The 113,294-nt window shown below is 59.6% G+C and carries 90 protein-coding genes and 1 pseudogene (1 of these 91 cut by a window edge); 37 read left to right on the forward strand and 54 right to left on the reverse strand.

Features of this window, described 5'->3' with window-relative positions:
• The 4 genes from ACSQ36_RS30570 to ACSQ36_RS30585 all read right to left on the reverse strand — a co-directional run.
• Positions 1-1,616, reverse strand: the 5' portion of a protein-coding gene (locus tag ACSQ36_RS30570; RefSeq protein WP_436184837.1) for an ATP-binding protein. Its footprint begins 574 nt before the window's first position; the window shows 1,616 of its 2,190 coding nt (coding positions 1-1,616); the start codon lies at positions 1,614-1,616; its stop codon lies off the left edge, out of view.
• A 138-nt stretch (positions 1,617-1,754) separates the two neighbouring features.
• Positions 1,755-2,141, reverse strand: coding sequence for a hypothetical protein (locus ACSQ36_RS30575; protein WP_436184838.1), 387 nt, complete (start codon positions 2,139-2,141; stop codon positions 1,755-1,757).
• Positions 2,142-2,417: 276 nt separating this feature from the next.
• Entirely contained in the window at positions 2,418-2,762 is a 345-nt protein-coding gene (locus ACSQ36_RS30580; RefSeq protein ID WP_213764249.1) for a hypothetical protein, read from the reverse strand.
• Positions 2,763-2,907: 145 nt separating this feature from the next.
• The gene (locus tag ACSQ36_RS30585; protein ID WP_213764250.1) at positions 2,908-3,657 is read right to left on the reverse strand and encodes a response regulator; all 750 of its coding nucleotides are present in this window, start codon (positions 3,655-3,657) and stop codon (positions 2,908-2,910) included.
• Positions 3,658-3,903: 246 nt separating this feature from the next.
• Here ACSQ36_RS30585 and ACSQ36_RS30590 point away from each other — a divergent pair, with 246 nt between their 5' ends.
• Together ACSQ36_RS30590 and ACSQ36_RS30595 are read left to right on the forward strand one after the other, a co-directional pair.
• Positions 3,904-4,662 (forward strand): response regulator, encoded by a 759-nt coding sequence (locus ACSQ36_RS30590; RefSeq protein WP_436184839.1) that lies wholly within the window; start codon positions 3,904-3,906, stop codon positions 4,660-4,662.
• A 125-nt stretch (positions 4,663-4,787) separates the two neighbouring features.
• Positions 4,788-6,089, forward strand: a complete 1,302-nt coding sequence (locus ACSQ36_RS30595; RefSeq protein WP_436184980.1) for an ATP-binding protein — start codon at positions 4,788-4,790, stop codon at positions 6,087-6,089.
• On the opposite strand, the gene ACSQ36_RS30600 is transcribed toward ACSQ36_RS30595, so the two are convergent.
• The gene (locus ACSQ36_RS30600) at positions 6,076-8,343 is read right to left on the reverse strand and encodes a response regulator (RefSeq protein WP_436184840.1); all 2,268 of its coding nucleotides are present in this window, start codon (positions 8,341-8,343) and stop codon (positions 6,076-6,078) included. The genes ACSQ36_RS30595 and ACSQ36_RS30600 overlap by 14 nt on opposite strands.
• 608 nt (positions 8,344-8,951) lie before the next feature.
• Between ACSQ36_RS30600 and egtD the strand changes: the two genes are divergently transcribed.
• Together egtD and ACSQ36_RS30610 are read left to right on the forward strand one after the other, a co-directional pair.
• Positions 8,952-9,932: an L-histidine N(alpha)-methyltransferase gene (egtD, locus tag ACSQ36_RS30605; protein ID WP_436184841.1), complete on the forward strand. Its 981-nt coding sequence runs from the start codon at positions 8,952-8,954 to the stop codon at positions 9,930-9,932.
• 475 nt (positions 9,933-10,407) lie between these two features.
• Positions 10,408-11,400 (forward strand): hypothetical protein, encoded by a 993-nt coding sequence (locus ACSQ36_RS30610; protein WP_436184842.1) that lies wholly within the window; start codon positions 10,408-10,410, stop codon positions 11,398-11,400.
• A 124-nt stretch (positions 11,401-11,524) separates the two neighbouring features.
• Here the strand turns inward: ACSQ36_RS30610 and ACSQ36_RS30615 are convergent, their stop codons facing one another.
• The 5 genes from ACSQ36_RS30615 to ACSQ36_RS30635 all read right to left on the reverse strand — a co-directional run bounded on the left by ACSQ36_RS30615 (position 11,525) and on the right by ACSQ36_RS30635 (position 17,899).
• Positions 11,525-11,821, reverse strand: coding sequence for an acylphosphatase (locus ACSQ36_RS30615; protein ID WP_213764256.1), 297 nt, complete (start codon positions 11,819-11,821; stop codon positions 11,525-11,527).
• Between the two features lie 187 nt (positions 11,822-12,008).
• The gene (locus tag ACSQ36_RS30620; RefSeq protein ID WP_436184843.1) at positions 12,009-13,190 is read right to left on the reverse strand and encodes a hybrid sensor histidine kinase/response regulator; all 1,182 of its coding nucleotides are present in this window, start codon (positions 13,188-13,190) and stop codon (positions 12,009-12,011) included.
• Positions 13,191-13,222: 32 nt separating this feature from the next.
• Complete coding sequence (locus ACSQ36_RS30625; protein ID WP_436184844.1) at positions 13,223-13,831, reverse strand: chemotaxis protein CheB; 609 nt, start codon at positions 13,829-13,831, stop codon at positions 13,223-13,225.
• 2 nt (positions 13,832-13,833) lie between these two features.
• Positions 13,834-14,676 carry a CheR family methyltransferase gene (locus tag ACSQ36_RS30630; protein ID WP_213764259.1) on the reverse strand — a complete coding sequence of 281 codons (843 nt, stop codon included), beginning with the start codon at positions 14,674-14,676 and terminating at the stop codon, positions 13,834-13,836.
• Positions 14,677-14,689: 13 nt separating this feature from the next.
• A complete protein-coding gene (locus ACSQ36_RS30635; protein ID WP_436184845.1) occupies positions 14,690-17,899 on the reverse strand; it encodes a response regulator in 3,210 nt (1,069 codons plus the stop codon).
• 158 nt (positions 17,900-18,057) lie between these two features.
• Between ACSQ36_RS30635 and hpnA the strand changes: the two genes are divergently transcribed.
• Together hpnA and ACSQ36_RS30645 are read left to right on the forward strand one after the other, a co-directional pair.
• A complete protein-coding gene (gene hpnA / locus ACSQ36_RS30640) occupies positions 18,058-19,080 on the forward strand; it encodes a hopanoid-associated sugar epimerase (RefSeq protein WP_436184846.1) in 1,023 nt (340 codons plus the stop codon).
• A gap of 147 nt (positions 19,081-19,227) precedes the next feature.
• A complete protein-coding gene (locus ACSQ36_RS30645) occupies positions 19,228-19,740 on the forward strand; it encodes a hypothetical protein (RefSeq protein WP_213764262.1) in 513 nt (170 codons plus the stop codon).
• Positions 19,741-19,808: 68 nt separating this feature from the next.
• On the opposite strand, the gene ACSQ36_RS30650 is transcribed toward ACSQ36_RS30645, so the two are convergent.
• Together ACSQ36_RS30650 and hpnC are read right to left on the reverse strand one after the other, a co-directional pair.
• On the reverse strand, positions 19,809-20,996 hold the full coding sequence (locus tag ACSQ36_RS30650) for a glycosyltransferase (protein WP_436184847.1): 1,188 nt from the start codon (positions 20,994-20,996) through the stop codon (positions 19,809-19,811).
• 80 nt (positions 20,997-21,076) lie between these two features.
• Positions 21,077-21,937, reverse strand: coding sequence for a squalene synthase HpnC (hpnC, locus tag ACSQ36_RS30655; protein ID WP_436184981.1), 861 nt, complete (start codon positions 21,935-21,937; stop codon positions 21,077-21,079).
• Positions 21,938-22,757: 820 nt separating this feature from the next.
• On the opposite strand from hpnC, the gene ispH reads away from it, so the two are divergent.
• The 3 genes from ispH to ACSQ36_RS30670 all read left to right on the forward strand — a co-directional run bounded on the left by ispH (position 22,758) and on the right by ACSQ36_RS30670 (position 25,321).
• Positions 22,758-23,726 (forward strand): 4-hydroxy-3-methylbut-2-enyl diphosphate reductase, encoded by a 969-nt coding sequence (gene ispH / locus ACSQ36_RS30660; RefSeq protein WP_213764264.1) that lies wholly within the window; start codon positions 22,758-22,760, stop codon positions 23,724-23,726.
• A 13-nt stretch (positions 23,727-23,739) separates the two neighbouring features.
• Complete coding sequence (hpnH, locus tag ACSQ36_RS30665; protein ID WP_213764265.1) at positions 23,740-24,894, forward strand: adenosyl-hopene transferase HpnH; 1,155 nt, start codon at positions 23,740-23,742, stop codon at positions 24,892-24,894.
• Positions 24,895-25,069: 175 nt separating this feature from the next.
• Entirely contained in the window at positions 25,070-25,321 is a 252-nt protein-coding gene (locus tag ACSQ36_RS30670; protein ID WP_213764266.1) for a hypothetical protein, read from the forward strand.
• A gap of 107 nt (positions 25,322-25,428) precedes the next feature.
• On the opposite strand, the gene ACSQ36_RS30675 is transcribed toward ACSQ36_RS30670, so the two are convergent.
• From ACSQ36_RS30675 to ACSQ36_RS30695, 5 genes are all read right to left on the reverse strand, one after another.
• A complete protein-coding gene (locus ACSQ36_RS30675; protein ID WP_436184848.1) occupies positions 25,429-25,662 on the reverse strand; it encodes a type II toxin-antitoxin system Phd/YefM family antitoxin in 234 nt (77 codons plus the stop codon).
• A gap of 199 nt (positions 25,663-25,861) precedes the next feature.
• Positions 25,862-26,488 (reverse strand): MlaC/ttg2D family ABC transporter substrate-binding protein, encoded by a 627-nt coding sequence (locus ACSQ36_RS30680; RefSeq protein WP_213764267.1) that lies wholly within the window; start codon positions 26,486-26,488, stop codon positions 25,862-25,864.
• A gap of 364 nt (positions 26,489-26,852) precedes the next feature.
• Complete coding sequence (locus ACSQ36_RS30685) at positions 26,853-27,341, reverse strand: Lrp/AsnC family transcriptional regulator (RefSeq protein ID WP_436184849.1); 489 nt, start codon at positions 27,339-27,341, stop codon at positions 26,853-26,855.
• Between the two features lie 10 nt (positions 27,342-27,351).
• Positions 27,352-28,992: an acyl-CoA synthetase gene (locus ACSQ36_RS30690; RefSeq protein ID WP_436184982.1), complete on the reverse strand. Its 1,641-nt coding sequence runs from the start codon at positions 28,990-28,992 to the stop codon at positions 27,352-27,354.
• A 26-nt stretch (positions 28,993-29,018) separates the two neighbouring features.
• A complete protein-coding gene (locus ACSQ36_RS30695) occupies positions 29,019-29,969 on the reverse strand; it encodes an SDR family oxidoreductase (RefSeq protein WP_436184850.1) in 951 nt (316 codons plus the stop codon).
• 176 nt (positions 29,970-30,145) lie between these two features.
• On the opposite strand from ACSQ36_RS30695, the gene ACSQ36_RS30700 reads away from it, so the two are divergent.
• The 3 genes from ACSQ36_RS30700 to ACSQ36_RS30710 all read left to right on the forward strand — a co-directional run bounded on the left by ACSQ36_RS30700 (position 30,146) and on the right by ACSQ36_RS30710 (position 34,282).
• Positions 30,146-30,859: a TetR/AcrR family transcriptional regulator gene (locus ACSQ36_RS30700; protein ID WP_436184851.1), complete on the forward strand. Its 714-nt coding sequence runs from the start codon at positions 30,146-30,148 to the stop codon at positions 30,857-30,859.
• Positions 30,860-31,279: 420 nt separating this feature from the next.
• Positions 31,280-33,523: a TonB-dependent receptor gene (locus tag ACSQ36_RS30705; RefSeq protein ID WP_436184852.1), complete on the forward strand. Its 2,244-nt coding sequence runs from the start codon at positions 31,280-31,282 to the stop codon at positions 33,521-33,523.
• Between the two features lie 75 nt (positions 33,524-33,598).
• The gene (locus ACSQ36_RS30710) at positions 33,599-34,282 is read left to right on the forward strand and encodes a Fe2+-dependent dioxygenase (RefSeq protein WP_436184853.1); all 684 of its coding nucleotides are present in this window, start codon (positions 33,599-33,601) and stop codon (positions 34,280-34,282) included.
• Between the two features lie 13 nt (positions 34,283-34,295).
• On the opposite strand, the gene ACSQ36_RS30715 is transcribed toward ACSQ36_RS30710, so the two are convergent.
• Positions 34,296-34,625, reverse strand: a complete 330-nt coding sequence (locus ACSQ36_RS30715) for a type II toxin-antitoxin system PemK/MazF family toxin (protein ID WP_436184854.1) — start codon at positions 34,623-34,625, stop codon at positions 34,296-34,298.
• Positions 34,619-34,867 carry an AbrB/MazE/SpoVT family DNA-binding domain-containing protein gene (locus ACSQ36_RS30720; RefSeq protein WP_436184855.1) on the reverse strand — a complete coding sequence of 83 codons (249 nt, stop codon included), beginning with the start codon at positions 34,865-34,867 and terminating at the stop codon, positions 34,619-34,621. The genes ACSQ36_RS30715 and ACSQ36_RS30720 overlap by 7 nt, the downstream gene beginning before the upstream one ends.
• Positions 34,868-35,156: 289 nt before the next feature.
• Here ACSQ36_RS30720 and ACSQ36_RS30725 point away from each other — a divergent pair, with 289 nt between their 5' ends.
• Both ACSQ36_RS30725 and ACSQ36_RS30730 read left to right on the forward strand, forming a co-directional pair.
• Positions 35,157-37,769, forward strand: coding sequence for an MMPL family transporter (locus ACSQ36_RS30725; protein WP_436184856.1), 2,613 nt, complete (start codon positions 35,157-35,159; stop codon positions 37,767-37,769).
• A 67-nt stretch (positions 37,770-37,836) separates the two neighbouring features.
• Positions 37,837-38,715, forward strand: a complete 879-nt coding sequence (locus ACSQ36_RS30730; protein ID WP_436184857.1) for an MlaA family lipoprotein — start codon at positions 37,837-37,839, stop codon at positions 38,713-38,715.
• A gap of 243 nt (positions 38,716-38,958) precedes the next feature.
• Here the strand turns inward: ACSQ36_RS30730 and ACSQ36_RS30735 are convergent, their stop codons facing one another.
• The gene (locus tag ACSQ36_RS30735) at positions 38,959-39,837 is read right to left on the reverse strand and encodes an alpha/beta fold hydrolase (protein ID WP_436184858.1); all 879 of its coding nucleotides are present in this window, start codon (positions 39,835-39,837) and stop codon (positions 38,959-38,961) included.
• A 94-nt stretch (positions 39,838-39,931) separates the two neighbouring features.
• On the opposite strand from ACSQ36_RS30735, the gene ACSQ36_RS30740 reads away from it, so the two are divergent.
• Entirely contained in the window at positions 39,932-40,852 is a 921-nt protein-coding gene (locus tag ACSQ36_RS30740; protein ID WP_436184859.1) for a LysR family transcriptional regulator, read from the forward strand.
• A 317-nt stretch (positions 40,853-41,169) separates the two neighbouring features.
• On the opposite strand, the gene ACSQ36_RS30745 is transcribed toward ACSQ36_RS30740, so the two are convergent.
• Complete coding sequence (locus ACSQ36_RS30745) at positions 41,170-41,424, reverse strand: hypothetical protein (protein ID WP_436184860.1); 255 nt, start codon at positions 41,422-41,424, stop codon at positions 41,170-41,172.
• Positions 41,425-41,997: 573 nt separating this feature from the next.
• Between ACSQ36_RS30745 and ACSQ36_RS30750 the strand changes: the two genes are divergently transcribed.
• The gene (locus ACSQ36_RS30750; RefSeq protein ID WP_436184861.1) at positions 41,998-42,309 is read left to right on the forward strand and encodes a hypothetical protein; all 312 of its coding nucleotides are present in this window, start codon (positions 41,998-42,000) and stop codon (positions 42,307-42,309) included.
• A 337-nt stretch (positions 42,310-42,646) separates the two neighbouring features.
• On the opposite strand, the gene ACSQ36_RS30755 is transcribed toward ACSQ36_RS30750, so the two are convergent.
• The 6 genes and pseudogenes from ACSQ36_RS30755 to ACSQ36_RS30780 all read right to left on the reverse strand — a co-directional run.
• Positions 42,647-43,594: a hypothetical protein gene (locus tag ACSQ36_RS30755; RefSeq protein ID WP_436184862.1), complete on the reverse strand. Its 948-nt coding sequence runs from the start codon at positions 43,592-43,594 to the stop codon at positions 42,647-42,649.
• A gap of 6 nt (positions 43,595-43,600) precedes the next feature.
• On the reverse strand, positions 43,601-45,370 hold the full coding sequence (locus ACSQ36_RS30760; RefSeq protein WP_436184863.1) for a ShlB/FhaC/HecB family hemolysin secretion/activation protein: 1,770 nt from the start codon (positions 45,368-45,370) through the stop codon (positions 43,601-43,603).
• 23 nt (positions 45,371-45,393) lie between these two features.
• Positions 45,394-45,564, reverse strand: a complete 171-nt coding sequence (locus ACSQ36_RS30765) for a hypothetical protein (protein ID WP_346730496.1) — start codon at positions 45,562-45,564, stop codon at positions 45,394-45,396.
• A gap of 581 nt (positions 45,565-46,145) precedes the next feature.
• Positions 46,146-46,640, reverse strand: a complete 495-nt coding sequence (locus tag ACSQ36_RS30770) for a hypothetical protein (protein WP_436184864.1) — start codon at positions 46,638-46,640, stop codon at positions 46,146-46,148.
• A gap of 972 nt (positions 46,641-47,612) precedes the next feature.
• Positions 47,613-59,156, reverse strand: a complete 11,544-nt coding sequence (locus ACSQ36_RS30775; RefSeq protein WP_436184983.1) for a two-partner secretion domain-containing protein — start codon at positions 59,154-59,156, stop codon at positions 47,613-47,615.
• Positions 59,157-59,183: 27 nt separating this feature from the next.
• Positions 59,184-59,303 (reverse strand): annotated as a pseudogene (locus ACSQ36_RS30780) (ESPR-type extended signal peptide-containing protein); the annotation flags it as partial.
• 388 nt (positions 59,304-59,691) lie between these two features.
• Here ACSQ36_RS30780 and ACSQ36_RS30785 point away from each other — a divergent pair.
• Positions 59,692-60,045 (forward strand): hypothetical protein, encoded by a 354-nt coding sequence (locus ACSQ36_RS30785; RefSeq protein ID WP_231937376.1) that lies wholly within the window; start codon positions 59,692-59,694, stop codon positions 60,043-60,045.
• Between the two features lie 120 nt (positions 60,046-60,165).
• Here the strand turns inward: ACSQ36_RS30785 and ACSQ36_RS30790 are convergent, their stop codons facing one another.
• Both ACSQ36_RS30790 and ACSQ36_RS30795 read right to left on the reverse strand, forming a co-directional pair.
• Positions 60,166-62,808: an AAA family ATPase gene (locus ACSQ36_RS30790; RefSeq protein WP_436184865.1), complete on the reverse strand. Its 2,643-nt coding sequence runs from the start codon at positions 62,806-62,808 to the stop codon at positions 60,166-60,168.
• A 197-nt stretch (positions 62,809-63,005) separates the two neighbouring features.
• Entirely contained in the window at positions 63,006-64,100 is a 1,095-nt protein-coding gene (locus ACSQ36_RS30795) for a Shedu immune nuclease family protein (protein WP_436184866.1), read from the reverse strand.
• Positions 64,101-64,874: 774 nt separating this feature from the next.
• Between ACSQ36_RS30795 and ACSQ36_RS30800 the strand changes: the two genes are divergently transcribed.
• On the forward strand, positions 64,875-65,285 hold the full coding sequence (locus tag ACSQ36_RS30800) for a DUF2000 family protein (protein ID WP_436184867.1): 411 nt from the start codon (positions 64,875-64,877) through the stop codon (positions 65,283-65,285).
• Positions 65,286-65,375: 90 nt separating this feature from the next.
• Here the strand turns inward: ACSQ36_RS30800 and ACSQ36_RS30805 are convergent, their stop codons facing one another.
• From ACSQ36_RS30805 to ACSQ36_RS30825, 5 genes are all read right to left on the reverse strand, one after another.
• On the reverse strand, positions 65,376-66,029 hold the full coding sequence (locus tag ACSQ36_RS30805) for a phosphorylase (protein ID WP_436184868.1): 654 nt from the start codon (positions 66,027-66,029) through the stop codon (positions 65,376-65,378).
• A 98-nt stretch (positions 66,030-66,127) separates the two neighbouring features.
• Positions 66,128-68,107 (reverse strand): squalene--hopene cyclase, encoded by a 1,980-nt coding sequence (shc, locus tag ACSQ36_RS30810; RefSeq protein WP_436184869.1) that lies wholly within the window; start codon positions 68,105-68,107, stop codon positions 66,128-66,130.
• Positions 68,107-69,390 (reverse strand): hydroxysqualene dehydroxylase HpnE, encoded by a 1,284-nt coding sequence (gene hpnE, locus ACSQ36_RS30815; protein ID WP_436184870.1) that lies wholly within the window; start codon positions 69,388-69,390, stop codon positions 68,107-68,109. Before hpnE ends, shc begins: the two co-directional genes overlap by 1 nt.
• Entirely contained in the window at positions 69,390-70,235 is an 846-nt protein-coding gene (gene hpnD, locus ACSQ36_RS30820; protein WP_436184871.1) for a presqualene diphosphate synthase HpnD, read from the reverse strand. The genes hpnE and hpnD overlap by 1 nt, the downstream gene beginning before the upstream one ends.
• A 237-nt stretch (positions 70,236-70,472) precedes the next feature.
• Positions 70,473-71,186 carry a response regulator gene (locus ACSQ36_RS30825; RefSeq protein ID WP_213764296.1) on the reverse strand — a complete coding sequence of 238 codons (714 nt, stop codon included), beginning with the start codon at positions 71,184-71,186 and terminating at the stop codon, positions 70,473-70,475.
• 70 nt (positions 71,187-71,256) lie between these two features.
• Between ACSQ36_RS30825 and ACSQ36_RS30830 the strand changes: the two genes are divergently transcribed.
• The 3 genes from ACSQ36_RS30830 to ACSQ36_RS30840 all read left to right on the forward strand — a co-directional run bounded on the left by ACSQ36_RS30830 (position 71,257) and on the right by ACSQ36_RS30840 (position 75,478).
• Positions 71,257-71,463, forward strand: a complete 207-nt coding sequence (locus ACSQ36_RS30830) for a hypothetical protein (RefSeq protein WP_436184872.1) — start codon at positions 71,257-71,259, stop codon at positions 71,461-71,463.
• Between the two features lie 323 nt (positions 71,464-71,786).
• Positions 71,787-74,048 carry an ATP-binding protein gene (locus tag ACSQ36_RS30835; protein WP_436184873.1) on the forward strand — a complete coding sequence of 754 codons (2,262 nt, stop codon included), beginning with the start codon at positions 71,787-71,789 and terminating at the stop codon, positions 74,046-74,048.
• Positions 74,049-74,242: 194 nt separating this feature from the next.
• Positions 74,243-75,478: a hypothetical protein gene (locus ACSQ36_RS30840; RefSeq protein ID WP_436184874.1), complete on the forward strand. Its 1,236-nt coding sequence runs from the start codon at positions 74,243-74,245 to the stop codon at positions 75,476-75,478.
• Between the two features lie 83 nt (positions 75,479-75,561).
• Here the strand turns inward: ACSQ36_RS30840 and ACSQ36_RS30845 are convergent, their stop codons facing one another.
• On the reverse strand, positions 75,562-76,116 hold the full coding sequence (locus tag ACSQ36_RS30845) for an NADPH-dependent FMN reductase (RefSeq protein ID WP_436184875.1): 555 nt from the start codon (positions 76,114-76,116) through the stop codon (positions 75,562-75,564).
• A 597-nt stretch (positions 76,117-76,713) separates the two neighbouring features.
• Between ACSQ36_RS30845 and ACSQ36_RS30850 the strand changes: the two genes are divergently transcribed.
• Positions 76,714-77,001 carry a DUF4148 domain-containing protein gene (locus ACSQ36_RS30850; RefSeq protein ID WP_213764301.1) on the forward strand — a complete coding sequence of 96 codons (288 nt, stop codon included), beginning with the start codon at positions 76,714-76,716 and terminating at the stop codon, positions 76,999-77,001.
• 130 nt (positions 77,002-77,131) lie between these two features.
• On the opposite strand, the gene ACSQ36_RS30855 is transcribed toward ACSQ36_RS30850, so the two are convergent.
• The 3 genes from ACSQ36_RS30855 to ACSQ36_RS30865 all read right to left on the reverse strand — a co-directional run bounded on the left by ACSQ36_RS30855 (position 77,132) and on the right by ACSQ36_RS30865 (position 80,184).
• On the reverse strand, positions 77,132-78,457 hold the full coding sequence (locus ACSQ36_RS30855) for a type II toxin-antitoxin system HipA family toxin (RefSeq protein ID WP_436184876.1): 1,326 nt from the start codon (positions 78,455-78,457) through the stop codon (positions 77,132-77,134).
• A complete protein-coding gene (locus tag ACSQ36_RS30860) occupies positions 78,454-78,786 on the reverse strand; it encodes a helix-turn-helix transcriptional regulator (RefSeq protein ID WP_436184877.1) in 333 nt (110 codons plus the stop codon). Before ACSQ36_RS30860 ends, ACSQ36_RS30855 begins: the two co-directional genes overlap by 4 nt.
• Before the next feature lie 444 nt (positions 78,787-79,230).
• Positions 79,231-80,184, reverse strand: coding sequence for an AEC family transporter (locus tag ACSQ36_RS30865; RefSeq protein WP_213764302.1), 954 nt, complete (start codon positions 80,182-80,184; stop codon positions 79,231-79,233).
• A gap of 640 nt (positions 80,185-80,824) precedes the next feature.
• Here ACSQ36_RS30865 and ACSQ36_RS30870 point away from each other — a divergent pair.
• Positions 80,825-81,391 carry a lipocalin family protein gene (locus ACSQ36_RS30870; protein WP_436184878.1) on the forward strand — a complete coding sequence of 189 codons (567 nt, stop codon included), beginning with the start codon at positions 80,825-80,827 and terminating at the stop codon, positions 81,389-81,391.
• Positions 81,392-81,446: 55 nt separating this feature from the next.
• On the opposite strand, the gene ACSQ36_RS30875 is transcribed toward ACSQ36_RS30870, so the two are convergent.
• The 3 genes from ACSQ36_RS30875 to ACSQ36_RS30885 form a co-directional block, all read right to left on the reverse strand.
• Entirely contained in the window at positions 81,447-81,740 is a 294-nt protein-coding gene (locus ACSQ36_RS30875; RefSeq protein ID WP_213764386.1) for an H-NS histone family protein, read from the reverse strand.
• A gap of 80 nt (positions 81,741-81,820) precedes the next feature.
• The gene (locus ACSQ36_RS30880) at positions 81,821-83,044 is read right to left on the reverse strand and encodes a serine hydrolase domain-containing protein (protein WP_436184879.1); all 1,224 of its coding nucleotides are present in this window, start codon (positions 83,042-83,044) and stop codon (positions 81,821-81,823) included.
• A gap of 140 nt (positions 83,045-83,184) precedes the next feature.
• Positions 83,185-83,403 carry a hypothetical protein gene (locus ACSQ36_RS30885; protein ID WP_436184880.1) on the reverse strand — a complete coding sequence of 73 codons (219 nt, stop codon included), beginning with the start codon at positions 83,401-83,403 and terminating at the stop codon, positions 83,185-83,187.
• Between the two features lie 278 nt (positions 83,404-83,681).
• Between ACSQ36_RS30885 and ACSQ36_RS30890 the strand changes: the two genes are divergently transcribed.
• Positions 83,682-84,755: a helix-turn-helix transcriptional regulator gene (locus ACSQ36_RS30890; RefSeq protein WP_436184881.1), complete on the forward strand. Its 1,074-nt coding sequence runs from the start codon at positions 83,682-83,684 to the stop codon at positions 84,753-84,755.
• 31 nt (positions 84,756-84,786) lie between these two features.
• Here the strand turns inward: ACSQ36_RS30890 and ACSQ36_RS30895 are convergent, their stop codons facing one another.
• The 3 genes from ACSQ36_RS30895 to ACSQ36_RS30905 all read right to left on the reverse strand — a co-directional run bounded on the left by ACSQ36_RS30895 (position 84,787) and on the right by ACSQ36_RS30905 (position 86,875).
• On the reverse strand, positions 84,787-85,053 hold the full coding sequence (locus ACSQ36_RS30895) for a hypothetical protein (RefSeq protein WP_255631336.1): 267 nt from the start codon (positions 85,051-85,053) through the stop codon (positions 84,787-84,789).
• A gap of 120 nt (positions 85,054-85,173) precedes the next feature.
• Positions 85,174-85,422, reverse strand: coding sequence for a DUF2164 domain-containing protein (locus ACSQ36_RS30900; protein ID WP_213764307.1), 249 nt, complete (start codon positions 85,420-85,422; stop codon positions 85,174-85,176).
• Positions 85,423-85,438: 16 nt separating this feature from the next.
• Positions 85,439-86,875, reverse strand: a complete 1,437-nt coding sequence (locus ACSQ36_RS30905) for a sigma-54 interaction domain-containing protein (protein WP_436184882.1) — start codon at positions 86,873-86,875, stop codon at positions 85,439-85,441.
• A gap of 277 nt (positions 86,876-87,152) precedes the next feature.
• Here ACSQ36_RS30905 and ACSQ36_RS30910 point away from each other — a divergent pair, with 277 nt between their 5' ends.
• The 3 genes from ACSQ36_RS30910 (at position 87,153) to ACSQ36_RS30920 (ending at position 89,792) form a co-directional block, all read left to right on the forward strand.
• The gene (locus ACSQ36_RS30910; RefSeq protein WP_213764309.1) at positions 87,153-88,553 is read left to right on the forward strand and encodes a GntP family permease; all 1,401 of its coding nucleotides are present in this window, start codon (positions 87,153-87,155) and stop codon (positions 88,551-88,553) included.
• Positions 88,554-88,682: 129 nt separating this feature from the next.
• Entirely contained in the window at positions 88,683-89,483 is an 801-nt protein-coding gene (locus tag ACSQ36_RS30915; RefSeq protein ID WP_436184883.1) for a 3-hydroxybutyrate dehydrogenase, read from the forward strand.
• Positions 89,484-89,558: 75 nt separating this feature from the next.
• Positions 89,559-89,792, forward strand: coding sequence for a hypothetical protein (locus ACSQ36_RS30920; protein WP_158939805.1), 234 nt, complete (start codon positions 89,559-89,561; stop codon positions 89,790-89,792).
• Positions 89,793-89,860: 68 nt separating this feature from the next.
• Here the strand turns inward: ACSQ36_RS30920 and ACSQ36_RS30925 are convergent, their stop codons facing one another.
• Together ACSQ36_RS30925 and ACSQ36_RS30930 are read right to left on the reverse strand one after the other, a co-directional pair.
• Positions 89,861-91,879, reverse strand: a complete 2,019-nt coding sequence (locus ACSQ36_RS30925; RefSeq protein ID WP_436184884.1) for an AI-2E family transporter — start codon at positions 91,877-91,879, stop codon at positions 89,861-89,863.
• 286 nt (positions 91,880-92,165) lie between these two features.
• The gene (locus ACSQ36_RS30930) at positions 92,166-94,673 is read right to left on the reverse strand and encodes a PAS domain-containing protein (protein ID WP_436184885.1); all 2,508 of its coding nucleotides are present in this window, start codon (positions 94,671-94,673) and stop codon (positions 92,166-92,168) included.
• A 211-nt stretch (positions 94,674-94,884) separates the two neighbouring features.
• Between ACSQ36_RS30930 and ACSQ36_RS30935 the strand changes: the two genes are divergently transcribed.
• Positions 94,885-95,067, forward strand: a complete 183-nt coding sequence (locus ACSQ36_RS30935; protein WP_213764313.1) for a DUF1289 domain-containing protein — start codon at positions 94,885-94,887, stop codon at positions 95,065-95,067.
• Positions 95,068-95,136: 69 nt separating this feature from the next.
• Entirely contained in the window at positions 95,137-95,472 is a 336-nt protein-coding gene (locus ACSQ36_RS30940; protein ID WP_436184886.1) for a hypothetical protein, read from the forward strand.
• A gap of 57 nt (positions 95,473-95,529) precedes the next feature.
• Here the strand turns inward: ACSQ36_RS30940 and ACSQ36_RS30945 are convergent, their stop codons facing one another.
• Both ACSQ36_RS30945 and ACSQ36_RS30950 read right to left on the reverse strand, forming a co-directional pair.
• Positions 95,530-95,880 carry a VOC family protein gene (locus ACSQ36_RS30945; RefSeq protein ID WP_436184887.1) on the reverse strand — a complete coding sequence of 117 codons (351 nt, stop codon included), beginning with the start codon at positions 95,878-95,880 and terminating at the stop codon, positions 95,530-95,532.
• A 26-nt stretch (positions 95,881-95,906) separates the two neighbouring features.
• Positions 95,907-96,419, reverse strand: a complete 513-nt coding sequence (locus tag ACSQ36_RS30950) for a hypothetical protein (protein ID WP_436184888.1) — start codon at positions 96,417-96,419, stop codon at positions 95,907-95,909.
• A 380-nt stretch (positions 96,420-96,799) separates the two neighbouring features.
• Here ACSQ36_RS30950 and ACSQ36_RS30955 point away from each other — a divergent pair, with 380 nt between their 5' ends.
• The 3 genes from ACSQ36_RS30955 (at position 96,800) to ACSQ36_RS30965 (ending at position 100,142) form a co-directional block, all read left to right on the forward strand.
• Positions 96,800-97,597 (forward strand): SDR family oxidoreductase, encoded by a 798-nt coding sequence (locus ACSQ36_RS30955; RefSeq protein WP_436184889.1) that lies wholly within the window; start codon positions 96,800-96,802, stop codon positions 97,595-97,597.
• A 38-nt stretch (positions 97,598-97,635) separates the two neighbouring features.
• Positions 97,636-98,568: a 3-keto-5-aminohexanoate cleavage protein gene (locus ACSQ36_RS30960; protein ID WP_213764318.1), complete on the forward strand. Its 933-nt coding sequence runs from the start codon at positions 97,636-97,638 to the stop codon at positions 98,566-98,568.
• 221 nt (positions 98,569-98,789) lie between these two features.
• Complete coding sequence (locus ACSQ36_RS30965) at positions 98,790-100,142, forward strand: MFS transporter (RefSeq protein ID WP_436184890.1); 1,353 nt, start codon at positions 98,790-98,792, stop codon at positions 100,140-100,142.
• Positions 100,143-100,561: 419 nt separating this feature from the next.
• Here the strand turns inward: ACSQ36_RS30965 and serA are convergent, their stop codons facing one another.
• Positions 100,562-101,782 carry a phosphoglycerate dehydrogenase gene (gene serA, locus ACSQ36_RS30970; RefSeq protein WP_436184984.1) on the reverse strand — a complete coding sequence of 407 codons (1,221 nt, stop codon included), beginning with the start codon at positions 101,780-101,782 and terminating at the stop codon, positions 100,562-100,564.
• A gap of 517 nt (positions 101,783-102,299) precedes the next feature.
• On the opposite strand from serA, the gene ACSQ36_RS30975 reads away from it, so the two are divergent.
• The 3 genes from ACSQ36_RS30975 to ACSQ36_RS30985 all read left to right on the forward strand — a co-directional run bounded on the left by ACSQ36_RS30975 (position 102,300) and on the right by ACSQ36_RS30985 (position 104,978).
• A complete protein-coding gene (locus ACSQ36_RS30975) occupies positions 102,300-103,217 on the forward strand; it encodes an AraC family transcriptional regulator (RefSeq protein ID WP_436184891.1) in 918 nt (305 codons plus the stop codon).
• Between the two features lie 157 nt (positions 103,218-103,374).
• Complete coding sequence (locus ACSQ36_RS30980; protein ID WP_436184892.1) at positions 103,375-104,076, forward strand: fumarylacetoacetate hydrolase family protein; 702 nt, start codon at positions 103,375-103,377, stop codon at positions 104,074-104,076.
• Positions 104,077-104,525: 449 nt separating this feature from the next.
• On the forward strand, positions 104,526-104,978 hold the full coding sequence (locus ACSQ36_RS30985; RefSeq protein ID WP_436184893.1) for a DUF1003 domain-containing protein: 453 nt from the start codon (positions 104,526-104,528) through the stop codon (positions 104,976-104,978).
• Between the two features lie 251 nt (positions 104,979-105,229).
• On the opposite strand, the gene ACSQ36_RS30990 is transcribed toward ACSQ36_RS30985, so the two are convergent.
• From ACSQ36_RS30990 to ACSQ36_RS31005, 4 genes are all read right to left on the reverse strand, one after another.
• Positions 105,230-105,769, reverse strand: coding sequence for a GNAT family N-acetyltransferase (locus ACSQ36_RS30990; RefSeq protein WP_218627254.1), 540 nt, complete (start codon positions 105,767-105,769; stop codon positions 105,230-105,232).
• 5 nt (positions 105,770-105,774) lie between these two features.
• Positions 105,775-106,341: a helix-turn-helix domain-containing protein gene (locus ACSQ36_RS30995; protein WP_436184894.1), complete on the reverse strand. Its 567-nt coding sequence runs from the start codon at positions 106,339-106,341 to the stop codon at positions 105,775-105,777.
• A gap of 608 nt (positions 106,342-106,949) precedes the next feature.
• A complete protein-coding gene (locus ACSQ36_RS31000) occupies positions 106,950-107,411 on the reverse strand; it encodes a hypothetical protein (RefSeq protein WP_255631349.1) in 462 nt (153 codons plus the stop codon).
• Positions 107,412-108,144: 733 nt separating this feature from the next.
• Entirely contained in the window at positions 108,145-108,330 is a 186-nt protein-coding gene (locus ACSQ36_RS31005; RefSeq protein WP_213764324.1) for a CsbD family protein, read from the reverse strand.
• Positions 108,331-108,590: 260 nt separating this feature from the next.
• Here ACSQ36_RS31005 and ACSQ36_RS31010 point away from each other — a divergent pair, with 260 nt between their 5' ends.
• On the forward strand, positions 108,591-108,950 hold the full coding sequence (locus ACSQ36_RS31010) for a DUF2471 family protein (protein ID WP_436184895.1): 360 nt from the start codon (positions 108,591-108,593) through the stop codon (positions 108,948-108,950).
• A gap of 338 nt (positions 108,951-109,288) precedes the next feature.
• Positions 109,289-110,308 carry a tyrosine-type recombinase/integrase gene (locus ACSQ36_RS31015; protein ID WP_436184896.1) on the forward strand — a complete coding sequence of 340 codons (1,020 nt, stop codon included), beginning with the start codon at positions 109,289-109,291 and terminating at the stop codon, positions 110,306-110,308.
• A gap of 20 nt (positions 110,309-110,328) precedes the next feature.
• Here the strand turns inward: ACSQ36_RS31015 and ACSQ36_RS31020 are convergent, their stop codons facing one another.
• On the reverse strand, positions 110,329-111,543 hold the full coding sequence (locus ACSQ36_RS31020) for a DNA-binding protein (RefSeq protein ID WP_213764326.1): 1,215 nt from the start codon (positions 111,541-111,543) through the stop codon (positions 110,329-110,331).
• Between the last annotated feature and the right edge of the window lie 1,751 nt (positions 111,544-113,294).

A 113,294-nucleotide genomic window follows, 5' to 3' on the forward strand; every position in this document is an offset into this window, starting at 1 on the left:
CCGCTGAGCTTGGTCGTGAACAGCGGCTCGAATGCACGCCGTGCGGTCGTTTCGGGCATGCCCTCGCCGCTGTCGGTGAAGGCGAGCAGCGCATATTCGCCGTCGGGCAAAACGTTGTCGGCGGTCACGCGAACATTCTGGCTGCGGATGACAAAACGGCCGCCGTGGGGCATCGCATCGCGGGCATTCACAACAATGTTGATGATCGCGAACTCGAGTTCGGTAGCGTCCGCGCGAACCTGCCACATGTCCGGCGGCACGTGCACTTTCACCTGGACCTTCTCCCCCGCCGCCGTTTCGATCAGCCCGGCCGCCGCGGGCAGCCAGACAGCGAGGTCGATCGGCGCCTGCTTGAGCGGTTGCTTGCGTGCGACGCTGAGCAAGCGTCGTGCGAGCGCTTCGGCACCGGCGGTCGCGCGCTCCACTGCCAGGACTTCCCTTTCAAGCCCATTGAAATTCTTGCGCCGTGCAAGCTCCATATTCGCCGCCACCACCATCAGCAGGTTATTGAAGTCGTGCGCCACGTTGGCCACCAGATTGCCGAGCGCACCCATGCGCCGCAATTGCCGGCTGGATGCCTCGGCCGAAAGCCGCATGGCGACTTCCGCCTGCCAGCGCTCCCATGCAACCTGCTGGGCCCGCAACTGGCGCAGCGAAAACAGCACGAGCAGCCAGACCGCGATGCACGGCGCCGCCGTGATCACCGCGATCAACGTGTAGTACTGCCGCCATTGCGCGAGGATTGCGGAGGCTGGAATGGCGCTTGTCACGTAAAGCGGGTAGTCCCCCACACGACGAAACGCCACCACGCGCTCCACGCCGTCAATACTTGAGCGTATCCGCAAGCGCCCGAACAGTTCGTTGTTGCGCATGGCGCTGGTGAAAGCCGTGTCGTGAGCGTGGGTAATGCCGGCGCGGTTGGGCGGCTCGCGCACGAGAATGCCGCCGTCGCGGCGAAACAGGCCGACGCTCATGCCGGACTCACCATTCGACAAATCGCGATAGAAGCCCGCGAAATAATCGCGTTTGAGCGCGATCGACACGACGCCGCCAAAACGGCCGTCGTTCAGGCTGCGCCCGACGCTGGTCGTGAATACGTCGGCTTGCTGGACGCTGCCGAGGAGCGGCAGGGAAAAATACGGGTCCGGGCGGATGGAGCGAGCAGAGGTAAAGTCCTCGCGATCGGCAATCGACACGGCCGGCACCGGAAAATAGCGGTTGCTGGCGAGCATCTCACCCGTCACGCCGAAAATGGTGATGCCCGCTACTTGGGCGAACGATTCGCCGATCGCGCTCAGGCGGTCGTGGATGGCTTTCTGATTTGCGTGGATCTGGGCGTCGTCGCTATCGGCGAGCATTTCGACAATACGCGTCGAGATTTCGCGGTTGAGGTCGAGCACCTTGACGGCTTGTTCATCGGCGACACGGGCCACGCGATCGGCAATGTCATTGGATTCGATCATGCGGCGCTGGTAATCGTAATAACCGTAGCCAAGCAGGAACACGATCGGAAAAAGGATCGATGCCGCCAGCACGACCAGCAGCATTCGCCGGGTCGCGGCGAAATTGCGTAACGGCAATGGCAAGTCGAGTGCGGCGGAATCCGAAGAGTGCAAAGCGTCAGGGCTCCAAGGTTGGTTCGCTCGCGCCAGGGTTGGTCAGCAACGCGCTCGGGGCGGATCTGCCGGCGCTCAGCGGCCGGCAGAATCCGTCAGCCCGATTCCCCAAGGACCCAGGCGAAACACCCAACCCTGTTACTGCGGCTTTGACATTGTCCCACTACCATTTGGTGATGCAGCGGTCGAGTTGTTATTTGTGCTCGAACTATTCCCCATGTTAGGCGTGGAGCCTGTCCCGGTTCCCATCCCGCCGCCCACTGCGGTGCCTCCCGGCGCACCACTCATTCCCGCGCCGTTGGTGCCGCCGGCATTGGCTCCGCCCACCCCTCCTCCGCCGCCGCCCACGCCTGCACCACCGGCCGACCCGCCACCTGATGAACCACCGCCCGCACCGCCACCGCCACCGCCTGCGCCACCGCCTGCGCCGCCTCCGCCACCCGCCTGCGCATAAACACTGCCCGCACCACCCGACAGGCCCAGTACCAGCGCAGACACCAAAATCTTCTTCGTTACGTGTTTCATTGCAGCCTCCTTGAAATACCGTTGAGTGCGTTGCGCAGGACTGACGTCGCAACGCTCGCTCTCATTCCAGTGCAAGGGGCATGCCGCGCAAGCGGCTGTTCCACGGACGGTAACGCTTGCCTGGCGGGCATTCCGGGGATCGTGGGCCAGCAGTATTTGTGACCTTGGATTGGTTTTTTGACCAGCTTTTGCCCCACACGTCGATTCGCGCGGGGACTCGGCAAAATAAAAAACCGGGCTTGGCGGCCCGGTTTTATCATCTCGAGTGGTTCGGTTTTACCAGCCTTGTTGCTGGTAATAACCCTGCTGCGGCGGCGGTCCGCACGGTACATAAGCACGGCGGTAATTATCGAAGCAGTATCCCGGCGGCGGGCCAGGTTGCGCGTAGGCCGGCTGTGCATAGACGGGTTGCGCATAGACCGGCTGATACACCGGCTGTGCATAGACAGGTTGTGCGTACGTCGGCTGAGCCACAGCGGCCCCCACCACCGCGCCAATCACCGCGCCGCCCAGCAGCGCGCCGACGACCGCACCACCGTCTCCGCCACCCCCGTGTGCGGACGCCTGACCTGACATGGCAAGACTTCCGGCCAACACCAACACTGCTGCTACGCGTTTCATTTGAGTTCTCCAGATCCCGCGGTCGGGACTATGGAACTGATCTTATGCGGGTACAGAAGAAATAACTGATGCAGTTGGTAACGGATCATTTCAGCGGATACATATTCACAAGTCGCTATTCACGCACAAGGCCCCCGTGCGTCCTTCACGCCTCGGTCGATGCCCGCCGGATAGCACGCTCCACCGCGCCGGTCTCGCCGTGCGGCACGAAGATGTAGCCCTGTCCCCAGACCGTCTGGACATAGCGCGGATCGGATGGATCGGCTTCCAGCAAGCGTCTCAGCCGCCATATGGATACGTCGAGGCTGCGGTCCCGGTACGTTCCCGCCTGACCGCGCAGCTTCTCGTTCAATTGCGCACGCGTGAGCACGACCATCTCGTTTTTCACGAAGATCTTCAGCGTGGCGAATTCACCGGAACGCAATGGCACACGTTCGCCGTTGTGACGCAGTTCACGCGCGGCAAAATCGACTTCGTAAGGACCGAAGCGATAAGGCGGCCGGTCCTCCGGCGCACCCGGCGACGCCGCGTCGCGACGTCTCAGGACCGTGCGGATGCGGGCGAGCAGTTCGCGCGGATCGAAGGGTTTGGCCAGGTAATCGTCCGCGCCCAGTTCGAGACCGATCACGCGGTCGATTACATCCGAGCGCGCCGTGAGGAAGATCACGGGGATGTCGTCGCCCGCCGCCCGCAATTCGCGCAACGCACTGATGCCATCCAGCTCCGGCATCATCACGTCGAGCACGACGATGGATGGCCGCTCGACGTCAAGACGTCGTTTAAGCCCCGTACCGTCGTGCAGCACCGACACTGCAAGGCCATTGCCTTGCAGGTATTCGCGAACGAGGTCGCGCACTACGGGGTCGTCGTCGACGAGAAGAACATGATGGGTCATGCGATTCATTCTAAGACGCCGACACGCCTTTTCGCGACGCTGATTCCTTTCCGCTTCTTTCATCGAATTGCACGGAAAACGAGGGCTCGATACGTAGGATCAAAGCGCCGAGCCGCCCGGGTCAATGCATACGGGCTTTTCAAGCCACCCCGTCAGGTCATTTTGCGGGAGCTTCGAGTAAGAATCGGTAACCATCTTTGAGTGGATGAAAAACCGTACTTTTACGATGCCAGCTAAAATTTCACCATGACTACATCTGTATTGATCGTCGATGACGACCCGGCGGTATGCGACCTGCTCAGCCGCTTCCTGAAAGCGCGCGGACTGGACGTTTCCGTCCTTCACGATGGCGCCGGCCTGCGCCGGGAGCTGGAATATGTACGCCCGTCCATCGTGGTGCTCGACGTCATGATGCCGGGCATGGATGGCCTCGCTGCGCTGCGCCAGGTGCGCGCCGCCGGTGACGACATCCCCGTGATCTTCGTCACCGCGCGCGACAGCGTGACGGACAAGGTGGAAGGTCTGGAACTCGGCGCGGACGATTACCTGCCGAAACCCTTCGACCCGCGCGAACTGCTCGCCCGTATAGACACCGTGCTGCGGCGGCGCGCGCCCGCATCAACAGGACGGCCGGAAGCCTGCGCGAGCGAACGCTTCGGCCGCTTCGAGCTCGACTTCGTCACGCGTGCGCTGGTGAGCGGCAACGAGCGCGTTTCGCTGCGCGACAGCGAATTCGCGTTGCTCAAGGTGCTCGTACGGCATCCGTACAAAGTCCTGTCCCGCGTGCTGATCCACGATCTTGTACATCGCGACGACAGCACCTTCAGCGACCGCAGCCTCGACGTGCCAATCTGGCGGTTGCGCAGGATCATCGAGGAGGATCCGGCCAGCCCGCGCCATGTGCAGACGGTGCGCGGCCAGGGTTACGTGTTCATTCCCGATCCCGACGGTGCGCGCAACACGCAGCCGGCGCCCGCCACGCCCGATCACGCGTCTACGGTATGAGACTCTTCGGCACGGCGCGGGGTCACGATTCACGCGGCAGCAAACTCGCCCGCGCCGGGTCAGCTCGCGTCTGGAATCGCAACGGATCGGGTCGCGGCAATCCGTTCAACACGCTGTTCGGCCGCATGGCGCTTATTTCGCTGGTCGTGCTGTTTGCCGTGCAGGCCTGCTGGTTTGCGGTGCTCACCGTGCAGCGGCCGCATCACGACGCAGAAGGTTACGCGCGTGGATTGATGCTTGTACTCGCCGCAGCCAACGACGACGCGCGTCAAGGCGTGCGGCTCGCGCCCGCGTTAAGCGTGCAGTTGGTGTTGTCATCGAACCTGCCCGAAGGCATCACGCTGCGCGAGCCCGACAACGGTCCGGTCGTGCATTTGTTGCGTGAGTTGAGGAACGTGCTGCCGCCGGGCACGCGCCTCGCCGTCGATGGCCCCCGGCACGCGCAGCGTCTCTGGGTGCGTTATCCGAACAGTCCGAACTGGATCGTGACGCCGGTCGACCTGCCGCCCGCGCCGCCTATCCTGATTGAATCGGTGGGTATGTTGCTGGCGGCCGTCATCCTGTCGCTGGTCGCGGCGTGGCAATTGCAGCGGCCGTTATCGCGCGTGGCGCAAGGCGCGCGTCAGTTCGGCGCGGGCGAGCGGCCGGTCCCGGTAGACGAGCGTGGACCGCGTGAGCTACGCGACCTGATCCGCGCGTTCAACCAGATGATGCGGCGGATCAACGACGCCGACGACGAGAAAGCCGTCATGCTCGCCGGCATCGCGCATGATCTGAAAGCGCCGCTCACCCGGCTAAAGCTGCGGGCGAGCGTCCTGGTGCAGGACGACGCCGAGCGCTCGCATTTCATTCGCGACATCGACTCCCTGACGCGCATCGTGCAGCAGTTCCTGGAATTCGCGGCCAACGCGCCGACGAGCGGACCGGCGATCAACGTGGACGGTTTTCTCGCGGAGCAGTTTGCGCAGGACGAAGCAGGAGACACCCCCCTGTTCCGCCTCGACCTGGGCGCCGGCGATGCATTTCACTTGCCGCGCACCTTGCTGGACCGGCTGGTGACCAATCTGGTCGATAACGCGCTGGAACACGGCGCCCCGCCCGTCGACATCAGCACGGGCAAGCGCAACGGCGAGTGGTTCATCACGGTGCGCGATTACGGCGACGGGATTCCGCCCGAGCGTCTGGACGATGCCCGCAAGCCGTTTGTCCGCCTGGACCCGGCGCGCGCGGGCGATGGTCATTGCGGACTGGGACTCGCCATCGTCGGACGCCTCGCGCACGAACTTGGCGGCCGCTGCGATATCGGCAACGCGGCCGACGGTGGCCTCAGCGTGAGGATCGTCATTCCGATGGCCGAACCCGCCCGCGTGGGCTGCGCCGCGGCTTTACACACCGGCGGCGTGCCCGAGGCCGTCATGGCTTCCTGAACACCGCCTGTTCGAGTTCATCGAAGTTGAATGGCTTCGGCAGCAGGGTCGCGCCGCTCAGCTCGTCGCCAAGCTCAGCCGCAATGCCCGTCCCATAACCCGATGCCAGCACCACATGCACGCGCGGCTGCAAACGCTTCATCGCGCGTGCCAGGTCGAGGCCCGACATGCCGGGCATGCGGACATCGGTGAGCAGGACATCGAATAATTGCTGCGCGATCAGGTCGAACGCGGCCTGCGCACTGTCCACCGCCAGCACTTTCGCGTCGAGCAATTCCAGCAGCTCGCGCGTCGCTTCGCGGGTGTTGGCGTCGTCCTCCACAATCAGGACCCGTAGTGGCTGAGGCTCAAGCGGCTCAGGCGCGGCGGGCGCGTGAGGCATCTCCGGCGAGGCCGGCATATCGGGCGCGTCATAAACCCGCGTGCGGAACATCCAGCGCACCTTGCGGGCCAGTGCATCCCGTCGATACGGCTTGCTGATCAACGCCACCCCCGGATCGAGCCGGCCACCGTGCACGATCGCGTTTTCGGTGTAGCCCGACGTGAACAGCACTTCCAGCGCCGGCAGCATTTCCTTCGCGCGCCGAGCCAGTTCGACGCTGCGCATCGGCCCCGGCATCACGACGTCGCTGAACAGCAAATCGACGTGCACGCCGCTTTCGAGCACACTCAGCGCGCTCTGGGCATCCACGGCTTTGAGCACCCGGTAACCCAGCTGGGTCAGCATGTCCACGGCGGTCGCGCGCACGTTCGGATCGTCCTCCACCACCAGGATCGTTTCCCTGCCGCCCGTCACCGGATCATTCGCGGCTTCGACGCGCACAGCCTCGTCTTCCATCGAGCGCGGCAGATAAAGCTTGACCGTCGTACCCTGACCCGGCTCGCTATAGAGCTTGATATGGCCACCGGTCTGCTTCATGAAGCCATACACCATGCTCAAGCCCAGGCCGGTGCCTCGGCCTTCGGCCTTGGTCGTATAGAAGGGCTCGAAGGCGCGCGCGAGGATCTCGGGCGTCATGCCGCAACCGGTGTCGGAGACGGCAACCATCACGTACTGGCCGCTCGCCAGGTCGTCGTGATGGCGGGTGTACTCGTCGTCGAGCATCGCGTTGCCCGCCTCGACGGTCAGGCGGCCCGCGCCGTCCATCGCGTCACGCGCGTTGATCGCCAGGTTCACGATCACGTTCTGCAAATGATTCGGATCAGCAAGCGTGTTCCACAAGCCGCCCGACACCACCGTTTCCAGTTCGATAGTTTCGCCGAGCACGCGGCGCAGCATGTCGTCGGAACTGCGCAGCAGCCGCGAGATATCCAGTGGCACCGGTTCAAGCGGTTGCCGGCGCGCGAACGCCAGCAATTGCGACGCGAGCTTCGCGCCGCGCTCCACCGCTTCATGCGCGCTCGCGAGGCGCCGTGTCAGGGTTTCGTTGCCGTTCGATTCCTGCACGGCGAGCTGCAGGTTTCCGCCAATGACCTGCAGCACGTTGTTGAAATCGTGGGCCACGCCGCCGGTCAGCTTGCCGATAGCGTCCATTTTCTGCGACTGCGCCAGCGCAGCCGCCGTTTCACGCTGCTCTGCTTCGAGCGCCCGAAATGCCTTCGACACCTCATCAATGCGCTCCTCCAGCGTCTCGCGATGCCGTTCCAGCGCCTCGCTCAAGCGCTTTTGCTCCTGCAACGCGGCATCGAGCGAACGCAGGCCGAGCACCCGCTCGGTGATATCGCGGGAAATCGATACGAACCATTCCACGCCATCCGGCCCGTTCACCGGCGACACCGACACATCCCAGTATTTCAGCGTGCCTTTCGCGGTCGGCCGGAGCGCTTCGAAGCACGAGTGACGGCCTTGGGCGGCGTTATCGAGCGCTTCTACCACCAGATGCCGCGATTCCTGCGGCCACAGCGACGCCCACGACTCGCCCTTGAGGGGCGCGAAGTCATCGATTTCCATCAGGCAGATGCCGTTGGCGTTCATGAATTCGAGCGTACCGTCGAGCCGCAGGATCTTGATGCAGTCCGTGCTGCCGTTCAGCACGCTTAGGAAAAACCCGCCGGAATCGCCCGAAAAGGCAGCGTTGTTATCGGACAGGTGATCAGTAGCGGGCTCGGGAGCGGCCGGTATCGCGCCGTGAAAACCGAACGGCTTGTCGGCAGGTGCCTCAGGCTCGGGCTGCTGGACCGGCGCCGGAATGCTGTACGCACCCGTGTCGTCGAGACGTGCGATCGCGGGATCGGGACTAGCTGAGTCGGTCATGAATCGGGCACTGAAGAGAGAACGGCGAGGACAGCGCGAAGCATTTTTTAAGTCGATGCGCTGCAACGTGATCGGGAATGGAAAGCAAGCATTGCGCCAGTGGAGAAAGCGGTGCCGCACGCGTCGCTGAGGCTTTCGCAGCGCCCGCTTCGTGCGGGGATCGCCCGACGGCGTTTACACGGCGCGTGTAAAAACTGACGGGGGCAGGTAGTTATTGCGTGATTGCCCAATTTCGGGATCGCTTCAGCGTGATATTGGAGACACCGGTACAGTCGGTTACGTCGGGAAATTTGTTGGCCTGACCTCGACCTCTTTTCGTAAATGTAAATGTCCTGGCGGCTTTTGCCGGGCGGTGCATGAAAGGGCGTGTTTCGGATCGTTTAGCCACGTCACCGCGGTACGATGCGGGTCCTTGAATCAGGAGACGGAGGCGCCGTGCGCGCTTCTTGCTCACCTAAATGCTTCGCTCCCCGATCGCGCGGCGCCTGTCGCGGCCGTCAGGGCCGGAACGCCGATCGCCCCTTTCTCGTCAGGTGTTTTTCGACGCGTAATTCTCATCATGAATAACCCGCCGCGCGCGCTGCACCGCGGCAACATGGAGACGCCTCATGCCTCAAGCTACGACGCAGGCCGTTCAGTCGCCGCGCTTTTCCTCACCGTTTGCCGCAGCCGTTCATGAAGGCCTCACGCACGCGCCGCAAAAAGAATTGCCATCGATGTATTTGTACGACGAGGTGGGCTCCGCCTTGTTCGAAGTCATCACCGCGTTGCCGGAATACGGCGTGACGCGTGCTGAAGAGCGTGTATTGAACGCGCATGCCGCCGATATCGTCGCCGCGTTGCCGCGAAACGTGACCGTTGCCGAACTGGGCAGCGGCAGCGGCCGGAAGACGCGGCGAATCCTGGAGGCGCTGTGCAAGAAGCGGCCGACCGAATACTGTCCGATCGAAATTTCGCCTACCGCGTTGCAATTGTGCCGGCGGGAGTTGGGCGACATCGAACGGATTTCGATCGTGGGCTACGAGCGCGATTATCTGGCCGGGCTGGCAGAGGTCAGTGCCAACCGGAAAGAGGGCGAAGTATTGCTCGTGCTGTTTCTTGGCAGCACGATCGGAAATTTTGCGCGGCTGGCAGCCACGCGGTTTTTGAAGTCGATTCGCGCCATGCTCAAGCCGGGCGATTCGTTGTTGCTCGGAATGGATTTGCTCAAGCCGCTGGATGTGCTGATTGCGGCTTACGACGATCCTATTGGCGTAACGGCTGCGTTTAACCTGAATCTGCTTGCGCGGGTCAATCGCGAACTGGACGCGGACATTCCGCTGGACGCGTTCGAACATCTTGCACGCTTCAATCCCGATGCCCGCAGCGTGGAGATGCATTTGCGGGCAAAGCGCCCGGTGAGCGCCACCATTCGCGCAGCGGGATTGAGCGTTGAATTCCGCCAGGGCGAGACGATCTGGACAGAGAGCAGCCACAAATATCTCGCCGGGGAGGCGGGGCCATTGGCGGCGGATGCGGGATTCGAATGCACGAGGCAGTGGCTGGACGACGAATGGGAATTTGCCGAGAGTTTGCTGGTAGCGCGGTAACGCGGTTGGTTACTCGCGATGGACGTGGAGCGGGGGTTGAAGGCATAGCCCCGGGCTTGTTCGAAGCCCGGGGATTTCGTGTTGTTGTTTTGATTCGATTAACGCCCGCTTTGGATAAGTCTGCTTGATGTCACGAGGGTCACGAGGGTCACGACGAATGTAGAAGCGCGAGTCGCTTGAAATTCTACGCCCATCGCTCAGCATTACTGACCAATATGCTACTCTGATCGATTCACCTTCCCGGCATCGCCGATACGAGTTAGCCTTCGTTCATGCCTTCGTAGAACGAACCATGGCCGATGCAGTCCCGGCGGCGACGTAAACAGGAAATAGCGAAGATACAAGCTCGAAAAAGGCAAAAGGCCGCACGGGGCGGCCTTCTGTCTCTTTGGCGTCATAGGGTCCTGAGGGCTGTCGGAAAACCGAGAGCAAAACAAGACTTATTCCCAGCGCTTACGAGAAAGATCATACCGCAATGAACAGTTTGAAGCAAATCCACGTTGCGAGCGCGGTGAAGGCGTTATCTCACGCAAGATTAAGTAACTACCGCACTTTTTTTGCCGCTGCCGACGACCGCGCGGCCTACGGCCTCTACTGCTGGAACGAGGCCATCTCCTCTGCACTCTCGAAAGTACTTGGGTTTACCGAGATCGCGCTGCGCAATCAATTTCACGCGGCCTTGAGCAGTCGCTATGGCGTGGGCACAACGCTCTCGCGCGACTGGTACACACATCTTCGCTTAAACCAGAAATCAGCGGATTCGGTCCGCAAAATTACGCACGGGCGCCGCCGGGTGGGGGGAGCATTCCAACTGGTTCCACGCATCCCGGCACCTTCCCCTGATGACGTCGTATCGAAACTCACCTTCGGTTTCTGGCCGCATATTCTCGACGTTACCCATGACAACGGCAATCAGTTGCTGGACTGGTCCGCCATCCTGGTTGATGTTGCGCCAGGACATCGACACAGCTCCAACGCGTTTTGGAGCCGGCAAAAACATCGAGACGCATTGTTTGCACGGATCGATTTTTGTAAAGACTTGCGAAACCGCATTGCCCATCTGGAACCGGTGTGGAAAGCCGGTCCGCTGATGACCGAGGGGCGCCCCCGAACAGGGGTGGTTATCCGTGTGGAGCATTCGGCGCCATCAACACCCGGCAAGGCCTTATCTCGTCTGCAAACGGGATATGACCGGGTCCTCGACTTATTAAAGTGGCTGTCACCGGACCTGCACAATGTCTATATGGCGGGGGAGGCCCACCCACGTTTCACGGCGCTCAACCAGATCCCCGCGCTCGAAGCGTACAAGCGACACGGTGGTCATCGGCGCGTTGCGCCCGTGGATTTGAACGCGCATCGTTCGTTGCGGCGCTTGAAGAAGGCATTCAGGAACGTGCGCCCACGTCATGGCGCCGCTGAAGTTTGTCACAATGGACGGCCAATCGCCTGGTGGATTCCGATTGGATAACCGGCGGAGTAACTAGTTGAATAACTAGCTGAGTAATCGGCAAACGGCGAAAGCAACCGGCCAAGGCGATTGAGCCCGGCGCGCCGTGGGACGCGTTTGCCACCGGCATGCTCAAACCACCCTTTCAGTGCTGCTCAAACCGTTCAAACCGCTTCTCGATATACCGCTCCTCGCTGGCCAGATCCGTGACCCGCGCGTGCGGCGGCCCCCTGCGCAGCCATTCAAGCATCAGGTCGACCTGATTTGCCGGTCCCTGGATCATCGCTTCAACCGATCCGTCCTCCAGGTTGGCCACCCAGCCGCGAACACCCAGCGCATGCGCCCGGCGCACCGTTGCGTGGCGGAATCCCACTCCTTGCACCAAGCCCTTCACGTGCACGTAATACGTCTCTATTCGAGTATCCAGGTCTGGACTCGGCATCTTTGCTTCTCCCGATTAGTGCTGATTCGCCACGCCGCCAGATTTGTGCCGAAGGCACACCCCGGCAAACGCCATCAGGCCGCATTTTAGACAAGACCAGAAAAACCGGCAGTGCGCATGGGATAGCGGCGTCCGCACAACGCGAAATCAGTGCAGGGGCGAAGGAAGGGCCGACGAACCCGCAGCGTCACCCCAGCCGGAACGGCTGCGCACCCTCGGCCGTGTCTCCGCCCACCCGCCGCGCCACCGCTTCGCGCGGCAAGGTCACTTCGAATACCGTGCCGCTCTCCGCGTCGGAGCGTACGTCCACTCGCCCGCCATGCATCTGCGTAATCTCGCGCGTGATGTAGAGCCCAAGTCCAAGGCCGCCGGTTTCCTGCTGCGGCCGCCCCGACCGATACGGCGCGAAAATGGTCGGCAATACATCGACGGGAATCTCGCCTGCGTTTTGCACGCTGATCAGAACGTCGTCGGCAGCGTCGCCGTTCAGACGTACCTGAATAGCCGAGCCGTCACGCCCGTGCGTCAGCGCGTTGCCGATCAAATTCGAAAACACCTGCGACAACAGATCGCCATCGCCCTGCAACAGCGTATCGCCATCGCGGAAAATGAAGATGCGGCCCTTACCCACCCGTGCTTCGTATTCTTCAACAATATTCTTCGCCAGCGTCATCAACTCCACTGACCGCGGCTGCAGCGTCACACGCCCGCCGCGCAGCCGCGCGAGATTGAGCAACTGGTCGACCATGCGCACCATCCGCATGCCGCTGCTCTTGATGCGCGTGCCAATATTGGCCACGTTCTCATCCGGCACGAACCGCGCAAGATATTCCGCCGATGCAATCACCGCCGACAACGGCGTGCGCAGGTCGTGGCCGAGCACGGCCATGAGCATTTCGTTGGCATCGAGAAGTTGCTGGACGGTCGCGAGTTGCGCGGCGAGCTGCTGCTTCTGCTTCTCGATCTGGATGAACACATCCACCTTCGAATTCAGGATCCGCGAGTCGTACGGCTTGTACAGGAAGTCCACCGCGCCCGCTTCATAACCGCGAAACGTGCGCCCGGTGTCCTGCGCGGTCGCGGTCAGGAAGATGATCGGCACATGCGCGGTGCGCGGGCTGCCGCGCATCAGTTCGGCGAGTTCGAAGCCGTCCATGCCGGGCATGTTGACATCGAGAATGGCGAGCGCGACTTCGTGCTTGAGCAACAGTTCGAGCGCCGCCGGCCCCGAACCGGCCGCGAGCACCGAGATGTCCGGCCGCGCCAGCGACGCTTCCAGCGCAGTGATGTTGTTCTGCACATCGTCCACGATCAGGACGTAAATGGGCGGCCTGAGCGGCTGCCTGACAGATTGCCTGATGTGTTCCATTAGCGGAGTTCCATTAGCGTGTCAGCTCCAAGTCAACCGGGTTCGCGGCGCGTGCCCGCGACCATGCGCGCCAGACGAGCAGCCATGACGTCGAGCGTGAGAATGTCGTGCACGCCGCCGCGCGCGATGGCGCCGCGCGGCATCGCGTCGGCCACGGCGGTATGCGGGTCTTGCACCCAGCAGCGCCCGCCCGCCCGCGAGATCGCGACCAGCCCGCGCGCGCCGTCGTCGTTGGCGCCGGAAAGCACGACGCCGAGCAGCGTATCGGCGAAACATAGTGCCGCCGATTCAAACAGCACATCGACCGATGGCCGCGAAAACCGCACGGGCGGATCGACGGAAAGGGAGATCGTGCAGTCCGGCTCGACCAGCATGTGATACCCCGGCGGCGCAACATAAATCGTGCCGCCGGCGATCTCGTGCTTGTCGTCAGGCTCGACGACCGGCAACCGGCAACGCGCGGAAAACAATCCGGGCAGCAGGCTGGGCGGGGCACTCCTGACATGCATGACCACCAGCACGGCAGGACGAAAATTGGCCGGCAGCGCGGGCAGAAGGTAGTTCAACGCCTCGACGCCCCCCGCCGATGCCCCAATCACGACAGCTTCGATTGCATCCAGGTAATCGGTCGACGGTGTCATCGCTAGACCTTTTGATACAACCGCTCGCGCGCATCGAAATCGGCGAAACTGCCCGCGTGTTTTGAAAACCGCAGGCTCTCTTTGCTGCCCAGTCCGAGAAACCCGCGCCGCACCAGCGAATCGCTGAACAGACCCAGCGCGCGGTCCTGCAACGCGCGGTCGAAATAGATCAGTACGTTACGGCACGACACGAGATGCGCTTCGAGAAACACGCTGTCGGTCGCGAGGCTGTGATCGGCGAACACCACGCGCGACTTGAGCGTCTGCGAAAATTTCGCCGCGCCGTAGGCCGCATGGTAGTAATCGGAGAGCGAGCGTTTGCCGCCCGCCGCAAGGTAATTCTGGCTGAAACTGGCCAGCCGATCCAGCGGGTAAATACCGCTTTCGGCCTGGCGCAAGGCGTCGGCGTTGATATCGGTGGCGTACAAAACCGTACGGTCCGCAATGTTCTCCTCAGCGAACAGAATCGCGAGCGACCACAGTTCCTCGCCGCTGCTGCATCCCGCCACCCACACCTTGATCGACGGATAGGTCTGCAAGATCGGCACGACCTGTTCACGGATGGCGCGAAAATACGTTGGGTCGCGGAACATCTCGCTGACCTGCACCGTCAGGTACTGGAACAGGCGCGAGAACAGCGTGGCGTCGCGGAGAATCCGCTCCTGCAACTGCGAAAGCGTTGTAAAGCCCAGATCGCGCAGCGCCTGCGTCAGGCGGCGCCGCAGCGAACTCACCGAATAATGGCGAAAGTCGTGCTGATACTTCAGGTAAACGGCTTCGAGCAACAGCTTCAACTCAATGTCGAAGATCGCTTCTTCCGTGTGCTTGAGGGTTCGATGTGGCATGACGAAAACGCGGCTATCGTTGGCGCAGCCAGACACGACATAACGACACCAGCTTGTCGACGTCGATCGGCTTCGAAATATAGTCGTCCGCGCCGGCTTCCAGACACTTCTGGCGATCGCTCGCCATCGCTTTCGCGGTCAGCGCGATGATCGGCAGCCGTGCATGGTCGGCGTTCTTGCGAATCTCGGTCATGGCGGTGAGCCCGTCCATTTCCGGCATCATGATGTCCATCAGCACGAGGTCAATGTCCGGATGGCGGGCCAGCGAATCCAGCGCCTCGCGGCCATTACGCGCGATTTCCAGCTTCGCGCCCAGCGGTTCGATCACATGCGACAACGCGAAGATATTACGAACATCGTCTTCGGCCAGCAGGATCGTGCGGCCCTCGAATACGTCGTCGCGCTGGCGCGCCGCGCGCAACATGCGCTGCTGCTCGGGCGGCAACGCGCTCTCCACGCTGTGCAGGAACAACGTCACTTCGTCCACCAGCCGTTCCGGCGACTTTGCGCCCTTGATGATGATCGACCTGGAATAACGGCGCAGACGCTGCTCCTCGTCCGGCGACAACACGCGCCCCGTATACACGATCACCGGCGGCGACGCATGCTCGTGCGACGTGGATACCCGTTCCAGCAAGTCATAACCTGAACCATCCGGCAAGGCCAGGTCCATCACGATGCAATCGAAGGTCGCGCGGTTCATCTGCTCCAGCGCCTCTGCAATCGTCCCGGCTTCCACGATCTCGACCGTCGCGCTTTTCAGCAACGCGTGGATGCTCTGGCGCAGCGCGGGGTCGTCCTCGACCACCAGCACGCGCCGCGTGCCTTGCGCCGAGCGCGCTTCGAGCTTGCGGATCGCGCCCGCCAGTGTGTCGCGTGCGCTCGGTTTGAGCGTATAACCGATCGCGCCGAGATGCAGCGCGACATCCGCATGATCCGTCGACGAGACGATGTGAATCGGAATGTGACGCGTAAGCGGATCGTGCTTGAGCCATTCGAGCACGGTCAGGCCCGACTGGTCGGGCAAACCGACATCAAGCAGGATGCCGTTTGGCTGCAGGTCGCGGGCCAGTTCCACGCCTTGCGACGCGGTGGTCGCGTGCACGAAGTCGAATTCGAGTTCATGCGCGAGGTCGTGCAGGATATGCGCGAAACGCAAGTCGTCTTCAATCGCGAGGATCACGCGATCCGGGCGCTTGCGATTGGCGCGGTCATCGGCTATGGGTTGCGGCGCCGGGTAGCTCGCATTCGGCGCGCGCCAGGACGACGGCTCAAGAGAAGAAGAAGCCGATGCCATTGCCGCGAGGTGCGCCGGCGCGTGGCTCTGCACGGGAGCGACACTCGCCGCCACGGACGTATCCGCTTCCAAGCCAGCCTCCGGCTCGCTCATATGCCCGATCACATCAAGTTTCGCGGTGACCGTGCCTTCTTGAACGGCCAGCGGCAACGTGACCGAAAACACGCTGCCCTTGCCCGGCTCGCTCGATACGCTCACTGAACCGCCCAGCAATCGCGAGAATTCCCGCGATATCGACAAACCCAGCCCGCTGCCGCCGTACTTGCGGCTGGTCGTGCCATCGGCTTGCTGAAACGCCTGAAAAATAAGGTCCTGCTTGTCACGCGGAATGCCGATGCCGGAATCGCGCACATCGAAGCGCAACGCGTGGTCGTCGTTGCTCGCCTTGTGCACGGAGACCGTCACCTGACCGTGCTCGGTGAATTTGAATGCGTTCGACAACAGGTTGCGCAGGACTTGCTGAAGCCGCTGGTTATCGGTGACGAAATACTCCGGCACGCCCTCCGCGCGCTCCGTCACGAACGTCAGGCGCTTCGAGTCGGCGATCGGCGCGAAGGATTGCCGCAACGACTGCAACATCCCGTCGATGGCAACCGGCGCGAACTGCACGTCCATCTGCCCCGCTTCCACCTTCGACAGATCCAGGATGTCATTGATGAGCGACAGCAGATCGCTGTTCGACGAATGAATGGTCGCGGCGTAACGCACCTGTTCGTCGGAGAGATTGCCGTGCTTGTTGTCCTGCAAAAGCTTCGCGAGGATCAGCGAACTGTTCAGCGGCGTGCGCAATTCGTGCGACATATTCGCGAGGAATTCGGACTTGTACTGGCTCGCCCGCTCCAGCGCCAGCGCATTCGATTCCAGTTCCTTTTGCGCGCGCACCAGTTCCGTTTTCTGCCGCTCAAGGTGCTGCGTGTATTCCTCAAGATGCACGTTGGTCTGCTCGAGTTCGGCCTGCTGCGTTTCCAGCCGCGCCTGCGTTTCCATCAAGACCCGGCCGCGCTCCTCAAGCTCTTCGTTCGATACCCGCAGCTCTTCCTGCTGAACCTGCAATTCCTCACTCTGGCGCTGCGTTTGCTCCAGCAGCTCGACCATCCGCGAGCGATACTGCGCCGAGCGCAGCGCCATGCCCATGGCTTCGGCGGCGTTTTCGAGCAGCTCGCGGGTATCGTCGACCGCGTTTTCATCGCCGATAAAACCCACTTCCAGCACGCCGATCACGTCGCCATCGGCCATCATGGGCGCGATCACGCAGTGGGTCGCGGGCGCCGATGCCAGCGCCGAGCCGACCGTCAGGAAATCCGATCGCGCGCCCCTGATCTCGATCGCCCGTTTCTCGTCGAGCACTTGCCCGAGCAGCCCCTGGCCTCGCGCGATCCGCTGCGGCGCGGCGTTTTCGTCAGGCAGCGCCCACGCAGCGATGCGCTCGAGCGCATCGCCTTCACGGGTGTACAGCACGGCGACATGCGCGCCCACATAAGGCACGAGCGAGTGGAGAATGCCGTGGCCGACCGCCGCAGGGGCGAGATCGCCGCGCATCTGCAAGCCGATCTGGACTTCGCCCTGCTTGAGCCACGCGCTGCGTTGCAGGTTCAGCCGCGTTTTGATATAGAGATGCCCCACACCGGCAAGCACGAACATCACGATCACGCCGATCACGCGGTTGAGCTGCAACACGATCGGGCCGGTGAGCGCGTCCGCGTTCGAAAGGATATAACCCGTGAACATCAACACGGAGGCGACGCTGGCGGTGATAAACGGTACGTTGGGGCGGTCGACCCACATGCAGAGCGCGACCGGCAGGATGTAGAACACCCAGATGGCGACGCGCAGCGGCGTGAGCCAGTCGACCGCAAAGACGATCAGCAGCAACATCGCGATCGCGAAGTACAGCCATACGGATCGATTTCGACTGTCTATGAACATTGGCTAAAGATTTTCTTTAAATTTGAGGTCCGGCGGACTTAAGTAGCACCGGACCATAGCACGAGCCGCAAGCCCTTGTCACATATGGGTTGGCGGCTGATCGACACGCTTCGGAAGACGCGCAACTGTTACCTTTGCAAGACCAACAAGAGGCAAAAATGACTGACCCGTTAAGTGGGTTCGCCCGTGGGCGCGTGCTGGTCACCGGCGCATCCGGATTCGTCGGATCGGCGGTCGCGCGCATCGCGCGGGAACGCGGTTTTGACGTGCGCGTAGTCATACGCAAGACCAGTTCCCGGCAGAATCTCGAAGGTCTCGACGCCGAAGTCGTGATCGGCGACATGCGCGACGAAGCCTCCATGCGGGCCGCGATGAAGGGCGTGCGTTACCTGCTGCACGTTGCCGCCGACTACCGCATCTGGGCACGCGATCCGGGCGAGATCGAGCGCGCGAACCTGGAAGGCACCGAGGCCACCATGCGCGCGGCGCTGGCCGAGGGGGTCGAGCGGATCGTGTATACGAGCAGCGTGGCGACGCTGAAGGTGAGCCCGGCGGGAGATATCGTCGATGAAACGAAGCCTGCCCAGGTTCATCAGACCATTGGCGCGTACAAGCGCAGCAAGGTGCTGGCGGAACGCGCGGTCGAGCGCATGGTCGCCCATGACGGCTTGCCGGCGGTGATCGTGAATCCGTCCACGCCGATCGGTCCGCGCGACGTCAAACCGACGCCGACCGGGCGGATCATCGTGGAAGCGGCGACGGGCAAGATTCCCGCCTTCGTCGATACCGGCCTGAACCTCGTGCACGTGGACGACGTGGCGAACGGTCATTTGCTGGCGCTTGCGCGCGGGGTGATCGGTGAACGATATATTCTCGGCGGCGAAAACCTGTCGCTGCAGCAGATGCTGGCGGACATTGCCGGCCTCGCCGGGCGCAAGCCGCCGACCATCAAGCTGCCGCGCGGCCCGCTGTATCCGCTCGCATTCGGCGCGGAGCTTTACGCGAAGTTCAGCGGCAAGGAGCCGTTTGTCACCGTCGATGGCTTGAGGATGTCGAAGAACAAGATGTACTTCACGTCGGCGAAAGCGGAGCGGGAACTGGGGTATCAAGCACGGCCGTATGGCGAAGGCCTGAGCCACGCGCTGGACTGGTTTCGCGCGAACGGCTATCTGAAAAAATGAAGCAATGACGCGTGGCGCGCATTGCCTGTTGTTTTGATGGCATTTTTAGCGCCATACACGCATTTTGTTACAACGTGTGGCGTCGTTGCCCGGTACGCAGCAGTTAAAATCGCAGGTTCGACGCAAGGCTAGCAAGGCAAACAACGCATGAACTTAACCGACCAGCTCGGCGCGCTGGAATCAAGCCTCGATGAGCTGATTCTGGCCGCCGCTTCCATTCCAGCTTCTCCCGAATCTTCCCCTGATTCTGTTGCTGACTCTCTAGCTGACGCGGCTGTTGAACCGGCAACGGCGGCAGCACCCGTAGTTGAAGGAAAACCGCTCGTGGCTGAAGAAAAACCCACGCTGAACGTCTCGCGCCCTGAAAAGAACGTGATCGAGATGACAATCGGCGGGAAGTCGGTGGCGTTGAGCCCCGAAGGGGTATCGGAGTTGATCGAGGAATTATCGAACGCGCGCGCTTCGATGGACGTCGAACAGCCAGGCGGCCTGCCTCCCGGCTGGCGCTTTGTCGCGACGAAAAACCCGGTGATGGCTACGCAACGCTATGCAAACGGCGATCAGTTGCTGGTGTTGCGCCATACCGGACACGGCTGGGTGCCATTCTCTTTCTCGCCCAACATGGTGATCGAGATGTACGCGATGCTGACCAAGCGGTGAGTTGAACCGTATGGGTGGACCTGCCCATACTGGGTGGACCTGCCCATACGACTTATCTTCGCTCTCGCTCAAGGCGCCTGGACCCGCGCCTTCCACTGCCCGCCCTTCCCGCGCCAGAACCGTATTGCCGAGCCAACCGTCGCGCTGACATAAAACACCGCGATCACCGGCAATAGCGGCGCCCAGAGTATGGATCGGCGGTAATAGCGCAGCATCGGCGAATACGCGCAGCACATGGCGAGCCACGCGAGCCACGCCGGCCATCCCTTCGCGCCAAGCGTCAACGCGAGCACCGGCGGCGCGAGATAGATCACGCACATCGCGAGCACCGTCCCGACCAGCAACAGCGCCGAATAACGCAACTGCGTGAACGCCGTGCGCGCAATCATGTTCCAGACTTCGCGCCAGTTGTCGTAGGGCCGCAGCGATTCGCTGTCGTCGGCAAGATCCAGACGGATCGGCCGCGCCGCGTTCACGCCGTTGCGAAACTTGATGCGCGAAGCAAGGCTGCAATCGTCGATCAATTCGCCGCGAATCGATTCGATCCCGCCCGCCTCCACCAGCGCCGCGCGCCGCAGCATCATGCAACCGCCCGCGGCCGCCGCCGTGCGGTTACTCACGTTGTTCACCCACGCGAACGGATACAGCTTCGCGAAGAAGAATACGAACGCGGGAATCAGCGCTTTTTCCCACGTTGAGTCGCAGCGCAGCCGCACCATCAGCGAGACCAGATCGCGATCTTCCAGAATCGCGCGCGCGACGAGTTGCGAGGCGGCGTCCGCCGGGTGGCGGATGTCGGCGTCGGTGAGCAGCAGGTAATCGGCCGGAAAACCCAGCCCGTCGATAGCCGCAATACCTTGCGACTGCGCCCACACCTTGCCCGACCAGCCGGACGGCAAGGGTGCGGCCGTCAGCACGGTCAGGCGGTCTTCGAAACCGCCGTCGCGCGCGGCGGCCTGAGCGGCGTCGGCGGTGCCGTCGGTGCTGTGGTCGTCGACGACAATCAGGTGGAACGAACCCGCGTAATCCTGAGCGAGCAGCGATGTCACCGCGCGGCCGATCACATCGGCTTCATTGCGCGCCGGCACGACCGCGACCACCGCCGGCCACGCGCCGCGACGCGCAATCTCCGCCTGGCCGACAGCGTGAACCGTGCTTTCGCTGAGCGGTTCGAGGGCTTGCGCGCGCCAGAAACCGCCGCGGCCAAACAGCAGGACAAGCCAGATGAGGAGGGACAACCAGGCAATCAGGAGCATCGTCAATTCAGGGCAGGTCGATGAAGCAGGTCAATGAGCAAGCAGATTCAACATCAGGAGGGGCGCAAAACCGGATCAGGTCAGCTTTCGACCGAGCGCAATTGCACACCCACCCGGCCACGCAGCCGCATCGCGAGCGAGCGCACGCCGATTACCACCCAGTCCGGGCCTTTCAGCACCGGACGCTTGCGGAATACGTCGTAGCCGGCCTGTTCGATTTTTTCGAGGACTCGCAAACCGCCGTGCACGACGCTGCACAGTTCCAGCCCGAACCGTCCGGGCATGCGCACGGCAAGCGCCGCGCCGCCAACGATCATTGCGCGCGCGTGGTCGACTTCATGACGCATCAGCGCGCGCCAGGCGTCGTCGCAGATTTGCTCGTCGATATGCCGTTCGGTTACGCCGAAACGCTCAAGGTCGGACAGCGGCATGTAGATTCGGCTCTTTTTCCAGTCGATACCCACGTCCTGCCAGAAGTTGATGAGCTGCAACGCGGTGCAGATCGCGTCGGAATCAGCGAGATTCTCGGGCGTGCTGGCGTCGAAGAGATGCAGCATCAGCCGCCCGACCGGATTCGCCGAGCGCCGGCAATAGTCCATCAGCGCAGGCCAGTCGGCGTAACGCGTGGTGTCGATATCCTGATCGAACGCCGAGACGAGATCGTAAAAGGGTCCGAGCGGCAGCCCGTATTGCGCGACGGTGCCGGCAAGTTTCTCGAACAGCATGGGATGAACCGGCGCCGGATGGCCGGCGGCGACGGCGTCCAGCCCGGCGCGGAAATCGGCGAGACGGGCGTGGCGTTCGGCCGGGTCGAAGACGCCTTCGTCGGCAATGTCGTCCGCCGTGCGCGCGACGTGATAAATCACGCCGACCGGCGCGCGCAGCCGTTTCGGCAGCAATATGCTGGCTACCGGAAAATTCTCGTAGTGATCGACTTCCATAAGACGGTCCAGGTATTCGACACGGCGCGCGGATGCCAAAATGGACATCGACGCACGCAGGTCGTGCGTGGCGGATCGCTGACGCGTAACAACATTCCGCTCATAAACCGGCGAAAAAACCGGCGAAAATGTTGGATAAGCACAACGACTCGACACGGTATAAATTCTTATCGTGCGCTGCCTGAAAACCCGTTGGAGAACAGACCCGGCGCGGCCCCCAAGCGAATCCGGTGCGCCCATGCCACCCGCTCATGCAACTTATGTGGCATCCACCCCAATGCGGGTCGGGCTTTGCTTTCGCTTCGGCTTTCGGTTTAATCCTGCTGCCAGGATCAATGCTTCGACTGCCGCGGACCCCCGGCGTTCTGCCCGGCGAGCCGCTTGTCCGGGGTTTTCATCGTGCCTCGCAGCGCCCGCCCGGCCAACTCCCCAGCGCGCGGTATAGCCGCTTGAATGCCGCCTCAAGACCGTGTCAAAGGCCACGTCAAGATCCGGTTCACGGCAACGCCATGGCGGCCTCAAGGCCGCTTCGCGGGAAACGCGGCGAAGCGCTAGTTTACCGGCTTCCGCGTCCGCACAGTAATTCAACCCTGCCGGTAGAAACGGAAACACCCTCTTACAAGCATCCAAAAACTGAACGAGTTAGAATACGCGGTCAAGTTCGGCCTTAAAGTTGAAACGAATGGCGCATTTGCAGCCAATTGTTTCCCAAAGCTTTTTCCGAGAAGCTTTAATTTTGCTTACAACAAATCAACCGGATTTGATCGAAGCTTATAGCCGGTTCCATTCGAAACCCGCGCCAGTCGGAGTTCGCCCGAATATGCGTATTATCCTTGCTCAACCCCGCGGCTTTTGTGCGGGCGTGGTCCGCGCGATCGAGATTGTCGATCGCGCTCTTGAACGACATGGCGCGCCCGTCTACGTGCGCCATGAGATCGTTCACAACCGGCACGTCGTCGACAACCTGCGTAGCAAGGGCGCGCGTTTCGTCGAAGAACTCGACGAAGTGCCGCACGGAGCCGTTGCTATTTTCAGCGCGCATGGCGTAGCACAAACGGTGGAAGCCGACGCGGAAGCGCGTGGTCTGGACGTGCTCGACGCCACGTGCCCGCTGGTGACGAAGGTCCATGTACAGGGCCGGCAATATGTCGCGCAGGGCCGCACGCTGATCCTGATCGGCCATGCGGGGCACCCGGAGGTGGAAGGGACCATCGGCCAGATTCCCGGCACGGTGGTGCTTGTGCAAAGCGAAGCTGAAGTGGCAACGCTCGCGCTGCCTGTCGATGCCCCCGTCGCGTATGTCACGCAGACCACGTTGTCGGTGGACGATACGCGCGACATCATCGACGCGCTGCATCGCCGTTTCACGGACATCGTCGGCCCGGATACGCGCGACATCTGCTACGCCACGCAAAACCGGCAGGCAGCGGTGCGCGAGCTGAGCAAGCAAGTGGACGTTTTGCTCGTGGTTGGGGCAACCAACAGTTCCAACTCGAATCGGCTGTGCGAGATCGGCGCCGAAACCGGCGTGCCGAGCTACCTCGTGGCGGACGGCTCGGAATTGAAACCTGACTGGTTTGCGAACGCGCAGACTGTCGGGATTACGGCCGGTGCGTCTGCGCCGGAAGAAATGGTCAAGCACGTTATTAATGCACTGCGCGCGCTGGGTCCCGTCGAAGTCACGACGATGTCCGGCCGCGAAGAGAAAGTTGAATTCAAACTCCCCGCGAAGCTGACGAAGCCGCTGGCTGTGGCAACGGCATCCGCCGGCGCCCTTCGCGAAGATTAAGGAGCACACGCAATTGTCTATTCCGATGCTGCAAAAAGTCCGGGTTGGCGCTTACATCGCGCGCCAGCATTTCATGCGCAACAAGCGCTATCCGCTCGCGCTGATGCTCGAGCCGCTGTTCCGCTGCAACCTGGCGTGTAACGGCTGCGGCAAGATCGATTATCCGGACCCCATCCTGAACCAGCGCATCTCGATGGCGGACTGCCTTGCGGCTGTCGACGAATGCGGTGCACCGGTGGTCTCCATCGCCGGCGGCGAACCGCTGCTGCACAAGGAAATGCCCCAGATCGTGAAGGGCATCATCGCGCGCAAGAAGTTCGTTTATCTCTGCACGAACGCGCTGCTGATGGAAAAGAAGATGGACGACTACGAGCCGAATCCGTACTTCGTCTGGTCGGTTCACCTCGACGGCGACAAGCAGGCGCATGACCATTCGGTCTCGCAAGACGGCGTGTACGAGAAGGCTGTAGCGGCGATCAAGGAAGCGAAGCGCCGTGGTTTCCGCGTGAACATCAACTGCACGCTGTTCAACGACGCCGACCCGGAACGTGTAGCGAATTTCTTCGACACGCTTGGGCCTATGGGCGTGGACGGCATCACGGTGTCGCCAGGTTATGCGTACGAACGCGCGCCGGATCAGCAGCACTTCCTGAACCGCGAAAAGACGAAGTCGTTGTTCCGCGACATCTTCAAGCGCGGCGATAACGGCAAGCGCTGGTCGTTCAGCCAGTCGAGCATGTTCCTCGACTTCCTGGCCGGCAACCAGACCTACGAATGCACGCCCTGGGGCAATCCGGCGCGTACCGTGTTCGGCTGGCAGCGTCCGTGTTATCTGCTCGGTGAAGGGTATGTGAAGACCTTCAAGGAATTGATGGAAACCACCGAGTGGGACAAGTACGGCACGGGCAAGTACGAGAAATGTGCTGACTGCATGGTGCATTGCGGCTTCGAAGCCACCGCCGTGATGGATACAGTTGCGCATCCGCTGAAGGCCGCGCTTGTCGCCTTGCGTGGTCCGCGTACCGAAGGTGCTTATGCGAAAGACCTGCCGGTCGACAAGCAACGCCCGGCGGAATTCGTATTCTCGAAGCACGTCGAGATCAAGCTGGAAGAAATTGGCCGCGCGAAGGGCAACAAGGGCGGCAAGCAGACGACGATCGCGGCTTGAGTTTGAATACGTGAGCTCGGGCTGTGGTGTGAGGCTCGAGCTTATGGCTGCGGCAAGAGGAACGGGTGGATAAGGTCGCGATGAGCGGCGTTATCCACCCGTTTTGTATTTCAAGATGCGTATATGGCACACCCGTGTAGCATCGCGGGTTTTCAAAGCAAACAAGCAGGAAGCAATGGCTGACTTCAGCGTAATGATCAATCTCGGCAAAGCCGATCTGGACGACTACTCTCTCTTGGCGAAGATGCTGCGCAAGACCGGCTTCAGCGAGACAAAAGCGGCGCAAGTGGCAGCGGACTATCGGCTGCTGCCCGCTTCGTTCAGGTACTCCAGCGAGACCGAAAACATGACCGCGGTGAGAGAGAAAGCGCTGAAGTCAGCGAAGAGCGTTTCATCGAAGGCGATGGTGCTCGTGTCGGAATGCTGAGGCGGGAGTGAATGCGTTGGGGCACAACTTGCTGCGCATAAAGTTTCGGTAGTGCGTGGGTGCCGGAGTTTGCCAAGCAAGTTAACGTGCGTATCCAGACACGATCACTATGCCGCCGCCCAGTCATTTTCCCCCACTGGATCCATCGGATTGTCGTAACGCAATAGCGAGCCGCGTAGAAGATCGAGCGGGTCCCGCGCATCCGTTTGATACGGCCGCAACTCCAAGGTTGGCTGCCCAAGGTCAGTCACGATCAAGCTCTCCCCCGATGACTCCACCAACCTGAAGAATTCAGATGCTTTCGCTTTGAATTCGGATTTCGATACTCGTCGATTTGGCATTTTGTGCTCGGGGCATAAGGTCGATGCTCATCTTGGCGGATGAGGCGAGACTTTGTAAGAGCCATTAGCGTTAAAAACAGCGGCGCAAAAAAAGGCGCTCCCGGCTTGTCGCCAGTTGCGCCTGTTGGCCCCGCTGCTCCGTAGTGCCTCAGACTCGCTCACCCACGCTTCATTTGCGAATCCAGGCTCTACCCCTTCCTCACTCCGCCGTCCGCGCGTTATGCGCGGTCAGGAACTTGATCAAGCCATCGACGCCACCCTTCGACAACTGACCCGCGAATTGCGTCTGGTACACCTGGATCAGCCACGCGCCCATCATGTCGATGTCGTAGATCTTCCAGCCGTCCGGCGTCTTTTCCAGGCGATAACGCACCGGGTTATCGCCGCCGCTCGAGTACACGTGCGACTGGACGACAGCGTCTTTCCCGCCGGCATCGAGCGTCGGGGCGTCGAATTTGAACTTGACGTCTTCATCGCGTAATTGCGACAGCGACGAGGTGTAGGTGCGCACCAGCAGCGTCTGGAATTGCTCGTAGAGCGCCTTCTGCTGGTCGGGCGTCGCCGTGCTCCATGCCTTACCTACGGCAATCCGCGTGGTGCGCTGGAAATCGGTTGCCGGCACGAAACGCGTCTGCACCAATTGCGTGATCTTGGCCATGTCGCCCCCACGCGCGGCAGGATCAGCCTTCATCGCGTCGACAGTGCCTTCCACAGCGCTTTTAACGACGGCATCTGGGCTCGTCTGCGCAAACGAAGCGCTGGAAAACAGCGCCGCCGACAAAGCCAGGGCGAATAGGGCAACACGGACAGGCAAATAGCGTTTCATACGACCGATATCGAGTAATGGAGGGCGGCGTTCAGCCCGACGCGCCGGCTTAGCTGAAAAACGCAGTAAGTATATCGACCCGCGCCTGCCGTGACAGTTCAGCACGTTCGAAGGATTGTCCGTCTGCGGCTGGCGCGAGAGCCAGGGGAAACGAAAAACCGCGGATCGCCGGCTCTTCTGCGCCTCGCGGTTCTTGAGAATCTGTTCCAGCCGCCGCAAGTCGGTAAACATGGACGGCGCCCGCAGCGGCTTATTAGCGCGCTTCCTGGCGGCGGATCGGCATAGGGTCATCGTGTGCGGCGAAGCCGCCACGAAATGCGTTGAGGTTGGGTTTATGCCGAGTCGGTCTTGACGCCACCGTCAGTCAAACCTGCGGACTCGGCCCGCGCTCCAGATATGTCGTCAACGCGATGTAACTGCGCGTGCCGGTGAACCCTTCTATCGAATGAATACGCTCGAGCAAATGTTCGAGTGTTTGCGTGTCACGGGTTCGCACTTTCAGCAGCATCGCGCTTTCACCAGTCACCGTATGGATCTCTTCGACGTCCGGAAACTCGGCCAGTTGCAGTAATTGACGCGTGACGGCCCAACTGGAGGTATCGACGTGAACAAACGCCAGCAGCGGCCGGCCAACGCTTGCGCCGTCCAGCGTCGCGACGGTCGCCTTGACGACGCCGTCTTGCTTCAGGCGCTTCGCGCGTTCGTGAACGGCGGGCGCGGACAAATGCAGCAGGCGGCCAAGCTCGGCGTAGGTCCGCGTGGCATCTTCGGCGAGCAACGCCAGCAGCTTGCGATCGGTCGCGTCGAGAATGGCTTGCGGCTTGCGCTTGGGCGGGGCCATCTCCGAGGTCATTCGCGGGTCCTCATGGCTTGGTCGAAGTGTTCAGACCCGGCAACGCCGCCCGTAATTCCTTGCGCATCACTTTGCCGGTCGGCGTCATCGGCAACGCGTCGACAAACCTGACCTCGCGCGGATATTCATGCGCGGCCAGTCGCGTCCTGACGTGCTGCTGAAGCTCACGCACAAGCGTTTCATCCGGGACGAATCCTGCATTCAGCACGATGAACGCCATCACGATCTCCGTGCGCGCCGCGTCCGGTGCACCCACAACCGCCGCCATGCTGACGGCGGGATGGCGCAGCAAACAATCCTCAATAGGCGCAGGACCGATCCGATAACCCGCGCTGGTAATCACGTCGTCGTTGCGGCCAACGAAGCGCATAAAACCATCGGCATCGCATGAACCGAGGTCGCCGGTCAGCAGGAACTGGCCGCGAAATTTATCGCGCGTGGCCGGCTCGTTGTTCCAGTAGCGCAGGAACATGACCGGGTCGGGCGCGGCAATCGCAATATTGCCCGGTGTGCCGGGAGGAAGTTCTGTGCCTTCATCGTCGACGATTGCCACGCGATGTCCCGGCACGCCGCGCCCGATCGCCCCCGGGCGAGGCTCGAACAACGCAGAACACGACGACACCACCACGTTGCACTCGGTCTGCCCGTAGAACTCGTTGATGGTCACGCCAAGCGCCGCCCGGCCCCAGGCGATCAGCTCCTCGCCCAGCGATTCGCCGCCGCTCGCCACCGCGCGCAACGACAACCGCCACTGCTCGGGACGCGCCACCGAGCGCATCATCTTGAGCGCGGTCGGTGGCAGGAAGGTGTGCGTGACGCCGTGACGCGCCATCAGGTCGAAAGCGGCCGGGCCATCGAATTTTTCGAAGCGCCGCGCGAGCACCGCCACGCCGTGATGCCAGGCGGGCAGCAAGACATCGAATAGGCCTCCAATCCACGCCCAGTCGGCGGGCGTCCACATCAGCCGGGCGTGCGCCGGGAAAAGACCTTGCGACATCTCGACGCCCGGTAAATGACCCAGCAACGCCCGATGGGCAAGCAACGCGCCCTTGGGCTTTCCCGTCGTGCCGGACGTATAGATGATTGCGGCGGGGTCGTCGCAGGAGGTATCAACGGGGATGAAGACGTCCGTTTCCGCGCGTAGCGAATCCCAGAAGGAATGGGCATTTGCGTGGGTGGTGGTATCGACGCAATAGGCATTTTTCAGGTCTGGTAGCGTCTCACGAACCTGCGCCAGCTTGTCGAAACCCGCGTGGTCGGTGATCAGCGCCGCTGCGCCGCTATCGGCGAGCCGGTACTGGATGGCATCGACGCCGAATAGCTGAAACAGCGGCACCGCGATATAACCCGCCTTGTAGATCGCCAGATGCGCGATGGCCGTCTCCGGCGACTGCGGCAAGAATATTCCCACGCGATCGCCGCGCTTCAATCCCGCGCGGGCAAGCGCGTTGGCGAACTGGTTGGAGAGCGCCTTGAGGTTATCGAAGGTGAAACGCGTTTCCGAGCCTTCGCGGGTCTCGTAGATGAGCGCGAGGCGGCCGGAACCGTCGGCCCATTTATCGCAGGCGTCCACGCCGATGTTGTACTGCGCGGGCACCTTCCACGTGAATGCCGCGGCGAGGGTTTCATATGAATCGGCTGCGGGAAGCATCGCTTCTCCCTGGTTCTGGTTAAGGCTCATTCGACGGCGGCTTGATCGTCGGATCTGTCTTCGGCGGCCAATTCCTGCAACCCCGCAGGCGGCCGATAACGCGAAAACCCGTTGAATTCCAGCGTACGCCCAGCGGCCGCCAAGGGCCACGAATGCCGTGCGTTCGGCACGCCGCCATCGACGCGAATCACCGTCCCGTTGATGAACGCCGACGCCTCGGAAAGCAAAAATACCGCCGCCGCCGCGAGTTCCGATTCGGTCCCAAAGCGCTGCAACGGCACCTTGTGCTTGAGTTCGCGCAACAACGCACGATAGCGTTCGTCGTAACTATCCATGCCCGCCGATGCAATCCATCCCGGCGCCACGGCATTCACCCGCACGCCGGCGTAACCCCATTCGCACGCGGCCGTTTCCGTGAAGTTCCAGACGCCGGCGCGCGCGGCGCCCGAATGGCCCATGCCGGGCATGCCGCCCCAGATGTCCGCGAGCATGTTGACGATCGCGCCGCCGTGATCGCGCATCCATTGCGTAAAACATTCGCGCGACATCAGGAAAGTGCCGTGCAGGTTGTTGCGCACGACAGCGTCCCAGCCATTCAGGGAAATCTTGTCGAGCGGCGCGGGGAACTGGCCGCCCGCGCAATTGAAGAGGCTGTCGAGCCGGTTGAAATCGGCGAGTGCGGTAGCGACGACTTGTTTGACGCTCGCTTCGTCGCGGATGTCGCAGGCGTAGCAACGCGCGCGTCCGGCGCTTTCAGGGTAGTCCTGGGCCAACTCGTCGCGTACGGTTTCCAGCTTCGCCAGGGTTCGTCCGATCAGGATCACCGAAGCCCCCAGCGACACAAGTTCGTGCGCTGTGCATCGTCCCAGACCGCTGCCTGCGCCCGTTACCATGACAACCTTGCCGGCGAACAGGCCGGGACGGAAGACGGAGCGGTATTGATGCTGACCGCGGGGATCGTTCGGATTGGATTCCATGATTCTCAACCTGGTTGGACGAGTGCATCTCAATGGGTTTGAGTAAAACTCAACTACGTAACAACGTCAAGCCGGTTAAACCTTTATATTCCTCATTAAATTGCTGAAATCCCAATATTAATCCGATTGAGCTACACTCAAAATACTACTTACGACGATCGACTTTCAGCGCCTATATGACCCAGTCCAAAACCCTCCCCGTACGTCGCGCACCGTCGAGCATCAAGTCTGAACGACGCATCAAGGACATCCTGCTCGTGGCGCGGCAAGTGTTCTCGGAGCGCGGATATGCATCGGCGACGACGATCGATATGGCGCGTCGGCTGGGGGTATCGGAGGCAACGGTGTTCACGTATTTCTCCGGCAAGCGCGACCTGTGCGTGCGGGTGATCTGCGACTGGTACGACGAGATCATCGCGGAGATCGAAACCACGCTGCCGCACATCACGGGCACGCGCGCAAAGCTGTTTTTCCTGATCCGTACGCATTTGTATCGGCTGATGATCGATGGGCCGGGGCTGTGCGCGCTGATCCTGTCCGAAGGGCGCGCGAAAGACGACACATTCGGCGATGAAATCGTGCAACTCCAGCGGCGCTATACCGCGCCGCTGATGCAAGTGCTGTCGGACGGCGTGGCAGCCGGCGATATCCGCGACGACCTGCCCTTAAGCCTGCTGCGCTCCAGCATCTATGGGCCGATGGAACACGTGCTGTGGGACGCGATCAGCAAGAAAACGGTGGATATCGAAGAAACGTCAAAACGATTGTCCCTGCTCCTTTGGCAGGGTTTGCAGCCGCCCAATCCCAAAGTCGCCGCCCTCGGGCAATTGCAGCGCGACATGGCGGCGGCGCTCAGGGCGTTTGAGGACACGTCACGCTCGCCTGAATGAAAGCTCTGTTTTCGTAGCTTTCATCCGATGATTACGGTTGACCGCGACCTGCGCGACAACATCCGTGGCCTTCCATACTCCGGCATAACCCCTCTTATCCCCGCCCCATAACGCTCCGCCCTCCACGGTGCGTTTTATTTCCCTCGATAAAACCGCCCCGCAAAAATCGCGGGGCCTTTGTCCGTCAGCTATCCGCATAGTTCCCGATATCGTATTGAAAACAATTCTTAACTGTGTAATGATATTGATTCGTATTTCGGAACTACTAAGGGAAACGGCGCGCATCTGTCGCAATGATGGACTGCTCCTTCGGCCGCGCCCTTTGCCAACCGCTCACGCCGCCGCGGGCATCGCGGAAGTAATTGACCGGCATGACGCAACAGCGCCGGCTTTTCGACCATCCAATACTCGGGGAAACACATGTTGAGGAAGACACCGCTTGCCGCGGCGATCATGACCGCGCTGGCGGCTCCTGCTGCCATTCCGCTCTATGCTCATGCGCAGGCTGCGCCGGTCAGCAAGACCGATCAAACCGCTCAGGCGGAACAACCCGAACAACCCGCACAAGCCGCACCTCTCGTCGAAAACGCCGCGCTACCGGCCGTGCATGTCTCCGGCCAGGCCATCGGCACGCCCGATTTCCAGCCCGAAAAATCGAGCGTCGGCGCGAAGGTTCCCACTGCATTGCGCGATATCCCGCAAGCGGCTGTGGTAGTCCCGAAAGCCGTGCTGCAGTCCCAGGCAGCCACGTCTTTCTCCGATGCCCTTCGCAACGTCCCCGGTGTCACCATTGGAGCCGCGGAAGGCGGACAGATCGGCAACAACATCAACTTGCGCGGTTTCTCGGCGCGCACCGACATTTATCTCGATGGCTTCCGCGACCGCGGCCAGTACTATCGGGACACGTTCGACCTTGAATCCATCGATGTGCTGTATGGCCCGTCCTCACTCTATTTCGGGCGCGGCTCCACGGGCGGTGTGATCAACCAGGTGAGCAAGCAGGCGGAGCTGAAAGCGCACGCATCGGTGTCCGTGATGGCCGGCACGAGCGACCGCTACCGCACCACCGTGGACATCAACCAGCCGCTGTCCGATACATCCGCCGTGCGGCTCAACGCGTTCGGTCAGGATCTCGGCTCGACCCGCGACGTGATGAAGAGCAAGGACTACGGCTTCGCGCCGACGGTGCGCTTTGGCATTGGAACGCCGACGGAAGTCACTTTGTCAGCGTTGATCCAGCACAACCGCGACCAGCCGGACTACGGCATTCCGCCGGTGAACGGTGCGCCGGTCCCGGTCAGCAAGAGCCAGTTCTACGGTTTCGAAGGCGATCGGACGATCCAGGACGTGCAGACGTTCTCGGCGCGCATCCAGCATCGTTTCAACGACAACCTCACGCTGCGCAACCAGACCCAGTTCAGCCACTACGGCACCGAAGCGACCGCGACCAACGCGGCGGCGGTCCTGACCGGACCGCTCGGGACATCGACGGCACTCGCCAACGGGAATTACACGTCGTTGCCGTTGTCGTCGTTGTACGTGAAGTTGCAGGGCAAGGACCGCAACATCAACGATCACTCGGTCTACAACACGACCGATATCGATTACAAGTTCAACACCGGATTCCTCAAGCATGAGGTGATTGCAGGCATTGACCTGAGCCACGAGACCTACAGCAACCAGTCGTTCACCGCGACGGCGCCGGGCTTGCCGTCGAACACCATCGCGATCGTGCCGCTGCTCAATCCGCAATACACCACGCGACCGGCCAACACGCAGGAAGTGGCGACCAACCTGGCGGAATCGAGTGCGAACGGCGTGGGCATTTATGCCAACGATACGGTCTCTGTCGGCCAGTACTGGAAGGTGGTGGGCGGCTTGCGCTGGGATCGTTACGAAGCGTCGATCAAGAACACCCTCAACGCGCCGTCTTACGCCACGCAGACCAATTACTTCACCAGCGTGCGCGGCGGGATCATTTTCCAGCCGACCGACTGGCAGTCGTACTACGTTTCATACGGCACGTCGTTCAATCCGTCGCTGGAAGCGCTGACGCTGACCAACAACCAGCAGAACACGCCGCCGGAATCGAACCGTTCGTATGAAGTCGGCACGAAGTGGGACTTGCTGAACGGCGGGTTGTCGGTAACGCAGTCGCTGTTCAATATCGATAAAACCAATGCCCGCACGCTCCAGGCTGACGGCAGCTACACGCTCGACGGCGACGTGCGCGTGCGCGGTTATCAACTTGGGCTGGCTGGACACATCACCAACAAGTGGCAGGTGTTTGGCGGCTATACGTACATGAACGGCCAGGTGGTGAAGGCGCTGGACAACACCAACGGCAAGACCCTGGCGAACACGCCGCGCAACATGATCACGTTGTGGACGACGTATGACCTCACGCCGCACTGGACCTTCGGTGGCGGCCCGGTGTACACATCGTCGCGATATGCCGCCAGCAACGACTTGGTGCAGGTGCCTGCGTACACGCGCTGGGACGCAATGGCGGCGTTCCACCAGAAACATTACGACATCCAGTTCAACGTCCAGAACCTGACCAACAAGCACTACTACGACGCGCTGATTCCATCGGATGGCGGCCGCGCGGTGCCGGGTTACGGCCGGACGTTCCTCGCGACGCTAAACTACCGGTTCTATTGATCGACTGCAGGACACGTGAGCCGCGCGCGAGATACACGTCGTCGACGTCGCGCGGCCGCTGGCCCCCAAAAAAACATGATCCTTTCGATACCCAACGTCCTCAGCCCCGAGGACGCCGCCGCCATGCGTCAACGGCTTGAAGCATCGGATGCGTGGGTGGACGGCCGCGCGACGGCCGGCTATCAGGGCGCGCCGGTCAAGCGCAACCAGCAGATCGCGCAGGAAGCGCCGATTGCGTTCGAACTCGGCGATGTCATCGTCCGCTCGCTGGAACGGCATCCGCTGTTCATCAGCGGCGTGCTGCCCAACAAGCTGTATCCGCCGCTCTTCAACCGGTACGAAGGCGGAATGCATTTCGGCAGTCATGTGGATGGGGCAATCCGGCTCGTGCCGGGACATGGCACGCGAGTGCGAACCGATGTATCGATCACGCTGTTCCTCACACCGCCGGAGGAATACGACGGCGGCGAACTGGTAATCGAGGATACCTACGGTGTGCAGGAAGTGAAGCTGCCGGCGGGGCATGCGATTGTTTATCCGGCGACCAGCTTGCATGAGGTACGGCCGGTAACGCGGGGAATGCGGGTATCGAGTTTCTTCTGGGCGCAGAGCCTGGTTCGCGATGATACCCGCCGCAGCCTGCTATTCGATATGGACAACGCCATTCAACGGCTGAACGCACAGAACGCCGACGACGCCGCGAGGCGAACGCTCGTGGGCTGTTATCACAACCTGTTGAGGCTTTGGAGCGAGACGTAGGGGTTGGCGTTGGTTAGACGGCGAAGGCTTCCTGCAAGGTCCGCAATGCAACCGAGAGCGTATTAGCCGGCACAGCGCCGAGCTTCTTCACCAGACGGGTTTTATCGATCGTGCGAATCTGATCGAGCAGGACCAGTCCTTTCTTCTGGCTGAATACCACGGATACACGGTAAGGCGCGGGCCGGCTTTTGGTCGTCATGGGCGCGACGATCACCGTGCGCAAATGGTCATGCAACTCAGGCGGCGATATCACGACGCAAGGCCGGGTTTTCTGAATCTCGCTGCCGACGGTAGGGTCCAGTTCGTCCATTTTAATGAGCCAGACCTCTCCGCGCACTACCACGCAAGCTCCGAATCATCTGCGTTCGGAAACTCGTCCATCACAAGCTCGTCGTCGCCGGCTTGGGCTATTGCCTTGCTTGCGTCAGACCACCCTTGGCGGGCCTTCTTTTGCGGTTTTCTTAAAACAATTGCGTCGTTTTCCACTTCCATCTCCACTTCGTCCTCCAGCCCAAGTTGGGCCAGGATGGGTTTCGGAATCAACACGCCTTGCGAATTACCCATCCTGCGAATCGTTGTTTTCATCGCTTCATCGTAATGACAATGTTAGTTCGAAAACGAACTGAGCGGCCGCACAATGTTAGTACAATTTGTCATTAAGCGTGCGCTGACCTCGCTGCCTATCCGGACCCGGCTCGCAATCGGCTAAAGCGATCGAAAAATTTTTGTCCGCCGGTCACGCCAGCCCGCAAACCGTAGCGCGAACGCGCCTTCTGCAAGCATCTCCTCACGCCCGGTATACTCACGCGGCGCCTCACGGCCCCCTGTCCAGACAGCCAAACATCAGAACAAGCCCTCCGAGGCATCCGTCTTCATGCTCACGCCTCTCATTGCCCGTCTCGTCACATTATCGATTCGCCGACCCGGCTGGATCATCGTTTTGTCGCTGCTGATCGCCGTGCTGAGCGGCTATTACGTGGTACATCACTTCAAGATCAGCACCGACATCAGCCAGTTGATCGAGACAGAACCCGACTGGGCCGCGCGCAGCCACGCGATTGACGAAGCCTTTCCGCAACGGGGATCGACGGTGCTCGTGGTGATCGAAGCCCAAGCGCCTGAATTCGCCGACGCCGCCGCCAACGAGCTGGCCGCCGCGCTGACCAAGAACACGGTTCACTTCACGGCGGTGTCGCAACCCTCGGGAGGCGATTTCTTCGAGCACAACGGCCTGCTCTACCTCTCCACCGATAAAGTCGCCGACACCACCCAGCAACTCGTGAAAGCACGTCCGCTGATCAATGCGCTGGCCCACGACCCCACGCTCACCGGCCTTGCCGGCACGCTCAACACCAGCCTCAACCTGCCGTTGCAACTTGGTCAAGTGACGCTCGGGCAAATGTCGAAGCTGCTGGGCCAGAGCGCGGACGTGCTCGATAAAGTCCTCGCCGATCAACCCGCCGTGTTCTCTTGGCGCAATCTGGTCGATACCTCGGCCACGCAACCCGCGCGTGCATTCGTCACCGTACAGCCGGTGGTGGACTACAACGCGCTGGAACCCGGCGCGAGCGGATCGAATGCGATTCGCGCGACGGCGAATGAGCTGAAGTTATCGGAGAAATATGGGGCGGTCGTGCGGCTGACCGGCGAACAGCCGCTCTCCGACGAAGAATTCGCGTCGCTTAAAGACGGCGCCGTGCTCAACGGCATCCTGACGTTCATCGTCGTGCTGGTGATCCTCTGGCTCGCGCTGCGCTCGGGAAAGATGATCGTCTCGGTGTTCATCACGCTGTTCGTCGGACTGACGATCACGGCCGCGCTCGGCCTGCTCATGGTCCACGCGCTGAACCTGATTTCGATCGCCTTCATGGTGCTGTTCGTCGGGCTCGGGGTGGATTTCGGCATTCAGTTCGGCGTGCGGTATCGCGAGGAACGCTTCAAGGACGACCGGCTGGATGTTGCACTGGTAAATACCGCGCGCCACGTTGGCGTGCCGCTGACGCTCGCCGCCGCCGCGACGGCCGCGAGTTTCTTCTCGTTTTTGCCAACCGCGTATCGGGGCGTGTCCGAACTCGGGCAGATTGCGGGCGTCGGCATGCTGGTCGCGTATTTCACCAACATGACCTTGTTTCCGGCGCTGATCAAGGTGTTCGCGCCGGTTGGCGAAGCAGGCTCGCCGGGCTTTCCGAAGCTCGCGCCGGTGGACGATTTTCTCGCGCGCAATCGCACGCCGGTGCTGATCGGTACGCTGGCAGTCGTGATCTGCGCGCTGCCGTTGCTGCTGCATCTGCGTTTCGACTTCAATCCGCTGAACCTGAAGGACCCGAAAACGGAGTCCATGGCCACGCTGCTCTCGCTGAAAGACGCGCCCGAAGCGGCCGTGAACGACGTGAAGGTGCTCGCGCCCTCGCTTGAGGAAGCGGACAAGATCGCGGCGAAGCTCGAGAAGCTGCCGGAAGTGGAGCGCGCGACGACCTTGTCGACGCTCATTCCCGCCGATCAGCCGCAAAAGCTCGATTTGATTGCCGCTGCGGCCACTCAGCTTTTGCCTTCGCTGGACCAGCGGGTTGCAACGCCTGCCAACGATGCCGTGCGCGTCGCTACGCTCAAGCGGCTATCAAACTCGCTTGCCCTCGCCGCCGATGAACATCCCGGCCCCGGCGAAAACGAAGCGCGTCACCTCGCGGCAGCGCTGAAAAAGCTCGCCGCAGCCGATGCCGCCACCCGCGAGCGCGCCGAGCACGCCATGTCCGACCCGCTGCGCATTGCGCTGGGCCAGATGCGTGCGCTGCTGCAACCGTCGCCGATCACGCTGGCGTCGCTGCCTAAGTCGATGACCGAAGGCTGGCTCGCCGCCGACGGCCACGCCCTCGTGGAAGCGTCGCCCAAAGCGCTGGACGGCAAGAGCCGCGACGACGACAAATCGCTCGCCCGCTTCGCGAATGCCGTGCAGAAAGTCGAGCCGAACGCGATCGGCGGCCCGATCTCGGTGCTGCATTCGGCCAATACGATCATCAAGGCGTTCGAGCAGGCGGCGGCATTGTCGCTGATCGCCATCACGATCCTGCTGTGGCTGACTTTGCGCCGTATCGGCGATGTTTTGAGAACTTTGATACCGTTGCTCGTTTCCGCCGTCGTCACGCTGGAGTTATGCGTGGTGTTCGACATGCCGTTGAACTTCGCGAACATCATTGCGTTGCCGTTGATGTTGGGCATTGGCGTGGCGTTCAAGATCTATTTCGTGATGGCGTGGCGCTCCGGACAAACCGGCCTGCTGCACTCCAGCCTCACGCACGCCGTGTTGTTCAGCGCCGCGACCACGGCGACGGCGTTCGGCAGCTTGTGGTTTTCGCATCATCCAGGCACATCGAGCATGGGCAGGCTCCTGGTCCTGGCGCTTTTTACGACGTTAATCGGCGCCGTGGTATTTCAGCCGGTTCTAATGGGAAAACCCCGGGTGCAGCCCAAAGCGGCCGACGCCGTTTAGACCGTCCCTCTTTGAACCGTCCCATAACGCATTAACCACTCACGCACGACCCTAAGGAAACCGACCCATGAGGATGGCAAAAACGCCCGATGCCGCCCGCACTTTGCGAGCGCGCTCCGGCGGCGTGCTGCTCGCCGCTGCTTTCGCCCTGTCCGGTTGCGCCACCGGCCCTACCGCCAAGCCGGGCGATCCGCTGGAGCCGATGAACCGCGAGATTTTCAAGTTCAACGACGCCGCCGACAAATACGTCGCCCGCCCGATTGCGACCGGCTATGTGAAGGTCACGCCGGCCCCGATCCGCACGGCGGTCAGCAGCTTCTTTTCGAATATTGGCGACATTGGCAACTTCGCGAACAACCTGCTGCAGTTGAAGATCACCGACGCGACCGAAGACCTGATGCGCCTGGTGATCAACTCCACGTTCGGGATTGGCGGCCTGATCGACTGGGCGACGCCCGCCGGGCTGCCGAAGCACAACCAGGACTTCGGGCTGACACTGGGCCATTACGGCGTGCCGTCGGGACCGTATCTGGTCCTGCCGCTGCTCGGGCCGAGTTCGGTACGCGATTCAACGAACTGGATCGCGAGCTATCCGCTCAATCCGGGGACTTATTTGAGTACGGAAGCGAGCGTGTCGTTATTCGTCGCGCAGTTTGTGAGCGCGCGGGCGGATCTGCTCGGTGCAACCGATATCCTGTCGCAAGCCGCGCTGGATAAATATGCATTCGTCCGCGATGCCTATACGCAGCGCCGCCAATATCTGCTGACGGGCGCGGCGAACGCTGCACTGCCGGATTACGGCGATGAAAGTGGTGCCACCGCAACGCCGGCAGGTGCCGCGAGCGCGACAGTTGCGCCGGCGAAGCCGGGCATGGGCGGGAGCAGCAGCTCGCAAGGCTTGCCGAACTACTCCGATCCGGCGGCCCCGGCGCCGGCTGGCAAGTAACCCGGTTTGCGATACGGCGTGCTCGCCGTATCGCAAGTTCCTTAAATCGAGCGTTGCGCCTGGGGTTGCCGCCGTCGCCAGATTGGAGAAATGTTTCCATTCGGCGAGGCGGCGGCCCGTATTGGTCGAACTACCGTTCGCGGAGTCTCCTTGCTTGTCATTCACCAGCACTTGCTGATTGCCATCGGCGTGAAAGAGATCCGCAAATGCGGGCCGCTGACAAACAAGTGCCCGATGTGATGCTCAACTCCCAAGAAACGGCAGAACGCGCTTGAGCAGCAACTCGGGCGCTTCCTCCGGAATGTAGTGACCGCATGGCAGCGAGTGGCCGCTGACGTTATCGGAGAAATGACGCCACTCGGCGATAGGATCGAAGCACTTTTCGATCACGCCTTCCGCGCCCCATAGCGCGAGAAAATCGCAGGTTATCTTGTAGCCCTTCGCCAGCGATTCGCGGTCGTGTTCCAGATCGATGGTGACGCTCGCGCGATAGTCCTCGCAAATACCATGCGCCGTGCCCGGCTGTTGCAGGCAGCGCAGATATTCCGCGTACGCCTCGGGCGTGAACGGCTTCAACCCCGCACTGCGCGCGCCGATAGTTTGCTTCAGATACAGGTCGGCGTCCGCGTGGATCAGTGTCTCGGGGAACGGCGCGGGACGCACCAGGAAAAACCAGTGCCAATAAGCGCGAGCGAATTCGAACGAGGTTTTCTCGTACATCGCGAGCGTCGGCGCTACGTCGAGCGTGATCAGTTTCCTGACCACAGTCGGATGGTCCAGCGCCATGCGCACCGCCACCCGGCCGCCGCGATCATGAGCAAGCACCGCGAACGACTCGTAACCCAGCGAGCGCATCAGGTCGACCTGATCCTGCGCCATACGGCGCTTCGAATAATTGCTGTGATCGGGGAGGCCTTCTGGTTTGCCGCTATCGCCATAACCACGCAGGTCCGCCGCCACGACGGTGAAGTGTTTCGTCAGCTCGGGCACGACCTTGTGCCAGATCGCGTGGGTTTGGGGATGGCCATGCAACAGCAGCAGCGCCTGCCCATTGCCGCCTTGTATCGCCTTGATCCTGACGCCATCGATCGTTGCCGATACGTCCTTGAAGTTATCGAACATCGCTGTCTCCCGCAGTTTTATGAAGTTTAATTGATGCATTGGCCGATATAGTATCTATTCGGGCAATCCAGACTTAACTTCCAGGAACTAATCGATGGACGGCTTTTCGGACCTCAACCTGTTCACGCTCGTCGCACGGCATCGCAATCTGGCGGCGGCTGCGCGGGATCTCGGCGTGACCCCGCCTTCCATCAGCAAGCGTCTCGCGCAACTCGAACGACGGCTCGGCGTACGGCTTTTAAACCGCACCACACGGCGCGTCAGCCTCACGCCCGAAGGCGAGTTGTATCTGGCGAACGGCTCGCGCATCCTCGATGAACTCGCCGAACTGGAACAACTCGTCACGAAAAGCCAGGCGGAGCCGACGGGTTTGCTGCGCGTGAATGCATCGTTTGGATTTGGGCGCAGCCGGATTTCGCCGGCGGTGTCGAAGTTCATCGAGCGCTATCTGGCGATCAAGATTCAGCTTCATTTATCGGACCGGCCGGTGAATTTGCAGGAGGAAGGGTTCGACTTGGGCATCCGTTTCGGCGATGTCCCGGACGCCCGCATCAACGCGCGTTTGCTGCTCAGGAACCGGCGGATTGTGTGTGCATCGCCGGGATATGTGGCGAAATACGGGCTGCCCGCGACGCCCCACGACCTGACGAGGCACGCGTGCCTCGTGCTGCGCGAGAACGAATCCGCTTATGGGACGTGGCATTTCACGCGCGGCAAAAAGGTGGAGACCGTCAAGGTCGATGGCCCGCTCAGCAGCAATGACGGCACCGCGGTGCTGCAATGGGCGCTGGACGGACGCGGCATTGCCGTGCGCTCGCAATGGGAGACGGAGGCGCTGGTGCGTGACGGGAAACTTGTCGTTCTGCTAAACGACTGGGCGCTGCCGAATGCGGATATCCACGCGATTTATTTAGAGCGGCATCAGTTGTCCGCGAAGTTGCGGACGTTTGTGGAGTTCCTCGGGGAAGAATTACGCGCGACGGCGGCCCAGGCAAGCGCTGCTCAATATCGATAAGTCGAACTTGCGCGTGTCTTGGGACAACGACTCGAGACTACGAGCCACTTGCCACCGCCCGATGCGTAATCGTTTTCATGAGTGACGTTCACCAGTCTTTCATCGCCGGGGATTGTTTTATTCGACGCGACTGTCGACCGGGCAAATTGGGCAGGAAAAGGCAGCGTTTAATTAATTGATTAAACGCGATGGTTCGTATCGCAAATGAGCAATGCCGATATTTAACGCGCCCGCTTTTCGACGGGCGTGTTTTATCGATACCTGGACGGTTTGTTTCAAAGCGGCTTGGCGTTGACTTTCGGTTTGGACGGCCGGATTTATGCGGCCCGATCGAAAGACTGCTGCATTACTTGCTGTTGCGGCGCATGCCGACGTTCGTCTATTTCCGCCATGCCATACGCAAGGGCAAACTTACGGGCATCGACAGGGCACGGGAAATGGCCCAGCACGCCAGTCGCGCGCTGCATGCCATCAACCTCCCTGACGATAAGCATAGCTGCGTACAAGCCATCGTCGTACGCGGCCAGCGGAATCAAGACGACATTCTCGTAAGCGATCTCAGCGTATTGCATGACTGAATCCCCCAAGTTGACGACTTACTACTCTCTCAGCGCACCAGTTGGTCTGGCACGACATTGTGTTTAGGCATTATCAATAAGCAGAAAATAAGAATCAACTGGATTTTCCCTATTACGGGTTTATACGTGGAATTACCCCGATGTTATGTGGCGACTACTTCATTTTATTCATTTATTTGGTGCATGCAGCAGGTGAAAGGACGCTTGTACAGACAGAGTATGTCAATTTGATGAGATACGTGGGGCAACGCATGGAGGCACTGTTGTCGTGCGGTCGATGCTTATGGTGGCGGTCGGCTGTTTCTTGCGGTTGGAGCTGGCGCAGGGTCTGGGCGTCGTCGTCGAGCTTGGATTTGTCTTGGCGCGGAACCGGGCGTTTGCGGGTGTTGCGGTTCCCGGTCGCTTCGAAGACATGCAGCGCGCTTCGCGCAGGGAGATTCTGGAATGCCGTTTTACCTTGGCGTATGTGACGACGTTTTTGGGGCGCTTTGATCTCGATATCAGGCACGTGATATGCGCGCAATCCTTACACCGACAGCAATGTCCTGATGATCTATGGGGGAGCTTGTGAAACTCGATCCGACTGCATGGTTTCCGTTGAGCGATTACACACCGGTGCGCGACGGATGGTACGAGGTGCAACTCGCGAGCGGCGAAACAGCATTCGCGAAGTTTGGTACGGACGGATGGACCGAAAAACCGATGCTCGTATTTACTCACTGGCGCGGCCTTTCTGGCGATCCGGGTAAGGTTGAGGGTGCGGAGAGTATTGATGCTGAAGCGACCGCAGCGGAAGGAGTTAGAGCGGTTTGGGATACGTTCTTCCCCGGGTCAGGAGCGGAGCGGCATAAACCGTTGGACGCGGGGCATAGTAAATAGGAGCGGTGTAGTTTGAGGACCCGGTAGGGATGGATAGACTGGCGAGCGTGGGTGGCTCGCCAGTTTTTTTTGGTTTTGGGTTTGTTACGGTGAGGGCGGCAGGCAAGTGGCTTCTTGATTTTAAGTTCCGCGCGCGCCGCTACTACGCGGAAAAGACCCTATCAGCGTTGAGAGTTCGGGAAGATGCAGCCTCGATGCGAATCCGGTACGAATAGTCCCAATAGACGACGGAGCCGATGACGGCAAGTAACGCCGCGACTCCGAGAACTGAAATCACACGTTTAATCAAAATTGCCATTCTTTATAGCGGCCAACTCGGTTAAAAATCATGTGCCCGTCACAGCCCGGTCGCGTAAGACTTCAGTTCCTGGACAATGAAACTCGACGCGATCTGGTTATACGCAATATCGGTACCCGCCAGCAGCGTAATCGGCACGCTCTGTCCGGCTACGGCATAGGTTGCGTCATACACGCCAGCGTTTAGTTGTGCATAGCCAGATGCTGGTGCGTTCCCGCTCATGCCTGTCAGATAAGAGACGTCTCCTAACGTTGCGACCGTCCCGCCAAACTGCTGCTGCAGTTGCGCAAGAGTTTGTGAATTGGCGACCGCCCCGCTTTTCACGACGAGCACCGGCGCGCTCGCGGTGATTTGCGTTGAATAGCGAATCGATCCGCCTGGCATTGCCGCCGTGTCTGTGGCAAGCACACGCGCGACGCCGCCATCCGTATCATTGGCCACGGCCGAAATCGATTGGCCGGAGACGTCCGATGGCGTCAGCGTTGCCCGAAAGACATCGGCGGAGCCGCCAAGACCGAACGTGAAACCGGTCGAATCCTGGTCGAACATCTGGATGTCGTTGCCAATTCCCAACGTGCTGAAATCGCCGGCCGCCGTGACGATTGTCTGGCGTGCAAGCGTCGCGTTGTATTGTCCGACAACCGCGCTGGTTTGCTCGTTAAACACGGTGCTGCTTGCGGTCGATATCGACAGTTGCTCTCTCGTGACGCCCGTGTATCGAGAGGACGTGTTCTTGCTGCTGACGAAGCAGACATAACCGGTCCCGCCTGGCTGCAGAAATATCGATGAGATAAATGCCGATGCAGAACTTGGTATAGACCCGCCTGTGGCGCCGCTGGCGCCCGTCTCGGCCGTATTGTTGACGTTGCCATTATTGCCGGTGTCTCCACCGCCTCCGCATGCCCCGAGTGCGCTTAGCGATATCGCGGCAAATAACCTGGAGAGGGGCCGAGCGAAATAGCCTGACGAAGTTTTTCGTGATGTCATGGTTGTTCAGTATTGGTAGATGACCTGGATGCCAGCGGTCGCGCGAGCGGTTGGATAATTCGATGGCTTGTATACCGGCGTGCCCACGAAGAAGTCGTAGCTGACGGCACCGGCAACGCCGGCCTTGCCACCGCGAATGCCAAGCACCGCACCAGCGAGTTGCTTGCCAAGCAGCGCGGCGACGCTGGGCCCGTACACATGGCCGTAATCAAGACCTACATAAACCACCTGACCGCTATTGCCCAACGGCACTTCAAGATCGTTGCGCCAGTAGAAGCCCTTCTCCGCGCTCAGGAGATATTCACCGTCAAACCCACGCACGCTATAGAAGCTGCCGATGGAGATATCGTCGATATAAAACAAACGTTGATTCGTGAACTGCCCACGGAAGGTGCTCGCGTATCGAAACGGAACGTCGCCGAGTTTGAACGGTACGGACAACGACGCATCGAGCGTCGCCATTTTGTAGAGATACGTCTGCGGGAGCGTCTGCCCGGTGTACGGATCGTGGAGATCGCCTTGCGCGCCGAACCAAGGCACGCCTTGCTTATAGGCAAGTGTTGTGTCGAGCGTGGCGCTACCTGCATGCTGACGACGCGTCAGACCAACCTCGAAAAACGTGTTGTCGCGATGTTGCGCGTCAATCTCCGTATCTTCGATGAAGCTGCGTCCATAGCGACGAGAGAGTTGCATTTCGACACCTGTCTTGCTGGTTTGATCGCGATACAACAACCGGTCGATACGGAAGTTGAATGACTTCGTATCGCCTTGGGATATGAACGTCTGATTCGCGCCCGCTATATGCTGAAAGTAGCTGCTTTTGTTGCCCGAGAGCGAAAAGTTCCAGTTTCCCCAAGGCACCGAGTAATACGCGTTCAGTCCATGTGTGCCGTACTTCTTGTCGGTGAAATAGAGGTCGTTCGATACGCCAATACTGAGAAGGTCGTTAAGACCAAGCGGATTGTCCAGGCCGAATGTAGCGGTCCCCTGAAACTTGCCGGTCTCGCGGGTTCCGGAGTTATCTATTCCCAACACGAGCTTCCACGGTTTTGAGCGCTGTACCGCGATAACGATGTCACTCGTACCTGCTTCGGCCGCCGGCTCGATCTTCATGTCCGCTTCCTGGCTCGCGACACGCTTCATCTGCTCCAGGCCCTGTTCGATGTCACGGAGGTTCAGCAAATCACCGGGACGGCTTGGGAAGGCCGAACGCCACGTACCGCGGATTGTGGGATCGGCAAAGCGGATATCGTGGATGGTTCCCGGCAGCAGTTCGAAGCGCAAAGCGCCCTTCGACAAGTCCTGATCCGACAGCAGCACGCGAGTCGTTACAAAACCGCGTGCAAGGATCTGCGCGAGCACGCCCTTGCGCAGGAGTTCGATGCCATGTTGCCCGACGCACTGGCCCGCGTACCGATTTAGCCACTGGCGTGCGAAGGAAAACGCGTCGTGTAGCGAGGCGGGATCGTTGAAGGATTGGATGCGATCAGGAAGGGTCGCAGGAATGTCGAGCGTTATGGTGTCGAGTTTGAAACACGGCGCTTCCGATGGCAAGACAGCGGGGATCGGCTCGCTGCTTACAGGAAGCCGGACGTCCGGCGTCTGCCACTGGCGGTCCCGCTCCTGCGCTCGCTCGCGTTCTTGCTGCAGTTGATCTTGAAGTGCGGAAGTACGTGCCGCTGCGGCTGCGTTTGGATCGGGTTGCGTTTGGGCAAGCGCAATCAGAGGCATCGCCAGGAGAGCCATCGTGATCGGGCGATATACGTGTCGCGACATTGTTATTGATTGGGTCTTTATGTTTATAGTTTTGGCGCGATGTGACCAGCGATCCATACCCATTGCGAACCGTCCCAATGCCAATAACCACCGACCCAAGCGACGCCTGGCAAGTTAGGCGACATCTCTGCGATGGGGGATGGCTTTGGGGGTGCGTTTGGTGGAGCTGATTCGCATGCGGAGAGTAATGCCACGGTGACTGCGATCAAGATGTTTTTGTGGAGGCGAAATGTAAAAATATGTATTCCTAAGTCTTAAGTTTGGATTGGAAAACAAAACGGCGCAGAGGCGTTAGCGAAATCGCGCGCTCCACGCGGGAGTGTCTGAATTTTTTTGTTTCAAGCCAGCTACAGGGTCTGCCGTGTAGCACGGCCAGCGATCGTATTTTACAAGTTGCTTCTGGTAAAGCGATCCTCTACGAGGATCGCTTTACCACGCCGAACTCATAACGTTTGATTCCGGCCTGCTGCGAAGCGGGCCTTTAACGCCTTGCACGCAAAAATACTGACAGTCCCGGTGGATGCTGGTCCACCTAGTCCCAGTGACAGGCACCTTTTTCTGCATCTATTACAACGGGTTTATCTCTGACGAGAAAACGGACAATGCCTACGGCCCAGCGCCGCACACGGATATTCCAGACATCGACTCGCCATCTGAAAAATCGCTTTAACGACGGACCCATGACGAAGTCAGCAACGCGCGTGGTTCGTTGTCTTCATCACGGCTTGCTTCCAATACGTCTTATCCGACAGAAGATCGAAAGACATGGGTCATGTCAGAACTCATCGACGCCATCGTCTGCCGTTGACTCCTCCAGCTCGCGGCGAACTTTCCGCAGAAAGCGAATGTTCCGAACGCTCCAACCAAACATAGCAACCGTAAAGATCGCCATCACCGACGTAATAGCTGGCCGATCCCAAAGCCTGGGCGCCATCATGCAAAAGCCTAAGATGCTCCAGATACAAAGGAAAATTGGCCCACTCTCGGGTTCGCATACAATCTCACCGTCCTCATGGTTGCGCCAACCAATCAGCGTCTGCCAGTTGCCCGCTTCCGCGAGATAAGCGGTGATCGTCATTCCCGACACGACACGGGGCTTGCCTGGTGCAGCTACGGAGTACTCCTTGCGGTGTGCACTTTCGAACCCGAATAGAGTGACCTGCTTGCGGTTCTGCGACGTCTGCACGACGCCAAAGACACGATCTAGATGAACGGTTTCAAGCGGCATTCCGTTAGCGATTTCTGGTGTAATTAAGTAGTTGATTGACATACCGTGACCTCCGGCCGTCCACTTGCAGTCTGTCACCAATGGTAGTTTCCTCTTGCTCCGACTGGGAAACGCATAATTGAAACTGATCAAGGGGATCGCCAACCTTTGTCACGGTCAAGCCATAGCAAGTGTGCTTGCCGCGATTGATGTATTTTCCGATCACATCGTAGGTTGCAACGTACGAGACACCGATAACCTGATTCATTACGTTGGCAAAAGCCCCTGTCGCAAATGCGGCAAGGATGATTGCTGCGATTGCGCCTGTTATCCAGGACTCGGTGAGTCCAAATTGACGTTCCTCCGATGCATACCGTGGTTTGTACCAGGAGCCAATCAAGGCCCTTTGGAGGCGCCACGTGACGAAGATTGTGGTAGGTATCGTAACTGGAGCGACCCAACGCCAATAGTCGCGGCTTATCCGGACCGCCGGACCATCAAACGACGAACCCCAGGCGAGCGCAATTCCGACCACAAAAACCGATGAGAGGACGCCGTACGCGCTGCGACTGGTTGTTACGAACACTGATTCTTTTGATCCCATCACTTTCCTATGCTCGAGAGCTCATCGCGAGCGACGCACGATTAATGGATGCTTGCGTGTCGGTCATCGACTTGCTTCGGTCGCTGGCACGCAGGCGAAACAGGTGTTGCAGTTCGCTTTTGAGGCCGCCCTTCGTAGCTCTTCCGGGCCTTTTTAAGAACCGTTACATCTTCTAAGGTCTAGAACGCGGATATCTTTGTTGTAGCCCCAACCGAAGATGACGCCAATTATCAGGCAGACAAAGCCAACGATATTGATCACTAACTTCGTTTCCTCGGTGTGAGGCTGACGGACTACCAATATACAAGCGAGGACACCGGCCAACGCTGCATACGAGAATATGCGATATGCATGCTTCTCGAAGGAGGTCAAATTGTCATTGTTTGGTCGATCGCGCATTTTTGGTTCTCAAGCAAGGAGGCGTGAACAAATCATTTCTGACTCGGAATAACGTAGGGCTGTGCTACCGACGTTCCAAACGTAAAGAATGTCTGCACGCCGCGGCCTTGCGGAATAGCCAAGCCAGCAAACGTCGTAGCAATGTCATACAGAATTGACGACGAACTCGGTGGACTAAGTGCGTAGTTAGCGGATTTCAGCCCAGCAGCACCGACTAAGGCACCGACATCAAAGGGCGGAGGGAGCCAGATGGCAGCCACCCCCATCGCAGTAGAACCAAGGTCCGTTGCCGTCGCCAGTTGCCCTCTCGTTGGAGGATTGACTGTCGTATTGACCGTCGTATTCACAACGCCGCAATTCCCCCGTGGACAAACGCTCCCCGAGGATCCAGTCGAACCATGCTGTGGTCCGATCTGCGGCTGGGTGGGCGAAGCCGTGTAACCACTCACTACGCTCGGCACAGCGCCAGGTGCCGCTGACGCGTAGTTATTTACGATGTACGCCTGGAGCTGAGGATCAACCGCTTCGTTGGTCTGAGTCAGAATTGGCTTGCCGTCAGCGGTCAGGCCCGCGGACAACCAGCCTGCACCCACATCGGTTGGCTTCTGACCGATCAGCGTATCGGGCGCGCCGCTCTCGACCGTACCGTTGACCGTCGCGCCCATGATCCGCATCTGATCTTCAACCTGTGCCGCCGTATACTTGCCGCCGCTCTTCTGCGCTATCTGCTGCGCAAGCGTCTTTTCTTCGGGGTGAAGTTGCCGATTGTAGATTTCGTTGTTGGACGCCGACCCTGCGCCTGCTAACGCCCCTTGCGAGCCACCCGCCATCGCCCCCGCAGCCGCTCCACCCGCTGTCGCCACCACGTCGTTCAACGCATTCCGTGCTGCTTGCTGCGAACCCGGTGGTAATCCACTCACCGCCTGATCGATGATCGGTTTGACAAGCGCCGTCAACGCATCGCCCGTCAGCGAGCCGCCAACCGCTCCTGCAATGTTCCCGCCTGAGATTGCCGTGCCGATGGCAGCAACCGCCGCGTGCATCGCATCCCGGCCCGCTCCGCCTTCTCCAAAGAGAGCAGGATTGGTTCGTTCCAGTTGGTCCGCCGCTTGGCCGACCGCATACGTCGCAGTCTTCCCAAACACCTGCGCAAACGCCAGATCGTTTTGCGTCTGCTGAAGGTTGAACGTGTTTTGCACGGTCTCATTGGCGTTCGTCGTATCACGCGAGAGCCCAGCCGTGCTATCCGTGCCGCTGGCTTCATCCGACTTCACCGTGATCGTGGCGGGGCTGATCGCCGCATACGTCGTGCCGTTCTCCTTATCACTCGTTTGCGCTGCCTGCGGTCCACCCACCGTTCCCGTATTCAACGTCACGCCCGTCGTCGAACCCGACGATTCAAACGTGTTGTCGACGTTACTGAAGCTGAAGCTGCCGGTTGTAAACGTGTTCTTTGTGGCATCTGCCGAACTCGCAATCTGCGCCCCGTTCAACTGCGTATGCCCGGCCACATTGACATCAAACCCACCCTCACCCGCGACGATTCCTGTCTGCTGCCCCACCGCATCGAAGTTGCTGTCGATCTTCGTGCGGCTCGCCGACATGCTGCCCGCAAATCCTCCCGCACCGAACGTATAGCTCAGCCCCCCACTCACACTGCTCTGTCGATCAGCATAGTTAGACGTGTCCTTCGCGCTTGTCATCGTCAGGTCGCGACCTACATCCACACTCACCGCATTACCCGAGGCCTGCGAACCATCCAGCGTCGTATCCCGCCCCGAGTGGATCGCGAGTGCATTACCTGCCGCCACCGTCGTGTTCTCCTGCGTCACGCTCTCGCCGTTGCCATGCCCGCTCGCCGCATAACCGCTGGCAAACACGCTGATCCCCGCACCGCCCTCAGAACTCACTCCAATCCCCACCCCGGCTTTCCACCCGGTCGAACCATTCGTGCTCGAATCGATTTGCGTGCTCTGCGCACTTTTCAGCGTCACGTCGTTGTTCGCCCACATATCTACGTCCCTGCCCATCACGTTCGCGCCGGTCATCGTGATATCGCCCGTTCCCGCCGCGCCGTTTTCACCCGTAGCCGTAATACTCACGTTACCGTTGCCAACAATCGATGACCCACGCGCCGTCGAGATCGACGTGCTCGACGCCTGATTGTTCTGGCTCGACCCAATGCTCAACTGCAACTGAACACCCGATGCGTTGGCAACATTGCCACCGCTCGCCAACACGTCCGCCGTGCCAGCGATCTGACCACGATTCTGATACGCCGCTTCCGCCGCTGCCAGCCCCTGCACCGCAGCCAGTCGCGAATCACCCGATTGCGTCCCAGACTTCACATCGGCGACCATGGTTTGAGCCGTATCCAACACTCCGCCGCCGATGCCCACCGTCAGCCCCGACTGCTTCGATCTTTGCGTCTGCGCATCCTGATACGTGTCGTACGCAGCATTCACCGTGACGTTCTGACCTTTGATCGCCACATCCTGACCCGCCACCACCTGGCTGCCCGTGAGCGTCACGTCGTGACCTGCGGTGATCGAAACATCCCCTGCCGATGCCCCGATTGTGCTGCCATGGTTCGTCAAGCTCGATGATTGATCCGTCTGCGCCAACGATCGGCTGCCAATCGTCACGCCCAAGCCACCGCTACCCATCAAGCCTGACTTGCTCGATTGATACCCACTGCTTTGCGTGTCCGTGCTTTGCGACGTGGTGATGTTCACATCGTGACCTGCTTGCAGCGCCACGACGTCAGTACCAACCACCGCACTTCCACGAACGTTGATATCGTGCCCCGCGCCAATCGCCACCGAGTCGCCCGATATGAGCGAGCCCGTCGCGTTATCCCCGGCAAACGTTCTCTGCGTATCCGTGGTCGACCGCGATAACAAGCTCTTCGATGACGAATGCGATGTGTCGCTGAAGCTGGTCTTGTCGTGCGCTTCGACCACGTTCACATCGCCCGTCGCCCCCATCACCACCTGACTGTTTCCCGCGCCATTCGTGCCCGCAACAATCGACGAACCCTGAAGCGTCAGGTCTTTCGCCGGTGCACTTCCAGCACTCGGCAAGACCAGATTACCGTTCGCATCCGACTGCGCACCGGCCAGTACCGTGACATTGCCGCCCGCCGACAGCGAGCTGGCCGCATTCGTCTCGGCGCTCGAATGCACCGTCTCCCAGGAGCGGCGAGATTCCGAGTGCCCATCGTTCGTGGTCGTGTTTGTCGCGCTCACAATGCTCACGTTCCCCGCGCCCGCGACCACCATGCTCCCGCCGGCGTTCAACTGACTGCCGGCTACATTGATGCCGCCGCCGCTGACAACGCCAAGATTTCCACCCGCCGATATCGTGCTTCCCGCCGCCTGCGTCGAGACAGTGTGCTCAGTGTTTTTGCCCGCCTGCGTGGCAATGTCCGAGCCCGTGTCCACCGCCGCAATGTTCACCGAATGTCCCGCCGACATCCCGATCCCCGCACCTGCCGTGATCTGCGCACCTTGAACCGTGATGTCATTGCCGGCGCTCATCAACGTCGTTCCGCTCGACTGAATCTGCGCCACCTGTCCAATCGACGTGTGAGACGACACGCCGCTCGCCGAGGCCGACCATTCCGTGTCCGTCGCGGATCGATTGACGATGTCATGCCCCGCCTGCATCCCAACGTTACCGCCCGAGATCAAACCGCCGATGTTCTGGATATCGTTGTTCGCCACCAATACCGTGTTCTGCGTGCTGCTGATCGCGCCACCGTTGTTCGTGATATTGGCGCCACTGATGCCAACCGAGTTGCCTGCGATCAACGCGCCGGTCGGCGAGAGCGTGGCGTCATCGGTCTTGGCGAGATAGACCTGTGGCACGAGAACGGTTTGCCGGGTGCCATCGGGCATGGTCACCGTCTGGTTGACGAGCCATACGATGTCCTCAGTCAACGCCGCCATCTGCGCGTCCGTGAGCGCAACGCCCGGTTGCAGGCTGAACTGCTTTTGTACCGCCACGCCACTTAGCATCAGTTGCTGATATTGCTGCTCGGCACTGGTGTCGCCAGGCAGATACTTGCGCCCAGTCAGGCTCGTTACCTGATTCTGAACCAGTTGCGTCTCATAGAAACCATCGCCCAGGCGCTTTTGCGTCTGTTCGGGATTGATACCGAGCAGGCCGAGCATGTAGTCACTGGAAATGAATGTGCCATAGCTCGTGAAACGCGGGTCGGTCTGCACCAGATAGCTCTGGCCCGGCGTATCGCTTACTTTATACAACCCACTCGTTGGCAGTACCGGACTCAACAGGGCGGCACGCGCACCATCGACGTTTCGTACCGCACCCGACACCGCCGCGGCAGCGCCCGCGCCATCCGTTGCGTTGATCGTGCCGGTGTTGGTCGTCACCGCACCCTGGGCACCATTGGCCGCGCTGCCTGCTGCACCGGCTGTGCCCGTCCCTCCAATCGAACCGCCCGCGCCAGCAGCACCGGCCGTGCCCACCGAACCCGATGCACCCGCCGTGGTGATTGTGTCGCCTGTGCCCACCGCGCCTGCGAGCGTCACATTACCCAGGCCCAGTGCCTGCACGCTGGCGCCAGCAACACCACCCGCCGCCGACACGCTGTTGTTCGTGATGTCGCCACCGTTGATCGACACAGTCTGATTGCTCGTGATCGTGCCGCCGGCAATGCCGGTGTTTTGGGTAATGGACGGATTGGTCCACGTGACCCACTGAACCGGCGCAGTCGGATCGGACGCCCATGGGCTGCTATAGCCCGAGCGATTCGAAAATGAATACGTCGTGCTCAACTGCGTACTGGTGTTGTTGATCGCTGCGTTGCTGCTGCCGTTCGTGCCATTGGCGACGTGCTGCTGGTTGACGTTCAGGTCCCCGCCTGCCGCCACCGTGCCGTTGTCGTTATTGAACTGGCTGCCAATAACCAGGTTCATTGCCGACCCGGCGGTCATTAGCGCAGGTGCACCGCTCGCGGCAGACAACGTAGTCTCCGCGACGGTCTGTGTCGCTTGCCGCTCGACTTCCGTTGGATATGAACCCGGACCACTGCCCGCGCGGCGCTGCTCGGTCGCCTTGATGATCTGCGTAGTCGGGTCCGTGTAACCCGGATACGTTTCAAGCCTCACGCAGGAGGTCGTGCAGTCTCCGTATTGATTCGAATAGGAAATGGTACCGATCTGGTTGGAGACCGTATCGAGGCCGTGATCTGGAAACGCAGTGCTTGCGCCGGTCTGGTCCGGGTTCGACTGGCCGGTGGTCTGACTGTAGACGTATAAGACAACCTGTCCCGCGGACAAGTCCACTCGCGACTGCTGCCCGTATTGGATGTTGCCGCCGCCGTTGGGTTGACCGTAAGTCAGACCACTCTGCTGCCACTGAAATACCGATGCGTTCGCGGGCAAGTTAACGACCACACGCTGCACGATATAACCATCGGGTGTCACAACGGGCGTTGAAGACACAATATCCGACGGACTCACGTAATACGCAGTTTGAATAATCGTGTTCGCATCCTGGAACGGGGCGGTGTTACCGGGCTGCCCCGGGTGCCACCACGGCAGCTCGTTCATCACATATGTTTGGGTGCTTGTCGTGGTCGTTGTCTGGATATTCTGGCGGACGTTATTGATCTGGTTCGCAGCCGCATTCAGATTGGCGCCGGCTTCAATCGTCGATGACAAGTTATTGATGGTCCCGGTCTGATTGATCAGGGTTCCGTTCGCATCGGTGCCGCTGTTCGCGGCCATGTTGACGTCGCCGAGACTATAGATGGTGGCGCCGTTCTGATTGTTGACGGTGCCCGGCACCCACAGGTTGACCTGCTCGGTACCCGCGATAATAGCGGCTGCGCCATCGTTGGTCAGCGTGTTCGCGTTCGCGGTGATGGTCCCGCCGATAATCGTCGCTGAGTTCTCGAGCGTGTTGCTGATCGTGGTGACGGTATTGCCTTCAATACGCCCGGCGTTGTTGATGTCGCCCGCGCCATTGCCTGCGATCAACGTCGTTTGGCCCGTCGTGGTATCGCCTGCCGTGCCCGACACAATGTCTGCGCCAGCCGTGTTCACGATATTCGCCGCGTTCACGGTCACGCCGCCCGCTGCGGACAATGTCTGCTCGTTCGTGAGCGTGCCGGTTGTGGACAACGTGAGGTCGTGGTTCGCCGTGATCAGGTTGCCGGCGTTGTACGTGTAGTCACCTTGCAGCGAAACAGTTGCGTCATGGCCGCCGATGATCTTGCCATCGCCGGTAAGCGTGTTGGCTGTTATCGCCAGGTCACCACCGCTTCCCACCGAGCCGCCGTCATTCTGCAGCGCTCCTGTGGAAATCGTAACGGTTCCGGTGCCACCCAGTGGATTCGCAATTTGCCCGTTCGTGTTGTTCAGGCTAGCCGTCGTCAGCGCAACATTGCCGCCGCTTACCGTTCCGCCAACGTTAGAAAACACAGCGCTCGGCTCGTTGAGCGTCAACGTGCCGCCAGAAACAAGTTGGCCACCGTCGTTGACAACATTGCCCGGCATGGTCAACGTCAACGCCCCGCCCGCCGCCGTCTGAGCGCCTTGGGTGTTACTGAAATTTGCACCCGAGATGGCGACATCACCGTTTCCACCGATCATGGCCGCCGAGCCAGCGTTTGTGATCGCGCCTGTCGCGTTCACGCTCGTCTGGGCCGTTCCTATATTGGTTAGGACACCGTTCGTGTTATCGATCGAACTGCCTGCGAGTGTCAGTGCACTGGTTACCCCAAGGCTTTCGATCTTGCCAGCTACATTCGATACCGCACCCGCTGCCGAGATGGCAAGATTGCCTTGGGTCGCAATCGTGCCGCCATCATTGATCAATGACGATTGCGAAGCTATGCCGACGTTGCCAAGGGCGGCTATCGTGCCGGACGTGTTGTCGATTGAAGCCGCGTTCACCGATACGTCCGCAGCACCGCCAATCGTGCCGGCACGGTTAGACAACGCCTCCGCTGCAACCACCGCGACAGCGCCACTGCCAAGTCCGTGGACCATTCCGCTGTCGTTATCGATCGATTGCGCGCTTACCGTTGCAGCGCCCGTTGCCGCCTCGATCGTCCCGCCTGTGTTAGTGACTGCGCCCTGACCCGCAGACACCGCAACCGACGATCCGCCGATGTAACCGCCCACGCCACCAAGCGCGCTGTTATCGACACCGGTCTGGCCCGTCAATGACTGCGCGCCAAGCGCCGATATCTGGCCGCCACGGTTCGATACAAAACTCGCGTTGACTGTCGACGTGCCGTTGGTGCCGAGCACACCGCTGTGGTTATCGAACGCACCTGTTGCTACGTTGAGACTGCCCGACCCCGCGTGCGTGATCGATCCGTTCACGTTGATCAGCATCTGCGGCGTCATCAACAAATCTGTCGCCGCGATTTGTATCGAACCCGCAGTGTTATCGAGCGTGTTCGCGACATCAAGCGTGGCCGTGCCGCCGAATGCAGTCTGCGCGATCTTGCCACCGGCGTTGGTCAGGTTGTTCGCATGAAGGCTCGCCGATGTAGCGTTGACCCAGCCATCGGTGTTATCGAGCTCGTCAGCGGTGATCGTCACGGCACCGGCAGCCGTGGACGTTCCCGACTGAATGGTGCCGCCCGCGTTTGTCAATTGCGTGCCGCCCTGCACCGTCAGCGCATCCACTGACGCGAGCGTCCCGCCGTTGTTATCCACTGCCGTACCAGTAACGTCAAGCGTGCGCTGAGCGCTTACGGTCCCGCTGTTGGTAATAGTGGTTGCGCTTAGCGATGCAGCGCCGTTGCCAGAGATCGATCCTGTGTTGGACAAAGCGCCGGTTTTAATATCGAGCGTGCCGGTGCCCGCGTGGGCGATGGTCCCTTGAGCGCCGTTAGTCAGCGAGCCGGACGAGATCGTAAAATCCTGGCCGTTGCTTTGAAGCGTTCCCGCCGAGTTGTCCAGCGAGCCCGCAACCGAAACGGTGGTGTTACCCGTCCCGCTTTGACTCACGACTCCGGCGTTATTGATGAGATTGCGCGCCTGAACCTGAACTGACTTACCCGATGCTGTACCACCCGAGTTATCGAACGTGTTGACCACTGCGATGCCCAGATCGGTTGCGGCGCTTAGCGTTCCGCTATTCGTGAATGACCCGGCCGTGATCGATGCAGCGCCGTTGCTGCCGATCACCCCGCGCGAACCATCGGCTGCGGGGGCATTGCTCAACTGCCCAGCAACGTTGAGCGTCATCGCGTCCGTGCCGAGCGAAACAATGCGTCCCTGGGAGTTATCCAGCGATCCGGCGGACACGCCGAGCGGACCACTCGCATCAATCTCCCCGCCGATGTTCGACATCGCACCGGGTGTCGAAATGGAGAGCCCGCCCTGACTGATGATTGCGCCGCGATCGTTAGTCAGCGAAGACTGCGATGCAACGTTTACCTGACCAAGGGCCGTTATCGTGCCTGCTGTACTGTTGATCTGAGCAGCGCTGACCGATACATCGCCGTTACCGCCGATCATGCCACTGCGATTCGAGACGGCTCCGCTTGTGGTCACCGTCACGGCGCCCTTGCCCAGCGCGTGGACAGTGCCGCTATTGTTATCGAGTGTCTGTGCGTTGAGCGTTGCCGGACCCGTCGCTGCTTCGATCATTCCCCCAGTGTTCGTCACGCTCCCTTGCTGCGCCGACACGGCAACGCTTGCGCCACCGATGTAGCCGCCAACACTCGCTAAGGCGCTGTTATCAACGCCTGTCGTAGCCGTTATCGATTGCGTGCCAACGGCCGAGATCTGACCTCCACGGTTGGACACCGATGACGCGCTGATCGTCGATGCGCCGTTCGTGCCGAGCACACCGCCATCGTTGTCCAGCCCGCCGGTCTGCACGCCAAGCATGCCGTTACCAGCGTGCGCAATAGTCCCGTTAACATTGGTCAGCGTCTGCGGTGTCAGCGTGAGATCGACCGCTGCGACCTGTATCGACCCGGAACTATTATCGAGCGTGTTCGACACATCAAGCGTGGCCGTGCCGTTTGTCGCTGACTGCGTGATCTTGCCGCCGAGGTTCGTCAGGTTGACTGCGTGAATGCCCGCGGAACCTGCATTGATCACGCCCTGACTGTTATCCAGGTTGCCGGCAGTGATCGCTACCGTGGCAGGCGTGGAGGAAGTCCCCGAGCGTATCGTGCCGAGTGCGTTGGTGAGCTGAGTTTTGCTCTGCAACGTCAAGTCGTCGACGGATGCGAGCGAACCACCATTGTTATCTATCGATACCGCCGTCACGCCGAGTGTGCGCTGAGCGCTCACGGTGCCGCTATTTGAAAGCATCGTCGCGTTCGCTACGGCGTCGCCATTGGTCGTGATAGCCCCGGCGTTTGACAATGCGCCGGTTCGGATATCGAGTGTTCCGGTTCCGCTGTGCGTGATCAACCCTTGAGTACCGTTAGTCAGTAACCCTGATGATATCTTCAGATCACGCCCATTAGTTTCGAGCGTCCCTCCCGAGTTGTTCAACGAGCCTGCGACTGAAACCGTGGTGTTATCCGTTCCGCTTTGACTGATGACCCCAGCTTGATTGACGAGGTCACGTGCCTGAACCTGAACGGTCTGTCCGGACGCGATGCCCTTCGAGTTATCGAACGTATTGGCGACGTTGATACCCAGGGTGGTTGCCGCGTTGAGCGTTCCGTTATTCGTCAACGACCCTGCGGAAATGGCGGTCGCTCCGTTGCTGCCGATCAGGCCATTCGATCCGTCGGCGGCCGGCGCGTTGATCAACGGTCCGCTGATGTTCACCGTCAAGCCATCGACGCCCAGCGCTGCGATGCAGCCCTGCGTGTTATCCAGCGATGCAGCGGATACGCTGAGCGCGCCACCGGCGTCGACGCTTCCACCCACGTTCGAAACCGAACCTGTCGATGCAACGGTCACGGCGTTCACAGCAGAGAGTGCGCCATCTTGATTGCTGATTCCCGATGCCTTCACCAACAGCGCGCCATTCGATGCGACCACGCCGCCCTGATTGTTCAACGCACCGGTCGTCACGGTCAGCTTGCCGGACCCCGCGAGTTGCACCTTGCCACCGGCGTTTGCTATAGAGCCAGCCTGCAGCGCGAGGTCGGCCGCGTTGGTGGTCAAGGTGCCACCCGAGTTGTCGAATTCGCCCGTGATTTGAATCGATGTATCAGCGGTACCGGTCTGGTTGATCAGGCCGCCTCTGTTAGTGAGGCCTGCCGCGTTGATGTTGATCTGGGCGGCATTGATTTGCGCGAGCTCGTTTGCGCTTTGCGCGTCGTTGCGGACCGTGCCTGAAGGCGCATTGATGTCGATTCTCTGACCTGCGTTCGTGTTGGCGCCCGTCAGATTCACGTCGCCGTTCTGAGCCAGCAGCGACAGGTTGCCGTTCGCCGTGGTCGTCGACCCCGAGAGATCAAGCGATGCGCCCTGCAGCGTCGCGTTGCCTCCCGCGAAGTTCCGGCCGTTCGCAGCAAGCGCATTGCTCGCGACGACGATCAGGTCGCCGGATTGGCCCACGTTGCCCGATGTATCCACCCCGGCAGCCAGGCTGCCCGTGGATAAAACGTTCCTGCCGTTGACCACGACCTGGGCCTGTCCCGCGATCGTGCCGCTGTTCGACACATCGCCGGATGAGTTGACGGTCGCCGACTGAAGTCCGTAGATCGAGCCGCTGTTCTCTACCCCGCCAGCCGCCGATAGATTCAAATTGCCCGACGCGTTCGTGTTGCCCGTGACGACGAGCTTGCCTTGGCTTGAGAGCGTCAGGTCACCCGACTGCGCGGCGATGGTGCCCGCGTCATTGACACCGACGCCACGCTCGGTCCCGACCAGCCAGATATGCTGAGCGTACATGCCACCCAGTTGGCTCACATCGACGCTGACCGAAGGCGCCGTCCCGGTGCCTGCGATGGGGGTTGCTGCCAACGTCGAATGATCGACCTGATTGGCGCCGGTGATCACGTTCAATGAGTTCGCGTACACGCCGGCGTTCACCGATACGGCACGCGCGATGACATCGACCTGATCCAGATTCGATGCGTTCAAACCGGCCCCGGTGAGCGAGACGGTGCCGCTCGTGACGCGGAACGCATCGAGACTCCCGCTCGGTCCAATGACAGGCATGCCGGTGGTGAGAATGCCGCGGCTGGTATTGATAAAGCCGCACCCCGAGCATGTGATGCCTGCGGAGTTTGCAATCACGACTTCGGCCTTGCGTCCTGCGACTTCGATCTGCCCCGCGAGCATGGACGGGAGATTGCCGGTCACCTGATTCAGGATGATCTTGGCCGGTGATGTGAGGTTTGCGTTGCCGGGAATCCAGCCGGCGAGTTGGCTCTGAACGGAGGTTGGTGAATTGTTTAATACCGCTCCGGCGCGGCCGACGGAGAATTGATCGTACTGGTTGTTCGATACACCCGCAGCCGATGGGCGCGAGATCTGGACGAGTGGAATGCCTGAGGGCGTGGTCGCGACAGTGGGTTTCTGTGCTCCTGCGTTTCGATTCGGAACGATCTGCGCGGCGACCCATACGGGCGTCAAGCCAAAGACGCAGAGGGCGCCGAATGCTGCCACTCTGAGTTGCCACACGAGGGGCAGCGGGCGGGATGATGTAGCGCCAGAATTTCCGCTGCTTGAACACCTTCCAGAGACCGTCTCCGCGACCGCAACTAATGCGTTTTGAACACGGCTGAAAACAACACGGAAACAGTTCTTATTCATTTCATTACACGCGTGGCAATCCTAATGGCCGGCGAGTGTAATGGTTACGTTTATGAAAATTGATACAAAGTGTCAAGGTAAGCTAATTATTTACGTCGTTTTGGATTTGCATGTTTTTTCCGACGACGCGGTTATCTCGTTGACCCGGCCTTTTCAGAATATTCTGAATTTGGCGCATTTGTCTGCATCGTCGGATAGTGCAGATTGGGACACGCGATAAGAACATTTGGCAAGTTTTTGATCGTTCACTTTGTTCAGTACGGGCTTGGTCGAGGATGTGCTCCCGCACGCTCACATTCGATAGAGATCCGAGTCGCGAAAGGGGTGCATGTCTACGTTGTGTGACAATCAAGTTCTCACCCTATAAATCACAGCACGGCGGAAGAACATGAACATCAACAAGAAAGTGACGTATCTCGTCAGCATCTTTATCGGCACTCCGACACAGCAGCACGCACAGATCAAAGACATCGCGGCGCAAGTGTCAGGTGACGACTATGAGTTCTTGCATCTGCATCAAATGGGCGCGTTCCTCGTGCTGAACACGGATCGCAACGCCAAGGAACTGGCGGGTTCGTTTTCGCGTGCTACGGCGGCGGATGATCGGGTGTTCATCTGCGAAATGGGCCAGGACTGGCACGCGCTTGGTTTGAACAAAGCGATGTTCTGGTTGCAGAACCATTTGGCGACGAAGACGCAGACACCGGCGACTAAGAAAGGGAATCCGTTTGGGGATGCGTGACTGCGAGTGAGCCCGACATATCTACCGCTCGTGCGCGTTTGACGGTTTTGATTGACAGAGACCGAGACAGCGAAGTGGCCGTTAGACTTTTCCGTCGAACGGCCATCAAGCCACCATTGCTTAGTTATTTCCTAGCGCCGTGTCCATCTCCACCACGACTGCTAACATATCTTTTACCACGACGGAATCAAATTCCTCGACCTTGTCCCCTTCGTGCGTACCCTTGTTTAAATATCCCCATTCGACTGAATGCACTTTTTCCTTTCCAAGCATCTTTTCGAGCGACGGAAGTACGTCTTGAAACACGACAACCTCCTTCTTCGCTAGGAACCCACGAAGTCCGCTAGCAACACTCATCAGATCTGGGGACCCATTCGGGCTTCTCATACCAACCTGGATTTGCGCCGAATAGTTCTTCTTACTAAGATTCTTCCAAAGACGATTCAGCAATTCTTCAAACGCCTTCCGTATGTAACTCAAGCAGTCTCGCGTCCGCCCTTCTTGGAAACTTTTTTCAGCAACAATCAAATAGTGACGCGGAACATCCGTTTTTACATGAATCGTCTTTGAATCGATTGGCGTCAAAAAATCAATCCGATTGACGATATTTTTATAATCCTTTGCTGGTATTGCGTTCTCTAATCGTTTAACAAAATCTTCGCCATGAGTCGTGATAATTAGCTGCCTACCTTTTATGTCACCGTCCCCCAAAATCAACTCTATGATCCCGCTTCGGTGTTCGTCATCGATCGAATTTACGACGTCATCAAATATTAAAAAAGGTAGATCATCCCTTACAATCTTGGAAAGCAAAATAGCAAGTCCAAGACATCTTATATGCCCTTCACTTAAAATATGTAACGCATCGCATTTTTCTCCACTTTCAAATTCTATCTCAATCCGTTTTCCGGTCGCCGTTGGCAGAGCAAGTGTCTTTAGTCGATCTGAAATGTGATCATGTCGGTTAATCAAGTTATAAAACTTAAGCGTTCTCTCGTTTAAGTCGGCAGCTAATGTCAGTGGCAGCGCATTGTTATAACCAAGCAATTTTTGACGAAAACTTTCGTACGCTACCAAGTATTTCGCATTGCGATAAATAATTGACTTCTCTTGTTCGACTTGCTCGATAAGCTTAGAATTTTCAGCCGAGAATTTCTTAATCTCCAACGTTGCAGTATCCAGGCTAACCAAATTTTCCTTTCTCACCGCTTCGATGGAGATTATCGTTTCGAGATGTTTCGCCAGAGTCAGATTTTCCGTTTTGAGTTTTTCAATATCAGACTTGGCCTTCCCGATTATTAAATTGAATTCGGTAATGTGCCGCTTGAGCAACATCAGAGATTCGTCGTGCTCCTGCACGCTGATCAACAGATTCTCGAGTTCCTGCGCCGTCTTAGCCTCCTCGGCTGATTGCCCGAGTTGCTCCATTAGAGCAACACCCTCAAAATCGACGAGCGTCGCAACGGCAAAGAGTTTACCTAACTTAACCCTCAACGCCGCCCAGCGATCTGGAACAAGCTCGGAGATCTGAGCGATCCGCGTTTCCTTCTTGATTGCCACGTCGAATTCCGACAACTTTTCGGTCGCATTTTTGTACGGATCGACAGGAACATTCAGGTCACCACCGCTATAGAGTTGCGATTCACACGCCGGGCAAGAGTTGGGAAATTTTGCCTCGTTTTTCGCTATTGCCGCATACAAATCACGCAGCGATAGTTGATCTTTATACGCCGAAAGAAAATGGCGTGCTGCCCTTCGCTCGTCGAGAAGTGCGACTAGGTCTTTTGTTTCCGAAATAATGACATCGATCTCCGGATCCGTTGCAACTCTTAAGTTAGTTAGCCTTCCTATCTCATCGCTGTTCTTCTTTACCACCCCACTTATCCCATCTGCACCCTGTATAAAAACCTTGGCCTCTTGAATGGTCGATACTCCATGGAATTGCAGTAGAACCACCCTTTCTTTTTCTTTTATTTCGGTTTCCTTTTGCGGAGCTTGGGACACGATCGCCTGTTGACCCGAAATCACCTTCCCTTTGTCCGCAAGTTCCTTCGCTTTTTTCCCGACGCAATCAAGATATCTATCGAAATTCTCGTTAAATTGAGTTGCGAAAAGATTGAACTCTTCTAGGCCGAATAAAGCAGCGAGTCGCGTTTGCTGCGCTTGCGGCGTATTAGCAGAAACGCGCGAAAAGCCATCGATTCGATTCTTCTCAATAAAACAGAACTCGTAACTACTTTGTTCACTTTTTACGGGAATAATATTTCCAGCGGCCGTTTTTCCAACCAACCTGGGTTGATCTGATTTTTTTGTTATCGCATTTCTTATATAACTTGTCGTGTCAATCCGCTTCGCGTCGGCTTCATTGATCGAGCCGAGAAGGCTATACTCGAGTGCTTCGCATAGACTTGATTTCCCCGTTCCGTTTGGTCCATAAACGAAAGTATAAGGATTGACAAAATCAAATTTTTGTTCGCTGGAGAAGCCTCGAAAATTTTTGACTGTTATATTCAACAATTGGACTATCTTCTCTGGACCATCTGCGGAATCATTGATAGTCATGTTTATTATATCGGACGCGTTGTCACCGTTTTTGTCTATCAGCTTCGCTATAAGCTTTCCTCGATTTCCGGCGGCACTACCGGACATCGAGATAGCCGAAAAATTCTCCAAAATTAGATTTACGAGTTTTTTTTCATATTCCGAAAATGTGGCTTGCTTGCTAATGAGAAATTTTTGAAATTCCAGAAATGGCTTAGACATAAACAACGACCCCAGGTAGGTGTTCGGTGCGTCTTAGAATGGATGCACCTTGCGTTCATTCGAAAACACTGAGAAGCTTCTTAATTCTATAATTCCACACGCTGTCAAAGCGCCAACGCCGCTCCATTTCTTGTCATAGATCAAAAAATTTTCAAATGTCATCGCTTGCCGATTCGGCTGTGCATTAATACGCGCCACTACAGTCGGCGAAGTTTCCGGAGCCAGCTGTCCCAAGTCTCTATTTTCACTGGTGGTTTTACGTTCCACTCATAGTCGTGCCGGTGCCGACTTTCTTCAAGATCATTTCTGGTCCGTCCTGCTATTACTACACATTTTATATTAATATCTTTTTTTGGATCCACTTCAAGTTTTCCGTATGGACCAACGAATGATCCGTACAGTGACTTTCCGGTCTCAACTTGCTGTCGAATCGCGTGAACTTCGCATCTAAATTTCTCCATATTCCGATAAACGACGCCGACGCGGGTTCTAATCTGTTGAATTGCTTCGTTTGCCTTACTTGAGAAATTCTGGTAGGACCCACCATTAGCCAGATGAAAGTCGGCTCCTTTGATTTCGACCAGAACAACATCCATCCTTGACCGGCCTGAGAAAAGCGCAAAGTCTACAAAACCATCTCCAACCGGAAACTCGGAAAAGCACATGTACTCTTCATCTGGATCGGCATAGACTTCCGCAACAATCGACAGGTCTGATTTGAGCAACTTGTGCAATTCTGCTTCCCCAGTGCCTGCATCAACAGTTGCATTGAGCGCTTGTTTGCTAATCATATTCGCCTCGATATCCGCACGCCGATTGATCACATCAGGATCTTCCGGGTAGGGTGACCCGGCAAAAGGGTCTATCGCGTTTCTCAACCGTTCCACCTCCGCGAATAAGCGCACATCCTCACGAGTTGGGCTGTTAAATTCATCTCGCTCACAACCAAGAAGCATGCAGGCGTCGGCAAAACTGACCTTCTTCCATGACGGCGTATCGCCCCCAGCGAAAGTTACCAAGTCGAAAGTTGCTTCTCGGTATGAAGCATTTTCATAGTGCTCCACAATCACTGCATCATTCGGGACAAGACCCTGACGAATTAGCGCTGCTCGGATAAGCTCAACACTGTTTGTAACTGATAGCCCAATACTTCCATGCCCAACACCGACCAGATCTGTGAAAACTGCGGCAATCTGGTTGCCCATTGTGACAAAGATGCGCACTCGGCATAGACTCCGCGCCTTGTTACCGCGTCCGGTTTCAAACTGAAATATAAGATCGCTGATTTTCATTTCGGCCTTGTGGAAGTTTTTTTGCGGTCGCTAAGTTCAAAGTACAACGGTTTAGATTGACGGAGCTTCTACGATAGCTTGAATTTTTCAATTGATGGAGGCGTAATCACCTTGTCTCGATTACAACGAGCGAGTTGAGCAAAAAAATTTTGCGAACAAACATCGAGGAGCGTCCTGCCTGAGATCGGAGAATGTTTTAATAAGGGTTGCAGCCGCAGTCGCGAAAATCGATTTTGTGCCGTCCTTCCCGAGCCAAGCGACGGTCCGAGATCACACCACGGGCGACAAGTGATCGCTCCGTTCGAAGGACGGTATTCGTATCCAAGATTTTGATAATTAACTAAAACTAATGCTTCGTTGGAAGGACGTAGGCGACCTCAGCGATCGTTTTATGGCCAACTTCTATTAGTCAAAGAAATCAATCGAATTAACCGTTGATAGATTATGGCGTGTGTTCATCTAAATTCGCGCGGGGAGTTGCAATACTTTGTAGTCGTTCAAGACATTTGCCACACTGCTGGGGAATATTGACGAGCAATTGGCTACTACTGCGCGGACGGGTCACGCAACATGCTCAAGTCACGTCGCACGGGCATCCCGCACATCCACCGAATGTCATTAAGCCAAACCGCGCCCTACTGGCACCGCGCCGTCATTTCATCGAAGCGTATTCGTTTCTGACGTCCCACAATCCCGCCGACGCGTCACTTTGAATATCATTCGCCGTTAACGTCTTTTAAAACCTCTGCTGCCCTAACCTAACCGCAAATCCCCATGGAATTCGACACCAAAGTAGCCATCATCATCCTCGACGACTTAGCCATCTGGCAGAAACTCAACGTAACCGCGTTCCTCGCAACCGGCATCGCGGGCGCCGCCCCTGACGCAATGGGAGAACCCTACATCGACGCCGCCGGCAGAACCCACGCCCGCCTCCTCGGCCAGCCCATCATGGTCTACCAAGCCGACACCCCCGGCCTCCTCCGCGCCTTCCGCCAAGCAATCGAACGAGAACTAACCCGCGCCGTCTACGTCCGCGCGATGTTTTCAACCGGCCACGATGAAGCCAATCGGAAAGTGTTTCTAAAGGAGCCGGCAGACACGCCCAACTTAGTCGGACTGGCCGTAAGAGGCCCGAAGAAAGCAGTCGATAAAGCCATCAAGGGCTTATCGCTGCATGGATGATTGAACCAAGATCGAAACGCGGTCGCACGCCAGCCCACTGACCGCCATTCCCTACTCAGCCGCGCAACGGCCAAGGCAAAAACAAAACCCCTACCCCCCCAAAGCCCCCGCCGCGCCCATAGCATGCCGCGCCTGGACCAATGAAGTCCGCGCCGCCCGCGCATCCCCCGCGACCCTCAACAGCGCCCCAAGCTGCGAGGGCTCCTTCAACAACTCGCGCAATATCGGCAGAATCGTCGTAGTCCCATCATCCCGCAACCCGGCCGTCGCAGCACTCGGCAAACTCCGCCAAGCCGGATCAACAATCGCCCGGCAAACCGCAAACGGCAATCCCCGAGCCGTAGCAATCGCCCCGGCAATATGCGATTCCATATCCACCGCAAGCGCCCCAGTAGCCCGATAAAGCGAGCTCTTCTGCTGCTCGCCGGTCAAAGGCGCGGCCACGCCGGCCATCGTCCCTCGAACCGCCTTCGCCTCCAGCGGCGTCCCGGCAAAAGCCGCAAACAGTCTTGCGGACCATTCCGGATCGGTATCAAGCACACCGAACGGCCCCGACACAGAACTCGCGATAATCACCGTCCCCGGCTCCAACTCCGGCGAAAGCCCTCCCGCCGTCCCGAAACTAATAATCCCGGAACATCCCCGCGCCAACGCTTCGCTAATCGCGCGCTCAAGCAAATCCGACCGCGCCGCAAACACCGACTCCACCCCAGGCCCACGCGCGATACGCGCTTCAAACGCCATCCCCGTCACCGCAATCACGGGCAGACGGGCATCTTCGGAGCCCGAGGAGCCGGAGCCAGAATCAGACCCAGAGCCAGAAGCAAAGCCGGGTCGCGAACTCACATGCCCGCCGTCACGCGCGACGTACCGTCGCGCATCATGTTCCTGTACCGTGCCAGCGCCCAAAGCGGGAAGAACTTTCTATACCCGTGGTATCGCAGATAAAACACTCTCGGAAATCCAGTCGCGGTAAATCGCGTTTCATCCCACAAGCCGTGTTCACGCTGCGTGGCATGCAGATACTGCACGCCCTTCGCCACCGCCGGATGATCGACAAACCCCGCCGCCATCAACCCCAACAACGCCCACGATGTCTGCGAAGCCGTGCTCGGTGCCGCTTCATATCCGCGATAGTCGAGCTTGTAACTCTCCCCGCCTTCACCCCAGCCGCCATCGGCGTTCTGAATACTGATGAGCCAATCCGCGGCGCGTTGAATGCGGCTATCGGTAAGAGGCAATCCAGCCGCATTCAACGCACACAGCGCCGTCCACGTCCCGTAGATATAGTTCAGCCCCCAACGCCCGTACCAGCTTCCATCGCGTTCCTGACCACGCAGAATATAGTCGAGCGAACGCTTCGCCGGCTCACTCGTCGCGGGCAATTCACCCAACTGCGCGAGCATCGAAAGACAACGCCCCGACACATCAACCGTAGGCGGATCGAGCAACGCGCCGTGATCGGAGAAAGGAATGTTGTTGAGGTAATACTGCGTGTTTTCAGGCTCGAACGCGCCCCACCCGCCGTCGCTGCTCTGCATGCCGACGACCCATTCCCGCCCGCGCGCAATCGCTTCGCCATACAACGCTGTCCCGTTTTCACGATCGGCACGTTCCATCGCCATCGCAACCACAGCCGTATCGTCCACATCCGGATAATGCGGATTCGCGAACTGGAACGCCCACCCGCCAGGCCGGATATTCGGCCGGCGCGAGATCCAGTCGCCGCGCACATCGAGAATCTGCAGCGGCACCAACCAGTCCAGACCTCGCGAAACGGCAGCGCGCGCCTTGGGCGTATCGGCTTCGAGCAACGCGTGCGCGACGAGCGACGTGTCCCATATCGGCGATAAACACGGTTGGCAATAAGCCTCGCCGTCCGGCGCTTCATCGATGATCAAAAGCTTCTCAATCGACTTGCGCGCAATCGCCCGGTTCGGATGATCTTCCGGATAACCGAGCACGTCGTACATCATCACGGAGTTGGCCATCGCCGGGAAAATCGCGCCGAGACCATCTTCGCCATTCAACCGTTCATCGACGAAACGCACGGCCGCTTCTATCGCGCGTTGCCGCGTGTGGCGCGGGAACAGCGGATCAGCGGCGCGCAGCACGGCGTCCACGCAGCGGAACAGCACGAACCAGCCCTGATGCTGATGCGGCGCACGCGCGGCCATGCCGGCGTTCACGGGGGCATCGAAGAACAGTTCATCGATGCGCACGCCCTTCGGATTACGCGCGCGCGGCCGCTTCGCGTTGAGCACGAGCAGCGGCACGATCACGGTCCGCGCCCAGTACGACACCTTCGACAAATGGAACGGGAACCACTCGGGCAAGAGCGTGATTTCCACGGGCATCATGGGCACCGCGCGCCACGACACCACGCCGAACAGCGCCAGCAAAATCCGCGTGAACACGTTCGCTTTTTCCGCGCCGCCGGCCGCGATAATCGCGCGGCGTGCCCGCTGCATGTGTTCGGCTTCAGGCGAATCGCCGATCATCTTCAGCGCGAAATACGCCTTCACGGTGGCGCTGACGTCCATCGCGCCATCGGTGAAAAGCGGCCAGCCGCCATCGGCGCGCTGGATCCTGCGCAAGTACCGCGCGATCTTCGCTTCGAGTTCGGGCTTCGGCGTTTCGCCAAGGTAATGCACGAGCAGCACGTACTCGGCGGGAATGGTGGCGTCGGCTTCGAGTTCGTAGAGCCAGTAGCCGTCGGGATGTTGGTCGGCAAGAATGGCATCGGCAGCACGCGCCACCGACGCTTCCAGCGCCGCCGCCGTCACCGGCTGGATACCGGGCGGCTGGACAGTTTCGTTCATCAGCGTTGCACCGAGAAATCAATCGAGGGATTCATAAGCAGGTCCGCGGCCTTCTGGCCGGAGCGGATCGAGCCTTCAATGGTGGCAGGCAGCCCGTTGGCCGTCCAGTCGCCGGCCAGCATCAGATTGGACCAGCGCGTACGCGTGCCCGGCCGGAGGTTTTCCTGGCTCGGCACGGCCGCAAAGGTCGCACGCTTTTCCGTGACAATTTGCCATGTCGGCATGCGCTCCACGGGCAAGCGCGCCGCCTTCGCCACTTCTTGCCAGATGGTCTGGGCCAGGGCCTCGCGCGGGGTATCCAGAAGTCGATCCGCGCCGCTGATGGTCACGGAAAGACGTCCATCGAACGCGAACAGCCATTCGGCGGTGCCATTCAGCAAGCCGGTCATCGGCTCGAAGGCGAGCGGCGGATCAATAGCAAAATGCGCATTGACGATGGCGCGGAATTCGTTCGGCGCGGTAAGCCCCGGCACGAGTTGTTGCGCGACGTTGGGCGGTACGGCAAGCACCACGCCGTCGTGAACACCGATGTCCACGCGGCCATCGTCGAAATCAAGCGACGTGACGCGCGTCTTCGAATCCGTGCCGACGAAGCCGATCTCACGGACCCGCGACCCCAGCTTGATCTCCGCGCCGCCATATTGCAGCAGACGCAACGCGGGATCGACGAACGCATGGCCCAAGCCGTTGCGTGCGACCAGCGGACGGCACGCCTGACCGCCAAGCAGCAGCGATTCCTTCAGCACGTTGCCGGCGAGCACCGCGCTGCCTTCACGCGGATCCACATTCAGCACGGCCAGGAACAGCGGGTTGATCAGCGCGTCCCATAAGCGCCCGTTCGTGCGCATGGTTTGCTGCATCGTGCGTCCGGGTTTGGCGAACAGCAGCGGCGCCAGCGACAAATAATCCGCGGGCATGGTGCCCGGAACACGCGCGGCGGAATCGAAGATCCAGCCCGGCACGCGGCCCGGCGATAGCTTCACGGTCCAGCGCGCGCCGCTGCGCAAATCCATGAACGGAAACTCGGGCTGGGTCGGGCCAACGAGCTCGTCAGCCGCGCCAATCGCCTTGGCGTAGGCGAGCGTGGCGTGGTTGCCCGACAGCACCAGATGGTTGCCGTTATCAATCGTGGCGTTGAGCTTGATATCGAAGTAAGAACGGCATCGGCCGCCAGCGTGCGGCGCGGCTTCGTGCAGGACCACACGCGCGCCACGGCGCTGCAACTGGACCGCGGCGGCGAGTCCCGACAACCCGGCGCCAATCACATGAACGAGACGCGACATCAGAAAATATTTCGCGCGACGATCCACAGCAGCCGCGAACGCGGCGTGCGGATGTGGTTGCGCGGGAGATCGAAGCCGCGCTTCAAATTCGCTTCAAGCACGCACCGGTACGCACCCGACATGATGCGCGGCGCCCGCACCTGAACACGCGGCGCGGTCGCCATGATCGCGTCGGATTGCGCGTAGTGGGAACGGGCGCGATCGGCAAGCGTCAGGCAGACGCGCGGCAAGCGGGCATCGTTGACGATGGACGCGATGTCGGTCGTGGAAATGCCTTCGCGGGACAGCAGTTCTCGCGGCAAATAAACACGCCCAATGCCGGCGTCTTCATCAATGTCACGAAGAATGTTCGTGAGTTGCAGCGCGCGGCCGAGGTGGTGCGCGAGACGCCGTCCGGCATCTTCGTGCATCCCGAATATCCTCACCGATAACCGCCCGACCGCGCTCGCCACGCGGTCGCAATACAGGTCGAGCGTGGCTTCGTCGGGCGCGACGATGTCTTCGGCGGCGTCCATGGCCATGCCGTCGATCACGGCAATGAAGTCATCGCGCGAGAGATGAAAGCCCTGGATATGGTGCGTCAACGCGGCCAGCGACCTGCGCGGCTTGCCGGCGTAGCAATCGTGTATGTCCGCGCGCCATTGTTCGAGCGCGGCGGCGCGTTCGCCGCGCGGCAACGTGCCGTCGGCAATATCGTCAACCGCGCGACAGAACGCGTAGACCTGATACATGGCATCGCGCTGCGCAGCCGGCAGGATGCGCATGGCGAGATAGAACGAACTACCCGACGTTACCTTGGCAACGTCGGGAGCAGGATCGTCGGCGATAAGATTGGAAACGGCCAAGACGGACTCCGCTGTGGCGCCCCCAAGGGCAGCAAGTGTTAAATCGGGCGCCGGGCATCCGGCTTCATGGAACATGCTTTGAAGCTGAATGCAAGCCCGGCATGGCTTGGACACCGGCTTCAGGCGGCGTGCAAGCCATGCCGGAAGCGGCGAAAAGTATATCAAGTTTGTGAAGCGTTGCCCTGAGGTCGCCTGCCGCGTACTTTCAACACGCTTTCCACGCGCCCTCCGCCGGCCTCAACCTTCGTACGAAACATCAGCCGTCAGCATATATCCCTCGTTACGCACCGTGCGGATCAGCGCGGCGCCGCGCGCCGTATCCTTCAAGTGCTGACGCAGGCGGCTGATACAGACATCAATAGAACGATCCAGCGGCGTGTGGTTCTTGCCGAAAACTTCGTCAAGCAGATAATCGCGCGAAAGCGGCCGGTTGGGGTGATCCAGCAGCGTGCGCAATGTCCGGTAATCGGAACCGCCGAGCGTGATCACCACGCCCTCCGGCGACAGCATCTGCTTCGTGCGCGTGTCGAGCCGCCAGCCGGCAAACGTGATACCGGCGATGGAATCCGCCGGGCGCGCATTGGGCATCGCCCGGCTGCGCCGCAATACCACCTTGATCTTCGCGACCAGTTCACGCGGGTCGAAGGGCTTTGGCAAATAATCGTCGGCGCCCATTTCCAGGCCGAGCACGCGGTCGAGCAGACCACCGCGCGCACTCAGCATGACGATCGGAACTGTGCTGCTGCGACGCAATTCCCGCGTGAGGTCGAGGCCGTCCTCGCCGTCCAGCATGAGGTCGAGCACGACCAGGTCAATGCGCGACGAATTGATGATCTGCTTCATCTGCGCGCCGCTTTTTGCGGCTTGCGCGCCGTAACCCATGCTGCCGAGGTAATCGAGCAGGAGTTGCCGGATGTTCGGATCGTCATCGACGACGAGTATCTGGTCCATGTGTTCTTTCTTCTTGCCGTGAACGCTGGGTGAACGCTATTACGCCGCGGCTGGCGTGTCTGATTCCGCGATGGACATAGCGGCCAGATCCCGCGCCAACACGTTCCATTGCAAATCGCAATCATTCTTATTCAGCAGGGTATCACATGTCGGTTTTACGGATTTGCCGCCGCATCGCTTGGCTGGCGTGGCTTTCGCGATGGCGCTGCTTGAAGAAAACCATCCGGTTTTGATTGACGATCTCACCAATCGATCGCGCATCGCCGGCGAGGTTTAGAGAGCACGTCCCGGCGCTGCCCCTGAAGCCGATATTGCTCGCCAACTTTACCCAGTGCGCCGCTTTTTACCGCCTCGCGTCTCCGCCCGTCCGAGCATTACCTCTTCCCAATCCCCGCGCTTTAAACGTCGATGCTGGGTAGTTGACAGCACATCGATTCATTGGCGGAAAGGCACGATTTATGCACGCATTCTCTCTCCCGAGCGCGGGCGACAACCAAACGAACGGCTAAAATGCGCGCAATTCCGCGTGCCGCATTCGCTGCCTTCATCGGTGCATAAAGATGCCGCGCTCAGCCATTCACATCGGGACGACGAATCACCATGACGCCGCAACGCGAGGAACCGGGCGCTGACCATTGGCAGGACGAGCCGCCGTTTCCCGTGGTACCCGAGCGTAACTTCGCCGCCCAGCGCATGACCCTGCGGGTCCTGCTGATCGCGGCCATCGTTTTGCCCTGCCTGTATGTTGCGGCCATGTCGTGGAGTGACCTGAAAGGGCGCGAAGCCGATGCCGCCGAGGTGGTCGACCGCAACGCGCATGTGGCCGAAGAACATGCGCTGAAAGTCTTCGACATGAACGAGACGCTCAACGCCCGCGTGATCGACCTGATCGACGGCGTGGACGACGACACCCTGCGCCGCGAAGAACTCGCCGTTCACAACAAACTGGCGGCCATGGGCGGCGGTTATCCGCAAGTGGCGGCGGTGAGCATTATCGGCCCGGATGGGCGCCTGATTGCCACGAGCCGCGTTTTCCCCTCGCCGGATCTATCGATTGCAACCCGCGACGACTTCGTCGGCATCCGCGACAACAAGATGTTTGAAAACGTCTCCCGCGTGATGTTCGGCAACGTGGCGGGGGAAACCGTGTTCAACACGGCCGTGCTGCGCAAGACCCCGGATGGCCGCTTCGCCGGCATTGTGACCGTCGCGCTTCGTCCCAGCTACTTTGGCGCGTTCTATCGCGAGCTGCTGGGCGAACACTCCACGGTGTCGCTCGGCCTCACGCGCGCGGACGGCGCCGTGCTCGCCTGGTATCCCGCACGGCCGCCCGAGCGCATGGAACTTGCCGCCAGTTCGCCATTGCGCGAAGCGTATGCGTCGGGAGAGCGGAACGGCGTCGTGCGAATGCGCTCAGGGCTCGACAATCAAATGAAGATCGTGGCGTACCGCAAGGTGGGGAGTTATCCGGTGTATGTGTCCAGCGGATATCCCCTCGCCACCATCTGGGCCGCGTGGTATCGGCATGTCACCGTATTGATGCTGTCCTTGTTCGCGCCGTGCGTGGTGTTGTGGGGCGTGATCTGGTTGTCGCTGCGCCGCCTCGCGAATGAAGAAGATGCCTGGGAGCGCTGGCAAGCGGAAGCGTCCATGCGTCGTTCTATCGAATCGGCTTACCGGCAGGCGCGCAAGATGGAAGCGCTGGGCAATCTGGTCGGCAGCGTGGCGCATGACTTCAACAACCTGCTGATGATCCTGTCGACAAACGTCCAGATTGTCCGGCGACGCGGCGCTACCGGACTGGATCGCGAGTTGTCGGCCATGGAACGTGCGCTTAAAAGCGGCCAGTCGCTGACGCGCCAATTGCTCGGCGTCGCCCGCAAGCAGCCGCTGCGCAACGAGACCATCGCGATCGGCAAGTGGCTGCCGGCTTGCCGCGAACTACTGAAAGCATCGCTGGGCGCGAAGGTCGCGCTGAATCTCGAAACGAATAGCGATGTGTGGCCCGTTCGCGTCGATGCAGCCGAACTGGAGCTTGCGCTGATCAACGTGGCCGTGAACGCCCGCGACGCCATGCCGAACGGCGGCACCTTCTCGGTCCGCGCGGACAACGTGCATTTTCGCCACGAGGACGGGTTTCCGATCATCGGCGAATTCGTGCAGTTGACGCTGGAGGACACGGGCGCGGGCATGGGTCCGGAGATCCTCGGCCGTGCGTTCGAACCCCTGTTCACCACCAAGTCCAAAGGCATGGGCACCGGGCTGGGCCTGCCGCAAGTGTTCGCGTTCTGCGAGCGGGCGGGCGGCGTGGCCACTATCGACAGCGCGGTCGGTGCAGGCACGTCGGTGCGGCTCTATCTGCCGCGCGCGAGCGCAACCGCACCCGAAGCGCTCGACGCGCAACACGACACGGCCGCGGCCAGCGAATCGCACGGGCTGCGCGTACTGCTGGTGGAAGATAACGAAGAAGTCGCTGCCGGCACCGAAGCGTTGTTGTCGATGATGAATCACGACGTCACGCATGTCTTCAACGCAGACGGCGCGATCGCCATGCTGGAGGCGGCCCGTCGCGACGTCACGCATGACGGTGCGCTGCCATTCGACGTCGTGCTCTCCGATATCCACATGCCGGGCAAACTGAACGGCATCGACCTGGCCGAGATCCTGCAAAGCTGGACGCCGCGCGTGCCGGTGATCCTGGTGACGGGCTATGCCGAAGAGCTGGACCGGGCGCGTCAGGTCGATGCGCGCGTGTTGTCCAAACCGTTCGATATCGCCCTGCTCGATTCGCTTCTGCAAGCCATTCGCGAAGACTTGAGCGCACGCGCCGACAATCGCGAGCACGGCGAAGCCCCGCACTGAGTCGAGCTGCCTTTTCCACACGGTTTGTAAAAACATCCGCTCGCGGGCGGGCATCGGGCGGAGTCGTCCGGGGCTTTGCATGGCGTCGCAGCGCGCACGCACGCGACCCGGCACGCGAGTTGCGAGCCTGACAGGGAATTGCGGCGAATCCGTCTGAAGCGCCGCAACCCAATCAGGCCACTCAGGAGGCAGCCATGCGACACACCGTTATTGGTATCTTCGATACCTACGACCAGGCCGAAGTGGCGCGCAGCGCACTAGTCGCGTCGGGTTTTGCGCGTTCCGACATCGAACTCCAGGCCGCACCCGAACCTTCCTCGCCCGATGATCCGGCTCTCGCGCCCGGTGCTGGGCAGCCGCCCGAAACCGGCGGCGTGCTGGCGAATATCGAACGCTTCTTTTCGATGCTGTTCGGCGGCCGCGATCAACCGCCCGAAGTGGCGCATTACTCCGAAGCCGTGCGGCGCGGGGCGGTGCTGGTGGCCGTCGATACCGCAACCGAGACGCTCGCCAACACCGCGCGGCAGACGCTCGCCGAACAAGGCGCAATCGATATAGACGAACGCGCGGCCAGTTGGGGCACGCTGAATCATTCACGCACGGCAGGAACGACAAGGCCAGTAACCGATGAAGCCGCGAGCCGCGATCATTCGCTGCTCGACGAACTCGGCCTGGGCTCAGGCAGCGCCGTACCGGGACACGCGCCGGTGAATCCGCCGGCAGATCCACTTGACCCCGTTCGCGCCGATGCCAACCGGGCACGCGCTTATCCGCATGCGGATCGTGACGATCCGGCTGTGAGGCCGCTCGACCCGATCAGCCCGGTCAGCCGCGATGTATTTGCCGGCGGCAGCGATTCGTCGTACCGCGCAACAGGTGGCGATCCGATGACCAGCGGCACGGTCTGGCAAGACACGAAGGAAACGACATTGCGCGCGGCCGGCGCGGAGGACCCGTTGACCGGAACGACTCCCGCCCAAGGCTGGCGCGCTGTTGACCCGCTTGATCCGCTGGATGAAACCGAAGCGTCAGATCGAGTGGGTGCCGCACGCGCCACCAGCCCGACGGGCTCGCCGGTTCCGGGGTCACTCAGCCAGACCGGGGACTCCTTGCTCGGGACGCGCCGGGGCGAGATGAGCACGATGCCGGACGAGTACATGGAGTACGAGGATGAGTTCCGCACGGACTACGAATCGAAGTACGCGGCGACGGGTACGAGTTACGAAGAGTACGAGGAAGCGTATCGATACGGCGTCACGGCGGCCAGCGACGAGCGTTATCACCGCCGCAACTGGGACGACACGATGGAAACCGAACTGCGCCACGACTGGGAAGGCCGCAGTTCAGGCGGCCATGACACGTGGGAGCGCTTCAAGCTTGCGGTGCGTCATGGCTGGGAGCGTGTGACCGGGCATCAACATCACCTGTAACCCGCGCTGCTCGTCGATTCAGCGCGTTTCAGCGCGTTAAAACGGCAACGGCCCGCTAAAGCGGGCCGTTGCCGTTTTGCAGTCTAAACCGTCGCAAGGCGTTGAACCCACGCGACGTATTTATCGACGAAATTCTGCAGGAACTTGCGCGTGTCATCGTTCACGATCGTGCCGCTGGCATCGATACGGTTTGCATCGTGCTTGACGAACATCTCCGGGTGACCCATCAGCGTTACATCGAGGTAAGCGAGCACATTTCGCAGATGCGCCTGCGCGAGCGCCGTACCGGTCGCACCCGGCGACGTGCCGAGCACCGCGCCCGGCTTGTTGCCCCACGCGCTGTGGCCCCACGGCCGCGATCCCCAGTCCAGCGCATTCTTCAGCACGCCGGGAATCGAACGGTTGTATTCCGGCGTCACGAACAGCAAGCCATTCGCCGCCAGTATCTTTTCCTTAAAGGTTCGCGCGACTTCGGGGAAATCGCTGTCGTAGTCCTGGCTATAGAGCGGCAAGCTCGCGATGTCCAGGAACTCGAACGAAAAATCCGCGGGCGCAAGCGACGTTACCGCGTGCGCGAGCTGCTTGTTAAATGACTCTCGGCGAATGCTGCCAACAACAACCGCAATCTTGTAGGTCATGGCTTGTCCCGGTGACTGAATGAAGCGGAGGGATGAATTGCATCCACGAATGTGACGCGTACCCGCCGATCCATCATAGGCGTTCGACCGGGGCCAAGGCTATCCGAAATGGGTTGGATTGACGCCCGGGCCGACATCTGGCGGTACACGTTTCCTGTCGCGTTCTGCTTCGAGCTGGGCATTTCGATCGATACCGGGCGACAGGCCCGTTTCAAGCCATTTTCGAGATGATTTCCACAAAGTTGTCCACAGAATCTGTGGACAACTTTGCAGATGTTTAATAATTCGCACTAAACCGCCAGATCGTTGGCGGAATAAGGCTAGGAGCGTGGCGAAAGCCGGCAGGAACGCTGTTATTGCCAGCGGTGGTCAAAAGTAACGACCGAAGAACACCTTGCAGGAGAACGCAATGATTGAAGTGCTGCGGCCGGGATGAACGAGCGGTCATCTGCGCGCGCCGACATAGAACTTCACATTCATGCGCGATGAACAACAATATGTTTTCTCAATCGACATTGGTCATCGATAGTGATTTGAATAGACTGCTTCACATCGATGGCGTGAAACGCGCCGTCTCCAAACAGTCAAGGATTCGTCATGAAACGCGCGCTTATCGGAAGTTTGTTTATCGCCGTAATGGTCTCGTCGGCACCCGTCTTTGCTCAATCCATCGACACCGCGCAGCAAAACGCCTACGCGCCGAGAACGCGGGCCGAGGTGAGGGCCGAACTGATCGCCGCGCAACAGAGCGGTGAGCTCGACGCGATCCACACGGAAAGTTATCCCCAGTTATTGCCCTATCAAGCCGCGCGGTTCGAACGCGTCACATCGGGTGCGGACACGACCGTGACGCAAGCGAACGGGATGCGCGTGAGCGCGCAATAAGCGCAACCGGCGAGTTGGCAAGGAGAAGACTCAGCAACGCGGCGGATTCGATTGCTGATGCTGCGTTATGTGTCGGAAAGTCGCTCAGATTGTGGGCGGTTCCACCCAGGGGCCGCAACCGCTTGGGCGTCTAACGTGCCTTGTGCGAGAAGGCCCCGTCTGGGTTCGCATATGGATTGGTTTCCTTGCGTTCCAGCCCATTTGAGTCTGAGAGTCCAGCCTGCTCACGCAGGGGCGCAGGGAGGCTCTTGCCGGGTTTGGCATCGGGCCGGATGTCTTCAAGACCTTGCCCCCAGGCATCGAGCATTCGTTTGGCCACTTCCTGAAATCCTGGAAAACGATCGACACACTCTCGTACAAGAGGCACGACGCCCTGGACTGCCGCAGTGACGTGCTCCACCCTATCCGTCATGTCGGCGGTAGTCAGGCCTAGCCACGCGCCGCCGTAACGTGCAAGCGCTTTGCCGGACGCCCATACGCGCTTGCCGTACAGAGGCAGCGCTGGAAGGTTCGTCCTGTAACGCGGATAGACCGTAACCGTGACGATGTCATAGACGGGGGCCAGGTGGACATCCTCTGCGCTGGTATACGTCACGGCGAAATTCTTCAGGTGTGCGTCCGCATTTCTCAGCGCAATGTTCACGAGGTGCAGCGTAAAGAGCTTGCGGGCGCTTTCCTTGACGTTGTCACCGCGGCTGAACTCCTGTGTCAATTTAGCCAGGTCTTCAAGGCTTCCCTTGCGATACTTCTCTATAGGATCCAGCCCCTTCAACGCGCAGTAGTCTTCGACAGCCAGCCACTTCCCGTCTTTCGTGCGGTCGAATCGGCGGATAGCGAGAACCTGACCGTCATCCGAGAGCCTCGTTTCTGGAACCTCCAGTCCGGCTTGGCGCGCGACCTCGAGGCAAAGGTATTCGTTGACGGATAGCCACGGAATATCGTCGAAGCCCGTCTTCAGGATGAATTCCTCCGTCCAGACGGTTGCCTTGTCCTCGGGTCTGGCCAGCGCCTTCGGCATGACACCCGAAATGCCCTCTGTAACCCCCTCGTCCAAAAGATGCAGGAGGTTCTCGCGCGAGTCAGCGGACGCGAGCAGATCCGAGATTTTCGCGTGACCACCAGCCACTTCAGGCGAGGTGCCGCGCGGCACGACCTGAACACGCCCAATACTGTTCGCTCCCGTCAGGGCAAGCAGACCCATATCAGTCACATCCGCATGGGGACCCAGTGTTTCGCGGATGCGATCTTTCTTGTAGCCCTCGGGGAGGTTCATCTGGAAAAACGGATGTAGTCCCTTTTTCCAGACATAGGATTCGGCGCGAACCGGCATCAGCAGCGAAACGAGGCGCTCAGCCGGAACGTCAGGCAGGTAAGTGAACACACCGCTGCCGGCTTCTTCCGTCAGCGTACCAACGAGCTTCGAATCAACGTAAACGTCAAGGACCGGTCCGCTCATTGGGAAGCCTTTCCGGTACCGGTTTTCATGAGCTGCTGGCTCGCGCCCAGCCGTACCCGCTTCCGTGAGATGGGAGCACGATCTTCATCCGGCTCGCTCAGTACGTCATCAAGCGTCCGCCGATGGCCAGCCGGCCGCACGAACGTCTCAAGTCCCACTGCGTTGAACAGGCTCATCATCTTGACGGCCCCCAGCTCGGCCAACGCGCCCGTTTCAAAAAGGCTGATGCGTGCACGCTGAACGCCGCTTCGCCGCGCGACCTCCTCCTGAGTCAGATTCGCCTCGATTCTGGCCCGCTTGAAGGCTTCGCCCAATTCAGCAAGATTCATGTTCAATATACCTTACATTAACGGACATTTCCGTCTTAACGTATTCTATATGAAACATTATCGCAGTGTTGATTAATGTTCAATATTCAGAACAAAAACATCGTAATGAGCCATTATGTTCCTTATATTGAACGTAACGGACGGACCGGAGAACGGTAAATTGGAGTCCCCTCCGCATTCCCACGACCCGGACAGCATTTGGGATCGGCTCTTCAGACTGGTCGAAAACGGCGCGAATAGCTACTTTCCGCCGATGGGTGCCCCAACGACAGTTAGCGCGACCGGGCGCTTGCAATCGCGCTGCGAGATGCATGACTCAGATCGATGCCTTGCCATTTGAATGTTGAAACGCCGAACACGAACCCATGCGTGGTCGCGTGGTCGGGAAACAGATGAATCATCCGCTTCCGGTTTCACCATAACCGGGTCTTGCGATGTCCGCGATCAGGTCAACACGGCAAGGCACACCGTGACCGTGACGAGCGAGATGACCGTGGAAAACAGAATGGCGCTGGACGTCACTGCCGCTTCCCGCCGATAAAACTCCGCCAGCATGAACGGCCCCGTCCCCGTGGGTAACGCGCTGAGTATGACGGCGGTCTTCGCCCACAACACCGGCAACGCGAACACATGAAACGCCAGCCACCCCGTCAGCAGCGGTTGTGCAGTGAGCTTGGCCAAGACCAGCATCGTGGTGGTTTTCGCCGCGCCGCCTTCTGACTTCTCGCCGAGGAACAGCCCGAGCGCAACGAGTGCGCACGGACTTGCCGCTGCGCCCAGCAACTTGAGAAACGTGTCCGCACCACCCGAGATAGTGAGTCCCGCTCCACTGCATAGCCACCCCGCGAACGGCGCGAACAACAACGGATTGGTGACCAGCGACCTGACCACCTTGCCAAGCGTGGCGACAAACTTCTTCTCCGTCTGCAGCCCCAGTTCGATCAGCACAATAGCCACGGCGAACAGCACGCACACCGTCATGATCGTGGCAATCACCGCGGGCGCAAGGCTCGCGTGACCGAAGGCAAGCGCGCATAACGGCAAGCCGATGAAACCCGCATTCGGATACGCGGCGTTGAGACCGTCGAGGCTGGCATCGGCGAGATGACGTGATTGCTTTAATCGAACCAGCACCGTCAGCAGGAATATCCCGCCCGCACCCAGACCAAACACTGCTATGAACGCAGGCTGATCGAGCGCATGCCACGGCGTGGTCGCCATGATGTCGAAGAGCAGCGCGGGCAATGCCAGATAGACCACGAATCGATTCAGTTCCGACGACGCATTCGGCCCTAGCCGATTAGTCTTGCGACACGCGTAGCCCGCGAAGATCAACGCGAACACAGGAAGAATGATTCTCAGAAGCGGGGTGAAAAGCGATGAGACCAGCGACGACATGAGCAACGGAGCCAAGTGAACGAGGCCAAGAGCATAGCGGCTGAATCCGCTTGCCGCAGAGCGGACTTTATAAAGGTGAGCGATTTCGGGAGCCGCGCGAGGTGAGTTGCATGACCCGGCAAAAACTCACGCTTAAGGCTTTTTTCAAGTATCGCTAACTAGATCGAAGAGCTAACCATGCCTCAGCAAGTGCTTGAGGTATACCGCTGTGATCCTTTATCTATAAGGCTTTCACGGCTTCGCTTCTATGTCGGCTGGAGATCTTCATTGCGTTTCGTATGGGTGATGCGTGACATGGACTCGACACTCCGCTTGCCCGAGCGTGAAGCGAGTGACGCGATAGGTGAGGTTATACGGGAGGGTGATCCTTCGATGTTGAGAAAGCACATGAAGTGCTTCGAGCGAGTCTTGCAGCATGCTGCATGCGCCACATTAAAGTGTTCTCTATCAATGAGTTGCGGCCTGTTGTTAAAACAGTTGATACAGGTGAAGGTGAGCTTTAAGTGCTTGCTGCCAATGCTTTCCGATGACTTCATCACGCTATAGGTGAGGCTATGCGGGACCCAAAGCAACGGAACGAAGCTTGCTCATACAGCGACGCTTACCGCTTAAATGCCGCTTCAACACAACGAGGACCATCATGAAATTCAAACGATCCGTCACCATCGGCGCAACGGCTTTGCTGGTGATCGGCGGACTGGGACTGCTGGCCGCAAGCACCAAGGCTGGCGGCAAAAAGAGCGGCAACGCGCAGGTGCCCGAGCCTGCGAAGCCGGTCGACCTCGATCGTTACCTGGGCCAATGGTACGAATTTGCACGCTATGAGAACCGCTTCGAACGCGGCTGCGAAGCGGTCACGGCGAACTATGCAAAACGCGATGACGGGCTGGTTTCCATCATCAATTCATGTCGGGACGGCGGAGTGAATGGAGCATTCAGGTCGTCCGAAGGGAAGGCGAAGATCGTGCCGGAAACGAACAACGCGAAGCTCAAAGTGTCGTTCTTCGGACCGTTCTACGTGGGCGACTACTGGGTGCTCGATCACGCCGATGACTACACATGGTCCATCGTCGGCGAACCGAGCGGCAAGTACCTGTGGATCCTGACGCGTGAAGCGAAGCCATCGGCTGAGCAACGCACGGCATTGGTCAATCGCGCACGCGCGCTCGGCTACGACGTGACCTTGTTGCGGGAGACGCTGCATTGAACCCCGCATTGAACCCATCACGCGTGAACTTTTTCGAAGCTCACGCGGGAGGTGTTCAAGCATCAATCAGGAAGCGTTCCTTGTTGCGCCCTGCCAGCCATGCGGGTGGGCGCCCGCGCCCACTCCATGTCTCGCCGGTCTTCGGATTGCGATACTTCGGCGGCAGCGGCGCCTTTCTGGCCGGCTTGCCGCGCCTCGCGGAAAAGCCCAGCTCTTCGGCGGTCAGATCGTAGTCAACGATCTTGCGCTTGATATCCTCGATCACAACCGCGATTTCCTTCTGCTGCGCAATCGCAACTTCCTTATGCAGTTTTTCGAGTTGGGCGGTCAGTTGCTTGTAGGTGGCCATAAGCTGCTCTCTGGGTTCGGCATGTGCCCGAATTGGAGATGGCGTGATAACGCCAGTCATCGGTTCTTACTCGTCACCGCTTAGTCGTCGATGGCGTCATACAGATGGCGCTCGAACACGGCTGCCATCGGAAAGGGTTCCAGGCTGCGTCGCTGGATCAGCATGATGCCGATCATGTTTTCCACCGGATCGGCGAACCAGCTTGTGCCGAACGCGCCGGGCCAGCCGAACGAACCCACGGAACGATAACCGAGTGTGCGTTGTTGCGCAGGATCGTCCACGATAGCCAGGCCCAATCCAAACCCTTGGCCCGCCCACGCGATCTGGCCGAACGCCGGAATACGGCGCTGATCACGCGACAGAAAATTCGTGCGCATGAGGTCGACCGACCGATGCGACAGCAGGCGCGGACCGCGCGCGCGTTCATCGGCATCGCCTTGCAGACGGCCGCGGCCGAGCAGCAGGCGCGCGAAACGCAGATAGTCGTCGGCAGTGGAAACAAGACCGCCGCCGCCGTTTTGAAAACGCCCGGGTTTGGCAAAGCGGCTCGATGCCGGATGATCTTCCACCACGCGTTGTCGCGTAGCGGGATCAACGGCATAGGCCACCGACAAGCGCGCGAGTTTTTCGGGCGGCACCACGAAGCCCGTGTCCGCCATTGCCAGCGGCTCGAAGATGCGCGTACGGAAGAACGCTTCAAGCGACAACCCGCTAATGCGCTGAATCAGCGCGCCGAGGACATCGGTGGAAATGCCGTAGTGCCAGCGCGTGCCGGGTTGGAACATCAGGGGCAGCTCGGCCACGCGGTTCAGCCATGCGCCAGGATCAACCGATGCATCGACGTCGTTGAAGATATTGCCGTAAGCGCCGGCTAACGCGCCGAACGCGGTGAAGTGATAGGCGAACCCGGCGCGGTGCGTGAGCAGATCCAGCAACGTGATGGGTACACGGGCGGGTTCTGTACGGTCGAGCGGCGCGGAGGGGTCGGTGAGCACCTTGAGATTGGCCAGTTCGGGCAACCAGCGTGACACCGGGTCATCGAGCGCGATGCGGCCTTCCTCCACCAGCATCAAGGCAGCGACGCTTGTCACGGGTTTCGTCATGGAAGCAATACGAAACAGCGTGTCGCGTGTCATGGGCGTGAGGGTGTCGCTGTCGCTGTGGCCCAGCGTGTCGACCCGGGCTATTTCGCCATGCCGCCAGACCAGGGTGACACAGCCGGCAACGTCACCGGTCTCGACGAACTGCTGCATCGCGGTACGAGTGCGCTGAAGGCGCGTGGTGCTGAATCCCGCGTCTGACATTCAATATCCCTCTTGGTACGCATTTCTCAGCACATCATTTAAGCACGCCTGAAATGGGACTCCAGGGGAAGAGTTACCTCGGGTTGTAACTCCATGACACAAAACGGGAAAAATCAGACCATCGAAATCTTACACCCGCTTTAAACCAGCGAGCAGTTCAATCCGATACTGGCCTCGAGCTGTTCGAGCCGGTCGTTGACTCGCTGCATGCGGGATTGCTGAGCGGGCACAAGCGCAGAGGATGCGACCAAATCAACCCGGTTACGCCAGTAAGACAATGGGATGCGGTCATCAGCGGAAATTCTTCCGATTACCTGCTCCAGATGGAGAATATCCGTTTCTATTTGCCGGTGATTCATTCACTACTCCAAGGTAGATGTTATTTTTACTTTTTATGAAACGAATTCTAAGTGACATACGGAACAGATAACCGTTTCCGGTGTCATAAACTGGATGCCATGAGTTCGAACAATGCGCGGCCCGGGCCGCCGGAAGGAGGCAGCACAGGCCCAGGAAGGACTTCCTGCAGAGTATCGAAACATGCGGGGTGCTGTATATTCCGCAAATGCGGAACAGTAAAAATGCAATAAGCCGGCGTTTCGGATCGGCAAATTATCCGCATGACAGGAGGAAATGGATGCTTTTTGAAAGCGACCAATACGATCAGGCTGTCAATGCTATATACGAAACGCTTGCGCGTCCTCGCGCGTGGCACGCTGTATGTACTGCGATTGCCGGCTTGATTGGCGCCCGCGCAGTCTGGATAACCGTCAGCAATAAGCAACCTGCTAATTTGCATTCCGAAAATGTGGGATATCCGGAGAATACGGATTATTACAACACCTCCGGATATCGGCCGGCGGAAGTGGCGAAGAATTCAATTGAATCGTTTGCGCGCTTCAGATCGGATCAGAAGCGTGCTGATTCCGCGAACATAAGCGCGTCGGGACATATTTCAAACCGGCATATTCTCGATACCAGCGAATTGCTGATCACGCTGGTCTGCGAGTTTGTATCGGAGGGGGAGGCGCTCACTCAGTCGGAGCCACGCTGGCTCGATCGCCTGATGCCGCATCTTTCGCGCGCTGCACAACTTCAGGACGCACATTATTTCGCGACGCCCGAGCTTTTCGCCCGTGTTCCCTTTCTCGATGAATGGCGCCAACCGGCCATGCTCGTCGCACTGAACGGGAAGGTGCTCCGCTTTAACGACGCAGCCACCCAGATGCTGGGACGGACCCGGTTGATTCAGGTTGTCGACGGATTGCTTGAATTGCAAGGCGCGGCGCAACGGCGGATTCTGGATGAATGCGGCGCGGCGGCAGACATGGCGCCGGTGTATCGAATGCGTCGGCTGACGGAAGAACCCCACGGGGAGCCTGCGGGTCAAGACGCGCTATACGTGTTTTATCACCCGGTCGCAATGAGCCGCGGGCATGCCGCGCTGATCACGTTCTATCACCCGGATTCACCGCCTATTGTCGATCCCGATCTGCTCGCGAGCGCGTTCGACCTGACGCCGGCGGAGTGCCGCGTGGCCTGTCATATCGCGGAAGGGCGCACGCCCAAGGAGATAGCCGGGAAAATCGGCGTGCAGCACGACACCGTGCGCAAGCAATTGCAGGCGATCTATCAGAAGACGGCGACCAATCGTCAGGTCGATCTGATTCGCCTGCTGCTCAATCTGCCCGCGCACCCGGCGCGGAACTAGAGCCTTGGCCTGGATGAAACAAGGGCGGGCCTTATTTCGCCCTGCACGCGATCAACAGGCTGTTCTGGCCGTTGTCGCTGCTTTGATCGAGGACGTCGTAACTGCCTGCGCACAACGCACGGGCATTTTCCTGGCAATTACTCCAGCCGCCGTTAGTCGGGCACTGGATCATGCTGGTCGGGCGGCCATCGGATGAAAAAAGCGGCGGCGCGCTGCTGCACGCAGACAACACCGACACCGCAGCCGCAAGCGGCAACAGCGCCAGAAAACGCGATGCTCGTACGCTGGAAATCTTCATCCGGAACCCCTTTTAACGCTGTTTTTATTGATTCCGCGAGTATGCCACGCGGAGCTTTCTGCTTGCCTCCCTGGAGCGCGGATCCTGCGCTCTCCGGGCATCTTTCCGGATACGTTCGCGCTACTTCTGAAGCCCCCAGATGTCGCTGTCGATCATCTCGACGCGGGCATCGATCTTCGCCTTTACATCGGCGAGTGCCTGGTTGTAGAAATGCGCGCCAATGATCTTCGATAACTCATCAAGCCATTCCTTCGCCTCGAACTGACCCAACCGCGCGTCGAAGCGTTCTTGCGCCAGCCGCTGCAACTGGTCGATGGCCAGCGCCTCGTGCTCGCGGGATAACACCATCTTGTTCGTGTCTTTGCTCATGTTTTTTGCTCGTGGTTCAAACGTCTATGCTTAGTGCAACGATCTTCTTGTACATCGTCGCCCGGCCAATGCCAATCCGCTGCGCCGCCTCGGCCACGCGGCCGCCGCTTGCACGCAGGGCTTCCGCGAGGAAACGCTTTTCGAAGCCCGTCATGGCTTCGGCGTAGGACGTCATATCGGCTTCTTCGGGCATGCCTGCGGATTCCGGCGACGCCTCTGTACCCATGAAGGCGCCGAGCGCGCGGGCATCGATATGTTCACTATCCGACAACATCACCGCGCGCTCCAGTACGTTGCGCAACTCGCGCACGTTGCCGGGCCACGAATACGCGGCGAGCACGCGCAGTGCGTCGTCGTGGAGCACGAACTGGCCGGCGTGACGCGGGCGGGCATCGGCGGAAAGCTCTTCGAGCATGGCGTACACCAGCGCCTCGATATCTCCCGCCCGCTCGCGCAACGGCGGCGCGTGAATGGACAGCACGTTCAGCCGGTAAAACAAGTCCGCGCGAAACCGGCCGCTGGCGACCAGCGCCGGCAAATCCGCCGACGTCGCCGCAATGATCCGGACATCCGTGCGCACGATCCGGTTCGATCCCAGCGGTTCGAACTCCTTCTCTTGCAACACGCGCAGCAACTTGCCCTGCAGCACGAGCGGCATGTCGCCGATTTCATCGAGGAAGAGCGTGCCGCCATCGGCCAGTTCGAACTTGCCCACACGGCCTTTGCGATCCGCGCCCGTGTACGCGCCCGCCGCCGCGCCGAAAAACTCCACTTCCAGCAAGGTGTCCGGAATCGCCGCGACGTTCACGGTCACGAGCGGCCGCGCCGCGCGCGTGGATGCGCCGTGAATCGCATGCGCCAGCAATTCCTTGCCCGTGCCCGTTTCGCCGGACAGCAGCACGGGCGAATCGACTTGCGCCGCGCGTCGCGCCTGGCGCTTGACATCGAGGCTCGCGGCGCTCGTCCCCACGAAACTCGCGAATGTGTATTTGGCGCGCCGCGCCTGCGCGAGCGATTGCCGTGTCGCGATCAGTTCCTGCTGCACGCGCGAGTAATGCGAAAAGAGCGGCGTGAGCGCCTTCATTTCGTCGAAGAGCGCAAAACCAATTGCACCGACCGTCTGGCCGAAATCGTCCTTCAGCGGCAGGCGCGTGACAACCAGCGGCTCGCGATCCGTTTCCAACAGATCGAGCAGGATCGGCTTGCCTGTTGTCACGACTTCGCGCATCAGGCTGTTCGGAATCACCGCTTCGCAATCGCGGCCGATCGCCTCTTGCGGGTCCGAAAACCCGAAGCGCGCCGCGTAGCGTTTGTTGATCCAGACAACCCGCGATTCTTTATCGACGATAAACGTGCCTTCGCTGAAATTCTCGAAGGTCTTGAAAAGCGAATCCATCGCGCGACGCAAAACGTCGCTGTAATCGACGGGGACATGCGTCCAGTCGTTGTGCATCCAGTGTCTCGCGGGGTTTTCTCGATATGGAGACAGGATATCTCGAAATGTGGAAATCCGGCAAGATGGCTGTCAAACATTATGTGACCGGCCGTTCGGGCGAATTTTGCGTCAGGGCGTTGTCCCGATTTTGTCTCGATAGGTAGACATTATTCAAGACGCATGGAGCGCATTGGACCCGTATTCCCTTGCTGGGTAACGCTTCCGGGTCCTTGGCATGAATGCTGCATAGAGGGCGCACCTGATTTACAACACCACAACAACTAACGGAGACTTAATGTCGTTCATCATCGTCCTCGCGGCCCTGGCGTTTCTCATGCTGGCCGCGTATCGCGGATACAGCGTGATCCTGGTGGCGCCCCTTGCCGCGCTCGCAGCAGTCCTTCTGACCGAACCCGCCGCCGTCGCGCCGGTGTTCTCCGGCATCTTCATGGAAAAGATGGTCGGCTTCGTGAAGCTGTATTTCCCCGTGTTCCTGCTCGGCGCCGTGTTCGGCAAAGTGGTCGAGTTGTCGGGATTCTCCGAATCGATCGTGGCCGCCGCTATTCGATACATCGGCAAGACGCGCGTCAATGCGGTGATTGTCGCGGTGTGCGCGTTGCTCACCTATGGCGGCGTGTCGCTGTTCGTGGTCGTGTTCGCGGTCTATCCGTTCGCGGCCGAAATGTACCGGCAGAGCAATATCCCGAAGCGGCTGATGCCCGGCGCCATCGCGCTCGGTGCGTTCTCGTTCACCATGGATTCGCTGCCGGGCACGCCGCAGATCCAGAACATCATTCCCACGACCTTCTTCAAGACCACCGGTTGGGCCGCGCCGTGGCTCGGCACCATTGGCTCGCTGTTTATCGTCGTGGTCGGGCTGACGTTCCTGGAATGGCGCCGCCGTTCAGTCATGGCAACGGGCGAAGGCTACGGCACGTCGCTCGTGAACGAGCCTGAGCGCGTGGAAAGCGCGCACTTGCCGAATCCGCTGCTTGCCGTTGCGCCGCTGGTGCTGGTGGGCGTCGCGAACTTCGTGCTGACCAAGCTGATCCCGGTCTGGTACGGCGCGAGTTATTCCGTCGCTGCCGACGTGCTGCCGGGTGTTCATGCACCCGTCGTCACGCCGATCAAATCGGTCGTCGCGATCTGGGCCGTGGAAGGCGCGTTGCTGCTGGGCATTTTGCTGGTTGTGCTGACCGCTTTCGGTCGCGTGCGCGAACGCTTTGCGGTAGGAACGAAAGCGGCGGTTGGCGGTGCGTTGCTCGCCGCGATGAACACCGCGTCCGAGTATGGCTTCGGCGGCGTGATCGCGGCGTTGCCGGGGTTTATCGTGGTCAGCGATGCGCTCAAGAGCATCCCGAATCCGCTCGTGAACGCGGCTGTCTCGGTGAGTTCGCTGGCAGGCATCACGGGTTCGGCGTCGGGTGGCATGAGCATCGCGCTGGCGGCCATGTCCGATACGTTCATCAAAGGCGCGGAAGCGGCGCATATCCCGCTGGACGTGCTGCATCGCGTGGTAGCAATGGCAAGCGGCGGCATGGACACGCTGCCGCATAACGGCGCGGTGATCACGCTGCTGGCCGTGACCGGACTGACGCACCGCGAGTCGTATCGCGACATTTTCGCTGTGACGATCATCAAGACGCTGGCCGTGTTTTTCGTGATCGCGGTGTATTACACGACTGGACTGGTTTAAGGCTTTTGGTATTTGCATCGGCGGCGCACGTCGAAAGCCGTCGATGCAAACCAACGTCCCTTACCCGCATCTGGCAAACTTTGCGGCAGCCGCTTTGCCTCCCCGTTCCTCCCTCACAGGACTTCCCACATGACCTCATCCGCAGCAGCACCGCTCGCCGGCAAAACCGCGCTCGTCACCGGATCGACGAGCGGCATCGGCCTTGGAATCGCTAACGCGCTGGCGCTTGCCGGTGCGAATCTCGTGTTGAACGGCTTCGGTGACGCCTCCGTCATTCAAAGCGCCATCGCGCAAATTGAACAGCACGGCGTGAAGGCCGTGCATCACGGCGCGGACATGTCGAAGTCCGCTGAGATCGAAGCAATGATCGCCTTCGCCATCGAGCAATTCGGCGCCGTTGATGTGCTCGTGAACAACGCGGGCATCCAGCACGTGGCGACTATCGATACCTTCCCCGTCGACAAGTGGGACGCGATTATCGCGATCAACCTGAGCTCGGCATTTCATACCATGCGCGTGGCGCTGCCCCGGATGCGCGACAACGGCTGGGGCCGCGTCATCAACATTGCGTCGGCACATGGACTGGTGGGATCGGTGGGGAAATCGGCTTACGTGGCGGCCAAGCACGGCATTGTCGGCCTGACGAAAGTGGCTGCGCTCGAAAACGCGCGCACGGGCGTGACGGTGAATGCGATCTGCCCGGGATTCGTGCTGACGCCGCTGGTGCAAAAGCAGATCGACGATATCGCGACGCGCGACAACATTTCGCCGGACGCTGCGCGCTCGAAGTTGCTGGGAGAGAAACAGCCGTCGGAACAGTTTGTTACGCCGGAGCAGATCGGCAAGCTGGCCGTGTTCCTGTGCTCGGAAGGCGCCGATGAAATGCGCGGCGCGGCGCTGCAGATTGATGGCGGGTGGACGTCGCAGTGAAGCATGCGATGAGCGGAGCGCGTGCCTGCCGTGGCAACCGTTGGTACTATCGGGGTTCGTAGAACGGAGACTCTGATGACGGCCGAACACAATCGAACAGAAGAAGCGCGGGCGATGGAGCGCATCGTCAATGCCACGCGGCAGGTGCAGACCGCGTTCACGGCGTTGCAGGGGCACTTTCCGCCGGGAGGTGATGGCCGGCCGTCGCAGATGGCATTGCAGACCTTCGATGCCGCGCTCCAGGAGTTGGAGGAAGCGCAAGCCGCGTTCGACACGATGTTGAACGACCTGTTCGATGGAAACCGCTAAAAGGGTTTGATTCGTTCGCGCGCGGGATGACGGGCCGGCAGCCGCCACCCACGGCGCGAGCGAAACTCTCAAGCCCCCCGCAATACCGGAACGATGGGTGCCTTCCCCTTGGCGCTCTCGACCTCTCCCGACACAACCGCGTCCGGCGGATTCAGGCCCTCCCACGAAACGCCGTCGGTGGACTGCTGCCGTGCCGCGGCCACACATGCCTCGACCAACTCCTTGAACGACGTAGCCGCCGAGGTCTTGCGAATCACCGCCTCGCCTTCCAGCGCGCTCTCAGGCAGGACCAATCCCACGATCAGATCCGCTGCAGCCGCCCGCTGATGCAGACGCCGCAGCAAATTGCGCAAATACGGCGGCGATTCGGCGGCGTCGAACGAAATCACGCAGATCAGCGATACGCCCGTCAAGTCGACCTCGTCGAATCGCGTGCGCGAAAACCGCTCGTAGGGCGCCAGATCCGCGCCCAGGCCATGCTTGCGGAACAGTTGCACCGCGATAGTCGCCGCCAGATCGTCAAGCACGCCGCGCCCGGCAATGCACAGCACGGACGCCGTATGGCCTTCGCGGGCGGCATCGAAGTGAGACGGCGGTGCTTCGTGCAGGATGCCGGCTTCGTTATCGGACATCTCCAGACTGGCCGGCGGGTCCTGCTCCTGCCTGACCGCCATCACCACGTCCTCCACCTCCTCGAGCCCTTCGACAATGTCCATCGCCGATTCGTTGATGCGCCGCAACTGGTCCGCGGTCACGACTCCGCGCAACACGTCGTTGTGCGCGATTCGCAAGCCCTCCAGCGCGACTTCGTCGTAATACGCGCTGAGCGAACGCTCCTTCAGCAGCGACTCGGCTTGCACGAGCGCTTCATCGGGATCGTTGGCGAGCAGCCGCTGATAGAAATTCTCCGCCGGCGTCAGCGCCGGACGGTCGCCGAACAGCACATCGAGGAATTCCAGCCGGTCCACGTGCCGCCCCAGAATCACCAGGCACAAGGTCAGCGGCGTCGATAAAACCAGCCCGATCGGTCCCCAGATCCAGCTCCAGAAAATCGCCGCAACGATCACCGCGAACGGCGAAAGTCCCGTGCTATGTCCATACAGCAGCGGCTCGACCACCTGCCCCGCGACCACGTCGGTCACGCCGAACAGGACGATGGTCCAGATCATCATCGACCAGCCGGGTCCGACGGCCGCCGCGAACACCACGGCCAGCAACGCCGCGATCCAGGTACCCACGTACGGCACGAAACGCAGCAAGCCGGTGAGCACGCCGAACAGCAACGCACCGGGGACGCCGATGATCGCCAGCCCGACCGAGATGACAATGCCCACGCCCATGTTGATGCCGAGCTGCGCGAGGAAATAGCGCGACAGCCGGCGGGCGGCTTCGTCCATGGCGGTGGTCGCGCGGTGCAGGTCGCGCGAACCGAACAGCCGGATCAGCCGGTCGCGCAGGTCTTCTCGCTGCAACAAGATGAAGATGGCGACCACCAGCACGATGCCGGTGGTTTCCAGCGGACTGATCACCGGCGATAAAAATCGCTGCGCCAGCTCCACGGGCGATGGCGACGGTTCGTGCACTTCGACCGGCATCGGGGAATCGATAGGCGAGGCCGCGGGATTCTCTTCGTTCTTGCGAATCTCGTCCTGGCGATTCGGCGAAAGACGCTTGAGCGCCGTCGCCGCTTTCCCCAGAAATGCATCGGCCCGGCCGATGGTCCTCTGCTGCACGGCGTCGATCTTGCGCTCCACCGCGACCTGATACTGCGGCAGGTCGCCGGCCAGTTGCGCCACCTGGGCGCCGATCAGCGCGCCCACAGCGGTCAGCACCGACAACGCCACCAGCACCGCCACGATTACCGACGGCACCTGTCCGAACTTCAGCCGCCGCAACAAGTCGACAAACGGCGCGACCAGAAAGCTCAACAAAACGGCGAGGATGATCGGAATCAGCACCGCGCGGCCGAAATACAACACGCAAATCACGACCACACCGGTAATTAACGATGTCAGCGCCCGCAAACCCGGTCCTTCGGGCGGCAAGACCGTGGTTGACGGCCGACGGGGCACGGGATCTGGATTCATGACATCGTTCTCGTTAGTGACGGGGTAAGGACATACAGGACGTTAAGGTCAGTGCGGATCAAAGGCAGCAACGCACTCGCTGGTCCGGGCAGGATCGCGGTGCGGGCGCGCGTTTTCCGTGTCTGGAGTGCTATGAGCCGGTGTCCGGCTGCTCGGGTATCGAAGGAACATCGACATGTCTGAGCAAGGGACATGCCATTTGCGCCGAAAGGTGAGCCTTTGCGGGAACAAAAAAGGTGAGCCTTTACAGGAGCACGGGCCGCCCTGTAACGGCTAGTCGTCCGGGTTAGTCGTCCGTCAAGCCCAGCGTGACCATCCTGCGAATCCGGCTCGCCATGGATTCGAGCGTGAACGGCTTGGTAATCATTTCCATGCCGGTATCGAGGAAACCATCCGTGCGGGTCGCCGCTTCAGCGTAACCCGTCATGAAAAGCACTCTCAGCCTGGGCCGCGTCGCCCGCGCGGCGTCCGCCAGTTGCCGGCCGTTCAGCCCGGGAAGCCCGACGTCGGTCACCAGCAAGTCGATACGCGCAGGCGAATTGAGGATGGTCAATCCGGACGGACCATCGAACGCTTCGAGCACCTGGTAATCCAGATCGCGCAGGATCTCGCACACGAGCTCACGCACAGACTCGTCGTCTTCCACCACCAGGATCGCGTGCCGCCCGGCCGCACGATGCGCCTCGTTGAGTTCGCCGGCAATTTCCTGCGTACCCGGATCGCCCGAAAAACGCGGCAGATACAGCCGGATCGTGGTGCCGGCGTCGGGCGCGCTGTCGATTGTCGCAATCCCACCCGACTGCTTCGCAAAACCGTAAGCCATCGATAAACCCAACCCCGTGCCCTGGCCCAGCGGTTTGGTCGTGTAGAACGGGTCGAAGGCGCGCGCCTTGACGTCGGCCGGCATGCCCGCGCCCGTATCCGACACCGATACCACCACGTAGGACCCCGGGGCTACATCCGGATGGCGCGCGGCGAAGTCGTGGCCGAGTTCCGCGTTACCGGTTTCAAGCGTCAGGCGGCCGCCTTCCGGCATGGCATCGCGCGCGTTGATCGCGAAATTCAGCAGCGCATTTTCAAGCTGGTTCACGTCGCAGCGCGTGAGCCAGAGGTGCGGGTTCGGCACCACGCGCGTATCGATCGCTTCGCCCATCGTGCGCTTGAGCAGATCGTCGATGGAATGCAGCAGTTCGTCCGCGTTCACCGGCTTCGGGTCGAGCGGCTGACGCCGCGAAAACGCCAGCAGCCGGTGCGTGAGCGATGCCGCCCGGTTTGCCGCACCGGTCGCCATTGAAATGAACCGGTCGATGTCGTTTGTCCGGCCGAGCTGGGTGTATCGGCGGATCAGTTCGAGCGGCCCCGTGATGCCTTGCAGGAGATTGTTGAAATCGTGCGCAATCCCGCCCGTCAGTTGCCCGAGCGCCTCCATTTTCTGCGCCTGGCGCAGCGCTTCCTCGGTTTGCTGAAGCGCTCGCTGAGTCTCCTTTTCGCTGGTGACGTCGCGGCCGTTGCCGTAAAGCGCGTCGCCTTCGGGCGCGGCGACCCACGAGACCCATCGATACGAGCCGTCCTTGTGACGGTTGCGATTCTCAAACCGCACCAGCCCCGACCGGGCCGCCGAAAGCAGCGCGGCTTCGGTGGCCTCCACGTCGTCGGGATGAACGATTTCCGCGAACGACTTGCCGATCAGCTCGTCCTCGCGGAAGCCGAGAATATCGGTCCAGGCTGGATTGACTGCGCGCAGCACGCCCGCGCTGCTCGCGACAATGAACAGGTCGCGCGAATTGCGCCAGATGCTGTTGCGCTCGCGGGTGCGGGCGTCGACTTCGGCAGCCAGCGAATCGTTCAGGCGCCGCAATTGCGTCTCGCTGACACGCAGGCGTTCTTCAAAGCGCTTATGCCCGGTGATGTCGTAAGTCACGCCGAGATAACGCAAACCGCCCGCACTGTCTTCAATCGCTTCGCCACGGCGAGCCATCCAGCGCTCCTCGCCGTTGTCGGGGCGACGAATCCGGTACTCCAGATAATCGAGCGCACCGGCAGGCATGTCGAGATGGCCGGCGCGTACGCGCTCGCGGTCGTCGGGATGCACGAGTTCCAGCAGGTCGTCGAGACGGTATTCATGACGGGGCGTCAAACCCCATTGCCAGCACAGTTCTTCGGACACCGCCAACCGCCCGTCATGCGGAAATATCTCGAAGGTGCCGATCCCGCCCGCCTGCTGCGCGATACGCAGACGCTCTTCGCTTTCGCGCAATGCCCGGTCACTCGCATGGCGCTCGATGGCGAGCGCTGTCACGCTCGCCACTTGCGCGATGTCGTCCAGTTCCTCCGGCGATGGCGTTTTCGGGACCGAGTAATAGTTGGCGAAGGTGCCGAGCAGCCGGCCGTCGGCCGCGTGTATGGGCATGGACCAGCAGGCGCGCAGGTCGTATTGCCGGGCAATATCGCGAAACGCTGCCCAGACCGGATCAGTCTGGATATCTTCCACAATCACCGGCTCACCGCGGAACGCCGCCGCCCCGCACGACCCCATCAGCGGCCCGAATTCGAGGCCATCCACGATACGGTTGTACTCATCGGGCAAACTCGGCGCGGCGCCGTGAACCAGGCGCTTCCCTGTGGCATCAACGAGCAGCACGGAGGCGCGCAACGGCTGTTCAGAGCGGTTTTCCACTCGATGCACCACATGCTCAAGCACCTCGCGCAACGGCATGCCTGCAACGACGCGCCCGAGCACGGCCCGCTCGAATTCAAGCTGGCTTAGCGTGGAAAACAAAAGGGGTTTCTGCATGGTCGTCAAGCAAAAGCCGGTATGTCGGGCACAGTGCAACGAGCGAAGTGTTCCAAATCTTAGCACCCGGTATCGCCGGATCTCCGGTTGCCTTTTATGCACAGCACGGGGCGCGCCTATTGTCCCCATCCAGATTATGTTTTAGGCCCACGGGCATGCATCGTGCGAGATTTATGGCGTTGAAATAAAGCGTACGCGCACTGGATTTGTAATGGCTGTGGAGTCGCCCTGCATCAATATCTGCAAATTCGATGGCAAAACCGGGCTATGCACGGGTTGCTTGCGAACCAGGGACGAATGCAAGCAATGGAAAAAACTGAAGAACAAAACCCGGACAAAAATTATTGATGACCGGCCCAAACGCGCGGCTAAGCTTAAGAAAGCGACACGATAAAAACGCGTGCCTGATTGACGCGACAAGACGACAAGGACACGAAAACCCACTTACTCAGGGAGTTCAGTCATGACCATCATCGTTAGGTTGAAACGCGTTTTATCGGTTTGCGCAGCCGTGCTCGTTACATCGTTTGCCACTCAAGCGGTCTATGCGCAAACCACGAGCATGGGTTTGAGTCCGAATGACGACTTGCACGCACCGGCTAACAGCACGAGATTGATGCCGAACGCGCCGCTGGGCAGCGAATATCCGACGCACGGCAATCGGCAAGCGGGTGAGATGAACCTGAATCCGACCGATCCGCGCGCGCAGTTGAGCAATGGCTTGCCCAATAACGCGCAAAGTGGTGGTTATGGCTCACCGCTGGCAGGGAACAAGTCGAATGTGCCGCAGGGGTACTAGGTTTCCAGGTTTGCGGTTCGATGTTGAAGGCCGCGGTCGCTCGCCAAGGTGGTCAGTTCAGGTATGCGCAAGAACATTGACGAGCTTGCCGAACGGATCGCGGACATAGAAACGCCGGACGCCCCAGGGTTCATCGATGGGTCCGTATTCAATGGGGAAACCCGCTTCTTTCATGCGATCGAAGGCGGCGTCCACGTCATCCACCTCAATCGACAGGTCCGGCACCGGCGTGCCGGATCCGCCTTCCGAGGCCACGCTGACCTGGACGCTCATGACTGTCCCGGAACCAAAAGTCTGAATCCAGCCGTGATCCATCAGCACGTCCAGACCCAGCACGTCCTGATAGAAACGGCGGGCCTGGGTAACGTCCTGCGTGCCAATGTTGGCGACTATTCGCTTGACCTTCATCTCACCTCCTTTCCTGGTCTTCGACTTTATGGTGCCAAGGGTGGATACGGTAAAGGTTTCGTCTTGGGATCGGTGGTCATGTTGTCGATAACCTTGTCGACATCCGCCGTTTTCGCCAGCTCGGAGAGGAATTTCTCCCGGTCGAAAGCGGGCGATACACAGCCTTGCACGTAGATAAACCTGCGCTGCAGCACCAGCCATAACGATGATTGTTCGCGCCAGTGTGTGGCGATATTGATCGTGCTGAGCCGACGTTGAACCGCTTCGGCTATCTCGGCATCGTAGCGATACGAATTCGACAAACGACACTGACCCTCCACCCAGCAGCTATTACCGCGCTCGATCCGGTAATGCGCTTCGCCTACCCATTCCTGCTCCGTCTCTAACGGTCCCAGCGGGATCGGGCACTCAGGAATTGCTTTGGAAATCTGGAAAAACGGATCGTTTCCGCGGTTACTGCGCAGGTCGTCGGCAAGCACCGGCTGGCTTGCTATCGATGCCAACAAACACCAGGCGCAGAGTTGAATAAGCGATCGCATTTTCTTGTGTTCCTGAGCGGCTGCCTGGAGACCACATTAAAAGGCTGCCTTAGGCGCCGTAACGAATATAACCGATCGATTCAGCCCATTGGACCACGCAACCATGCGACTCGCAGGGACTTCCCTTCCCGCTTCCTTCAGCGTTTTCCCTATGTCACTACGCGTTGACATTCTTCCCGACAACGACCAAACTTGCCTGCAAGTGTGATCACACATCACAACTAGCTTTATCGACGATACGGCGCGCAGGCGCGTCCTCGTCGTGAATGTGGGCTGCCCGGGAGCGCTGCGCAGCTCGCTCAACTATCAGGATCACTAATCAAGTGGGGCAACGTCAGGCGGCCTGACGTTGCCCGAACCATGACTGAAGAGGAAAAACAATGAGCGTTTTAAACATGCTTCAACCGCGTTCGGGCTTGCGTGTATTGGTGACCGGCGGCGGTTCAGGCATCGGCCTTGTCATCGCCCGGGCGTTCACCGAAGCGGGCGCCCGCGTGCACGTCTGCGACGCGAGCCAGCAGGCGCTCGACGCGTTGCGTTCGGACCGGGCCAATGAAGCCATCTCCGCCACGCTCGCTGACGTCTCCGATAAAACCGCTGTCGCCCGCGTATTCGCCGACGTGGAAAGCAAGCTCGGCGGCCTCGATGTGCTGCTCAATAACGCGGGGATTGCAGGCCCGACTGGCGGTATCGATGAGATGGATGTGGAGCAGTGGGAGCAGACCGTCGCGATCAACCTCAACGCGCAGTTTTACTTCGCGCGCCTCGCGGTGCCGCTGCTCAAGAAGTCCACGCACGGCGGCGCGATCATCGCGATGTCTTCCGTGGCGGGAAGACTCGGTTATGCATTCCGTACGCCCTATTCCGCCACCAAGTGGGCGCTGGTCGGCCTCACCAAAAGCCTCGCAATCGAACTGGGACCGCACGGCATTCGCGTCAACGCAATCCAGCCGGGCATTGTGCGCGGGCCGCGCATGGAGCGCGTGATTGCCGCTCGCGCCGAGCAGCTCGGCTTGTCCTACCCCGAGATGGAAGCGAAGTATCTGGAAAAAATCTCGTTGCGCCGCATGACAACGCAAGAAGAAATCGCGGCAACCGCGCTGTTCCTGTGTTCGCCGGGCGGTAGCGGCATCTCCGGCCAGTCGATCTCCGTGTGCGGCAACGTCGAAGTGCTCTGACACGCTTTCTCGCTCTCCCATTCTTGAAGGAATTCACCTTGGCCTCAACCCGCAAAGTCATCATTACCTGCGCGCCGACAGGCGCCATCCATACACCGTCGATGTCGCCCTACCTGCCGGTCACGCCGCAGGAAATTGGCGATGCCGCGCTCGCCGCCGCAGAAGCCGGCGCCGCAATCCTGCATCTGCACGCTCGCGATCCGAAGGACGGCCGGCCGACGCAAGACCCGGCCGTGTTCTCGGAGTTCTTGCCGCGCATCAAGGCCAACACCGACGCAGTCATCAACCTGACAAGCGGCGGCAGTCCGCATATGACCGTGGCGGAACGGCTTCGCCCCGCCCATCATTTCAAGCCGGAAATAGCGTCGCTGAACATGGGCTCGATGAACTTCGGCCTGTATCCGATGCTCGACCGCTTCAAGGACCTCAAGCACGATTGGGAACGCGAACATCTCGCCAACAGCCGCGACCTGGTCTTCAAGAATACGTTCAAGGACATCGAGTTCATCCTGACTTCGTGCGGCGCGAACGGCACCCGCTTCGAGTTCGAGTGCTACGACATTTCGCATCTGTACAACCTGGCCCATTTCGTCGAACGCCAGCTCGCCAAACCGCCGTTCTTTATCCAGAGCGTATTCGGCTTGCTCGGCGGTATCGGGGCCCATCCGGAAGACCTGATGCATATGCGCCGCACCGCCGACCGGCTGTTCGGCAAGGATTACGTCTGGTCGATTCTCGGCGCCGGCCGCAACCAGATTCCGCTTGCGACGTTAGGCGTGGCGCAAGGCGCGAATGTTCGCGTGGGCCTTGAGGATTCGCTGTGGATCGGGCCCGGCCAGCTGGCTGAATCGAGTGCGGCGCAAGTGCGCAAGATCCGGCAGGTGATTGAAGGGCTGTCGCTCGAGGTCGCTACACCGCAGGAAGCGCGCGCCATGCTCGGACTCAAGGGCGCCGACAACGTGAATTTCTGAGCTGGGTTTCACCGGCCTGTTCACTTTCACAACAAAAAAATCAGCAGGAGACAAAGACGATGCGGATCGAAGGAAAGAACATCAGCAGCACTGGAAGCGGCGACATTGGCAACAAGCGGCCGCTTCGCCGATGTCCAGATGTGCACGCCTCATGCACCCCAGGCGCTCAACGCTTGTTCACCGGACGCCCGGCGTTCCGTCGATCCTGATCGGAGTTTTCCATGTCAAGACCTCTAGCAAAATCGCCGTCCGCCACGCCGCTCGCGCACGCGGCCGTCACGCAGTTGATGATCCGCAAGCTGATGCCGCTGCTCGTCATAGTCTATGTGATCAGCTTTCTCGATCGTACGAATATCGCGCTCGCCAAGCATTCGATGAGCGTGGATCTGGGCCTGTCCGCTGCCGCCTACGGGCTCGGCGCAGGTTTGTTTTTCCTGTCGTATGCGCTCCTCGAAATCCCGAGCAACCTGATCATGCATCGGGTCGGTGCGCGCATGTGGATCACGCGGATCATGATCACCTGGGGCCTGCTCTCCATCGCGATGGCGTTCGTGCGTGGGGAAACATCGTTCTACGTGCTGCGCTTGCTGCTCGGCGCCGCCGAAGCCGGTTTGTTTCCCGGCGTGATGCTGTACCTCACCTACTGGTTCAATCGCGAGGAACGGGCGCGCGCCACGGGCTATTTCCTGCTCGGCGTGTGTCTGGCCAACATTGTCGGCGGACCGCTTGGCGGTGCGTTGCTCGAGCTCGACGGCCTGCTCGGATGGCACGGCTGGCAGTGGTTATTCGTTGTAGAAGGGCTGCCTGCGGTATTGCTGGCGTTCGTCGTGTGGAAGGTGTTGCCGGATGGACCTGCGTCGGCACGATGGTTATCGAAGGAACAGGCTGAAGGGCTCGAACGCCGCCTCGCGGCTGAACGCGAAAGCCAGGCAAGCGGTGGCCGCGGTAGCCACTCGCTGCGCAGCGTGATCGGCGACAAACAAGTGTGGCTCGCGATCTTCGTGTACTTCTGCCACCAGCTCACCATCTACACGACCATCTTCTTTTTGCCAGGCATCATTGGTGCGTCGGGGCATTTTTCGCCCTTCGCTATCGGTGTGCTGACTGCCTTGCCATGGATCGCCGCGGCTATCGGCGCCGCCACCGTTCCACGCTTCGCCAGCACGTCTTCCCGCAGCCGGCAGATCCTGACCGGTGGGCTGATCGTGATGGCGGCTGGCCTCGTGATCGCCGCGTATTCGACGCCGGTCATCGGACTGCTCGGCGTGTGCGTATCCGCGTTCATGTTTTTTGTGGTGCAGTCGATCATCTTCACGTTTCCGTCGTCGCGCTTCAACGGCCCGGCGCTGGCCGGCGGACTCGCACTGGTCAACTCATGCGGCCTGCTGGGCGGCTTCGTGGGACCGACTGTCATGGGGCTGATCGAGCAGTCGACCGGCAATCCCATGAACGGCCTGGTGATCCTCGCCGTAGCGCTTTTCATTGCAGCGCTATGCAGCCTGCGATTGCGTCACGGCGCCGAGGACCGCACAACATCCACCGATGGCAGGCCCGCAACGGGTAAGGCGATCTGACGGTTATTGGTGAGGGTATTCCGGACCGCTCGTCTCTGCGAGCGGTTCGTCCTTCGTTGCGCACCCGGGTGAGATGTTTGCCTTTTTATTTTTTGAAACATACGCGCCCAATTACGCAATCTCTTGACGCGTTGGCCGATGGCAAATCGTATCAGGTCGTGGCTGCCCGGCACATGCACGGATTATTAGTAAGCCTAACTCTTTGGTGCGCTTGCTACGAGTGGGCGTGATACGGGAATCTGATCTTAAGTCACATCGTGTCAGGCGACCCTGCGCAATAAGCTAAGCACCCCGACGCTTATCGACACGAAGCGCGGTCATTCTCATCTTCACGCGGCCGACCTTGGCATTGATGATGCACTTGGACGGGACCGGCGCCTGCTGCCCGGCAGAACGCAGGTCCCTTGCACGGCGCCGGATTATTTGACCAGCAGGCGCGTTCGGATAAAGCCAGGTTCGCACGCCAGCATCTGTATCAACTCGCTGGATGGCCTTCTATCCAGATCCGTTACCACGTAGCCGGTCTCGCCCTGCGTCTGCAGATGCTGAGCGACGATATTGGCCCCCTCCCCCGCAAGCCGCGTGTTGAGCGTCGCCAGCGCACCAGGCGCATTGCCGTGGACGTTGAGCAGACGCGCGGGCGCGTCCAGCGGCCCCGGATTGACATGCGGAAAATTGACCGAACCCACGGTGTCGCCGGTCGTTAAAAACGAAATGAGTTTCGTCGCGACTTCGGTCCCGATGTTCTCCTGCGCTTCCTCCGTGCTGCCGCCCACATGGGGTGTCAGGATCACGTTCGGCAAATGCTGAAGCACGCTCTTGAAGATATCCGCATTGGTCTTGGGCTCCTCCGGGAATACGTCGATGGCAGCACCACCCAGCCGCTTCGCCTGCAGCGCTTGCGCGAGTGCATCGATATCAACCACCGAACCGCGCGATGCATTGATCAGGATCGCGCCGGGTTTGAAGCACGCGAGCGTTGTCGCATCGATCATGCGGCTCGTCTGAGCCGTTGCGGGCACGTGGAGCGTCACCACGTCGGCATGGGCGACCGCGTCGGCGAGCGATTGTGCCGCGCGGGCGGAACCCAGCGAGAGCCGCGCCTGCACGTCGTAATACACCACGCGCATTCCCATGGCTTCGGCAAGCACGCCGACCTGCGAGCCGATGTTTCCATACCCTACTATCGCAATGGTCTTGCCGCGCGTCTCGAACGATCCGCTTGCGCCCTTGGCCCACGTTCCGGCATGCGCCAGCACGCTCTTCTCGGGCACGCGGCGCAGCAGCAGGATAGCTTCGGCAATCACCAGTTCCGCGACCGAGCGTGTGTTCGAAAACGGCGCGTTGAAAACAGGAATTCCTGCGTTCGCGGCCGCGTTCAGATCGACCTGGGACGTTCCAATGCAGAAACAGCCTATTGCGAGCAGATGACGCGCGGCATCGATTTCCTCACGCCTGAGATGCGTTGCCGAACGAATCCCGACCAGGTTATGCGCTTGAAGCGCACTCGTTAAATCCATGCCGGCGAGCGCGCCCGCGCGGCGCTCGACCTCCAGTTTCGCTTCGCTGAAACGCGCGACAGCGGTGTCGTGGATATTTTCGAGTAGAAGAACAGAGGTCATAGAACGCTTATGTGTCAGTGACGTGGGCCATTCATATGCCCAGCAGGTGGTGTCCGGGTAACATTCGCAATTTCGTCGCGCTCGATCACGCCGGACGAATCGACGCCCAATCTTCAAACGTCACGATGATGTTACCGCTTGCCGGGCATTCGTATTTTCTACCCTACTGTCCATGGGGCCTTTGCGCTTGCGCGTCCTTTCGGATCACGTTATCTGCAGGCTAAAGGCAGCTCGTCGGGCGAAGCGGTATGCTTGACGCTTGTTTCTTGGGGATCGGACTGGTATCGGACGCGGATCGTCGGTGCGCCTTAAGCCGACGCCGATCAGACCGGCTAAGACAAACCAACGCTATTTTCCTTACGATGGCCAACACGCATTCCTTACCCACGATTGCGGCATTCCGTCTTGAGCCCCTAATAAAAGTAAGTGATGCTGCTTCGTGGAACCGCTTTATAAGCGGTCACATTCGTCTCTCGAGCAATGAACCATTGAGAACGTCAGCCTTTCTGCAGAACCTGCACAGGAGTTGGTGCCAATGAGCGCACTCGCCAAACGTACGTCCCGGACCTATGCGATGCCCGAGCGCAGCGATCGCCTCGACTTCTACATTCGCGACCAGACCTTGCGCTCGGCGATCACGGAACCCCACAAGCACGACTACTTCCAGATCCAGATCAATCTGGGCGGCGACACGAAGCAGCAGATCGGCGACGTAACGCGTCCGTTCCCAACCGGTTCAATCGCGTTCATCGCGCCGCACCGGGTGCACATGATTCCGCACCCTGAACACTCGCGGTTCATCGTGATCAATTTCGCGCTGGACTTCCTTGGCCTGGATGTCGATGCAGTCGATGGCCGGATCGACCTGGGCGGTATTCCCATCATCCGGTTTCCGGAGCTGGCACCCTTTCGCTTCCAAGATGAAACAGATTTCAAGCTGACGGGCTCCGATCTGGCTGAAGTCGAACGCATCGTTATCCTCATGATGGAGATAGATAGTGCGCGCGGGTTTGGTGCGACCAGCCGGCTTCGTGGTTACCTCCTGCAATTGATCGGACTGGTTTGTGCAAGATATGGGGAGCCGCTTATGCAACTGGCGGCGCTCGGCGAACGCGCAGTCAGCCGCCGCGACTCCATCAGCAAAGTGATACGCCATGTTCTGGAGCACCTGGAAGACGACACGCTTTCGCTGGGGTCGGCCGCACACGCCGCGGCGTTGACTCCCGGCTATGTAGCCCGTCTGATGAAAAAGGAGACTGGCAGGACGTTCGTGCAATGGGTAACGGATCAAAGAATCAGCCGGGCGAAAGCATTGCTTGCAGACGATACCCGCCGTGTGAAGGACATCGCATTCGTGGTCGGCTTTCGCGACGAGGCTTATTTCACCCGACGCTTTCGGCAGGCGGTGGGGGCATCGCCGACAGAATACCGCGCGTCGCAATTCGAGCTATAGGCTCTTGCGCAGCCTTTCACTAGCGCGGCTTGGAATAGAGCAATTTAATCCAGGACGTAGGACGAATTTGTCCTGCATGGAAGGTTAGCCGAGGCATATTGTTGGGGGGTGCCGCAGTGGTCTGCGCCAAACAACCTCCACCTTCGAGTTCGCCGATATGACCGAATACGTCTTCCCCGCCCCTCAAACTGTCGTTGTGCCCGTCGCCGGCTCGAACGCCTCCTTCGCGGTACGCCGCGTCTTTTGCGTAGGGCGCAATTACGCCGATCATGCGCGCGAGATGGGAGCCAACCCTGACCGCGAGCCGCCATTCTTCTTTACGAAACCCGCGGACGCTGTCGTGCCCGCGGCGGGAACACTTGCGTACCCGATGCTCACCGAGGACCTGCATCACGAGATTGAGATGGTGATTGCCATCGGAAAAGAGGGACGAGAAATCGAGCCGAAGGATGCGCTGTCGTACATATTCGGCTACTCCGTTGGCGTGGACCTCACGCGGCGCGACCTGCAAGCGGTCGCAAAGAAGATGAGCCGGCCGTGGGACTGGGCCAAGGCCTTCGACGAATCCGCGCCGGTCACGGCTATCCGTCCTGCGGCGGAAATTGGTCATCCGGCCAGCGGCCGCATCTGGTTGTCGGTCAATGGCGAAACACGGCAAACAGGCGATCTCGGCGACTTGATCTGGCCGGTTGCGGACATCATCAGCCAGGTTTCCAGAGCGGTTGTCATCAAGCCCGGCGATCTGATTTTTACCGGCACGCCTGCGGGCGTCGGGGCGTTGAAGCCCGGCGATAAGGTTGCTGGCGGTGTCGATGGTATTGCTGATTTCCACTTTGAGATCGGCAAGGTTCTGCGCTGAAGTCAACATTGATCGCTTGGCCTAAGTAGTCCATCCGTACGCTCTACTTATCAACGTATGGTTTTCTTGGCTCAGATCCGAGGGGAAGCCAGCACTACCGCTTGCTGGCTTCGCCACTTCATGGCAACGGTGCTCGTGTCTTTCGCTGCCCTTATCCGCCCCGTGTGCAACGCTCCCGAATAACCTCACCCAAGCGTCGATAAGACAACGCCACCTGCTTCCCGCATTGTTTGGATAAGCCGCGTTAAGCCGCGTTAGGCTGCGATCTGCTATGGGCAAGTCTTTTTCATGACTGCAACGCTTGCGCGGACTGTGTATAACATCGACACATTTCCGTTAATCGCCAAGCGAGAGAGCAAAACATGAATAGCCCCATTCCGCGCGACGAACAGCGCAAGGACAAACATCACCACTTACGTTTTCATCTGCCATACGTACACCTTTCGTCAGTGTTCGGTGACGACTGGTTCGCGCTAAAAGCCGAGCGTTTTGCGCGTTTCTTCGGAACACCGACTTTCCTCGTCGGGCAGACGATTATTGTTGCAGCCTGGATTGGCATCAACGTCGCCGGCCTGACAAAGTTCGACGTTTATCCTTTCATTCTTCTAAACCTTGCTTTTAGTCTCCAGGCCGCTTACGCCGCGCCGTTAATTCTGCTTGCGCAAACGCGACAAGCAGATCGCGACAAGGTCAATTCCGACGCCGATGCGCGGCATCGTGAAGACCTCGCCTCAGCGAATGAGGAACGCCAGTTGCAAGCGGCTCGACAGACCGATCAGCTCGTTGCCTTGCTCGAGCAAAATACCAAATTGACCGAGATCACGAAGCAAATGAGCGAACGTATCGAGGCATTGACGCGCGAAGTGCATAACCGGATAGAGCAGGCAAATATAAAGCCGTAAGTGCTTTGAGGGCTAGCCTTCAGGTCACCGATGCAGTCTTCAGAAAGTTCAAAAGACGGCAGCGACGATCAAACCGCGGAGGCGGTTGAACGTCGCTACGATATAGTCTGTAATCCGAATTGAAACTGGCTCCAGCGCGCGGACGCATCGGGCGTTAAAACGGAGGGGGTCAGAAAATTCGGTTCAACGGTTAAAACAGAAAGTCAAAATCGGCAGGCCGGTTGATCGACAATCAAGCCTCGCCGAGCTGATCAATCCTTGGTCGGGATGCGCGGGCCAATTCGCTTCCAATAGATCTTGGTCCCGGTCAGCCCTCCATGCGGCTTGAGCGCATAGTCTGGAATCTCTCCCGTAAGAGTGAACCCGAGACGCTCGTAGAGCGTCGACGCTCCGCCATCGGTCGCGGTATCCAGGACCAGCAACGTGCGTCCCTGTTTCACGGCCAGATTCTCGGCCGCCTGCATCAACGACGCCGCCACCCCTCGCCCCCGATGGCTGAGACAGGTCATCAGTTTGGCAATTTCCGCACGGTGCGGCTGGTTGGGCGGACAGTCGAGCAACAGGGTGACGGTTCCGACCAGTCTCTCACCGTCCCATGCACCCAGAACCATTCGTTCGCCGCGAGTTGCGGCGGCCAGCGCATTGGACCAGAACGCTTCTGCTGCTTCGGGCTGCAGCGGATGCATGAAGCTGACCGAACCGCCGTTTGCAACAGCCTCGATCAAGAGCCCATTGAGCATCGCGCGGATCGTCGGCGAGGCGCTTAGTTCACTGATTTCAATGTTTGACATGACGGCTAAGTCCGGGCGAGAACAACGAGGTAGGTACAGGTCGAGGCAGCCTCGTTAGCCAGGGTGACCTCTGAAGGCGGACCGAATCCCAGGCAATCGCCGGCGCTCAGAGCGTACCGCTCCCCGCCTTCCTGGATCACGAGATCGCCCACTAACACCCAGACCACCTGACGGATATGAGCATAAGACGATGGCGGTAACACCACCTGTCGTCCCGCCGGCAGATCAACCTGAACGATCTCCACCGGGTGGTCCGGATTGTTGAACACCTGCTTGCGGAGATAGCCTGTCTTGGGATCGCGCCAGAGCGGTTGATCGACGGCCCGCGACAAGCGGTCTCCATTGCCTTCTGCCCTCACCAAAAGGCCCGCGAGCGTCAAGTCGAAGGCCCCGGCCAGTCGCACCAGCGTGACCGCGGTGGGGCTTATTTCCTCGCGTTCAATCTTGCTGATGGTCGCCTTGGCGACCCCGGAGGATTCGGCCAGATCCGCCAATGACCATGCGCGCGCATTTCGCTCAAGCCGAATACGGCGAGCGATGCGAGGTCCGGTGTCGTCTATTGATGATGTCATATCGTCCATCATAGTAGACGATAGGGTCGTACGCAAGGCGCGGTCAAAGCGTGGAGTATTAGTGCCTTGACGGGCGTGGAGTCGGGTGTCGGGTTTTGTTTTCTAGAGCGTCCCGTCAGTAAGTAGTGTGATCGACTACTTGTCAGCAGACAAAACCACCTTTGCTCCGCGTAAGACAACGGTCATCAGCGCACGCGGTCGAGACCATAAGGCAAATTGTCGGCCGTGCATTTACGGGCTTGTGCTGCGGTCGCCACGGTATGGCGCCCCCGTGATGTCCGCTGGACTCAAGCCCGAGCTCGGCAATGTAGGGGCTTGCGGCTTTCTTAAGGTGAGCTGATACGGGAGCTGTTCGGGAAACATCTGAAGCGAGGTCAGCCAATGAGTCTCGGTGCCTTTTGTGGAGCAGATTTTTAATCCGGAGTCCATATTAGATGAGGGATCACGATATATGCGGCGAAGGGGCGAGCGTCGACAGGCCGAGATTGGCAGAGTCGATGGAATACCTTGAGGCGCTTGAGAACAAACCACGCGAGCCGTCTACGATTCGCCTTACCGTGCAATCTCGAATGAAACACGACTAGCGTTTCAACGCCCGCCGGGAGTTGTCACCAAAACCTGACTCGTAGCTGAAACCCCAGCGTAAAGGGCAAATCGCTAGAGGGGATCGGCGGAATCAGGATGATGTTCGCGCCAATACGACCGTACTCCGCCATGATGAGCGGCGCGAGGACCGGACCCAGTTTGTGATCGTGGCCGATACCCCATTTGCCGTAGTCATATCCCGATATCAAGCCGCCCATTGCGGCCAGTCGGATGTATCCCCAATGTGCGAATTCCGGCGCCCAAACGCCGCCGCCATAAAACGAAGGCGCCGTCAGCGAGTTTCTGAAGTACCCGCCCGCCAGCGCCCACTGTGGGGCAATCCAGCATTCAACACCAATGCCGGGGTTGAATTGATCAAAGTGTTTTTTGGGATGAACGTGATATGAACCGATCATCGCGTCGGCCCATAAGCCGTCATTGCAAACTTCGGCTGCCGAGACGTTCGATGTCGCACCTAATGCCATCAGGGCCGCCAGCAGTAGGGGGACACGGATCTTTTTTGAGACGGTTGCTGACGTTTTCATTCGGCTCAAACCTGTGCGTTCTGCCGTCGCGGTCTCGCCGACCACGCCTTTTTATATGAAGTTCGAGCGAAACTTTACATGAACGTCGTGGGCATTTGTGTGAAATTGGGGAACGAGCTTTCGGGAATTCAGATCGCGTGTGGATTTGATAATTAACTGAAAATCTTCCGGCTTTTTAATGACTTGGTAGCTGGACCATATTCTTTTGTCGGTTCGTAGTTCGCGACGCTAGATGGCCCGCAGAGTGTTGGCTGATGAAACGCGGGGATTAGTCGTTTCCAATCAGCGCGATCCCAGGTTACATGGACTCGGCGCGGCAGGTGCCAAGGGTGGCCGGAACTTGATGCGCATAAAGTTTTCCGGCTGCGCGTCAAGGAGGGGACCCAACAGGCAAAAGCGCTTAGCTTCAAAAACCAACGCTTGCGCAAACCAACCCAATTTGTACAAGAAGCTGGATAAGCCATCCAAGCCTGGCCGGATGGTCCCCAAGCTGATGGAGAATTCAGCAAGCTGCCTGTCGATAACGGTCAGTCCTGGCGTGCACAACGGTCACCGTGACGAAGTAAACGAAAAAAGCCGTTCCAAATCGCTTTAGAACGGCCAATCACTTTTAAAGGCGGCAGTTGCTAGTGCGTCGAGCGACCAGCTACCCACCACTGCCCGAAGTGATCCATCAAGGTTTTTTGAACGCGTCCTTTACGTCTTCGCGTGCATCGCCGACGCCTTTTTGCACCTTACCGGCTGCCTGTTGCATATCGCCCTTTGCTTCCTGGCTCTTGTTGCCGGTTACCTTGCCGACCGCCTCGTTGACTTTGCCCTTGGCCTGATTCACCACACCGTCTTTCTGATCCTTGTTCATCTTGATCTCCTTTCGTATCGAAGCGCGAAATCCCGATCTCCTGAGATTCGCGGCGTCATGTCAGGGAAAGCGCCCTGAACGTGTAATCAGAATGGCGATTTCGAACGCCGCAGAACAGCCGTACACGTCTGATTCCCACGTAGGCGGAATCGCACATACGCGCGGAGCACTCAGCGCGACGCTAGAGGAACATTGCGATAAACACTGTATGTTTGTACAGTACACATCTTGGCGCAATGGCATGAATGGAGGAGAACACAATGGACTTCGACGAAGATCGTATGGACACCCCCGAATTCGCACGTACAGTGCGCGACCTTGAGCGGATTACGCGCGATATAGCGGAGCGCTACATCGTGCAAGGTGTTCCTTTGACTTGGCGGTTACTGCTCGCCATTGAAGCGGAAGCGCTCGCCGATCTCGGTTTTGCAGGCCGACATGAGTCCGCGCTCCGCGCGCTCTTCGCGCGCCCGGACGACATGGTTTTTCCCGAAACGGATGATCTCGTCGATCTCGGGGCGTCAAATGCTTTACCGCCGGTATTTGTATTTGCCGTCGATGCCTACGACTGCGCCGCCCGTGCTGGACACCCCGAACTGGCAAAAGCCGTGGTCCATTGAGATATGAACTCGCGGATGCGCGAATTGGGAGCATGGCCGCCGGGAAACCAGCGGCGGCCGTTACTGTTTCAACCGCGATTCGAGTTTGTAGCCAGATCCAAAAACGGTGCGTCGCATGTCATGCCGCGAGCAAACCAGAACGCCCGCCGCCAGAGTTCCTTGCGTTACTGGCGCGGCTCAACACGCGCCGTCATGAAATCCCCACCGCCGCGAGCGCCTGGCAATACGGCTTTGAACTTTGCGGCCGACACGTGGATGAAAGCTGAACCTCAACATCACCGGCCGCTTTCGCGTAACCTCTAGCGTACGCGTTTTACAACTAACGGATTATCAAGCCAATGGACACGCCTGCGGAAACTCACGAGATTTTCGATCATGAGCGCACCAATTGGTACGCCGATCCGCGTAGCGCGTTCGACTCCTGGATGGCGCATCAAGCGTTCAAAGCGTCTTCCGCGGATGTCTACCGGGCGCAATGGGGGCTCTTCCTCGAATGGCTGAGCGTTAAACGAATCGATCTCCGCACGGTTGATCGACTTGCCATCGAACAGTTCGTCACCCAGTTAAAGATTCGAAAGCCACAGCGCGTTCGCTATCTGCGCCTTATCGAGCGGGTACTCGACCATGTCCGCAAGATCGAAATGGCATCGACGAATCCAGCTCGCTTCATTGCCCAGGACGGCGAGGCTCCATGGCGAGACGCGCGTGAAAACGAGCCAACAGGATTTCTCGCCCACGGTGAACGAGCGGCCCTGATCAGCTATCTTTTCTCTCCAATCGGCGATCTGTCGGCGGGGCAGCGCTGGCGAGAGCGCCGCGATCGTGCGCTGGTCGGCGCATTCCTGGGCGGGGGGGTAAAAACGGGTGAAGCAGCAGCGCTGACCGTTAGTAGCTATTCATGGAATCAGCCATGGCTTGCTGTCGAGGCTACGAACTCCCCTTTAAATCGAGAAACCCGGCTCGCACCGTTTGCGATCGCGTTACTCGACCATTGGATCAGCGAGCGCAAGACAGTGCGATTACTCGGCAACCTGCTGTTCCCGTCCGCGCCATCGGGACGCCCGATGCACAAGGCCACCATGCTGCGCGCGATCGATGCCGTGATCGACGCCGCCGGCATTGCCGATTCACGAACGGCACGCGCCAGTCCGCAAACCTTGCGCAATACCTTCGCAGCCGACTTGTTCGAAAGTGGCACAGCGCCCGAGCGAGTCGGGCAATGGTTAGGTTTCCAGCAACAAATCTCGGCGCACCGGCTGCATCGAGCATGGCAAAACTGGACCGGTGAGGAAATACGGGAGCGGGATTTGGCGGAGGCGCAAGAAAGCGGCGGCGAGGAAAGCCACGAATTCGAGTAGCGTTCCGCTCCCGAAAAATCTCACCTCTCGGTTTGTTCTCCGGCCTCGGCAATCTCCGGCGAGTGAAATCGGGCTACCGCGAGCAACCGTGACGACGCGGCGCCCGACGACCGATCGCAATCCGGACAGGACAACTCAAACTTATCATCGTGCTGGGCAAGTTCAGGCTCGCCGGTGACACACGTGGGGCAGCAGGCCGGCACTGCGACAAAACCATCGATGTCCGTTCCCAACGTCCCCATTTCCTGTGCGGATAGCCGTCCTTCCTCAACCATCGTGCAGATTAGCCGGGCGACGTTTTTACTCATTCCGCTTTGTCCGAGCAACGCGTCACGTTCGATGACCAGCGCGTCGATCTCGTCCGATTGCTCGCGAATTCGCAGCTCTAGCCGATCCGTGCGTGCCTTGGCGATGCTAAGTTGTTGAATAAAATCGAATTCCTTCTGACTTGCCTGACGCACTCCCGCCTGGTAGGTTGCCGCCATGCCACGCAGAGAATCAAGTTCCACGAGCATCGGCTTCACTCGCCGCTCGGCCTCGCTGATCGCATCCTTGATCTGTTGCGCATAATGCTCGGTGTTGTGTCGCAGTTCACCGTTCAACGCATCCACACGATCGCGCAGCGCGGCGTTAGCCGTTTGCTCTGTTTCGAGCCGCTGAGTCAACGCGGCGTGTTCCCGTTCCAACCGATGAATCGACGCCTGCAAACTGCTTTGTGCCTCCAGTTCGCGGCCACGAAGGGATGCTAATTCGATCTCCAGCGCGGAATTGCGTGCCAACGCAGTATCGGCGCGTGCCTCGCTGCGGTGAAGCGCCTCATCGACCGTCGCACAACGTACTTCTGCGTCGCGAAGCCGGCTTAACGCAGCATCGACGTCATCTTTTGCGGCATGGCGCTCATCTTCCAGCGATCGAATTGCAAATTCCTGCGCTTCCAGGAAAAGCTGCCCGAGCAATTCACCGGCTCGTTCCTGCAGTCCTTCTGGAATCGCTCCACTTTCGATCCGAACGCGCGACGCGGATCGGATCCGAGCCCAGAATGCGTCGATATCCTTCGGGATATCGCTCGCGCTACCGGTTTGCGTGAGATCTCTGACCGTGGCCGTTGATGGGCGAATGCCGAAATCGAAGAAAAGCCGCTTGCAGGCATGCTGCGATAGATCTTGTCGACGGGCACCGTTGGTCCGCATCGTCGCGAGTTCAGCCCGCAGTGCAAGGCGTTCTGCATCGTTCATACGAAGCTCCAAGTCAAATTCGTTCGTATAATAATACTTTACGTATCAAATGCTACATATTTAGGTTGGGCACGTGGGCTAACACTTGGAGCTACTCTCTTTTTATCTAAATAGCCTATATCACGTATCGATCGCAGTGGCATCCGTGAAACATGTCGAGGTTAGTCCGCCAAGCCATTGATTGCTAGCGTCTTTTTCCAACCTGACTATTTCTGCAGATGTTCCACGGAGTTTTGTTTCACGATTCTCTTCCTTGGTTCTCACGCTTGCTTGAGAGTATTAGAAGTAAACACCTTTGAACCCTAGTTAAAGACGTTAACGCCACGGCAAAGCCTTACCAGATAAGGCTTTCCGAGCGGGTCGGTGAGGGTCTGCGGGATAGTAGGTGAGATAACACGGGGGCTATCGGTGTATAGGTTCGGGGGCCAGCGTGAGGAGTCACGGGAGCAAGCGTGAGCGAGTTCGGGAGGCGGGTGTTTTGGGAAGGTGAGGAAATACAGGGGCTGCCGCGGCTATCGTCCATATGCGGCGGCACAGCACACGTCGACCCGCCAATTTCTGCAGTGAGCGTTTGCAGGATACAGAAAATGCAAAAATTCCAATAGAAAAAAGGTAATTATTACCTGTAGGTGAGGTTTTACAGGGGTCAAACCAAGTCCAGGGTGAGACTATGCGGGTGCGAGCAGCTCAGAATCCTCGGTTTGCGAGGCGCGCAAACCGCAACGGTGAGGAAATACGGGAGAACTGCGCGGCGGTATTTCGACCTGCCTACTTTGCCGATCCCACTGGTTTTAAGGGATATTTCTGCAAAACCGGACCGGAGGTGAGAGTTTTCGGGAGCAGTTTTTGGTTCGTCGAGGATCGTACTGACAGCTCTGTCGAACTCCAAAGGTGAGGCTTTTCGGGACAATATGGTCTCGATCTTAAGGCATGAAGATCCTCCTCGGAAGACACCTTATCGACCAATATTATATTAAGCACATGATTTAAAAGGATTTTATGTGCGCAGAGTGCGCGCACATCGCAGCAAAGGTGAGCATTTTCGGGAGTGGTGAACTGCTGTTCGCCGTTATCTCCTTCGCGTGAAAAAATGGCAAAGGTGAGCTTTTACAGGACTATATTTGGCCGAATTTAGGTGCCAAGAGAGCCCCGACGATGCTGAAATCCAGAAAATCGTCCGCTTGTGACTCTAAAGGTGAGTGTTTGCGGGGGGCCAGTGAGGAGCAAGTATCGATGCCGTCGACCGTGGGAAAGTCTAAAGGTGAGGTTATGCGGGAGGCTGGATCCTAGGTTCGAGAGCCTGTTTTGAGGCTGCAACTTGGCTGAATAGGGCTCCCCGGCAGGTTAAAGGTGAGCTTTTGCGGGAGTAATTGAGCGGGATCTGGCGTGCTATCGAGGGTTAAAGCCTTGATAACTCGACGATTACAGCAATTTCTCCGCGCTTTCACGAATTTTCGCCTTCCGGGAAAATTTCGTAAAAACCACAGGGGCGCGTAAAAAAATTTCAGGTGAGAAGATACGGGATCGGGCTTGAAGCGGTTCGATTTGAATCCGCAAGCGCTCAATCCGTTTACCCGCATGGCACGGGGCATAAATGAGATGAGGCGTGACGGTGAAGGTGAGAGTTTTCAGGAGCGCACCTCAGTGAGTTTTGCGCGTGACATCCGCTTCACCACTACAGGGTGAGTGCGCACCTGTAGACGAGCTTCACCGTCATGAGTATGCTTTCCCAAAATTCTCCTGACTCCAGC

The organism is Caballeronia sp. LjRoot34 (assembly GCF_964253815.1).
Classification (GTDB): Bacteria; Pseudomonadota; Gammaproteobacteria; order Burkholderiales; family Burkholderiaceae; genus Caballeronia.

Excerpts from the sequence above, each read along its gene's own strand:
- ACSQ36_RS30575 (WP_436184838.1), bottom strand. The coding sequence starts at position 2,141 with ATGAAACACGTAACGAAGAAGATTTTGGTGTCTGCGCTGGTACTGGGC.
- ACSQ36_RS30580 (WP_213764249.1), bottom strand. The coding sequence starts at position 2,762 with ATGAAACGCGTAGCAGCAGTGTTGGTGTTGGCCGGAAGTCTTGCCATG.
- ACSQ36_RS30585 (WP_213764250.1), bottom strand. The coding sequence starts at position 3,657 with ATGACCCATCATGTTCTTCTCGTCGACGACGACCCCGTAGTGCGCGAC.
- ACSQ36_RS30590 (WP_436184839.1), top strand. The coding sequence starts at position 3,904 with ATGACTACATCTGTATTGATCGTCGATGACGACCCGGCGGTATGCGAC.
- ACSQ36_RS30595 (WP_436184980.1), top strand. The coding sequence starts at position 4,788 with ATGGCGCTTATTTCGCTGGTCGTGCTGTTTGCCGTGCAGGCCTGCTGG.
- ACSQ36_RS30600 (WP_436184840.1), bottom strand. The coding sequence starts at position 8,343 with ATGACCGACTCAGCTAGTCCCGATCCCGCGATCGCACGTCTCGACGAC.
- egtD (WP_436184841.1), top strand. The coding sequence starts at position 8,952 with ATGCCTCAAGCTACGACGCAGGCCGTTCAGTCGCCGCGCTTTTCCTCA.
- ACSQ36_RS30610 (WP_436184842.1), top strand. The coding sequence starts at position 10,408 with ATGAACAGTTTGAAGCAAATCCACGTTGCGAGCGCGGTGAAGGCGTTA.
- ACSQ36_RS30615 (WP_213764256.1), bottom strand. The coding sequence starts at position 11,821 with ATGCCGAGTCCAGACCTGGATACTCGAATAGAGACGTATTACGTGCAC.
- ACSQ36_RS30620 (WP_436184843.1), bottom strand. The coding sequence starts at position 13,190 with ATGGAACACATCAGGCAATCTGTCAGGCAGCCGCTCAGGCCGCCCATT.
- ACSQ36_RS30625 (WP_436184844.1), bottom strand. The coding sequence starts at position 13,831 with ATGACACCGTCGACCGATTACCTGGATGCAATCGAAGCTGTCGTGATT.
- ACSQ36_RS30630 (WP_213764259.1), bottom strand. The coding sequence starts at position 14,676 with ATGCCACATCGAACCCTCAAGCACACGGAAGAAGCGATCTTCGACATT.
- ACSQ36_RS30635 (WP_436184845.1), bottom strand. The coding sequence starts at position 17,899 with ATGTTCATAGACAGTCGAAATCGATCCGTATGGCTGTACTTCGCGATC.
- hpnA (WP_436184846.1), top strand. The coding sequence starts at position 18,058 with ATGACTGACCCGTTAAGTGGGTTCGCCCGTGGGCGCGTGCTGGTCACC.
- ACSQ36_RS30645 (WP_213764262.1), top strand. The coding sequence starts at position 19,228 with ATGAACTTAACCGACCAGCTCGGCGCGCTGGAATCAAGCCTCGATGAG.
- ACSQ36_RS30650 (WP_436184847.1), bottom strand. The coding sequence starts at position 20,996 with ATGCTCCTGATTGCCTGGTTGTCCCTCCTCATCTGGCTTGTCCTGCTG.
- hpnC (WP_436184981.1), bottom strand. The coding sequence starts at position 21,937 with ATGGAAGTCGATCACTACGAGAATTTTCCGGTAGCCAGCATATTGCTG.
- ispH (WP_213764264.1), top strand. The coding sequence starts at position 22,758 with ATGCGTATTATCCTTGCTCAACCCCGCGGCTTTTGTGCGGGCGTGGTC.
- ACSQ36_RS30670 (WP_213764266.1), top strand. The coding sequence starts at position 25,070 with ATGGCTGACTTCAGCGTAATGATCAATCTCGGCAAAGCCGATCTGGAC.
- ACSQ36_RS30675 (WP_436184848.1), bottom strand. The coding sequence starts at position 25,662 with ATGCCAAATCGACGAGTATCGAAATCCGAATTCAAAGCGAAAGCATCT.
- ACSQ36_RS30680 (WP_213764267.1), bottom strand. The coding sequence starts at position 26,488 with ATGAAACGCTATTTGCCTGTCCGTGTTGCCCTATTCGCCCTGGCTTTG.
- ACSQ36_RS30685 (WP_436184849.1), bottom strand. The coding sequence starts at position 27,341 with ATGACCTCGGAGATGGCCCCGCCCAAGCGCAAGCCGCAAGCCATTCTC.
- ACSQ36_RS30690 (WP_436184982.1), bottom strand. The coding sequence starts at position 28,992 with ATGCTTCCCGCAGCCGATTCATATGAAACCCTCGCCGCGGCATTCACG.
- ACSQ36_RS30695 (WP_436184850.1), bottom strand. The coding sequence starts at position 29,969 with ATGGAATCCAATCCGAACGATCCCCGCGGTCAGCATCAATACCGCTCC.
- ACSQ36_RS30700 (WP_436184851.1), top strand. The coding sequence starts at position 30,146 with ATGACCCAGTCCAAAACCCTCCCCGTACGTCGCGCACCGTCGAGCATC.
- ACSQ36_RS30705 (WP_436184852.1), top strand. The coding sequence starts at position 31,280 with ATGTTGAGGAAGACACCGCTTGCCGCGGCGATCATGACCGCGCTGGCG.
- ACSQ36_RS30710 (WP_436184853.1), top strand. The coding sequence starts at position 33,599 with ATGATCCTTTCGATACCCAACGTCCTCAGCCCCGAGGACGCCGCCGCC.
- ACSQ36_RS30720 (WP_436184855.1), bottom strand. The coding sequence starts at position 34,867 with ATGAAAACAACGATTCGCAGGATGGGTAATTCGCAAGGCGTGTTGATT.
- ACSQ36_RS30725 (WP_436184856.1), top strand. The coding sequence starts at position 35,157 with ATGCTCACGCCTCTCATTGCCCGTCTCGTCACATTATCGATTCGCCGA.
- ACSQ36_RS30730 (WP_436184857.1), top strand. The coding sequence starts at position 37,837 with ATGAGGATGGCAAAAACGCCCGATGCCGCCCGCACTTTGCGAGCGCGC.
- ACSQ36_RS30735 (WP_436184858.1), bottom strand. The coding sequence starts at position 39,837 with ATGTTCGATAACTTCAAGGACGTATCGGCAACGATCGATGGCGTCAGG.
- ACSQ36_RS30740 (WP_436184859.1), top strand. The coding sequence starts at position 39,932 with ATGGACGGCTTTTCGGACCTCAACCTGTTCACGCTCGTCGCACGGCAT.
- ACSQ36_RS30745 (WP_436184860.1), bottom strand. The coding sequence starts at position 41,424 with ATGCAATACGCTGAGATCGCTTACGAGAATGTCGTCTTGATTCCGCTG.
- ACSQ36_RS30755 (WP_436184862.1), bottom strand. The coding sequence starts at position 43,594 with ATGACATCACGAAAAACTTCGTCAGGCTATTTCGCTCGGCCCCTCTCC.
- ACSQ36_RS30760 (WP_436184863.1), bottom strand. The coding sequence starts at position 45,370 with ATGTCGCGACACGTATATCGCCCGATCACGATGGCTCTCCTGGCGATG.
- ACSQ36_RS30770 (WP_436184864.1), bottom strand. The coding sequence starts at position 46,640 with ATGTCAATCAACTACTTAATTACACCAGAAATCGCTAACGGAATGCCG.
- ACSQ36_RS30785 (WP_231937376.1), top strand. The coding sequence starts at position 59,692 with ATGAACATCAACAAGAAAGTGACGTATCTCGTCAGCATCTTTATCGGC.
- ACSQ36_RS30790 (WP_436184865.1), bottom strand. The coding sequence starts at position 62,808 with ATGTCTAAGCCATTTCTGGAATTTCAAAAATTTCTCATTAGCAAGCAA.
- ACSQ36_RS30795 (WP_436184866.1), bottom strand. The coding sequence starts at position 64,100 with ATGAAAATCAGCGATCTTATATTTCAGTTTGAAACCGGACGCGGTAAC.
- ACSQ36_RS30800 (WP_436184867.1), top strand. The coding sequence starts at position 64,875 with ATGGAATTCGACACCAAAGTAGCCATCATCATCCTCGACGACTTAGCC.
- ACSQ36_RS30805 (WP_436184868.1), bottom strand. The coding sequence starts at position 66,029 with ATGGCGTTTGAAGCGCGTATCGCGCGTGGGCCTGGGGTGGAGTCGGTG.
- shc (WP_436184869.1), bottom strand. The coding sequence starts at position 68,107 with ATGAACGAAACTGTCCAGCCGCCCGGTATCCAGCCGGTGACGGCGGCG.
- hpnE (WP_436184870.1), bottom strand. The coding sequence starts at position 69,390 with ATGTCGCGTCTCGTTCATGTGATTGGCGCCGGGTTGTCGGGACTCGCC.
- ACSQ36_RS30825 (WP_213764296.1), bottom strand. The coding sequence starts at position 71,186 with ATGGACCAGATACTCGTCGTCGATGACGATCCGAACATCCGGCAACTC.
- ACSQ36_RS30830 (WP_436184872.1), top strand. The coding sequence starts at position 71,257 with ATGGACATAGCGGCCAGATCCCGCGCCAACACGTTCCATTGCAAATCG.
- ACSQ36_RS30835 (WP_436184873.1), top strand. The coding sequence starts at position 71,787 with ATGACGCCGCAACGCGAGGAACCGGGCGCTGACCATTGGCAGGACGAG.
- ACSQ36_RS30840 (WP_436184874.1), top strand. The coding sequence starts at position 74,243 with ATGCGACACACCGTTATTGGTATCTTCGATACCTACGACCAGGCCGAA.
- ACSQ36_RS30845 (WP_436184875.1), bottom strand. The coding sequence starts at position 76,116 with ATGACCTACAAGATTGCGGTTGTTGTTGGCAGCATTCGCCGAGAGTCA.
- ACSQ36_RS30850 (WP_213764301.1), top strand. The coding sequence starts at position 76,714 with ATGAAACGCGCGCTTATCGGAAGTTTGTTTATCGCCGTAATGGTCTCG.
- ACSQ36_RS30855 (WP_436184876.1), bottom strand. The coding sequence starts at position 78,457 with ATGAGCGGACCGGTCCTTGACGTTTACGTTGATTCGAAGCTCGTTGGT.
- ACSQ36_RS30860 (WP_436184877.1), bottom strand. The coding sequence starts at position 78,786 with ATGAATCTTGCTGAATTGGGCGAAGCCTTCAAGCGGGCCAGAATCGAG.
- ACSQ36_RS30865 (WP_213764302.1), bottom strand. The coding sequence starts at position 80,184 with ATGTCGTCGCTGGTCTCATCGCTTTTCACCCCGCTTCTGAGAATCATT.
- ACSQ36_RS30870 (WP_436184878.1), top strand. The coding sequence starts at position 80,825 with ATGAAATTCAAACGATCCGTCACCATCGGCGCAACGGCTTTGCTGGTG.
- ACSQ36_RS30875 (WP_213764386.1), bottom strand. The coding sequence starts at position 81,740 with ATGGCCACCTACAAGCAACTGACCGCCCAACTCGAAAAACTGCATAAG.
- ACSQ36_RS30880 (WP_436184879.1), bottom strand. The coding sequence starts at position 83,044 with ATGTCAGACGCGGGATTCAGCACCACGCGCCTTCAGCGCACTCGTACC.
- ACSQ36_RS30885 (WP_436184880.1), bottom strand. The coding sequence starts at position 83,403 with ATGAATCACCGGCAAATAGAAACGGATATTCTCCATCTGGAGCAGGTA.
- ACSQ36_RS30890 (WP_436184881.1), top strand. The coding sequence starts at position 83,682 with ATGCTTTTTGAAAGCGACCAATACGATCAGGCTGTCAATGCTATATAC.
- ACSQ36_RS30895 (WP_255631336.1), bottom strand. The coding sequence starts at position 85,053 with ATGAAGATTTCCAGCGTACGAGCATCGCGTTTTCTGGCGCTGTTGCCG.
- ACSQ36_RS30900 (WP_213764307.1), bottom strand. The coding sequence starts at position 85,422 with ATGAGCAAAGACACGAACAAGATGGTGTTATCCCGCGAGCACGAGGCG.
- ACSQ36_RS30905 (WP_436184882.1), bottom strand. The coding sequence starts at position 86,875 with ATGCACAACGACTGGACGCATGTCCCCGTCGATTACAGCGACGTTTTG.
- ACSQ36_RS30910 (WP_213764309.1), top strand. The coding sequence starts at position 87,153 with ATGTCGTTCATCATCGTCCTCGCGGCCCTGGCGTTTCTCATGCTGGCC.
- ACSQ36_RS30915 (WP_436184883.1), top strand. The coding sequence starts at position 88,683 with ATGACCTCATCCGCAGCAGCACCGCTCGCCGGCAAAACCGCGCTCGTC.
- ACSQ36_RS30920 (WP_158939805.1), top strand. The coding sequence starts at position 89,559 with ATGACGGCCGAACACAATCGAACAGAAGAAGCGCGGGCGATGGAGCGC.
- ACSQ36_RS30925 (WP_436184884.1), bottom strand. The coding sequence starts at position 91,879 with ATGAATCCAGATCCCGTGCCCCGTCGGCCGTCAACCACGGTCTTGCCG.
- ACSQ36_RS30930 (WP_436184885.1), bottom strand. The coding sequence starts at position 94,673 with ATGCAGAAACCCCTTTTGTTTTCCACGCTAAGCCAGCTTGAATTCGAG.
- ACSQ36_RS30935 (WP_213764313.1), top strand. The coding sequence starts at position 94,885 with ATGGCTGTGGAGTCGCCCTGCATCAATATCTGCAAATTCGATGGCAAA.
- ACSQ36_RS30940 (WP_436184886.1), top strand. The coding sequence starts at position 95,137 with ATGACCATCATCGTTAGGTTGAAACGCGTTTTATCGGTTTGCGCAGCC.
- ACSQ36_RS30945 (WP_436184887.1), bottom strand. The coding sequence starts at position 95,880 with ATGAAGGTCAAGCGAATAGTCGCCAACATTGGCACGCAGGACGTTACC.
- ACSQ36_RS30950 (WP_436184888.1), bottom strand. The coding sequence starts at position 96,419 with ATGCGATCGCTTATTCAACTCTGCGCCTGGTGTTTGTTGGCATCGATA.
- ACSQ36_RS30955 (WP_436184889.1), top strand. The coding sequence starts at position 96,800 with ATGAGCGTTTTAAACATGCTTCAACCGCGTTCGGGCTTGCGTGTATTG.
- ACSQ36_RS30965 (WP_436184890.1), top strand. The coding sequence starts at position 98,790 with ATGTCAAGACCTCTAGCAAAATCGCCGTCCGCCACGCCGCTCGCGCAC.
- ACSQ36_RS30975 (WP_436184891.1), top strand. The coding sequence starts at position 102,300 with ATGAGCGCACTCGCCAAACGTACGTCCCGGACCTATGCGATGCCCGAG.
- ACSQ36_RS30980 (WP_436184892.1), top strand. The coding sequence starts at position 103,375 with ATGACCGAATACGTCTTCCCCGCCCCTCAAACTGTCGTTGTGCCCGTC.
- ACSQ36_RS30990 (WP_218627254.1), bottom strand. The coding sequence starts at position 105,769 with ATGTCAAACATTGAAATCAGTGAACTAAGCGCCTCGCCGACGATCCGC.
- ACSQ36_RS30995 (WP_436184894.1), bottom strand. The coding sequence starts at position 106,341 with ATGACATCATCAATAGACGACACCGGACCTCGCATCGCTCGCCGTATT.
- ACSQ36_RS31000 (WP_255631349.1), bottom strand. The coding sequence starts at position 107,411 with ATGGCATTAGGTGCGACATCGAACGTCTCGGCAGCCGAAGTTTGCAAT.
- ACSQ36_RS31005 (WP_213764324.1), bottom strand. The coding sequence starts at position 108,330 with ATGAACAAGGATCAGAAAGACGGTGTGGTGAATCAGGCCAAGGGCAAA.
- ACSQ36_RS31010 (WP_436184895.1), top strand. The coding sequence starts at position 108,591 with ATGGACTTCGACGAAGATCGTATGGACACCCCCGAATTCGCACGTACA.
- ACSQ36_RS31015 (WP_436184896.1), top strand. The coding sequence starts at position 109,289 with ATGGACACGCCTGCGGAAACTCACGAGATTTTCGATCATGAGCGCACC.
- ACSQ36_RS31020 (WP_213764326.1), bottom strand. The coding sequence starts at position 111,543 with ATGAACGATGCAGAACGCCTTGCACTGCGGGCTGAACTCGCGACGATG.